Annotated in this window: 103 protein-coding genes and 5 pseudogenes (1 of these 108 only partly in view); 53 read left to right on the forward strand and 55 right to left on the reverse strand. The window is 70.9% G+C overall.

Features of this window, described 5'->3' with window-relative positions:
- The 3 genes and pseudogenes from AB0I51_RS29880 to AB0I51_RS29890 form a co-directional block, all read left to right on the forward strand.
- A pseudogene (locus AB0I51_RS29880) lies at positions 1-115 on the forward strand (esterase); the annotation flags it as partial.
- A gap of 22 nt (positions 116-137) precedes the next feature.
- Positions 138-854 (forward strand): alpha/beta hydrolase, encoded by a 717-nt coding sequence (locus AB0I51_RS29885; protein ID WP_362980389.1) that lies wholly within the window; start codon positions 138-140, stop codon positions 852-854.
- Positions 855-1,701: 847 nt separating this feature from the next.
- Positions 1,702-4,854, forward strand: coding sequence for an alpha-L-rhamnosidase (locus AB0I51_RS29890; RefSeq protein WP_362980620.1), 3,153 nt, complete (start codon positions 1,702-1,704; stop codon positions 4,852-4,854).
- A 606-nt stretch (positions 4,855-5,460) separates the two neighbouring features.
- Here the strand turns inward: AB0I51_RS29890 and AB0I51_RS29895 are convergent.
- Positions 5,461-6,120 (reverse strand): TetR/AcrR family transcriptional regulator, encoded by a 660-nt coding sequence (locus AB0I51_RS29895; RefSeq protein WP_362980391.1) that lies wholly within the window; start codon positions 6,118-6,120, stop codon positions 5,461-5,463.
- A 140-nt stretch (positions 6,121-6,260) separates the two neighbouring features.
- Between AB0I51_RS29895 and AB0I51_RS29900 the strand changes: the two genes are divergently transcribed.
- Positions 6,261-7,310 (forward strand): medium chain dehydrogenase/reductase family protein, encoded by a 1,050-nt coding sequence (locus tag AB0I51_RS29900; protein WP_362980622.1) that lies wholly within the window; start codon positions 6,261-6,263, stop codon positions 7,308-7,310.
- Between the two features lie 43 nt (positions 7,311-7,353).
- On the opposite strand, the gene AB0I51_RS29905 is transcribed toward AB0I51_RS29900, so the two are convergent.
- From AB0I51_RS29905 to AB0I51_RS29915, 3 genes are all read right to left on the reverse strand, one after another.
- Complete coding sequence (locus tag AB0I51_RS29905; RefSeq protein WP_362980393.1) at positions 7,354-7,791, reverse strand: NUDIX hydrolase; 438 nt, start codon at positions 7,789-7,791, stop codon at positions 7,354-7,356.
- A gap of 11 nt (positions 7,792-7,802) precedes the next feature.
- Positions 7,803-8,843, reverse strand: coding sequence for a LacI family DNA-binding transcriptional regulator (locus AB0I51_RS29910; protein WP_362980395.1), 1,041 nt, complete (start codon positions 8,841-8,843; stop codon positions 7,803-7,805).
- 81 nt (positions 8,844-8,924) lie between these two features.
- Positions 8,925-9,152 carry an OsmC family protein gene (locus AB0I51_RS29915; RefSeq protein WP_362980397.1) on the reverse strand — a complete coding sequence of 76 codons (228 nt, stop codon included), beginning with the start codon at positions 9,150-9,152 and terminating at the stop codon, positions 8,925-8,927.
- Between the two features lie 364 nt (positions 9,153-9,516).
- On the opposite strand from AB0I51_RS29915, the gene AB0I51_RS29920 reads away from it, so the two are divergent.
- A complete protein-coding gene (locus AB0I51_RS29920) occupies positions 9,517-10,371 on the forward strand; it encodes a chitosanase (protein ID WP_362980399.1) in 855 nt (284 codons plus the stop codon).
- A 282-nt stretch (positions 10,372-10,653) separates the two neighbouring features.
- Positions 10,654-11,577 (forward strand): SDR family oxidoreductase, encoded by a 924-nt coding sequence (locus AB0I51_RS29925; RefSeq protein ID WP_362980401.1) that lies wholly within the window; start codon positions 10,654-10,656, stop codon positions 11,575-11,577.
- On the opposite strand, the gene AB0I51_RS29930 is transcribed toward AB0I51_RS29925, so the two are convergent.
- Together AB0I51_RS29930 and AB0I51_RS29935 are read right to left on the reverse strand one after the other, a co-directional pair.
- Positions 11,561-12,262: a sigma-70 family RNA polymerase sigma factor gene (locus tag AB0I51_RS29930; protein ID WP_362980403.1), complete on the reverse strand. Its 702-nt coding sequence runs from the start codon at positions 12,260-12,262 to the stop codon at positions 11,561-11,563. The genes AB0I51_RS29925 and AB0I51_RS29930 overlap by 17 nt on opposite strands.
- 101 nt (positions 12,263-12,363) lie before the next feature.
- Positions 12,364-12,819 (reverse strand): annotated as a pseudogene (locus AB0I51_RS29935) (carotenoid oxygenase family protein); the annotation flags it as partial.
- A gap of 102 nt (positions 12,820-12,921) precedes the next feature.
- Here AB0I51_RS29935 and AB0I51_RS29940 point away from each other — a divergent pair.
- Positions 12,922-13,800 (forward strand): CocE/NonD family hydrolase C-terminal non-catalytic domain-containing protein, encoded by an 879-nt coding sequence (locus AB0I51_RS29940; protein WP_362980405.1) that lies wholly within the window; start codon positions 12,922-12,924, stop codon positions 13,798-13,800.
- Between the two features lie 37 nt (positions 13,801-13,837).
- On the opposite strand, the gene AB0I51_RS29945 is transcribed toward AB0I51_RS29940, so the two are convergent.
- A complete protein-coding gene (locus tag AB0I51_RS29945) occupies positions 13,838-14,524 on the reverse strand; it encodes a TetR/AcrR family transcriptional regulator (protein WP_362980407.1) in 687 nt (228 codons plus the stop codon).
- A gap of 148 nt (positions 14,525-14,672) precedes the next feature.
- Between AB0I51_RS29945 and AB0I51_RS29950 the strand changes: the two genes are divergently transcribed.
- Complete coding sequence (locus tag AB0I51_RS29950; RefSeq protein ID WP_362980409.1) at positions 14,673-15,698, forward strand: LacI family DNA-binding transcriptional regulator; 1,026 nt, start codon at positions 14,673-14,675, stop codon at positions 15,696-15,698.
- Here the strand turns inward: AB0I51_RS29950 and AB0I51_RS29955 are convergent.
- The gene (locus tag AB0I51_RS29955) at positions 15,681-19,631 is read right to left on the reverse strand and encodes a glycosyl hydrolase (RefSeq protein ID WP_362980413.1); all 3,951 of its coding nucleotides are present in this window, start codon (positions 19,629-19,631) and stop codon (positions 15,681-15,683) included. The genes AB0I51_RS29950 and AB0I51_RS29955 overlap by 18 nt on opposite strands.
- A gap of 219 nt (positions 19,632-19,850) precedes the next feature.
- On the opposite strand from AB0I51_RS29955, the gene AB0I51_RS29960 reads away from it, so the two are divergent.
- On the forward strand, positions 19,851-21,140 hold the full coding sequence (locus AB0I51_RS29960) for an MFS transporter (protein WP_362980415.1): 1,290 nt from the start codon (positions 19,851-19,853) through the stop codon (positions 21,138-21,140).
- 61 nt (positions 21,141-21,201) lie between these two features.
- Positions 21,202-22,671 (forward strand): L-fucose/L-arabinose isomerase family protein, encoded by a 1,470-nt coding sequence (locus AB0I51_RS29965; protein WP_362980417.1) that lies wholly within the window; start codon positions 21,202-21,204, stop codon positions 22,669-22,671.
- 11 nt (positions 22,672-22,682) lie between these two features.
- On the opposite strand, the gene AB0I51_RS29970 is transcribed toward AB0I51_RS29965, so the two are convergent.
- Both AB0I51_RS29970 and AB0I51_RS29975 read right to left on the reverse strand, forming a co-directional pair.
- Positions 22,683-22,949, reverse strand: a complete 267-nt coding sequence (locus AB0I51_RS29970) for a hypothetical protein (RefSeq protein WP_362980418.1) — start codon at positions 22,947-22,949, stop codon at positions 22,683-22,685.
- 90 nt (positions 22,950-23,039) lie between these two features.
- The gene (locus AB0I51_RS29975) at positions 23,040-23,672 is read right to left on the reverse strand and encodes a DUF6629 family protein (protein ID WP_362980420.1); all 633 of its coding nucleotides are present in this window, start codon (positions 23,670-23,672) and stop codon (positions 23,040-23,042) included.
- Positions 23,673-23,946: 274 nt separating this feature from the next.
- On the opposite strand from AB0I51_RS29975, the gene AB0I51_RS29980 reads away from it, so the two are divergent.
- Positions 23,947-24,162, forward strand: a complete 216-nt coding sequence (locus tag AB0I51_RS29980; protein ID WP_019056094.1) for a DUF4177 domain-containing protein — start codon at positions 23,947-23,949, stop codon at positions 24,160-24,162.
- Between the two features lie 184 nt (positions 24,163-24,346).
- Here AB0I51_RS29980 and AB0I51_RS29985 read toward each other — a convergent pair whose 3' ends face one another.
- Positions 24,347-25,342, reverse strand: a complete 996-nt coding sequence (locus tag AB0I51_RS29985; RefSeq protein ID WP_362980624.1) for a LacI family DNA-binding transcriptional regulator — start codon at positions 25,340-25,342, stop codon at positions 24,347-24,349.
- A gap of 164 nt (positions 25,343-25,506) precedes the next feature.
- Between AB0I51_RS29985 and AB0I51_RS29990 the strand changes: the two genes are divergently transcribed.
- The 6 genes from AB0I51_RS29990 to AB0I51_RS30015 all read left to right on the forward strand — a co-directional run bounded on the left by AB0I51_RS29990 (position 25,507) and on the right by AB0I51_RS30015 (position 31,844).
- Positions 25,507-26,325 (forward strand): ATP-binding cassette domain-containing protein, encoded by an 819-nt coding sequence (locus AB0I51_RS29990; protein ID WP_362980423.1) that lies wholly within the window; start codon positions 25,507-25,509, stop codon positions 26,323-26,325.
- On the forward strand, positions 26,322-27,383 hold the full coding sequence (locus tag AB0I51_RS29995) for an ABC transporter permease (RefSeq protein WP_362980425.1): 1,062 nt from the start codon (positions 26,322-26,324) through the stop codon (positions 27,381-27,383). Before AB0I51_RS29990 ends, AB0I51_RS29995 begins: the two co-directional genes overlap by 4 nt.
- A gap of 52 nt (positions 27,384-27,435) precedes the next feature.
- Complete coding sequence (locus AB0I51_RS30000) at positions 27,436-28,437, forward strand: ABC transporter substrate-binding protein (RefSeq protein ID WP_362980427.1); 1,002 nt, start codon at positions 27,436-27,438, stop codon at positions 28,435-28,437.
- A 113-nt stretch (positions 28,438-28,550) separates the two neighbouring features.
- On the forward strand, positions 28,551-29,996 hold the full coding sequence (argG, locus tag AB0I51_RS30005) for an argininosuccinate synthase (protein WP_362980429.1): 1,446 nt from the start codon (positions 28,551-28,553) through the stop codon (positions 29,994-29,996).
- A 145-nt stretch (positions 29,997-30,141) separates the two neighbouring features.
- Complete coding sequence (locus AB0I51_RS30010; RefSeq protein ID WP_362980626.1) at positions 30,142-31,203, forward strand: M20/M25/M40 family metallo-hydrolase; 1,062 nt, start codon at positions 30,142-30,144, stop codon at positions 31,201-31,203.
- A gap of 107 nt (positions 31,204-31,310) precedes the next feature.
- Complete coding sequence (locus tag AB0I51_RS30015) at positions 31,311-31,844, forward strand: TerD family protein (protein WP_362980431.1); 534 nt, start codon at positions 31,311-31,313, stop codon at positions 31,842-31,844.
- On the opposite strand, the gene AB0I51_RS30020 is transcribed toward AB0I51_RS30015, so the two are convergent.
- Complete coding sequence (locus tag AB0I51_RS30020; protein ID WP_362980433.1) at positions 31,810-32,538, reverse strand: hypothetical protein; 729 nt, start codon at positions 32,536-32,538, stop codon at positions 31,810-31,812. The two genes, AB0I51_RS30015 and AB0I51_RS30020, sit on opposite strands and share 35 nt — an antisense overlap.
- 188 nt (positions 32,539-32,726) lie before the next feature.
- Between AB0I51_RS30020 and AB0I51_RS30025 the strand changes: the two genes are divergently transcribed.
- Complete coding sequence (locus tag AB0I51_RS30025) at positions 32,727-33,863, forward strand: PP2C family protein-serine/threonine phosphatase (RefSeq protein ID WP_362980435.1); 1,137 nt, start codon at positions 32,727-32,729, stop codon at positions 33,861-33,863.
- Between the two features lie 13 nt (positions 33,864-33,876).
- Here the strand turns inward: AB0I51_RS30025 and AB0I51_RS30030 are convergent, their stop codons facing one another.
- From AB0I51_RS30030 to AB0I51_RS30065, 8 genes are all read right to left on the reverse strand, one after another.
- Positions 33,877-34,851, reverse strand: coding sequence for an MASE1 domain-containing protein (locus tag AB0I51_RS30030; protein WP_362980437.1), 975 nt, complete (start codon positions 34,849-34,851; stop codon positions 33,877-33,879).
- A 48-nt stretch (positions 34,852-34,899) separates the two neighbouring features.
- Positions 34,900-35,730 (reverse strand): PP2C family protein-serine/threonine phosphatase, encoded by an 831-nt coding sequence (locus tag AB0I51_RS30035; RefSeq protein ID WP_362980439.1) that lies wholly within the window; start codon positions 35,728-35,730, stop codon positions 34,900-34,902.
- A 142-nt stretch (positions 35,731-35,872) separates the two neighbouring features.
- A complete protein-coding gene (gene ykgO / locus AB0I51_RS30040) occupies positions 35,873-35,995 on the reverse strand; it encodes a type B 50S ribosomal protein L36 (RefSeq protein WP_014669332.1) in 123 nt (40 codons plus the stop codon).
- Positions 35,992-36,240 (reverse strand): type B 50S ribosomal protein L31, encoded by a 249-nt coding sequence (locus tag AB0I51_RS30045; protein ID WP_362980441.1) that lies wholly within the window; start codon positions 36,238-36,240, stop codon positions 35,992-35,994. The genes ykgO and AB0I51_RS30045 overlap by 4 nt, the downstream gene beginning before the upstream one ends.
- A gap of 50 nt (positions 36,241-36,290) precedes the next feature.
- Positions 36,291-36,455 carry a 50S ribosomal protein L33 gene (gene rpmG, locus AB0I51_RS30050; protein ID WP_093623241.1) on the reverse strand — a complete coding sequence of 55 codons (165 nt, stop codon included), beginning with the start codon at positions 36,453-36,455 and terminating at the stop codon, positions 36,291-36,293.
- Positions 36,456-36,549: 94 nt separating this feature from the next.
- Positions 36,550-38,436 (reverse strand): Na+/H+ antiporter NhaA, encoded by a 1,887-nt coding sequence (gene nhaA / locus AB0I51_RS30055; protein WP_362980444.1) that lies wholly within the window; start codon positions 38,434-38,436, stop codon positions 36,550-36,552.
- A 106-nt stretch (positions 38,437-38,542) separates the two neighbouring features.
- Complete coding sequence (gene pgm, locus AB0I51_RS30060) at positions 38,543-40,183, reverse strand: phosphoglucomutase (alpha-D-glucose-1,6-bisphosphate-dependent) (RefSeq protein WP_362980446.1); 1,641 nt, start codon at positions 40,181-40,183, stop codon at positions 38,543-38,545.
- Between the two features lie 115 nt (positions 40,184-40,298).
- Entirely contained in the window at positions 40,299-41,219 is a 921-nt protein-coding gene (locus tag AB0I51_RS30065; RefSeq protein WP_362980448.1) for an SGNH/GDSL hydrolase family protein, read from the reverse strand.
- 263 nt (positions 41,220-41,482) lie between these two features.
- On the opposite strand from AB0I51_RS30065, the gene AB0I51_RS30070 reads away from it, so the two are divergent.
- On the forward strand, positions 41,483-42,157 hold the full coding sequence (locus tag AB0I51_RS30070; RefSeq protein WP_362980450.1) for a hypothetical protein: 675 nt from the start codon (positions 41,483-41,485) through the stop codon (positions 42,155-42,157).
- Between the two features lie 78 nt (positions 42,158-42,235).
- Here the strand turns inward: AB0I51_RS30070 and AB0I51_RS30075 are convergent, their stop codons facing one another.
- From AB0I51_RS30075 to AB0I51_RS30110, 8 genes are all read right to left on the reverse strand, one after another.
- Entirely contained in the window at positions 42,236-42,466 is a 231-nt protein-coding gene (locus AB0I51_RS30075) for a chaplin (RefSeq protein WP_362980452.1), read from the reverse strand.
- Positions 42,467-42,565: 99 nt separating this feature from the next.
- Positions 42,566-43,018 carry a flavodoxin family protein gene (locus AB0I51_RS30080; protein WP_362980454.1) on the reverse strand — a complete coding sequence of 151 codons (453 nt, stop codon included), beginning with the start codon at positions 43,016-43,018 and terminating at the stop codon, positions 42,566-42,568.
- A gap of 10 nt (positions 43,019-43,028) precedes the next feature.
- A complete protein-coding gene (locus AB0I51_RS30085) occupies positions 43,029-44,609 on the reverse strand; it encodes a serine/threonine-protein kinase (RefSeq protein ID WP_362980456.1) in 1,581 nt (526 codons plus the stop codon).
- Positions 44,610-44,720: 111 nt separating this feature from the next.
- Positions 44,721-46,934 (reverse strand): catalase/peroxidase HPI, encoded by a 2,214-nt coding sequence (katG, locus tag AB0I51_RS30090; protein ID WP_362980458.1) that lies wholly within the window; start codon positions 46,932-46,934, stop codon positions 44,721-44,723.
- A gap of 33 nt (positions 46,935-46,967) precedes the next feature.
- Positions 46,968-47,405 carry a Fur family transcriptional regulator gene (locus tag AB0I51_RS30095; RefSeq protein ID WP_362980460.1) on the reverse strand — a complete coding sequence of 146 codons (438 nt, stop codon included), beginning with the start codon at positions 47,403-47,405 and terminating at the stop codon, positions 46,968-46,970.
- Between the two features lie 10 nt (positions 47,406-47,415).
- Entirely contained in the window at positions 47,416-48,813 is a 1,398-nt protein-coding gene (locus tag AB0I51_RS30100; RefSeq protein WP_362980462.1) for an AMP-binding protein, read from the reverse strand.
- Between the two features lie 65 nt (positions 48,814-48,878).
- Positions 48,879-49,121 (reverse strand): LLM class flavin-dependent oxidoreductase, encoded by a 243-nt coding sequence (locus tag AB0I51_RS30105; RefSeq protein ID WP_362980464.1) that lies wholly within the window; start codon positions 49,119-49,121, stop codon positions 48,879-48,881.
- Positions 49,052-49,276, reverse strand: coding sequence for an LLM class flavin-dependent oxidoreductase (locus tag AB0I51_RS30110; protein ID WP_362980466.1), 225 nt, complete (start codon positions 49,274-49,276; stop codon positions 49,052-49,054). Before AB0I51_RS30110 ends, AB0I51_RS30105 begins: the two co-directional genes overlap by 70 nt.
- Positions 49,277-49,590: 314 nt before the next feature.
- Between AB0I51_RS30110 and mgrA the strand changes: the two genes are divergently transcribed.
- The 9 genes from mgrA (at position 49,591) to AB0I51_RS30155 (ending at position 59,205) form a co-directional block, all read left to right on the forward strand.
- Positions 49,591-50,634, forward strand: a complete 1,044-nt coding sequence (mgrA, locus tag AB0I51_RS30115) for an L-glyceraldehyde 3-phosphate reductase (RefSeq protein ID WP_362980468.1) — start codon at positions 49,591-49,593, stop codon at positions 50,632-50,634.
- 52 nt (positions 50,635-50,686) lie between these two features.
- The gene (locus AB0I51_RS30120; protein WP_362980470.1) at positions 50,687-51,685 is read left to right on the forward strand and encodes a Dyp-type peroxidase; all 999 of its coding nucleotides are present in this window, start codon (positions 50,687-50,689) and stop codon (positions 51,683-51,685) included.
- 110 nt (positions 51,686-51,795) lie between these two features.
- Positions 51,796-52,677, forward strand: a complete 882-nt coding sequence (locus tag AB0I51_RS30125; protein WP_362980472.1) for a xanthine dehydrogenase family protein subunit M — start codon at positions 51,796-51,798, stop codon at positions 52,675-52,677.
- 2 nt (positions 52,678-52,679) lie between these two features.
- Positions 52,680-53,201, forward strand: coding sequence for a (2Fe-2S)-binding protein (locus AB0I51_RS30130; protein WP_362980474.1), 522 nt, complete (start codon positions 52,680-52,682; stop codon positions 53,199-53,201).
- Positions 53,198-55,594 (forward strand): aerobic carbon-monoxide dehydrogenase large subunit, encoded by a 2,397-nt coding sequence (locus tag AB0I51_RS30135; protein WP_362980476.1) that lies wholly within the window; start codon positions 53,198-53,200, stop codon positions 55,592-55,594. Before AB0I51_RS30130 ends, AB0I51_RS30135 begins: the two co-directional genes overlap by 4 nt.
- A gap of 11 nt (positions 55,595-55,605) precedes the next feature.
- On the forward strand, positions 55,606-56,481 hold the full coding sequence (locus AB0I51_RS30140) for an XdhC family protein (protein WP_362980478.1): 876 nt from the start codon (positions 55,606-55,608) through the stop codon (positions 56,479-56,481).
- Positions 56,478-57,371 carry a MoxR family ATPase gene (locus tag AB0I51_RS30145; RefSeq protein ID WP_362980480.1) on the forward strand — a complete coding sequence of 298 codons (894 nt, stop codon included), beginning with the start codon at positions 56,478-56,480 and terminating at the stop codon, positions 57,369-57,371. The genes AB0I51_RS30140 and AB0I51_RS30145 overlap by 4 nt, the downstream gene beginning before the upstream one ends.
- Positions 57,368-57,994 (forward strand): SRPBCC family protein, encoded by a 627-nt coding sequence (locus tag AB0I51_RS30150; protein ID WP_362980482.1) that lies wholly within the window; start codon positions 57,368-57,370, stop codon positions 57,992-57,994. The genes AB0I51_RS30145 and AB0I51_RS30150 overlap by 4 nt, the downstream gene beginning before the upstream one ends.
- A complete protein-coding gene (locus AB0I51_RS30155; protein ID WP_362980484.1) occupies positions 57,991-59,205 on the forward strand; it encodes a VWA domain-containing protein in 1,215 nt (404 codons plus the stop codon). The genes AB0I51_RS30150 and AB0I51_RS30155 overlap by 4 nt, the downstream gene beginning before the upstream one ends.
- A gap of 82 nt (positions 59,206-59,287) precedes the next feature.
- Here the strand turns inward: AB0I51_RS30155 and AB0I51_RS30160 are convergent, their stop codons facing one another.
- Complete coding sequence (locus AB0I51_RS30160; protein WP_362980486.1) at positions 59,288-60,247, reverse strand: LysR family transcriptional regulator; 960 nt, start codon at positions 60,245-60,247, stop codon at positions 59,288-59,290.
- A 355-nt stretch (positions 60,248-60,602) separates the two neighbouring features.
- Here AB0I51_RS30160 and AB0I51_RS30165 point away from each other — a divergent pair, with 355 nt between their 5' ends.
- A complete protein-coding gene (locus AB0I51_RS30165; RefSeq protein ID WP_362980628.1) occupies positions 60,603-61,319 on the forward strand; it encodes an NPP1 family protein in 717 nt (238 codons plus the stop codon).
- Positions 61,320-61,344: 25 nt separating this feature from the next.
- On the opposite strand, the gene AB0I51_RS30170 is transcribed toward AB0I51_RS30165, so the two are convergent.
- On the reverse strand, positions 61,345-62,760 hold the full coding sequence (locus tag AB0I51_RS30170) for an FAD-binding oxidoreductase (RefSeq protein ID WP_362980488.1): 1,416 nt from the start codon (positions 62,758-62,760) through the stop codon (positions 61,345-61,347).
- A gap of 103 nt (positions 62,761-62,863) precedes the next feature.
- Positions 62,864-65,464 carry an AAA family ATPase gene (locus tag AB0I51_RS30175; protein ID WP_362980490.1) on the reverse strand — a complete coding sequence of 867 codons (2,601 nt, stop codon included), beginning with the start codon at positions 65,462-65,464 and terminating at the stop codon, positions 62,864-62,866.
- 95 nt (positions 65,465-65,559) lie between these two features.
- Between AB0I51_RS30175 and AB0I51_RS30180 the strand changes: the two genes are divergently transcribed.
- Entirely contained in the window at positions 65,560-66,435 is an 876-nt protein-coding gene (locus tag AB0I51_RS30180; RefSeq protein WP_362980492.1) for an alpha/beta hydrolase, read from the forward strand.
- Here AB0I51_RS30180 and AB0I51_RS30185 read toward each other — a convergent pair.
- On the reverse strand, positions 66,389-66,898 hold the full coding sequence (locus AB0I51_RS30185) for a hypothetical protein (protein WP_362980494.1): 510 nt from the start codon (positions 66,896-66,898) through the stop codon (positions 66,389-66,391). The two genes, AB0I51_RS30180 and AB0I51_RS30185, sit on opposite strands and share 47 nt — an antisense overlap.
- A 306-nt stretch (positions 66,899-67,204) precedes the next feature.
- On the opposite strand from AB0I51_RS30185, the gene AB0I51_RS30190 reads away from it, so the two are divergent.
- The 6 genes from AB0I51_RS30190 (at position 67,205) to AB0I51_RS30215 (ending at position 74,229) form a co-directional block, all read left to right on the forward strand.
- Entirely contained in the window at positions 67,205-68,575 is a 1,371-nt protein-coding gene (locus AB0I51_RS30190) for a lectin (RefSeq protein WP_362980496.1), read from the forward strand.
- Positions 68,576-68,694: 119 nt separating this feature from the next.
- Positions 68,695-70,854 (forward strand): RICIN domain-containing protein, encoded by a 2,160-nt coding sequence (locus tag AB0I51_RS30195; RefSeq protein ID WP_362980629.1) that lies wholly within the window; start codon positions 68,695-68,697, stop codon positions 70,852-70,854.
- Between the two features lie 26 nt (positions 70,855-70,880).
- Positions 70,881-72,179: a ThuA domain-containing protein gene (locus AB0I51_RS30200; RefSeq protein ID WP_362980498.1), complete on the forward strand. Its 1,299-nt coding sequence runs from the start codon at positions 70,881-70,883 to the stop codon at positions 72,177-72,179.
- A gap of 119 nt (positions 72,180-72,298) precedes the next feature.
- The gene (locus AB0I51_RS30205) at positions 72,299-73,006 is read left to right on the forward strand and encodes a TetR/AcrR family transcriptional regulator (RefSeq protein WP_362980500.1); all 708 of its coding nucleotides are present in this window, start codon (positions 72,299-72,301) and stop codon (positions 73,004-73,006) included.
- On the forward strand, positions 72,999-73,745 hold the full coding sequence (locus AB0I51_RS30210; protein ID WP_362980502.1) for an SDR family oxidoreductase: 747 nt from the start codon (positions 72,999-73,001) through the stop codon (positions 73,743-73,745). The genes AB0I51_RS30205 and AB0I51_RS30210 overlap by 8 nt, the downstream gene beginning before the upstream one ends.
- 19 nt (positions 73,746-73,764) lie before the next feature.
- Positions 73,765-74,229, forward strand: coding sequence for a hypothetical protein (locus tag AB0I51_RS30215; RefSeq protein ID WP_362980504.1), 465 nt, complete (start codon positions 73,765-73,767; stop codon positions 74,227-74,229).
- A 17-nt stretch (positions 74,230-74,246) separates the two neighbouring features.
- On the opposite strand, the gene AB0I51_RS30220 is transcribed toward AB0I51_RS30215, so the two are convergent.
- A complete protein-coding gene (locus AB0I51_RS30220) occupies positions 74,247-75,005 on the reverse strand; it encodes an IclR family transcriptional regulator (protein ID WP_362980631.1) in 759 nt (252 codons plus the stop codon).
- A 245-nt stretch (positions 75,006-75,250) separates the two neighbouring features.
- Positions 75,251-75,949 (reverse strand): hypothetical protein, encoded by a 699-nt coding sequence (locus AB0I51_RS30225; RefSeq protein WP_362980506.1) that lies wholly within the window; start codon positions 75,947-75,949, stop codon positions 75,251-75,253.
- 231 nt (positions 75,950-76,180) lie between these two features.
- Between AB0I51_RS30225 and AB0I51_RS30230 the strand changes: the two genes are divergently transcribed.
- Positions 76,181-77,788, forward strand: coding sequence for an FAD-dependent oxidoreductase (locus AB0I51_RS30230; protein WP_362980508.1), 1,608 nt, complete (start codon positions 76,181-76,183; stop codon positions 77,786-77,788).
- Between the two features lie 54 nt (positions 77,789-77,842).
- On the opposite strand, the gene AB0I51_RS30235 is transcribed toward AB0I51_RS30230, so the two are convergent.
- Positions 77,843-78,454 (reverse strand): TetR/AcrR family transcriptional regulator, encoded by a 612-nt coding sequence (locus AB0I51_RS30235; protein WP_362980510.1) that lies wholly within the window; start codon positions 78,452-78,454, stop codon positions 77,843-77,845.
- A gap of 36 nt (positions 78,455-78,490) precedes the next feature.
- Positions 78,491-79,351: an alpha/beta fold hydrolase gene (locus tag AB0I51_RS30240; RefSeq protein ID WP_362980512.1), complete on the reverse strand. Its 861-nt coding sequence runs from the start codon at positions 79,349-79,351 to the stop codon at positions 78,491-78,493.
- Positions 79,352-79,520: 169 nt separating this feature from the next.
- On the opposite strand from AB0I51_RS30240, the gene AB0I51_RS30245 reads away from it, so the two are divergent.
- Positions 79,521-80,393 carry a VOC family protein gene (locus tag AB0I51_RS30245; RefSeq protein ID WP_362980514.1) on the forward strand — a complete coding sequence of 291 codons (873 nt, stop codon included), beginning with the start codon at positions 79,521-79,523 and terminating at the stop codon, positions 80,391-80,393.
- 324 nt (positions 80,394-80,717) lie between these two features.
- Positions 80,718-82,310: a peptidoglycan-binding protein gene (locus AB0I51_RS30250; protein ID WP_362980516.1), complete on the forward strand. Its 1,593-nt coding sequence runs from the start codon at positions 80,718-80,720 to the stop codon at positions 82,308-82,310.
- 120 nt (positions 82,311-82,430) lie between these two features.
- Here AB0I51_RS30250 and AB0I51_RS30255 read toward each other — a convergent pair whose 3' ends face one another.
- From AB0I51_RS30255 to AB0I51_RS30265, 3 genes and pseudogenes are all read right to left on the reverse strand, one after another.
- Complete coding sequence (locus tag AB0I51_RS30255; protein ID WP_362980518.1) at positions 82,431-83,378, reverse strand: NADPH:quinone oxidoreductase family protein; 948 nt, start codon at positions 83,376-83,378, stop codon at positions 82,431-82,433.
- Positions 83,375-83,674, reverse strand: a pseudogene (locus AB0I51_RS30260) (acyl-CoA dehydrogenase family protein); the annotation flags it as partial. The gene AB0I51_RS30255 and the pseudogene AB0I51_RS30260, both read right to left, overlap by 4 nt.
- Positions 83,675-83,716: 42 nt before the next feature.
- Entirely contained in the window at positions 83,717-85,189 is a 1,473-nt protein-coding gene (locus AB0I51_RS30265) for an FCD domain-containing protein (RefSeq protein ID WP_362980520.1), read from the reverse strand.
- A 192-nt stretch (positions 85,190-85,381) separates the two neighbouring features.
- Here AB0I51_RS30265 and AB0I51_RS30270 point away from each other — a divergent pair.
- The 3 genes and pseudogenes from AB0I51_RS30270 to AB0I51_RS30280 form a co-directional block, all read left to right on the forward strand.
- Positions 85,382-85,720: pseudogene (locus AB0I51_RS30270) on the forward strand (acyl-CoA dehydrogenase family protein); the annotation flags it as partial.
- 92 nt (positions 85,721-85,812) lie between these two features.
- Positions 85,813-86,004, forward strand: a pseudogene (locus AB0I51_RS30275) (cytochrome P450); the annotation flags it as partial.
- 63 nt (positions 86,005-86,067) lie between these two features.
- The gene (locus AB0I51_RS30280; RefSeq protein WP_362980522.1) at positions 86,068-86,478 is read left to right on the forward strand and encodes a nuclear transport factor 2 family protein; all 411 of its coding nucleotides are present in this window, start codon (positions 86,068-86,070) and stop codon (positions 86,476-86,478) included.
- A 33-nt stretch (positions 86,479-86,511) separates the two neighbouring features.
- Here the strand turns inward: AB0I51_RS30280 and AB0I51_RS30285 are convergent, their stop codons facing one another.
- The 5 genes from AB0I51_RS30285 to AB0I51_RS30305 all read right to left on the reverse strand — a co-directional run bounded on the left by AB0I51_RS30285 (position 86,512) and on the right by AB0I51_RS30305 (position 90,192).
- Positions 86,512-87,657, reverse strand: a complete 1,146-nt coding sequence (locus AB0I51_RS30285) for a thiolase family protein (protein WP_362980524.1) — start codon at positions 87,655-87,657, stop codon at positions 86,512-86,514.
- 26 nt (positions 87,658-87,683) lie between these two features.
- A complete protein-coding gene (locus AB0I51_RS30290) occupies positions 87,684-88,841 on the reverse strand; it encodes a CaiB/BaiF CoA-transferase family protein (RefSeq protein WP_362980526.1) in 1,158 nt (385 codons plus the stop codon).
- A gap of 52 nt (positions 88,842-88,893) precedes the next feature.
- The gene (locus AB0I51_RS30295) at positions 88,894-89,658 is read right to left on the reverse strand and encodes a crotonase/enoyl-CoA hydratase family protein (RefSeq protein ID WP_362980528.1); all 765 of its coding nucleotides are present in this window, start codon (positions 89,656-89,658) and stop codon (positions 88,894-88,896) included.
- A 33-nt stretch (positions 89,659-89,691) separates the two neighbouring features.
- Positions 89,692-89,907, reverse strand: coding sequence for a hypothetical protein (locus AB0I51_RS30300; RefSeq protein ID WP_362980530.1), 216 nt, complete (start codon positions 89,905-89,907; stop codon positions 89,692-89,694).
- A 99-nt stretch (positions 89,908-90,006) separates the two neighbouring features.
- Positions 90,007-90,192, reverse strand: coding sequence for a hypothetical protein (locus AB0I51_RS30305; RefSeq protein ID WP_362980532.1), 186 nt, complete (start codon positions 90,190-90,192; stop codon positions 90,007-90,009).
- On the opposite strand from AB0I51_RS30305, the gene AB0I51_RS30310 reads away from it, so the two are divergent.
- Positions 90,191-90,337, forward strand: coding sequence for a hypothetical protein (locus tag AB0I51_RS30310; protein WP_362980534.1), 147 nt, complete (start codon positions 90,191-90,193; stop codon positions 90,335-90,337). The genes AB0I51_RS30305 and AB0I51_RS30310 overlap by 2 nt on opposite strands.
- A 6-nt stretch (positions 90,338-90,343) precedes the next feature.
- On the opposite strand, the gene mftR is transcribed toward AB0I51_RS30310, so the two are convergent.
- The 5 genes from mftR to AB0I51_RS30335 form a co-directional block, all read right to left on the reverse strand.
- On the reverse strand, positions 90,344-90,973 hold the full coding sequence (mftR, locus tag AB0I51_RS30315; protein ID WP_362980536.1) for a mycofactocin system transcriptional regulator: 630 nt from the start codon (positions 90,971-90,973) through the stop codon (positions 90,344-90,346).
- 8 nt (positions 90,974-90,981) lie between these two features.
- Positions 90,982-92,397 (reverse strand): hypothetical protein, encoded by a 1,416-nt coding sequence (locus AB0I51_RS30320; RefSeq protein WP_362980537.1) that lies wholly within the window; start codon positions 92,395-92,397, stop codon positions 90,982-90,984.
- A gap of 49 nt (positions 92,398-92,446) precedes the next feature.
- Entirely contained in the window at positions 92,447-92,650 is a 204-nt protein-coding gene (locus AB0I51_RS30325; protein WP_362980539.1) for a hypothetical protein, read from the reverse strand.
- Positions 92,651-92,713: 63 nt separating this feature from the next.
- Positions 92,714-92,992, reverse strand: a complete 279-nt coding sequence (locus tag AB0I51_RS30330; protein ID WP_362980541.1) for a hypothetical protein — start codon at positions 92,990-92,992, stop codon at positions 92,714-92,716.
- Positions 92,989-93,411 carry a hypothetical protein gene (locus AB0I51_RS30335; protein WP_362980543.1) on the reverse strand — a complete coding sequence of 141 codons (423 nt, stop codon included), beginning with the start codon at positions 93,409-93,411 and terminating at the stop codon, positions 92,989-92,991. Before AB0I51_RS30335 ends, AB0I51_RS30330 begins: the two co-directional genes overlap by 4 nt.
- Before the next feature lie 128 nt (positions 93,412-93,539).
- On the opposite strand from AB0I51_RS30335, the gene AB0I51_RS30340 reads away from it, so the two are divergent.
- The 3 genes from AB0I51_RS30340 to AB0I51_RS30350 are packed head-to-tail and all read left to right on the forward strand — an operon-like array spanning position 93,540 to position 99,172.
- Positions 93,540-94,928: a hypothetical protein gene (locus AB0I51_RS30340; RefSeq protein WP_362980545.1), complete on the forward strand. Its 1,389-nt coding sequence runs from the start codon at positions 93,540-93,542 to the stop codon at positions 94,926-94,928.
- Positions 94,928-96,205, forward strand: coding sequence for a hypothetical protein (locus AB0I51_RS30345; RefSeq protein ID WP_362980547.1), 1,278 nt, complete (start codon positions 94,928-94,930; stop codon positions 96,203-96,205). The genes AB0I51_RS30340 and AB0I51_RS30345 overlap by 1 nt, the downstream gene beginning before the upstream one ends.
- A gap of 3 nt (positions 96,206-96,208) precedes the next feature.
- On the forward strand, positions 96,209-99,172 hold the full coding sequence (locus AB0I51_RS30350) for a CHAT domain-containing protein (RefSeq protein WP_362980549.1): 2,964 nt from the start codon (positions 96,209-96,211) through the stop codon (positions 99,170-99,172).
- A gap of 22 nt (positions 99,173-99,194) precedes the next feature.
- Here the strand turns inward: AB0I51_RS30350 and AB0I51_RS30355 are convergent, their stop codons facing one another.
- On the reverse strand, positions 99,195-100,424 hold the full coding sequence (locus AB0I51_RS30355; RefSeq protein WP_362980550.1) for a SpoIIE family protein phosphatase: 1,230 nt from the start codon (positions 100,422-100,424) through the stop codon (positions 99,195-99,197).
- Positions 100,425-100,549: 125 nt separating this feature from the next.
- Between AB0I51_RS30355 and AB0I51_RS30360 the strand changes: the two genes are divergently transcribed.
- Both AB0I51_RS30360 and AB0I51_RS30365 read left to right on the forward strand, forming a co-directional pair.
- Positions 100,550-101,092 (forward strand): AAA family ATPase, encoded by a 543-nt coding sequence (locus AB0I51_RS30360; RefSeq protein ID WP_362980552.1) that lies wholly within the window; start codon positions 100,550-100,552, stop codon positions 101,090-101,092.
- Between the two features lie 19 nt (positions 101,093-101,111).
- Positions 101,112-101,975, forward strand: coding sequence for a fructosamine kinase family protein (locus tag AB0I51_RS30365; protein ID WP_362980554.1), 864 nt, complete (start codon positions 101,112-101,114; stop codon positions 101,973-101,975).
- Positions 101,976-102,130: 155 nt separating this feature from the next.
- Here the strand turns inward: AB0I51_RS30365 and AB0I51_RS30370 are convergent, their stop codons facing one another.
- Positions 102,131-103,558 carry an alkaline phosphatase family protein gene (locus AB0I51_RS30370; RefSeq protein ID WP_362980556.1) on the reverse strand — a complete coding sequence of 476 codons (1,428 nt, stop codon included), beginning with the start codon at positions 103,556-103,558 and terminating at the stop codon, positions 102,131-102,133.
- A 253-nt stretch (positions 103,559-103,811) separates the two neighbouring features.
- Positions 103,812-105,044 (reverse strand): PP2C family protein-serine/threonine phosphatase, encoded by a 1,233-nt coding sequence (locus AB0I51_RS30375; RefSeq protein WP_362980558.1) that lies wholly within the window; start codon positions 105,042-105,044, stop codon positions 103,812-103,814.
- A 158-nt stretch (positions 105,045-105,202) separates the two neighbouring features.
- Here AB0I51_RS30375 and AB0I51_RS30380 point away from each other — a divergent pair, with 158 nt between their 5' ends.
- Positions 105,203-105,367 (forward strand): hypothetical protein, encoded by a 165-nt coding sequence (locus AB0I51_RS30380; protein ID WP_362980560.1) that lies wholly within the window; start codon positions 105,203-105,205, stop codon positions 105,365-105,367.
- 44 nt (positions 105,368-105,411) lie between these two features.
- Here AB0I51_RS30380 and AB0I51_RS30385 read toward each other — a convergent pair whose 3' ends face one another.
- Entirely contained in the window at positions 105,412-106,896 is a 1,485-nt protein-coding gene (locus tag AB0I51_RS30385; protein WP_362980562.1) for a serine/threonine-protein kinase, read from the reverse strand.
- A gap of 286 nt (positions 106,897-107,182) precedes the next feature.
- Here AB0I51_RS30385 and AB0I51_RS30390 point away from each other — a divergent pair, with 286 nt between their 5' ends.
- From AB0I51_RS30390 to AB0I51_RS30400, 3 genes are all read left to right on the forward strand, one after another.
- Complete coding sequence (locus AB0I51_RS30390; protein ID WP_362980564.1) at positions 107,183-109,420, forward strand: MMPL family transporter; 2,238 nt, start codon at positions 107,183-107,185, stop codon at positions 109,418-109,420.
- Positions 109,421-109,546: 126 nt separating this feature from the next.
- Positions 109,547-110,863: a histidine kinase gene (locus AB0I51_RS30395; RefSeq protein WP_362980566.1), complete on the forward strand. Its 1,317-nt coding sequence runs from the start codon at positions 109,547-109,549 to the stop codon at positions 110,861-110,863.
- On the forward strand, positions 110,860-111,516 hold the full coding sequence (locus tag AB0I51_RS30400) for a response regulator transcription factor (RefSeq protein ID WP_362980568.1): 657 nt from the start codon (positions 110,860-110,862) through the stop codon (positions 111,514-111,516). Before AB0I51_RS30395 ends, AB0I51_RS30400 begins: the two co-directional genes overlap by 4 nt.
- An 11-nt stretch (positions 111,517-111,527) precedes the next feature.
- Here the strand turns inward: AB0I51_RS30400 and AB0I51_RS30405 are convergent, their stop codons facing one another.
- Positions 111,528-112,310: an alpha/beta fold hydrolase gene (locus AB0I51_RS30405; protein ID WP_362980570.1), complete on the reverse strand. Its 783-nt coding sequence runs from the start codon at positions 112,308-112,310 to the stop codon at positions 111,528-111,530.
- Between the two features lie 184 nt (positions 112,311-112,494).
- On the opposite strand from AB0I51_RS30405, the gene AB0I51_RS30410 reads away from it, so the two are divergent.
- The gene (locus AB0I51_RS30410) at positions 112,495-112,950 is read left to right on the forward strand and encodes a hypothetical protein (RefSeq protein ID WP_362980572.1); all 456 of its coding nucleotides are present in this window, start codon (positions 112,495-112,497) and stop codon (positions 112,948-112,950) included.
- Between the two features lie 213 nt (positions 112,951-113,163).
- On the opposite strand, the gene AB0I51_RS30415 is transcribed toward AB0I51_RS30410, so the two are convergent.
- On the reverse strand, positions 113,164-114,552 hold the 3' portion of the coding sequence (locus AB0I51_RS30415; protein ID WP_362980574.1) for an ABC transporter ATP-binding protein. Its footprint extends 330 nt past the window's final position; 1,389 of the gene's 1,719 nt are visible here — the last part of the coding sequence; its start codon lies beyond the right edge, outside the window; the stop codon is at positions 113,164-113,166.

The following is a 114,552-nucleotide window of genomic DNA, read 5'->3' on the forward strand; positions in this document are numbered from 1 at the left end:
CCAGGGCATCATCCACGACTTCGTGATGCTCAACGCCCTGCGCGAGACCCACGCCGCCGAAGCCGCCATCAGGCTGGCCGTCGACGTGCTGCGCACCGCGCTCCACGGCCACTGAGACACCAGAAGGAGAGCCTCCCATGTCCACCACTCCCACCGTCCTCCTCGTGCACGGAGCCTTCGCGGACGCCGGCAGCTGGTCCGGTGTCATCGCGGAGCTGCAGAGCCACGGCATCCCCGTGCTCGCGCCGTCGAACCCGCTGCGCGGCCTGGCATCGGACGCCTCGTACATCGCATCCGTGGCATCCCAGATCGACGGCCCGGTCGTCCTCGTCGGCCACTCCTACGGCGGTGCGCTGATCACCGTGGCCGGCACCACGCAGAACGTGGTCGGACTTGTCTATGTGGCGGCCTACGCCCTCGAAGAGGGCGAGAGCCTCGGCGAGCTGCAGGGTCGCTTCCCGCTCTCGTCGCTCGTCAGCAACCTCAAGCAGTGGACGTACCCGGTCCCGGGCGGCGCCCCGGCCGTCGAGGTCACCATCGCCGAGGACGCCTTCCCGTCGGTATTCGCCGCCGACGTGCCCGCGGACGTCACCAAGGTCCTCGCGGCGGCCCAACGCCCGCTGGCCGCCGCGGCGTTCGAGGAGACCGCGGTCGCGGCCGCGTGGAAGACGAAGCCCGCCTGGGCGCTCGTCGCCGGGGCGGACGAGGCGATCAATCCCGAGGTCGAACGCTTCGGCGCGAAGCGGGCCGGAGCCACCGTCGTCGAACTCGAAGGCGCCTCGCACGCCGTGGCGGTCTCCCGGCCCAAGGAGGTCGCCGACCTGATCCGGGACGCGGTGCGCGCGACGAGCTGACCCGGCGCGGGGCGGCGCGGCCGGACATCCGTACGGTGTCCGGCCGCGCCGTTCCCCATTCCCGGGTGACCGGCCCGGCCGACGCCGCAAGCAGCACTCCGGCGACGAGCGCGGGTGCCCGGCACCATGCAGCGGCAGAGATGCCGGCCACGGGAGACGGCAACCGTCCTGCCGTACGGCGATGGCGGGGTCGTAGACGCACCGCCCAGGCCGTGAGGCGGGACCCGGCCGCCGGGGCGGTGACCGCCACGCCCGCAGCCGCCGGTGTGCCCCATGACGTGGTCGGCGTAGGCCGCCAGGTCCGCTCTCGCCGCAGTGGCCGATGCGAAGATCAGGTAGTGGCCGGAGGCCGATCACCGACGCCGCCCGCACGCCGTTGGATCCTTTCCGGCCACCGCTCCGACCCGTACACCGGCTTGTGACGCGACTGCATCGGCCCGGCCTCCTGCCCGCGGTGACCGACCGACGTGCATTCCCCGCCGGGGGGACGGATCACCGCATCGGCGGTCGTCCACCGCCCGCCGGACGAGGAGCGCCGGTCGGCCAACTCGACAGCGCCCACGAAGCGTTCGGCTCTCGTTCCGGCTGAGATTGAAACCGTTCAATACCCTCACATCCACCTCGCTCGCCGATTCCGCCCGGAGCGATCGCGAAGTGGCCGCTTCACGAAAACAATTGCACGACGATTGACCCCGACCTCACCAGGCTCTACGTTACCCACGCCTCTCAAGTTTGAATCGATTCACACATTCCGTGCGAGTGAGGAGTCGTAGTGATCAGCAGGAGGAACATACTCGCCGGCGCGGTCGCCACGGTCGCGGCAGCGACCGTCGACGGCGTACCGGCGATGGCTGCGCCGGCATCCGGGCAGACACAGGCAGAGACGCAGACGCTGCGCGACGGACTGCGCGTCACGGCGCCGACCGTGGAATACGTCCGACACCCGCTGGGGATCGACGCACAACGGCCCCGGCTGAGCTGGCCGTTGGCCTCCGACAGAGTGGACATGCGCCAGAGCGCCTATCAGATCCGCGTTGCCACCACCGCGTCGGGCCTGTCCCGCCCGGACGTCTGGGACAGCGGAAAGGTCACGTCCGGCGAGTCCGCCCTCGTGTCCTACCGAGGTCCTGGACTCAAGCCCCGGACGCGCTACCACTGGTCCGTACGCGTGTGGGACGCCGACGGACAGGTCTCCGCCTGGAGCCCGCCCTCATGGTGGGAGACCGGACTGATGGACACCGGGCAGTGGACCGCCGACTGGATCTCCGCACCGGCAGGCCTCGTGGACGCACCGTCCTTCGAGGGCGGTTCCTGGATCTGGTTCGCCGAGGGCGATCCGGCCAACAGCGTTCCTGCGGCCACCCGTTGGTTCCGCCGTACCGCCCGGCTGCCCGACGGAATCACGGCGGCCACGCTCGCCATCACCGCCGACAACGTGTACACCGTCTCCCTGAACGGGGTCGAGGTCGCCCACACCGACCTCGACACGGACAACGAGGACTGGAAACGCCCGGCGGTGATCGACGTACTGGGTCGCGTACGGGCCGGCGACAACGTTATCGCCGTCACCGCCACCAACGCGACGGAAGGCCCGGCGGGGCTCATAGCAGTGCTTGTCGTCCGCACCGCCTCCGGCGAGCAGAAGGTGTTCACCGAGGCCTCCTGGAAGGCGACGGATCAGGAACCGGCCGACGGGTGGCGGGAGTCGGGGTTCGACGACGGGAGCTGGCCGGCGGTCCGGGTGGCAGCGGCCTGGGGTGGCGGACCATGGGGGCGAGTCGTCCCGGTGTCGTACGCCGTCACACAGCTGCGGCACGAATTCCGGCTGGCGCGCAGGAAAGTGGCCCGCGCGCGCCTGTACGCCACGGCACTCGGCCTGTACGAGAGCCACCTCAACGGCACCCGGGTGGGACTCGACCAACTCGCTCCCGGCTGGACGGACTACCGCACCCGCGTCCAGTACCAGACGTACGACGTCACCGAACTCCTGCGGCCCGGGGCCAACGCCATCGGGGCGTATCTGGCACCCGGCTGGTACGCCGGCAACGTGGGCATGTTCGGGCCCGGTCAGTACGGTCAAGTCCCGGCGCTCCTCGCCCAGTTGGAGGTGGAGTACGCAGACGGGACGAGCGAGCGCATCGCGTCGGGCGCCGACTGGCGGGCCACCGCAGGGCCGATCGTCGCCGCCGATCTACTCAACGGCGAGACGTACGACGCCCGCAAGGAGACCCCCGGCTGGACCTCGTCCGGCTTCGACGACACAAGCTGGCTCGGCGTACGAGGCATGGGGGGCGTCGGCGAGATCGGTCCCGACCTGATAACCGCGCAGGTGGACGGTCCGGTGCGGGTGGAGCGGGAGCTGACGCCGAAGGAGATCACCCAACCCAGGCCCGGCGTCTACGTGCTGGACCTGGGCCAGAACATGGTCGGCTCGGTGCGGCTGCGCGTGTCGGGCAACGCGGGGACGACCGTCCGGCTCAGACACGCCGAGGTGCTCAACCCCGACGGCACCGTGTACACCACGAACCTGCGGACCGCGGCGGCGACCGACACGTACACCCTCAAGGGAGGTGGGAAGGAGGAGATCTACGAGCCGCGCTTCACCTTCCACGGTTTCCGGTATGTCGAGGTGACCGGATTCCCCGGCACTCCCTCGGCGAGATCCGTCACCGGCCGGGTCATGCATACGTCCGCCCCCTTCACCCTCGACTTCGAGACCGACGTACCGATGCTCAACCAGCTGCACCACAACATCACTTGGGGCCAGCGCGGCAACTTCCTCTCCGTTCCGACCGACACACCCGCGCGCGACGAGCGCCTCGGATGGACGGGAGACATCAACGTCTTCGCGCCCACGGCCGCGTACACGATGGAGTCGGCGCGCTTCCTGTCCAAGTGGCTCGTCGACCTTCGGGACTCCCGGACCGCGGAAGGCGCGTTCACGGACGTGGCACCGATGGTCGGCACGATCGGCAACGGCACGGCAGGCTGGGGCGACGCGGGGGTCACGGTCCCGTGGTCCCTCTACCAGGCGTACGGCGACCGCCAAGTCCTCGCGGACGCCTGGCCGTCCGTCCAGACCTGGCTGACGTACCTGGAGAAGAACAGCGACCGGCTGCTGCGCCCGGACCAGGGATACGGCGACTGGCTGAACGTCGAGGACGAGACCCCCAAGGACGTCATCGCGACCGCGTACTTCGCACACAGCGCCGACCTCGCAGCCCGCATGGCCGGGGAACTCGGCACGGACACCGCCCCCTACCTGGATCTCTTCGAACGGATACGAACAGCCTTCCAGAACGCCTACGTCACCTCCGAGGGCAGGATCAAGGGCGATACCCAGACGGCCTACGTCCTGGCCCTGTCGATGAACCTGCTGCCGGACACGTCGCGGAAGGCCGCGGCCGACCGGCTCGTCGCCCTGATCGAGGCCAGGGAGTGGCATCTGTCGACAGGTTTCCTCGGCACTCCCCGGCTGCTGCCCGTCCTGACCGACACCGGCCACACCGACGTCGCCTACCGCCTCCTGCAACAGCGCTCGTTCCCCAGCTGGGGCTACCAGATCGACCGGGGCTCCACCACGATGTGGGAACGCTGGGACTCCGTCCGGCCCGACGGCAGCTTCCAGGACCCGGGCATGAACTCCTTCAACCACTACGCCTACGGCTCGGTGGGGGAATGGATGTACACGAACATCGCCGGCATCTCGGCGGGCCGGCCCGGCTACCGCGAGATCGTCATCCGCCCCCGCCCCGGCGGAGCCGTCACCACCGCCCAGGCCATGTTCACCTCGGTCTACGGCCCGGTCTCCACCCGTTGGCGGCAGCGGTCCGGCCGGTTCACGCTGACCTGTACCGTGCCGCCCAACACGACCGCCGAGGTGTGGATCCCCGCATCCACCCCGAACGCGGTGACCCACACGCACGGGACCTACCTGCGCCAGGAGGACGACAGCACGGTGTACCGGGTCGGCTCCGGCACCCACCGCTTCACCACCTGATCAAGGCGGTCGGCTGCCCGGAGCGGTCACCTGCCCGGGCAGCTCAACCTGAGGCGCGCCTTTCCTTCGAAGTGGCAACTACCGGAACAGTTTGAACAGTTGGGGCACTCCGCTCATCGCGCCCACGGGAATGGGTATCGGTCTCTGCAGTGCCTCGAACTGGAGGAGTGGTACGTGGCCGGAGGCCGGCCAGGTCGTACGCGGACCACTGTGGCCACGCGGCCATGTCCGTCACGGGCCCCGAACAAGGCGCGGGTCGTCCACCAGGCCTGTCCTTGAACCGGCCGGAGGACGTCCGGCCGCTGCCCGTGCCGAGGCCCTCAGCGCATGGGAATCCGTCGCACGAGACCACGCCCCCGGTCACCCCGGAAGCGAGCGAGGCGGTGTCGGACCAGCGCCTGCACCGGAAGTGCAGGTCCGGCGCCACGGCCGATGAACTCGTCACCGCCGGCAGCCTGTTCCACTGCACCGAGTCTACCGGTCCGGAAGTTGGTCGGCAGCCCTTCACGAGCCGCCACTCAGTAGGAACTCTCGCACGCGGAAAGGGAGTTGGGTGGCGCGGCGAGACCGTGGCGGGTCGGTTCCCGTCACCGCGCCGGGCAGTGCTCACTCCCCCGGCCCCTCCACCAGTCCCGCCAGTTCGGAGGCGAAGAGCTCGGCCGGGTCGAAGCCCATGCCGGTGAAGTGGCCTGCGAGTTCCAGGGAAAGAACGCCATGCAGGCGGGTCCACAAAGCCAGGGCCAGGCGGAGGGCTTCGGGTGGGGCGGGGTGGTCGCGCGCCCAGAGGCGATGGTCCGCGAGGTGCGTCTCGAACGGTGTCGCGGGACCGCCCGAGAGCCCCGCGGCGGCGCAGGCGTCCAGCAGGGTGGTCATGATCTCGGACGCGATGCCGGTGATGTCGTCGGGCGCGTGGTAGCCGGGGACGGGGGTGCCGTAGACGAGGAAGTACCGCTGGGGGTCGGCGAGGGCCCATGCCCTCAGGGTGTGGGCCAGTCCGGGCAGGTCGGCCCCGGTGTCGGCGGCCGTGCGGAAGGTGTCGGCGAGGCTGCGATATGCGTCCCGGACCAGCTCGGTGATCAGGTCGTCCCGGCTGGCGAAGTACCGGTAGAGCGCGGGACCGCTCATGCCCATCCGCTTGGCGATTCCGTTGAGGGAGAGCGCGGAGGCTCCCGCCGTGGCGATCTGCTCCCGTGCGTGGTCCTTGATCTCCGTACGCACCTGGTCGCGGTAGCGCTCGCGCGGAGTCCTCGTGCCCGTTTCCGCCATGACCGGCCGCCTTCCACACTCACGGGGACTACATAGTCAAGCTTCAGTTAGAAGCTATCACGATTACACTTGACGACCCCTTCTAGCATGCGTTAGAACTTATAACGAACACGAAAGTGCATAGCTCATCGCAGCTCACAGTGGAGGTCGCCGTGAACAACACCACCGACGCACTCGTCGAGGTCGTCCTGCCCGGCAAGGTCGAGCCCGAGGGCCTGGAGGTCCGGCACGGAGCCGTTCCCGTCGCGGGTCCCGGCCAGGTCGTGATCCGGATGGAGGCGACCGGTGTCTCCTTCGCCGAGCAGCAGATGCGCCGCGGCCGGTACTACGACCAGCCCCCGTTCCCCTTCGTCCCCGGCTACGACCTGGTCGGTACGGTCCAGAGCGCCGGCACCGGCGTGGACGCGGGCCTGGTCGGCACCCGGGTGGCCGCGCTGGTGAAGGTCGGCGGCTGGGCCAGCCATGTGCTGGTCGACGCGGCCGACGTGGTACCGGTGCCGGCCGGGGTCGGCGCGGCGGAGGCCGAGACCGTGGTCGTCAACGGGATCACCGCCTGGCAGATGCTGCATCGCAAGGCCCGCATCCGCACGGGCCAGACGATCCTGGTGCACGGCGCCAACGGCGGCGTCGGCACGGTCCTGGTCCAACTCGCCCGCGCGATGGGCGTGCACGTGATCGGGACGGCGTCACCGCGTCACCACGACGCACTGCGCGACCAGGGCGTCGAGCCCATCGACTACCGCACCCCGGACCTCGCCGCACGGGTCCGCGATCTCGCCCCGCGCGGGGTGGACGCCGTCTTCGACCACGTAGGCGCCGCGAGCACCGTCCGCTCCTGGCGCCTCCTCGCCCCCGGCGGCACCCTCGTCTCCTACGGCAGCGCCTCCACCCGGGACGACGAGGGCTCCAAGCAGCTGCCCGTGCTCAAGATCCTCGGCCGGGTCTGGATGTGGAACGCGCTGCCCAACGGCCGCCACGCCTACTTCTTCAACGTCTGGGCCGGGCGCGCCCTGAACAAGAACCGGTTCCGCGCCCAGCTGCGCACCGACCTCTCACAGGTCTTCGCGGCCGTCGAGCGCGGTGAGGTCACACCGCGGATCGCGGCCCGGCTGCCGCTCGCCCGTGTCTCCGACGCCCTGCGCCTCGCCGAGTCGGGCACGGTCGCCGGCAAGGTCGTACTGACGCCGTAGTACAACCTTCCAGCTAAGTACGGCCTTCCCGCGACAGTGGCCGTCAGGCGGCACCCCAGGCGTCGAGATGCCGGAGCACATGGTCGGCGAGCTCGGCCGGCTGGAGGTTGAGGGCCGCCACGGCGGGACGGCTCAGCGCCACCCGGACCGGTTCGAAGTCGCCCGTGTCGGGGTCGTCGAGCTCGGGACCGTGCCGGCGGGCCAGGTCCATGTCGAGCAGGTAGGCGAGGAAGTAGTGCTGTACGACGGTGGTCGTCCCGCCCGGTTCGGTCAGGGTGAGGAACTCGGTGGCGGGACCGATCGTGGCACCGATCTCCTCCATGGCCTCGCGGCGCAGGGCCGCTTCGAGGTCCGCGTCGGTGGGCTCGACGCTTCCGCCGACGGTCGTGCAGTAGGAGTCACCGCCCGGCCAGCCCCGCTTCAGGAACACCAGCCGACCGCGGTCGAGCAGCACGACCCGCACCTTGTGACGGACCTTCATGCCCCGAGAGCCTAGCGGGGAGGCGCCGCAGACGAGGCGCGGACGACGAGTTCGACCGGTGGGTCGGTCACCGGCAGCGGGGGTGCCAGCGGGTTCTCGATGGCGTGCACGAGAAGCTGGAGTCCGGTCCGCGCCATCGCGTCGAACGGCTGCCGTACGGTCGTCAGCGGCGGAGTCACATAGGCGGCGACCGGGGTGTCGTCGAAGCCGACCACGCTGATGTCCTCCGGCACCCGCCGGCCGGCCTCCGTCAGGGCGCGGATCAGGCCGATCGCCATGTCGTCGTTGGCGGCGAACACCGCGGTGACTTGGGGGTCGGCGGCCAGCGCGCGGCCGGCCGCGTAACCGGAGGCCGCCGACCAGTCGCCCTGTACGACCGGCGGTTCCGCCCGGCCGTGCGCGCCGAGCGCCGCCCGCCAGCCTTCGAGACGGTCCCGGGCCGAGTACCAACGCACGGGTCCCGCCAGGTGATGGACCGTGGTGTGGCCGAGCTCCAGCAGGTGTTCGGTGGCGGCCCGGGCCAGCCGGCTGGAGACGATCCCCGCCGTCACCACATGGGGCGCGACGAAGGGCGGCGGCGCCCCGAGGACGAGCACCGGCACGTCGACACGCGCGGACAGGTCGGCGCCTTCCTCCTCGTCGATCGGCTCGGAGATGACGATGCCGTCAACACCCTGGGCCAGGAGCGAGTCGACGGCACCGGCGATGCCCGCCGACTCGCCCTCCATCGTGTTGACCACACGGAGCGCGTAGCCGGTGTCGCGTACGGCTCGCTCGACGCCCATGAGCAGCGAGGCGGGGCCGTAGAGAGCGGTACCGAGCGTGACGACGCCGATGGACCGGGTGCGTCCGGAGGCCAGTGCGCGGGCCGCGTTGTTCGAGCGGTAGCCGAGTTCCTCGGCCGCCCCCAGGACCCGACGCCGTACGTCCGCGGAGACGTACGGCTCGTCGTTCATGACCCGGGACACCGTCTTCTGCGACACGCCCGCCAGACGCGCCACGTCCACACTGCGCGGTGCGGCTCCCGCGCCGCGTCCTGTCCCCGGTGCCATGGCGCCTCCCGATCTTCGGCAGCCGCATCCTAGCTCCCGCCCGATGCCCGCAGGCCTCGTGCTGTCGGGAAGCACGAGGCCTCAAGCTGCTTGTTCCCCCTTGCTACAGGCCGGGCAGGTGCGCGACACGGCCAAGGTGAAGCCGCCGGTGTCCAGCGCGAGCAGGGTGACCTCCGACCGGACGGTGGAGGCGCCCAGTCGGACCCCCTGACCGCCCGCGACCAGGCGGAGTCCGTTGTGGAAACAGGCGGCGTAGCCGGCGGCGCAGAGCTGCTCGGGGTGGGTCCTGTCGCCGCCGAAGCCGCCCATCCCCTTCGGACCGCGAGGACTTCGTCCAGCACACCGTCGAGGGAACGGACTTCGCCGTTGCGGCAGTCGCCGGCCGACAGGGCCTCGGTGGCATACAGCGCAGACATGGCGGTTCCCTTTTCATGAGTGCCGGGGCGTGATTGCTGCGACGTGAGTGTGTCGCCGTCGGCCGTTCGCCATGGCCGGTGCGACAAGGGCGGGCAAACCGTCAAGCATCACCACTGCACAGACATACGACTCTCGTTCATATCTACGAACTTGACTCCCAGCGGGTGCCGTCCCCGCCGAACCTCTGATAGTTAAGTTTCCTATCAGTTCGGCGGCATGACCAACTCCCGACCCCCCACCACCATTTGGAGTCCCAGTGGTCCACCCGTTCCGCGCCTCAGCGACCCCCGAGCCGGCGAGCCCCTCGCGCCGGACCCTCCTCGCGCTCCTCGGCGTGTCGCTCACGGCAGTACCCCTGCTGCGCACTCCGCAGGCCTCGGCAGCCTCCACGGCGGCCCGGGCGATCGGCCTCGACGACCCGGCGAAGAAGGAGATCGCCATGCAGCTCGTGTCGAGCGCGGAGAACTCCTCCCTCGACTGGAAGGCCCAGTACAAGTACATCGAGGACATAGGCGACGGCCGCGGCTACACCGCCGGAATCATCGGCTTCTGCTCCGGCACCGGCGACATGCTCGACCTCGTCCAGCTCTACGCGACCCGCAAGCCCGGCAACGTCCTCGCCAAGTACCTGCCCGCGCTCCGCTCGGTCAACGGCACCGACTCGCACTCCGGCCTCGACCCGAACTTCCCGAAGGACTGGCGCACGGCGGCACAGGACACGGCGTTCCAGCAGGCGCAGAACGACGAACGCGACCGTGTGTACTTCAACCCCGCCGTCAGCCAGGGCAAGACCGACGGACTGCGCGTCCTGGGCCAGTTCACGTACTACGACGCCATCGTCATGCACGGCGACGGCGACGACCCCACCAGTTTCCGCAACATCCGTGCCCGCGCCCTGCGTTCGGCCAAGCCGCCGGCCCAGGGCGGCAACGAGACGACGTATCTCAACGCCTTCCTCGACGCCCGCGTGTGGGCCATGCGGCAGGAGGAGGCCCACAGCGACACCACCCGCGTCGACACCGAACAGCGCGTCTTCCTCCGCAACCGCAATCTCGACCTCAACACGCCGCTGTCCTGGAAGGTCTACGGAGACAGCTACCACATCAACTGACCTGTGCCGTCGGCACGTCGAGGCACGCTGAACGGTCAAGGCCGTTCGTGACAGGTCGACGGAGCACGGGCGGACAGGAAGAGGCGGCGCCGGTACCCGAGGCCATGGGTCCCGGCGCCGCGGCCGTCTCGCGCCGTCCCCGCCGCCAGGGTCATGCCTGCCGCGTATCGCCGTATGCCGCACAGGCCTTGGACACCGGCAAGCCACCGTCCCTAACGTGGTCCGCGAGCCCGCCGCCCTCCGTCGGCGGGTCGAACCGGACCGATCCGAAGGATCTCCACTGTGCGTGTTTTCGTTGCGGGTGCGACGGGTTACATCGGATCCGCGGTCGTCCGCGAACTCCTCGGAGCGGGGCACCAGGTCGTCGGCCTCGCCCGTTCGGAGTCGGCCGCCGACGCGTTGACGCGGTCCGGCGGCGCCGTGCACCGCGGCGACATCACGGACGTCGACAGCCTGCGCGCCGGCGCCGCGGCGGCCGACGGTGTCGTCTACGCCGCGAACCAGCACATCTCCGAGACCACCGACCCGGCCGTCCGCGCGAAGGCCGAGCTGGCAGCTGTGGAGGCGATCGGCGCCGAACTGGCAGGCACGGACAAGCCGTTCGTGGTCACCTCGGGGGTCCTCGGCCGCACCCCGGGGCAACTGCTCACCGAGGAGACCCCCACTGTCCCGACCGTCGTCACGGCCCCACGGCTCCAGGTCGAACTGTCCGTCCTCGCGCTGAGCGAGCACGGGGTGCGCTCGTCCTCCGTACGGTTGGCACCGACCGTGCACGGCCGAGGCGACGGACGCGGATTCGTCCCGGCTCTCATCGACGTCGCTCGTACGACGGGTGTGTCCGCGTTCGTCGGCGACGGATCGAACCGGTGGCCGTCGGTGCATCGACGTGACGCGGCGACCCTGTACCGACTGGCCCTGGAATCCGCCCCGGCCGGCACCCGGCTCCACGCGGTCGCCGAGGAGGGCGTGCCGTTCCGCGAGGTCGCGCGGGCCATCGGCCGCCGGTTGCAGGTCCCGGCCGTCAGCCTCACGCCCGACGAGGCGAGTCTGCATTTCGCCGGTTTCCTTGCCGCGTTCGTCTCGCTCGACAACCCGGCGTCGAGTGCGCTCACCCGGCAACGCACCGGGTGGAAGCCGACTCACCCCGCGCTGGTCCCGGACATCGAAGAGGGTCATTACTTCGGGGAGTTCAGCACCCGGCAGTGAAGCGCACCCGTGAGACGCCGGTCCGGGCCGAGGTGGGGACCGTACATCCGTCGGCGGTGCCCAGAAGCTCACAGGCCTCGACGCGTCCCGCGCGGATCCGCTGTTCGGCGGGTTCGTGCGGAGTGTCCGCCGTGGCGGCGAGGGCGGTGGCCATCTTGGCGCGGCCCTGGCTCAGCCGGCTGCGCACGGTGCCGACCGGAATCCCGCAGGCGACCGCGGTCCGCTCGTACGAGGTGACCTCGGCGGCGAAGTAGCGGAGCAGCAGGGGGATCCGCAATGCCGGGGAGAGTTCCGCCAGAGCTTCCCAGATCCAGTCCCGCAGCGCGTTCCGCTCAAGCCACTGCTCCGGACCCAACTGCGTTGCCAACACGGGGAGTTCACTCGCCGGTCGGACCAGGACCGCTTCCCGCAGCACCAGTCGGCCGGCGTTGCGCACGATTATCCGCAGCCACGCCCCCACCGCCGCGGGATCGCGGACATCGCCGATGCGCAGCAGCGCCGTCAGCGCCGAGTCCTGCAGCACGTCCTCGGCATCCGCGCCCGGCCCAAGAATGCTCAGGGCCACCGCGCGCATCCCGTCCCGGTGCCGCTCCAACAGCAGCCCCAGCGCGGCGACTTCACCGGACTGGGCCGCACGCGTCAGCAGTACGTCCTCCAGGCGCGCCGCTTCGGCGTCCTCCCCCATCACACGATCCCTTTCGGCATCCGTCCGGCTCTTCGCGGCCCTTCGGCGGGAGCCGTCCTCCGCACACGCGGGCCCGGAGGACGGTTCACCGATCACGTGGGTCAGGCGTCCGCCAGCCGACTGCCGTGGAATCCGGCGGGCACCCGTCGGGTCAGGTGGACGGTGGCCACCGGCTCCCGTGCGAGGCTGTCGGCGTCAAGGATCACCAGGTCGCTCCGGTCGGTCGAGGCGTCGTAGACATAGGTCATGAGCCAGCCGGGGCCGCCGGGTCGGTTGTCGGCGGGGGCGAAGGCCGCCTCGCCCGGGAAGCGTCCCGGAGCGAAGCAGTGGCTGGCGACGCTCGACTTGCGGAGGTCGTACCGGTGGATCGCGGCACGCGACTCGTCCGGGTCGTACTGCGGAAGCTCCGGTACGGGCGCGGCGGTGGCGTGACCGAAGTCCGCGGGGAGGCCCGCGAGTCGGTCGTCGATGCGGGGGAACTCGCCCGGGTGGTCGTCGAGTTGTTCCTCCGCGACGGCACCGGTGTCGAGGTCGATGGTCCACCGCCACAGGTGGGCCGCCGTCGCCGCGGTGACGCCGTCCCGCAGCGACGGGCAGCGCATGCCCAGCAGGACGAGGCGCCGACCGTGGCGGCCCAAAACGCTTACTACCACCGCCCGTTGACGGATCCGATCGCATCGGACGAACCCGTCACCGGCCGCTGCCAGGCGATCGTCGGGCCCTGGACACACGGAGAACACGTCAACGAGGCGACATTGCAGGCCATTCGCCTGGAGTGGTTCGAGACCTGGCTCAAGGACGCGCCCACGGGCAAGGCCGACACCTCGACTCCCCTGCACCTGTTCGAGAACGGCGCGAGCGGCTGGGTCGACAGCGCCGCCCGGCCGCTGTCCTCCGACGCCCGCACCTACTACCTCGGCGACGGCTCCCTCACCACCGACAAGCCGGCCGACCGGGGGAGCGACACCCTCACCTGGAGCACGGCGACCGCGGCGAACACGCTGACCTGCACCACCGCCCCGCTCACCGAGCCGGCCCTTTTGGACGGCCCGACCGACGTCACCCTCTACGCCAGGTCGACGACACCGGAGACCGAACTCTCGGCCGAGTTGAGCATCGTCGCGCCGGACGGGACGGTGACCAAGCAGGCCGACGGAATCCTCCTGGGCAGTCAGCGCGCGCTGGACACCAAGGAGAGCTGGTACGGCGAAAACGGCACCCTGCTCAAACCGATCCACCCGTTCACCCAGGCGTCGCAGCGCCCGGTGCCCCCGGGAGAGACGACCAGGTACGACATCTCGCTGCTGTCCAACTTCACCAGGATTCCGGCCGGTTGCCACATCCGGATCAGCATCGACAGCCGGCCACCGGCGGACTTCCACTTCCCCGTCGCCCCGACCCCGCAAGGGTCGGCGGACCTGGCCGGCGGCGTCCACACGGTCGAACGCTCCGCGCAGGCCGCCTCATTCGTCAACCTGCCCCTGACTGCGCCGAGTTCCGCGACTCCCAGCCGTGAGGACCGGGGACCGTCCTCCTGACCACACGGATGGCAGGTCTGTTCGTACGGCAGACCTGCTACTCCTCTGTGGGGGCCGGCCGGACCACCCCCATCACCTGCTCCACCGTCTCGTTGCCCAGGCTCGGTGTCGTCAGGGGAAGGTTGTCGGGCCGCTGCCGGACGCCGTTCAGCAGAATCTCGATGCATCGCCGCCAGATGTCGGGCCGCCTGCCCTGCGTGAACTGACTGGCGGCGCTCAGCATCTCCACCATGACGGGGATGTCGGAGGGAGTGATCTCCGGGCGCAGGTCCCCGCTCTCCTGGGCCCGCCGGATCAGGGCCTCCAGAAAGGGGAGCATGCCGCCCCGCACGGTCTCCATGGGCTCTGAACTGTGACTCCCCAACATGATCACTTCGTGCAGGCCGCGATTCTCGGCGAGGTCGGCCCCCATCTCCGTGAGGAAATCGACGAACCCCTGCCACGGGTCCGGATGAGCCAGCGCCCGTTCGGCGGACTCCTGCCGGATCTCGAAATCCTGCTTGAACAGGGCCCGTACGAGAGAGTCCTTGTCGGGGAAGCGCCGATAAACGGTGCCGACCCCGACGCCGGCGTGCCGGGCCACGTCGTCGAGCGCGACCCCAAGCCCGTACTGACCGAAGACCTCCCGCGCGGCACGCAGGATCTTCTCCCGGTTGAGGGCGGCATCGCGCCTCAGCGGGCGGTCGCCCTCCATCGGACCGTCAGCCCCGACACCCTCGGCCATGCCGCCATGCTAGCCCCGTTGATCACGGCCGGGTTTGCGTTCGGAGTCCCGCACCCCGCGGAAAACGTTCCAAGACCCACCGAGGTAGACTTTCCGCGCCCATGAGGACCGTGTCGTGCCTGGTCGCACGGCTGTCAGAGCGAGGGGGGTGGACGTCATCCAGGTTCGCCCCGCCCGTATTCAGGATGTCGCGGCCGCCGCGGGAGTCTCGGTGTCCACGGTGTCGAACGTCCTGAACCGGCCGGAGCGGGTCAACGCCCGCACCGCCGAACGGGTCCGCGACGCGGTCGCCGCCCTCGACTACGTGCCGCACCCCGGAGCCGCCGGCCTGCGCACCGGGCACTCGTCCTCGATCGGGCTCGTGCTGCCCGACGTGGCCAACTCCTTCTACTCGCGCATCGCACGGGGCGCCGCCGACGCGGCCTACGACCACGGCTACTCGCTCGTGCTCTGCGACAGCGGAGACGATCCCGAGCGGGAGCAGGGCTACTTCACCATGCTGATCGAGCAACGGGCCGTCGGGGCGGTGGTGGTACCGCTCGGCGCCGATCCCACCCGGCTCACCCGGCTGCGCGAGCGCGGCATCCCACTGGTGCTCGCGGACCGCGCGCTGCCGGCCCAGGACGGCTGTTCCGTCTCCGTCGACGACATCGCAGGTGGCCGCGTCGCCGTGCAGCACCTGCTGGACCGCGGGGCGCGCGACATCCTCGTCGTGAACGGCGAGCGCGGGATCGTGCAGTGCGCGGACCGCCATCAGGGCGCCCGCCAGGCCGTCCGCACCCAGCGCGAGGCGCGGCTGCGCCAGATCGTCGCGGACGAGATGACGGTGGCGTACGGCCTGGAGATCGCCCGCGGCCTCGCCGAACTGCCCGACGGCGTCTTTTGCACCAATGACTTCCTCGCCGCCGGGCTCTGCCGTGGACTGGGCGAGCGGGGGGTGCGCATACCCGAGGAGGTTCAGGTGGTCGGTTATGGCGATCTCGACATAGCGAGCTTCGTGGGGACGACCCTGACGACGGTACGGCAGCCGGTCGAGGAACTGGGCCGGGCGGCCGTGGGGATGCTGCTCGACGAGGTGGAGGCCTGTGCCGAACACGCCCACGAGACAAGGGTGTTCGCCCCCGACCTCGTCCTGCGCGACTCCACGCGGCCCCCGTCAGACCGGAGTGCGTAGCGTCACGGGCCCCATCAGCCCGGACGGGAGCTGGGACGGGAAGGCCCAGGCGGTGGGGGTGGCTTCCGCCAGGTAGGGCGCGAGGGTGTTGTTGACCGTCACCTCCAGACGGACCGTCCGTCCCGCGGCGCCCAGGAGTGTGAAGCGGTACGGAGGACAGAACGCCTCGCCGACGCACTCCCCGTCGACGGCGACCGACACGCTGCCGCGCACCCGCCCCAGGTCCAGTACCGGATCCGCCCCGGCCGGTACCTCCACCTCCCGCGAGTACGTCACCCCACCACTCCAGCCGCCCAGACCGAGCAACTGCCAGTCCCCCAAGGGAAATCGCGCCGGTACGGTACGGACGCGCACCGGTCCGCGCCAGGCCGAGCCGCCCCGCAGGACGGCCGTGGGATCGGTGACGATCTCCAACTCCGTTGCCTGTGCCAGTGGTTGATCCAGCGTAAGCATCTCGCCGTCGAGCGGCCTCTCACCACCGTCATCGACCCGCACCCTGGCCGCCAACTCCAGTGGCAGGTCCAGCGATACGGTGCCCGGCGGCGCGGTGAAGCGGAAGCGCTGCGCGCGGGGGTGGAGGGTGTCCGTCGACCGCAGGGGCAGTACGGCGGCGCCGAGCACCGGTGCGCCGGTCAGCCACTCGGTCTCCGGCAGCGGGTGCGGTCGTACGGCCGCGTAGCAGTGCTGCAACTCCCCCCATCGGCCTTCGTGTTCGACGGTCCGGCCGCGCCACTCCCCTGTCTCGGCCTCCCAACCGGCTCCGCTGGTCAGGGAGTTCACCGCAGCCTCCGTTCGGGCCGCGCAGTCGACGAACACCGCCTCACGCGCGTGCTCGGCGCCGGCCACCACCTCCAGTACGTGTTCGCCTTCTTCCAGGGCGAGTTGATGGCGGAAGAACATCGGTACGGCGCCCCAGTCGGACTCGTAGTACTCCGCCTTCTCCTGGCGTGCGACCACCGACCCGTCGAGCAGCACGGTGACTCCCACCGCGGCCCCCACGACGAGTACCGCCTCCCCAGAGGCGTGGATACGGCCTCGATAGGTGACTCCGCCGTGCGGTCGTACGTCCTCGGGCAGGCACATGAACGTTGGGCGCGGGGCGAATCCATCTGGTCGGGTCAGGCAGAAGTAGCTGCCCAGGGGGGTGCCCGCGGTGCCGGAGATCAGCAGTGGCCTGTCCTGGGCGTCGGCCAGTTCGTATTCGAGGACGTTGCGGGGCCGTCCGACCGCCACGCGTGCGGTGGTGAGGTATCCGCCGGCGGTGTCGAGGAGTTCGCCGTTCCACCACACCCGCTTGACGGCCGCGGCGCCCACGTGCAGATCGGCCGGTCCGCGGTGGTCCGTCTCGACGATCGTCCGCACCCTGGCGACCGTCCCGGGGCCGGGCACGGGGACGCGCACGAACTCCTCGGTCACCAGCCCCTTGTTGCCGAGCAGGCCGTCCGGTTCCGGGATCCCTCGGCTCGACGAGTACAGCGAGACACGCCAGTCCTCGTCCGAGGGGGTGAGGGGAAGGCCGTCGGCGAGGACCCGTTCGACACCGGGGCCGTCCAGCGGTTCGGGGGCCCGGGCGGCCGGTGTCGGAGGCAGGACGCGGACCCGGTTGCCGTAAGTCGCCCGTACGGGTTGCCAGTTGGCGTCGGGGCCATCCGTCTCGGTCCAGTGCATGGTCCAGATCTGCGGTGCGGCGACGGACGAGCCCGCCGGGAGTGCCAGGTCGCCCCAGGTGTTGTCCATGGTGGGGACCAGGCGACCCTCCCAGCCGTCCGAGACGTCGGTCGTCCGCTCCGGGCTCGGTGGTGGTGCGGCCGTCCGGGTTGTCCGTGGGGTGCCTTCGCGCCATACGACGAGGACGGCGGGGGCGCCCTCCAGTGGCACCGCGATGGTCGAGCGGCCGTCGCGGACCGTGGTGTCCGCCCGCTGTCGGGTGCCGGTCGCCGGGTTCCAGATCTCGGCCTCGGCGACCTCGGCGTGCACGGTGACGGTCGAGTGGCGGGCGTAACGCGCGGGATCCGCCTCGTGGTCGGCGTCTCCCGGCAGCGTGCGGGCGTCGGGGAAGGCGCCCGTCACCAGCGCCACCGCATCGGCTCCCCTTCTCCTGACGAGCAGGGGCACCTCGCCGGTCGCGTGTCCGGCGTTGTCCGCCACCGTCGCCGCTGCGCCCTCGGCGTCGCTCGCCCGCTCCAGTCGCGGGTGCTTCAGCAGCGCCGCGACGACGGAGTCGTCACCGGCCAGTCCGGCGGCCGTTTCGGGCGGACGGCCCACGACCACGACCCGGCCGCCGACGTCGAGGAGTTGGGTCAGTCGGTGTGCCGTCTCCTCCTCCAGGACGCTCGCCGAGGGCAGCAGCACTGCGCGGTACGCCAAGTCCCCTACGCGCAGGGCGCCTTCGGTGGCCGTGGCACGCTGCACGGAGGCGTCGTCGACGACATCGAAGGAGATGCGGTGGCGGTCCAGTGAACCGACGCGCGGGCCGAGCCAGTTGTTCGTGCCGCACAGGCCGAGGTAGTGCTCCTGCGTCTCGTCGACGTCGGCGTGGTCGTCGCCGAGGCGGCCGTCGCCGAAGTGGTGGACGGGTGCGTCGAGCGGGAGGAGTGCCTGCATGGTGGCGGTGGGGTGCAGGACCGCGACGTCGGCGCTGTAGGTGCCCCAGGACGTGATCGAGCAGATCCGGGCGACGGCGCGGGAGAACGCCGGGTACTGCTGCCAGTAGGGCTGGCGCCAGTCGGTGGACGGCGGTGCCCACTCGAACCAGCCGCCCGCGGTGCCGAAGTAACTGGCGTGCGGGTTGTACAGGTTGGCGCCGCTGCGCAGGAACGGCAGCAGCCAGTCGTAGGTGTCGGCGAGGGTGCCGCCCCAGCCGGAGGAGTGGAACGCCTCGATCCAGACGCGTTCGTGACCGTAGAGGTGGGCCATGGAGGAGTGGACCTTGGAGTCGCCGTGGTGGTCGCTGCCGACGGCGCCGTACCAGCGGTGGGTACGGAAGTAGTCGGTGTAGATCTGTGTCGACTGGGCCGGGAACCCGGCTCGCGCGGGGTTGCTCTGGTCGGCCCCGACGAGCATGCCGCGTTCCACGTGCCAGGCCGCGAGGGGCTTGAAGAGGGACTCCTCGGTGAGTTCGGCGCGGACGGCGTAGTAGTCGGCGCGGATCTTCGCCGCACGGGCGTCCGCCGGGCCGAACAGGACCGGCAGGTGGTCGAGCAGGTCGTAGCCGCGGCGGGCGCGGAACTCCTCGGGGAAGCGGCGGCTCCAGGAGTTCGTGGCGGGCAGTTCGTCCTGGAAGCTGCCCGCGATGACGTTGCCCAGGTACTCGGGGACCCGGCGGTCGTACTCGTGGTGGACGGCGTCCAGCAGCAGTTCCCCGGCGTGCGGGGAGAGGTAGTCGAAGGCCGTCGGGACGGCGACGACGAGCTGTACGTCCGTGCCGTCCGCGGCGGCGATCCGGCAGGGGCCGGAGTCGAGGGCCACGGGCAGCCGACGCCCCGTCAAGTCGTAGGCGGCGACAAGGGTTTCGGCACCCCGCGGGGGGACCGTGCCGTCGGAGACAGTGGCCGTGCGGGAGCGCAGTGCGCGGCCGGTGGCGGCCAGGTGCCCCCGGGTGACGGCGCCTTGGACGTTGGCGCCGGAGAAGCCGATCTGGTCGTAGAACCACAGGCGGGTGCCGATGTCCCGGGCGATCCGGCAGGTGTCGGTGAAGCGGTCCCACCACTCCTCGCCGAACCACGGCGGGTCGTCGGTCCGGGCGCCGAAACTCGGGCCTGCCGGGGCCAGGTTGATCACCACGAGGTTGTGGATGCCGCCGTCCGCGAATCTGCGCAGCTGCCAGTCGAGCCGCTCGCGGGTGACCTTGGCGCCGGACCACCACCACAGCGGGGTGGGGCCGAAGTCCTGGGGCGGGACGTCGAAGAGCTGCTGGAGCGCGGGAGAGATCACGTCGGCGGTCCTTCCGGGTGCGGCTCGGTCACCCATACGGATCAAAAACGTTTTTGGTCGGCTCGGTCGTCTGCCACCTGCAATGTTGGCACCGGTGGCGGGGAGCGGGAAGAAGGCTGACACTTCTTCACGTCGAATGGCGCAAGGGGACTTGTTGGAACGTTTTTTGAACCCTATATTCACTGCGACCCCGGCCCCGGAGCCGCGAGGAGCCGCATCATGAGCCGATTCTCACCCGCTGCCCAGGCACACCCGGAACAGCCCATCCCGAAGCACTTGTGGAAGGTCGCCGCCCTCTCGGGCATGGCCTCCTACCTGGACGCCGCGCTCATCGTCAGCATCGCCGTCAACCTGGCCATCTACCGCGACAGTTACGACATGGGCGTGTGGATGGCCGGTGCGATCAGCGCGATCGTCACCGGCTGCATCGCCGTCGGCTCCCTCGTCGGCGGCCGGCTCGCCGACCTGTTCGGACGCCGCCGCGTCTACAACCTGGACATCCTCTGCTACGCGGTGGGCGCGATCGTCATCACGCTGGCGCCGAACGACATCGTGCTCTTCGCCGGCGTGCTCGTCGCGGGGCTGGCGGCCGGTGCCGATCTACCGACGTCCCTGGCCGTGGTCTCGGACGCCGCGCCCCCCGAGGGCCGGGCGCGTCTGGTGTCCTTCACCCAGGTCATGTGGGTGCTGGGCATCGTCGTCGTTATCTTCCTCGGCTATCTCCTGTCCGACACGGGCCTGACCGGAGCACGGTTCATCACCGGCCATCTGGTCGTCGCCGCACTGGTCACCTGGCAGCTCCGGTCCCGTCTGGAACTGCCCGACGAGCCCGCCGAGGAGGAGGTGGAGCAGGAGGCAGTACCGCGCGGCATCGAGCTGAAGAACATCTGCAACCGCGCCGCGCTGGTGCCGATGGTCGCGACCTTCGTCTACTACGTCACCTGGGGCATCGGCGCCAACACCTTCGGCCAGTTCGGCACCTACCTGCTGGTGACGGTCAGCGGTGCCTCGCAGAGCCTGGCCACCGGGATCAATCTGGCCTTCCTGCCCATCGCGCTGGTGCTGACGTTCGTCTTCGTCCGGCTCGCCGACACCCCCTGGCGCGACCGGCTCTTCTACGTCTTCACGGTCGTGCAGGTCATCGCCTTCTGCATCGCCTCCCTCACGGCCGGTGCCCTGGTCGGCATGCTTGTCTTCTTCGTGCTGTACCAGATCTCCAACCCCTTTGCCGGGGAGGCCAGTTACAAGGTGTGGTCGCAGCTGACGCTGCCCCCGGACACCCGCGGTACCACCCAGGGCCTCACCTACGCCCTGTCGCGCGGGGTCTTCGCGGGCGTCGCGTTCGTCACGCCCGCACTGATGGACTACAGCGCCTCCGTCCTGCTCTGGTCGATAACTCTCTGCATGGCGGCGTCGGGCGTCGCGGGCGTGTACGTCATCCATGTCCTCATCCGGCGTTCCCCCGACACCGCCACGGCCCCGGCGAGTCTGGGCGTGGCCCGGACCTGACGCGGGTCCGGCCACGGCCCGGACCCGAATCCGTACCGGTCCCCGGAAGGAACACCGCACCATGGCAACGACCGAACCCATCACCGTGACCGCGGAACGCATCGCCGCCCTGGGGGAGTTGCTTCCCCCGGTGACCCGCCGCCGGACCCGGATCGGACTGGTGGCGGGCGGGCTCGGCACCTACTGGCCGCAATTCCCCGACCTCCTCCCGCAGTTGCAGGAGTCGTCCGCCTATGTGGCCGACCGCTTCCGGCAGTTGGACGCGGAGGTGACGGACGTCGGCTTCATCTCCGACGCCACGGAGGGAGCGGTCGCCGCCGAGCAACTCAGGCGCGCGGACTGCGACTTGATCGTCCTTTTCCTGACGACGTACCTGACCTCGTCGATGGTGCTGCCGATCGCCCAGCGCTCACACACCCCCGTCCTGGTCATCGACCTCCAGCCGTCCGAGCGGATGGACCACGCCTCCTTCGACACGGGCGCCTGGCTCGCCTACTGCGGACAGTGCCCGGTGCCCGAGATCGGCAACGTCTTCCGGCGGGCCGGCATCCCCTTCCGTTCGGTGTCGGGCTGGCTGCGCCAGGAGTCGGCCTGGCGACGCATCGAGCAGTGGGTCCGGGCGGCGCGGGTCCGGGCGGCGCTCCGGCACGCCCGGCACGGTCTGATGGGGCACCTGTATCCCGGCATGCTCGACGTGTCGACGGATCTGACGCTGCTCCCGGCGACATTCGGCTCGCACGTCGAGGTGCTGGAGTTCGACGATCTACGGCAACGGGTGGAGCGGGTGAGCGAGACCGAGACGCGTGAGCGCACGGCGCTCGCCCGGCGGATCTTCGCCGTGGACGACAGCGTGGTCGACGAGGACCTGGCGTGGGGGGCGACCGTGTCGGTCGCGCTCGACCGGCTCGTCGAGGACTTCGGTCTCGACACCCTCGCCTACTACCACCGCGGTCTCGACGGCGAACTGCACGAAAGGCTCGGCGCCGGCATGATCCTGGGTGCCTCCCTGCTCACCGCCCGGGGTGTGCCGGCCGCCGGTGAGTACGAACTGCGCACCAGCCTGGCCCAGTTGGCGACGCAGAGCATCGGCGCCGGGGGTTCCTTCACCGAGATCCAGGCCCTCGACTTCGAGGACGGGGTGGTGGAGATGGGGCACGACGGGCCCGCGCACCTCGTGGTCAGCGCCCGCGACCCGCTGCTGCGCGGCCTGGGCGTCTATCACGGCAAGCGCGGCTGGGGCGTCAGCGTGGAGTTCGACGTCCAGCACGGTCCCGTGACCCTGGTCGGCCTCGGCCAGGACGCCGACGGCTCCCTCTCGTTCATCACGTCCGAGGGCAGCGTCGTACCCGGACCGCTGCTCGCGATCGGCAACACCACCAGCCGGGTCGACTTCGGCCGCGATCCCGGCGAGTGGGTCGACGCGTGGAGCGCCACCGGCGTCGGCCACCACTGGTCCCTCGCCCTCGGCCACCACTCCGCCGACTTCCGCGCCGCCGCGAGTCTGCTGGGCATCGAGCACCGGGAGGTGTGAGGGCGGTCGGGTCAGTAGGGCGCTTGGATGCTGTGGTTCGCCAGCGCCACGGAGTAGCGGGTCAGCAGTGCGTCGAGGCCGGCCAGCAGCAGCCCCGCGGACTCCCCCGCCTCGGCGAGGTCGCCGCGCTCGCAGGCCTCCACCACCTCGGCCACATCGCTGCGGAGTATGTGCAGGGAGTCGCCCTGGATCAGCACACCGGGGAACCGGCGACCGGGCAGACGGACCACGGCGTCGTTCCCGCCGTCTGTGAACAGCTCTACGTCAACGTGTTCCATGGCGCCATCCAACCCGACAGCACCGCCCGGCATCAACGAAGTTGTACGCAGGACACTTTGGCCCCTCCCTGAACTCGCGCCCCGTCCTCTTCACAGTCGTGCGACCGGCCGCCCGGGACACCGGCCGCGCACCCAGAAGAACAGGACCACCGAGGACACCGCGACGACCGCGCACCAGGTGGAGACGAACTCCAGCTCCCACAGCGTCCAGCAGACAAGCGCGCCGACCGCGACCAGGATCCCCAGCAACAGCAGCCCGCGGTCCCCGGACAGGAGCAGCGAGCCGACCGTCGCCAGCAGGTAGCCGGCAATGACCAGTTGCGGGTGGGAGAGGTCGACGACGTACCCGACGGTGTGGCCGCGGATGTCGGACGTCACCGAGTGCGCGACGAGAGCGTGGGCGAGTGCCGCGGCCGTGGCCGCCCCGATCGCCAGCAGTACGGCGAGCCGGGGCCGCGCCCGCGGTGGCGCCGCGCACCACACACCCGCCGGAACCCACACCGCCAGCAGCGGCAGCGCGATGACGGCCCAGGTGAGGGTGGCGGCACCGGTGCCTCCGCCGGCGGACCACACCAGCGACTCGACGATCTGGTGGACACCGAGCAGCCACGGCAGGGCGGCCAGCGGAAGATCGGCCGGCCGCCGGGTCCGGGCCACACAGGCCACGCCTACGGCGAGTACGCCCGCGCCCACGACGAAATCGGCCTTCGCACTCCAGCACATCGCTCCCCCACGGGATCGGTCCGCATCCGCCTGCGCCTCCTTCACGCTACGTCTCCGCCCCGCCATGCGCCGGGTGGCACCACGGCCGCGGCACGCCGTGACGGCATATCCGCAGGGTCCCTTTCGGCCCCCGGCCCGATCAACGCATCTGTCCCCCGGCCCAGTTGACGGCCGGGTCCCGAAACCACCCCCGGCCTGCGCGCGAGCGTCCTGCCGTGATTGGCTGACCCCGCCCACCGCACACCGTGCGCACGCACAGGAGGACATCTCAGCCATGAGCAACGCCTACACGTTCGAGTACAAGGTCGTCAGCTTCCGGGAGTCGCTGATCGGCGACGCGCTGGACAGCGACAAGCTGGAGAAGGTCCTGAACAAGCACGCCGAGGACGGCTGGGGCCTGAAGGCGATCACCGCCGCCGACGTCAAGGGCCGGATCGGTCCCGGTGCGGTCGAGGGCCTGCTCCTCACCTTCGAGCGGCCCCGCGCGTAGCGCCTGTCCGGCGGATCGGGACGCCGGAGGGAAACGGCGACCGATCGCTGCCGGTCAGCGGGGCCCGGCGCGTCCGGCTGCAAGGCGGAGGAGGGCGTGCCGGGCCCCGCGTCTGCGGCATGATCCGTCCGGGCGGGCCCCGAGCGGTGGCCGACTCCGTGCGCGTGGCAGAGGCCGGGAGTCGTCAGCGCCGAGGCGTACCGGGTCCCGGGATCTCCCCCGACCCGCGCGGGATCAGTTCGGTCGGCATGACCACCCGGCGCGGCGGTGACATGTCGCCGTGGATGCGGGCGAACAGCAGATGCGCGGCGCTCGTGGCGAGGGCGACCGGGTCCTGCGCGATGACGGTGACCGGCGGGGTCAACTGCGCGGCCAGCGCGAAGTCGTCGAAGGCGATGAACGCGAGGCCGCCGGGCAGCACCGGCAGCGCGCCCAGCGCGAGGACCTCGTTGCCCGCGAGCACGGCCGTGGGCGGTTCGGGCGCGGAGAGGATCGCGGTGACGGCCCGGGCGGCGTCCGCGCCGGAACCGAGTCCGTGCCGGACGAGCGCCGGATCGGCGTCTATGCCCGCGGCGCTCAGGGCCGCCAGATAGCCGCGATGGCGTTCGCCGAAGGTCCAGATCTCCCGTCTGTCGCCGAGGTAGCCGATACGGCGGTGGCCGTGCGCGACGAGATGGCGTACGGCCTGTTCCACCGCGCCGAAGTTGTCCACCACGACGGTGTCCACGTCCAGGCCCGGTGCCGCCCGGTCCACGCACACGATCTTCGTGCCCCGCGCCTGCGCCGGGCGCAGAAAGCGGTGGCTGCCCGCGGCCGGGGTGAGGATCAGACCGTCGACACGACGGGCGGTGAAGGCCGCGACAACCTCCCGTTCGCGGTGCGGGTCGGCGCGGCTGGAGCCGATGAGGACCATGTTGCCGCGCCGGTGGGCGATGTCCTCGATGGCCGAGGCGACGGCGGCCATGAAGGGGTCGGCAACGTTGTCCACCATCAGCCCGATGGTCTGGCTCAACTGGTCCGTACGGCGCAACTGCCGCGCCACGTCGTCGCGTTGATAGCCCAGCTTGCGGACCGCCGCCTCGACACGAGCGGCGGTGCGGGGCGCCACGCCCGCCTCGCGGTTGACCACCCGGGACACCGTCATCACGCTCACGCCCGCTTCCGCGGCCACGTCTTTCATCCTGGGACGACTGGCCACGCCACGTCCTCCAGATCTCGTCGCGCGCGACCGGACCGACGGGCCGACGGCGTGCGCCCGAACCGTGTCCGTCCCGACCCTTGACGCCCACTCATGGGCCTCCCAGAATCGACGAACTGTTAACGATACCAACCAGAAAGCACAGCATGGCCTCTGCAAGGGAACCACTTCTCGCGGCACACGGCGTGGTCAAGCGTTTCGGCCATGTCCAGGCGCTCCAGGGCGCCGACTTCACGGCGTACGCCGGTGAGGTCGTCGCACTGATCGGTGACAACGGTGCCGGCAAGTCGACGTTGGTGAACGTACTGTCCGGCGTGCTCACCCCGGACGAGGGCGAGGTGCGCCTCGACGGGGTGCCGGTCCGGTTCACGGGGCCGATGGACGCGCAACGACACGGAGTCGAGACCGTCTACCAGGATCTTTCACTGGCGCCCGATCTGGACGCGGCGGCCAATCTCTACCTCGGCAGGGAACTCGTACGCGGGGGTCTGCTCGGCCGTCTGGGCGTGCTGGACCGGCCCACGATGCGGCGGGAGGCCATCGCGGCCTTCGGTGAACTGGGAGTCGAACTGAAAGATGTGACGGCTCCTGTGACAACGTTGTCGGGCGGGCAGCGGCAGTCCGTGGCCGTCGCCCGCGCGGTCGCCTTCGCCAACAAGGTCATCTTCATGGACGAGCCGACGGCCGCTCTGGGCGTCGTGCAGCGCGCCCGGGTCCTGGAGACCGTGCGCAGGGTCGCCGACCGGGGCATCTGCGTCGTCCTCATCAGCCACAACATGCCCGAGGTGCTGTCGGTCGCGGACCGGGTCGAGGTGCTGCGGCTGGGCCGCCGGGTCGCCTCGTTCACCGCGGCCGACGCCACGATCGAGAAACTCGTCGGCGCCATGACCGGATCACTGGACGAGCCCGTGCCCAACGGCGGCCCCGGCCCGGTCGGCGCGACGGAAGCGGAGGACGGGCGATGAGCGCCAACAGCCAGGACATCAAACCGGCCGCCCCGGCGCAGGATCCGCCCCCGGCCGACGGCGGACGCCTCGCGATACCCCCGTGGCTGCGACGGGCCGCCGGCATCAGCGAGTTGTGGACCTTCGTGATCCTCGTCGCGCTGGTCGCGTTCTTCACCATCGCGGCGCCGGGCAAGTTCTTCACGCAGTACGACCTCACGCAGATCGCCGTGAACGCGGCCATCTATCTGGTGCTCGGTGTCGGCATGACGTTCGTGATCATCACCGCCGGCATCGACCTGTCGATCGGCTCGGTGCTGGTGCTGGCGGCGGTCGCGGCGGGCGAGTACAACATCCACCACGGCGGACCCGCCTCCAGCTGGGGCACGGTCGCCGTCTGTGTCGTCATAGCCCTTGCGGTGGGCGCGGGTTGGGGCGCGTTGCAGGGAGCGGTGGTGGCGACCGGAAAGGTGCCGCCGCTGATCGTGACCCTGGGCGGTCTCGGCGCGGCGCTGGGCATCGCCGAACTCGCCACCGGCGGCCAGGACCCGGCCGGTGCCGCCGCCACCCACCTCCAGAACAGCCTGGGCTTCGGCAAGTTGGCCGGCATCCCGTGGATGGTCATCCTGGCCGCGGTGGTCACCGCCCTGTTCGGCGCGGTGCTCGGCGCAACGCGGTTCGGCAGCCACACCCTGGCGATCGGCTCCAACCCGACCGCCGTCCGGCGCGCGGGCATCCCGGTGGGCCGCCATCTGATCATGGTGTACGGCCTGATGGGCCTGCTGGCCGGTCTCGGCGCGGTGATGTGGCTGGCCTCGTACGGCACGACGTCCATCGCCGGGCACTCCACCGACAACCTGAAGGTGATCACCGCGGTGGTCCTGGGCGGCACCAGCCTGTTCGGCGGGCGGGGGTCCGTACTCGGCACGGTGATCGGTGTGTTCATCCCCGCCGTGCTGACGACCGGACTGATCGTCATCGGCGTGCAGCAGTACTGGCAGGACGTCGCCGTCGGTGTCGTCCTGGTCGCGGCCGTCTACATCGACCAGATGCGCAGGAAGACCAGAGAGCGTGTGTGACCCCCTCCCCGACCTTCGCCCCAACTCTCGTACGACCCTGGAGGACAGCCTTATGTCGAGCATTCGCATCACGCGCAAAGTACTGGTCGCCGCCGGCACCGTGCTGGTCCTGACCGGCGCCGCCGCCTGCAGTTCGTCGAGCGACAGCGGCGGTTCGGGATCGAAGGGGGGCGCCTCCGGGAAGAAGGTCCGGCTGATCACCGGCGTGAAGAGCGACCCCTTCTACATCACCATGACCTGTGCGGCGCAGACCGAGGCCAAGGCCAAGGGCATGGACTTCTCGGCGGACGGTTCCGCGCAGTGGGACGTGTCGGTGCAGCGGCCCCTCCTCGACTCGGTGGCGGCGTCGCGGCCCGACGGGCTGCTGATCTCGCCGGTCGACGTCAGCGCGCTCACCCCGTCGCTCAAGCAGATCCAGTCGGCCGGGACGAAGGTCGCCCTCGTGGACACGACGGTCACGGACTCCTCGATCGGCATCACCCGGATCTCGTCGGACAACGAGAGGGGCGGCCGGGTGGCTGCCGACGCGCTCGCCAAGCTGATGAACGAGAAGGGCTCGGCGATCGTCATCAGCGTCAAGCCCGGTGTCTCCACCACGGACGCCCGCATCAAGGGCTTCACCGAGGAGATGAAGAAGTACCCGAACATCAAGATGCTGCCCACGCTCTACGACAACGACCTGCCGGCCACCGCGGCCTCCCAGATCCAGTCGACGCTGGCAGCCCACCCCGACCTGGGCGGTGTCTTCGCGGGCAACACCAACACCGGTACCGGCATAGCCACCGGTCTCAAGCAGGCCGGCAAGCAGGGCGCGGTGAAGGTCGCCGCGTTCGACGCCGAGCCGGACGAGGTCGCCTCCCTCAAGGCGGGCACCCTCCAGGTGCTGGTCGCGCAGGACCCGGCGGCGATCGGCAAGGAGGCCGTGGACCAGCTGGCCGCCGCCTTCGAGGGCAAGTCGGTCCAGAAGTCGATCGGCACCAACATGGTCGCCATCACCAAGGCGAACATGAACCAGCCCGAGATCAGCAAGTACTTCTACAAGGCGGGCTGCTGACCGGACCGCGACCACAGGTTCTGCCGGGCACCCCACCGCTTCCGGGGCGCCCGGCAGAACTGCTCCAGAAGGGGGACTTTGCATGACCATGCGCGAGCGTGCATAATCTTCCTATGTCTAAGGTCCTCACCTCCCTCCCCACCGGCGAGCGCGTCGGCATCGCCTTCTCGGGCGGACTCGACACCTCGGTCGCGGTCGCCTGGATGCGCGACAAGGGTGCCGTCCCCTGCACCTACACCGCCGACATCGGCCAGTACGACGAGCCCGACATCGCCTCGGTGCCCGGCCGCGCGAAGGCCTACGGCGCCGAGATCGCGCGTCTGGTCGACTGCCGTGCGGCGCTGGTCGAGGAAGGTCTGGCCGCGCTGACCTGCGGGGCGTTCCACATCCGCTCCGGCGGGCGCGCCTATTTCAACACCACCCCGCTGGGCCGTGCCGTCACCGGCACGCTGCTGGTCCGGGCGATGCTGGAGGACGACGTCCAGATCTGGGGCGACGGCTCGACCTTCAAGGGCAACGACATCGAGCGGTTCTACCGCTACGGCCTGCTCGCCAACCCGCACCTGCGGATCTACAAGCCCTGGCTGGACGCGGACTTCGTGACCGAGCTCGGAGGCCGCAAGGAGATGTCGGAGTGGCTGCTCGCGCACGAGCTGCCCTACCGCGACAGCACGGAGAAGGCGTACTCCACCGACGCCAACATCTGGGGTGCCACCCACGAGGCCAAGACGCTGGAGCACCTCGACACGGGCGTGGAGACCGTGGAGCCGATCATGGGCGTCCGGTTCTGGGACCCGTCGGTCGAGATCGCCACCGAGGACGTGACGATCGGCTTCGACCAGGGCCGCCCGGTGACGATCAACGGCAAGGAGTTCGCCACCCCCGTCGACCTGGTGATGGAGGCCAACGCCATCGGCGGCCGGCACGGCCTGGGCATGTCGGACCAGATCGAGAACCGGATCATCGAGGCCAAGAGCCGCGGCATCTACGAGGCACCGGGCATGGCCCTGCTGCACGCCGCCTACGAGCGCCTCGTGAACGCGATCCACAACGAGGACACCGTCGCCCAGTACCACAACGAGGGCCGTCGCCTGGGCCGCCTCATGTACGAGGGCCGCTGGCTGGACCCGCAGGCCCTCATGGTCCGGGAGTCCCTGCAGCGCTGGGTCGGCTCGGCGATCACCGGTGAGGTCACCCTGCGGCTGCGGCGCGGCGAGGACTACTCGCTGCTCGACACCGCGGGCCCGGCGTTCAGCTACCACCCGGACAAGCTGTCCATGGAGCGCACCGAGGACTCGGCCTTCGGCCCGGTCGACCGGATCGGCCAGCTCACCATGCGCAACCTCGACATCGCCGACTCCCGCGCCAAGCTGGAGCAGTACGCGGTGCTCGGTCTGATCGGCAGCGGCAACGCGGCGATCGGTGCCGCGCAGGCCGCCGCGACCGGCCTCATCGGCAGCATGCCGGAGGGCGGCGCCGAGGCCATCGCCTCCCGCGGCGAGGTCTCCGAGGACGAAGCTCTGCTGGACCGCGCCGCGATGGAGTCCGGCACGGACTGACCGGACTCCGGGGATCAGCACCGCCGTTGGGCCGGTTCGACGCGTTCGCCGTCGGGCCGGCCCTTCGTCGACCGGGTCGCGAACGGGGCCCACGTACCCTTCCCCCGTGACCACAAGCGAGACGGTCGGCACAAGTGTCGACGCGATGATCGACGACCTCCGGACCCTCGTCGAGGTCGAGTCCCCCTCCCGTGACCTGGACGCCTTGCGGAAGTCGGCCGAGACCGTCGCCTCCGTCGTCGAGGGGCGGCTCGGCGGTCGGGCCGTCCTCGTCGACAGTGAAGGCGGGCCGCACGTCCACTGGTCCGGCGGTGGCACCCCCCGCGTGCTGATCCTCGGTCACCACGACACGGTGTTCCCGCTCGGTACCCTGGCGCGCCGACCCTTCCAGGTCGAGGACGGACGTGCGACAGGACCCGGTGTCTTCGACATGCTCGGCGGTCTGGTGCAGGCGGTCCACGGGCTGGCGTCGCTCGACGACCGGTCCGGCGTCGAGATCCTGGTGACCGCCGACGAGGAGGTCGGCTCCCACTCCTCCCGGGCTCTCATCGAGGAGCGCGCCCTCGCCTGCGGTGCCGTGCTGGTGGTCGAGGGGTCCGCCGACGGCGGTGGTGTGAAGACCGGCCGCAAGGGCTGCGGCACGTTCGAGGTGTCCGTCGCGGGCCGGGCCTCGCACGCGGGACTGGAGCCCGCCGCCGGGGTGAACGCGCTGGTCGAGGCGGCCCACCAGGTGTTGGCCATCGCGGAGTTGGGGCGGCCCGAGGTCGGTACGACGGTCACCCCGACCGTCGCGGCGGCGGGCACGCTGGACAACGTCGTACCGGCTGCGGCGACCGTCGTCGTGGACGTCCGGGTCGAGTCGGCCGAGGAGAAGGAGCGGATCGAGTCCGCGTTCGCCGCCCTCGCCCCGCGTCTCGACGAGGCCGTGATCACCGTACGGGGAAGTGTCGCCCGGCCGCCGATGGCCGAGTCGGCGGCGGCCGAACTGTTCGCGGTGGCACAACGGCTGCTCCCCGGTCTCGAGGGCAGAGCGGTCGGCGGTGGCAGCGACGGCAACTTCACGGCCGCGCTGGGAGTGCCGACGCTCGACGGCCTGGGCGCGGTCGGGGGCGGGGCGCACGCCGACCACGAGTATCTGGTCGTCGCGTCGATGACCGAGCGGGCGAACCTCGTCGCCGGACTGGTGGACGCGATCCGGAGCGCTTGACCCCGGGCATGACAGGTCTGTTCGGTGGGCATCAACAGGCCGTCGAAGAGCGATACTTGGCCATGCGGGAAACGTCCCGTGATGGCCCGATTCGGGAGCGGCGATCAGTGAGCAGTGTCAGCAAGGTCGTGGGAAAGGTCGAAGTACGACTCCGCTGGGATCCGAGTCCCTGGGGAGAGCAGCCGCGCCACCTGGACATCGTCGCGGCGACCTACTCCGCCGACGCACCGCACGGACGGCCGGTGTACGTCGTCAACTCCGAGAGCCGCTCGCCGGACGGCACGATCAACATGAGCCGGCACAGCGAGAGCGGCCAGGGGTACGGCTACATGGAGGTGATGGTCCTCGAACTCGACCGGCTCGCCACGTCCTTCGGGCGGGTGGTCGTGGGGGTGGCGATCCATCAGAACGGCGGGACGCGGACCTTCGGTGATCTGTCGCACGCCAGGGCGCTGGTCGTGGAGGGGTACAAGGAGCTGCTGTCGGACGACTTCGCCGGGGTGGGCGGGTCCACCGCGGCAACCGTCGGGGAGTTCACCAAGGTCGCCTCCGGAGACTGGGAGTTCCGCCCGATGGTGCGCGGGTTCGACAGCGAGCCGCACGGCTTCAGTGCGGAGATGGGCAGCGTGCCTCAGGCCTGACCGGCCGGTCCGCTTTGAAGTGCGGGAGCAGGGTGGCGGCGGTGGGACGCCTGTGGCGCAGTTCGTGGACCAGGCCGAGGACGATGGCAGTGCCCACCGCCACCAGGTGCTCGCGACCCGCCAGGTTGGGCTTCACGATCGACTCCCACACCATGGACCCTCCGGTGAGGACGAACACGACGGGAGCGCGGCGGACGACGGCGAGATAGGTGAAGAGTCCTACGACCGCCGCGGACGGCCCGGTGTCGAGGACGTGCCCGATCTCGGGCCGCAGCCCGATGCCTCCGCAGCCGGGCCCGATCAGGAGCATGACCCGCACGGTGAGGGTGCCGGCCAGCGTGGTCGCGTAGGCGACGACCAGGGTGCGGGCCCGGCCCAGCGCCAGTTCGGCCAGCGCGAACGCCAGGAACAGCTGGGTGATGCCGGCCCACACGGGCAGGTCGAGGGCCGGCACGTACAGCGATATCGGAGTGCGCAGCAGTGCGAGCCACAGCGGCAGGTCGCCCTGGACTCCACCGAGGTCCCGGACGATCGCCGCGCCGCCCGGACGCTGCGCCAGCGCATGGAAGAAGATGACGCCGAAGGCGGCGAGGAACGCCAGGGACATACCCGGCAGTCCGCGCCGCAGCAGCTGTCGTACGGGATCGACGACGATGCCCTGCCATTCACCCCGCAGTGTGCGCCAGATGAACACGCTCTCCCCACTCCCCCACCCTTGGACGAACACACATATCGGAATCTAACCCCCCTGACGGGGTCAGGTGCGTCCCGGTCCGGGCCGGAGTGGTGTTGCGGCTCGCGGACGGTACACATGGGGCTGATATTGAAGAGTGGGAAGTGTTCCCGACGGTTGGCCGACGACCGCAGGCAGTGGGAGGGCCGGTGCGTATCTCTGGAGATCCGGCCGGTTCCACCGTGGCCGACCCCGGGCAGCGGTCCACGCCTCCGCTCAGCTGGGCCGCGGTGGTGTTCTGGCTGGTCAGCACCACGGCGCTGGTGGCGTTGACCGGTATCGTCCTGGGCCGCGACACCCGGCCGGCCCCCTTTCTGGTGGTGCTGCCAGCGCTGATCGCCGGGCGCGGCACCGTGCGGCAGACCACAGTGGCGTCCGTGTGGGTGACGATCGTCATCGCCGGTTCCCTCTTCGACACACCGCTGCACACGGTGGGAGCGGACGCGGCGGTCATCGCCTTCACCCTGGTGTTCAACGGCCTCAGCGTGGCGCGGGCGACGCAGCGGATCCGCTGGGAGGGCGAGATCGCCCGGCTGCGTTCCGCCGCTGCCGCTCTCCAGCGGCAGATCCTGCGCCCGTTCCCCCTGATGACCGACCAACTCCTGGTCCACGGCCTCTACCGGCCCGTGGAGGAGGACAGCCGGGTGGGCGGCGACGTCTACGAGGTCGTCGCCTCCCCCTACGGCACCCGGGTCTTCATCGCCGACGTCCAGGGCAAGGGTCTCCAGGCGATCAGCGCGGCCTTCGCGGTACTGAGCGCCTTCCGCGAGGCGGCCGTGGCCGAGCCCACGCTCACCGCCGTCGTGGACGCCCTGGAGGAGGCGGTGCTACGGCACAACTCCTTCGCGGCGCAGACCGGTGAGCGGGAGCGGTTCGTGACGGCGATCGTCCTGGGCGTCGACGGTGAGCAGGAGGTCCAGGCGATCAACTGCGGTCATGTGGCGCCGCTGCTGCTGCACGAGGAGCGGGCCGATCCGGTGCTGCGGCAGGAGCCCTGTGTGCCGCTGGGCCTGGACGCGCTGGCCCCCAAGCCGCGTACCGTCGAGTGGTTCGCCTTCCCCGCCGACGGCACGCTCCTGCTCTGCACGGACGGCGTGACCGAGGCGCGCGATCCGTCCGGGGCCTTCTACCCGCTTGAGGAGCGGGCCGCGGCCTGGGGCGACGTCCTCCCGAAGGACGTTCCGGCCACGGTCTACGGCGATCTGCGCCGCCATACGGCGGGCATGCCCCGCGACGACACCGCGCTGCTGGTGCTGCGCCGCAGGGGCGACGCGGGCCTTCTCTGAGGGAACGGACCGGTCATGGCCGGCCGCCCTGGCGGGGGTCGCCAGCGGTGAGGTGTTCCAGGACCTCGGCCAGCTCCTGGCAGGCCTGCTCCACCGAGAGTCTGGTGTTGCGCTGCTCGGTGATGACGGAGGAGAGCAGCAGGGCGGTGAGGGCCATCGTGCCGTTGAAGGCCTGGAGTTTCATCATCACCTCGACATGCGTCAGATCGGCGAAGGGACCCGACTCCCGGGTCGCCGCGACGGTGGCCATGACGGAGGCGAACAAGGCGCAGAGCATGCTGCCCGCGAACCGGAACCGCAGCGAGGCCCAGATCAGCAGGGGGTAGACCAGGAACAGCAGGCTGACGTGGCTGTGTGTCACCAGGAGGACGATGACGCCGATGGTGGCCACCAGCAGCAGGGCCTCCTTCCAGCGGTGCAGGTCCAGCGGGAAACGCACCGTGCGCAGCATGAGCAGCAGCGGGGTGACGATCAGCACGCCCATCGCGTCGCCCACCCACCAGCCCAGCCAGACCGGCCAGAAGGAGTGCGAGGCCAGTTTGTCGGTGACGACGAGCAGGACGACTCCGCAGCTCGCGCTGATCAGCATGGCGGTCAGGGCGCCCAGGAACACCAGGGCGAGGCCGTCACGGAGTCTGCCGAGGTCGGTGCGGAAACCCACCCGGCGCAGCATGAGGCAGGCGCAGACGGGGGCCACGGTGTTGCCGGCGAGGACGACGAGCGCGGTCGGCTGGAGCGAGGTGAGGGACATGATCACGAACAGGATGCCGAGGGCGATACCGGGCCAGATCCGCAGCCCGAAGATCAGCAGGGCGGCCACCGCTACGCCGGTGGGAGGGTAGATCGGGGTGAACACGGCGCCCTCGACCACGAGCTCGCGAAGCAGGCCGAGGCGTCCCGCCGCGAAGTAGCAGCCGGCGACGGCCAGCGTCAGGAGGGCGTACCCGGCCGGTCGCCGCAGATCATCGAAACCCACCACAGCTGCCATCAGACACCGACCCCGCCGTGTCTGCGAGGCGAGCGACGCGGGGCGGGCCTATGGTCCGGTCCCGGGCGCGTCGTGTCGCACGACCAGTACGGCCGCGTCGTCCTCGTGCCCAACACGCTCGGCTCCCTTGATCACTGCGGCTGCGAGCGAGCCCGCCTCCATGCCGGCCACGGCGGCGATTCCCGCGAGGCGCATCACCTGGTCGAGGCCTTCGTCGACGCTCATGGAGGGGCCCTCCACCACGCCGTCGGTCACCAGGACGAAGACTCCGCCGGTGGTGAGCCTGTGCTCGGTGACCGGGTACCGCTGTCCGGCGGCGATGCCCAGCGGCGGTCCGCCCTCGTCGTCGGCGATGCCGCACCGGCCGTCGGCGGTGGCCCAGACGGAGGGTATGTGTCCGGCCCGCGCGCTCTCCAGCACCCCGGTGGCCGGGTCGAGCCGTACGAAGGTGCAGGTCGCGAAGAGTTCGGTGCCCAGGGACAGGAGCAGGTCGTTGGTCAGGGCGAGGAGTTCGCCGGGCTCGCTGGTGACGGAGGCGAGGGCGCGCAGGCCGACCCGGACCTGGCCCATGAACGCGGCGGCCTCGATGTTGTGGCCCTGGACGTCGCCGATGGACAGGCCTATGCGCCCGTCGGGCATGGTGAAGGCGTCGTACCAGTCGCCGCCCACGTTGAGGCCGTGGTTGGCGGGCGAGTACTTGACCGCCAGGTGGAACCGGGGGGTGACGGGCATGTCTCCGGGCAGCATGCCGCGTTGCAGGGCGACGGCCAGTTGCAGCAGGGAGCGCTGCAGCTCCGCCCGCTCGCGCGCCTGGGCGGTCAGCGTCCCGAGCCTGGCCAGCAGCTCGTCGCCGTCGTCCGTCGGGCGTATCCGGGACATCGACCACTCCAATGGGGTTGGTACCGCTATAAGCATAAAGAACCGATTTTCTTCCCTCCGGAGTCGGCGCATGCGAGCCGGAACGACAACGGCCCGGCCGCCGCACGAAGCGGGGCCGGGCCGGCCGGTCGTTTGCGCTGTGTCAGCCCTGGCGGGCCTTGAAGCGCGGGTCCTTCTTGTTGATGACGAACGTCACACCGCGGCGGCGGACCACCTGCGCGCCGGGCTTGGCCTTCAGCGAGCGCAGGGAGTTGCGAACCTTCATGACTGCCTCCCGTAGCGGCGCTCGAAGCGCTCCACGCGGCCGGCAGTGTCCACGACCCGCGTGTTGCCGGTGTAGAAGGGGTGGCTGGCCGACGAGATCTCGACGTCGATCAGCGGGTAGGTGTTCCCGTCCGCCCACTCGATCGTGCGCGTGGACTGCGCCGTCGAGGTGGTGAGGAACGCGGTGTCCGCGGCACGGTCGCGGAAGACGACCGGACGGGACACGGGGTGGATGCCAGACCTCATGGTGTTTCCTTCCTCAGACCGCCCCCGGAGGGACGGCCGCTCTGCGGGGTTCAACGCTGTTCGCGGAATTCGACGTGCTCGCCGGCGACCGGGTCGTACTTGCGCAGGACCAGCCGGTCGGGGTCGTTGCGACGGTTCTTGCGCGTCACGTAGGTGACGCCGGTTCCGGCCGTCGACTTCAGGGTGACGACGGGACGGTTCGTGGTGCGTGCCATGAGGACCTCCTTCCGCCCACATCCCGGGATCTTGTCCCGAGCATGTCAGCTACATGCGTTCCAACACCGGCACCCCTCGGCGCATTCCCGCCGCCTAGACCCGTAGCGCGGCCCGCTCCCGAGCCGCCCGGACGGCCTGGGAGAGACCGTCGATGTCGTACGCGCCGTAGTGCCTGCGGCCGTTCACGAAGAAGGTGGGCGTGCCCGCCACCCCGCTGAGGTCGGCCGACTCCACGTCCTCGGCGACATGGCCCGCCCCGGCATGGGCCCGCATGTCCCGTTCGAAGCGGGCGGTGTCCAGGCCGAGCTGTTCGGCGTAGCCCCGCAGGTCCTTGAGACGCAGGGCGCCCTGGTGGCTCATCAGGAGGTCGTGCATCTCCCAGTAACGGCCCTGCAGCGCGGCGGCCTCAGCCGCCTCGGCGGCGAGCTGGGCGTGCAGGTGGACGTCGGTGAGCGGGAGGTGCCGCCACACGTAGCGCACCTCGTCCCCGAACTCGCCGAGCAGTTCACGGACGACCGGCTCGGCCTGGCCGCAGTACGGGCACTCGTAGTCGCCGTACTCCACGACGGTCACCGGGGCGTGCCGCGGGCCGCGCAGGTGGTCACGGTCGGGGTCGACGGGGACGGACAGGTCCACGATGGTCTCCGCCCTGCCGAACAGCACCCGGGGCCGGATCTGCGGCGGCAGCAGTCCGATCACCCCGGTGACCAGCCGGGCGACCAGGAACGAGCCGACGACGGCGCTGAGGATGCCCGTCTTCGCGTCCTCCAGGGTGGTCCCGTCGAAGGCGAGCGTCGCGATCAGCAGGGAGACGGTGAAGCCGACGCCCGCCAGGGTGCCGCCCGCGGTCACGGCGCCCCAGCCGACCGGCGGCCGGATCCGGCCGCGGGACAGGACGCTGGTCAGCACCGTCGAGGAGAGGATGCCGAGCGGCTTGCCGACCACGTACCCGATGAGAATGCCCAGCCCGACGGGCGAGGTGAAGGCCCTGGCCAGCTGCTCCCCGCTGATCTGCAGGCCGGCGTTGGCGAGCGCGAACAGCGGGACCACGACGTAGCTGGCCCACGGGTGGTACATGCGCTGGAGACGGTCGTTCGGGGAGATGGACGCGGCGATGCCGGCCCGTACGTCGCGTTCCAGCTCGGGGGTGGGCTGCTCGCGGAAGAGCCGGAACAGTCCGGTGGCGCGTTCCAGGTCGTCACGGCCCGCCGGATAGGCGAACGTGATCAGCCCCATGGCGAGCCCGATGACGACGGGGTCCACGCCCGATTTCAGCAGGGCGACCCAGGCGACGAGCCCGAGCAGGGCGTACACCGGGCCCCGGCGCACCCTGAACCGCCGCAGCAGCAGCGCGATCACGCCGAACGTCCCCACGGCGACGAGGAGCGCCGGTACGACGATGTGGTCGCTGTAGAAGACGGCGATGACCAGGAGCGCCAGGAAGTCGTCGACGACGGTGATCGTGAGGAGGAAGACGCGCAGTCCGGGCGGCATGCCCCGGCCCACGACGGCCAGCATGCCCAGCGCGAACGCCGTGTCGGTGGACATCGCCGCGCCCCAGCCGTCCGCCGTGCCACGGCCGGCGTTGATCGCCAGGTAGATGCCGATCGGCACGAGCATGCCGCTCAGGCCCGCGACGAGCGGCAGGGCCAGTCGCTTGCGCTCGCGCAGCTCGCCCATATCGAACTCGCGGCGCGCCTCCAGGCCGACGACGAGGAAGAACAGCGTCATCAGCCCGCTGTTGACCCACTCGCGCAGATCGAGGGAGATCCCGTGCGAGCCGAGCCGGACGGAGAGGTGGGTCTGCCAGAACGACTCGTACGCCGACGGTATGACGTTGGCCCAGACGAGCGCGACCAGCGCCGCCGCCACCAGGACGGCGGCGCTTCCGGTCTCGGTCCGCAGGAAGTCGCGCAGCGGAGTGCGGGCTTCGTCGCCGCACGTGGTCTGCCCCGTGTAGTCGGTGGCTTCGAAGGACATACGGGGTTCAACTCCACCTTGCGTCATGACTCACGTGTCGCCCCAACACCGGCTGCCGCACCATTCATTCCTACGACAGCCCGCGCGCCACGGCCGACAGTCCGGGTCAGCCGCCAAGTGCCGCCCCGACCACGGCCCTGGCCTCCTCCTGCACCTGACCGAGGTGGTCGGGGCCGAGGAAGGACTCGGCGTAGATCTTGTACACATCCTCGGTGCCGGAGGGCCGCGCCGCGAACCAGGCGTTGGCGGTGGTCACCTTGATGCCGCCGAGGGCCGCGCCGTTGCCGGGCGCCTCGGTCAGCACGCCTGTGACGGGGTCACCGGCGAGGGTGTCGGCGGTGACCTGAGCGGGCGAGAGCTTGGCGAGCAGCGCCTTCTCCTCGCGTGACGCGGGGGCGTCGATCCGGGCGTAGGCCGGGGTGCCGAAGCGGTCGGTGAGGGCGGCGTAGTGCTGCGAGGGTGTCTTCCCGGTGACCGCGGTGATCTCGCCGGCGAGCAGCGCCAGGATGATGCCGTCCTTGTCGGTGGTCCACACGGAGCCGTCCCGGCGCAGGAAGGACGCGCCCGCCGACTCCTCGCCACCGAAGCAGAGCGAACCGTCGACCAGTCCGTCCACGAACCACTTGAAGCCGACGGGCACCTCGACGAGCCGGCGCCCGAGGTCGGCGGCGACCCGGTCGATCATCGAGGAGGACACCAGCGTCTTGCCGACCCCCGCGTCGGCGGGCCACCGCTCGCGGTGGGCGTAGAGGTACGAAATGGCCACGGCCAGATAGTGGTTGGGGTTCATCAGGCCCGCGTCCGGCGTGACGATGCCGTGCCGGTCGGAGTCGGCGTCGTTGCCCGTGGCGATATCGAAGCGGTCGCGCTGCGCGATCAGCGAGGCCATCGCGTAGGGCGACGAGCAGTCCATGCGGATCTTGCCGTCCCAGTCCAGCGTCATGAACCGCCAGGTCGGGTCCGTGAGCGGATTGACCACGGTGAGGTCGAGCCGGTGCTCCTCGGCGATCCGGCCCCAGTAGGCGACGGACGCCCCGCCCAGCGGGTCGGCGCCGATCCGCACCCCGGCCGTCCTGATCGCGTCCAGGTCGAGGACGCTCGGCAGGTCGGCGACATACCTGCCGAGGAAGTCGTAGCGGCCCGTGCCGGGGGCGGCGAGCGCCTGTGTGTAGGGGATTCGGCGTACGTCCTTCATTCCGCCGGCGATGATCTCGTTGGCGCGGTCCTCGATCCAGGAGGTGGTCTCGGAGCCGGCCGGGCCGCCGTTGGGCGGGTTGTACTTGAAGCCGCCGTCGGCGGGCGGGTTGTGCGAGGGGGTGACCACGACGCCGTCCGCGAGGCCCGAGGTCCGGCCGCGGTTGTGGGTGAGGATGGCGTGGGACACCGCTGGAGTGGGCGTGTAGCCGTCCGCGCTGTCGATGAGGACGGTGACCTCGTTGGCGGCGAACACCTCCAGCGCGGTGACCTGCGCGGGCTCGGACAGGGCGTGGGTGTCGGCGCCGAGGAAGAGCGGGCCGTCGGTGCCCTGTCCGGCCCGGTACTCGCAGATGGCCTGGCTGGTGGCGGCGATGTGGTCCTCGTTGAACGCGGTGTTCAGGGACGACCCGCGGTGCCCGGAGGTGCCGAACGCGACGCGCTGCCCCGGCTCGGCGGGGTCCGGGTGCAGCGCGTAGTACGCGGTGACCAGTCGGGCTACGTCTACGAGATCCTCGGCGCGGGCCTGTTCGCCCGCTCGCTCGTGTGGCATCTGCCCGCTCCTCCGTGTCGACCGACTTCGCGTACGGCCCCATCTTTCCTCGTCAGGGGCGCGTTTCGCGAGTACACCCCCGCCGCCTGTGGAAAACCCGGGCCTGCGCTGTCGGTCAGTACCGGTGGCGCCGGTCCAGTTGCTCCAGCACGGCGCCCGCCATGGCCGCCTCGCCCTTCGCGTTGGGGTGCGCCGGAGCCGCCGGGGAGGCGGGCTGCAGCGGCTCGATCCAGCGGTCGGCAGGGGCCTTGCACATGTCGTGGCCGACGGTCGGGCCGTAGGTGTCGACGTACTCCGCGCCGTTGAGCGCCGCGACCAGACGGAGCATCAGGTTGAGGCGCTTCCCGGTGTCCCGGAGGTAGGGGAAGTCCTTGGCCGCGAACGGCACCGAGGGATAGCAGCCGCTGCCGTCGTCGGGCAGGAGGTCCGGGTAGCCGACGACGAGCACGCGCGCGTGCGGTGCCTTCTTGTGGACCGCCCGCAGCACCTTGGCCACCTTGGGCGCGGTGTTGAGGATGGTCAGCGCCAACTGGTCGGCGCCCGAGGAGTTGTAGTACTGCTGGCACGGGTTGCCCGCCAGGTCCGTGGCGCTGAGCTTGGCGCAGGTGCCGATGATGGTGCTGAACCCGATGTCGTTGCCGCCGATCTGGACGGTCACCAGGTCCGTGTTCCGCTGCACGGCGTCCAGTTGGGGCGGGTTGGTGCCCTGCGCCTGCCACATCTCCGCGGTCGTCGCCCCGCTGCAGCTCACGTCCTTCAGGACGGTTCCTCTTTCGGCGGCCGTCACCACCGAGGGGTAATTGTGGTCGGATCGGGCGCAGTTGGCGTCCACCTGGGTCGGTATGTACGGGCCCGACGTGTAGGAGTCCCCGAGCGCCACGTACTGCGTGGTGCGGTCGTGGTCGTGTCCCGAGTCGTGTGCCGCCGCGGGTGCCGCGGACGCGACGACGAGGGCGCAGCCGCTGACCGCCGCCGCGACCGCCACGGCCCTGCCGCGGTGGTGTGCCGACGCGGCCGGATGCGTCTCACGGTTCATGGAGTTCCTCCCCCAGGTAGGAGACGGCGCGACAGGACACCCCGACGTGGTCGTCTCTCGTTCAACTGGCCTTGTATACCGGGCGGTATGTCCCCGGGGCCAGAGGTCGGGAGGGAGCAGTTCGATGCCCCCAGGGGCAAGGCGCGCCGAAATGGTTCGGCCGCTTCGGTGGCCGGTTCCCGGCGCCGCGCACATGGACCGCCTCCGCCGGGTATCTGTACGGCAGGCGCCAACGCGCTTGGGGGTGGGGGGAGTTGGCCCTGTTGACGCAGAGGTTGCAGAGGCACCAGAAGCGCGCGTCACGCCGTGCTCGGCGGCGGGAGACGATCCGCGCGCTGCGCGCCCAGGGCCGCTACGGCCCCGGGCTGCCCGAGGTGCTGCCCGCGCTCGTGGTCGTGGCCGTCGTCGTGTGCGGGATCGTGGCCGGCCTCGCCGTGGCGTACCGCGCCCTCGGTACCGCCGCTCTCGTCGGCGGTCTGGCGCTGCTCGGTGTGCTCGCCGTGGCCGCGGTCGTGCACCACCGGCCGCTGGCCCGTCGCCGCCTGGGCTTCTACACGCCCGAGGAGATCGCCGACCTGGATGTGGAGGGCCTCGCGCTGGCCGTGTCCCGGATGCTGCGCCGCGACGGCTGGCGGGCGCTCGCCCGGCCCGACGCACTGGGCCAGCCGCAGGTCCGGGCCCGCGACCGGCGCGGTCGCCGTCTGGAGGTGGCCTTCCGGCCGGTCGCCGAACCGCTGCCCGACGAGGAGGCACCCACCCGCTCGGGGCGCACGGCCGGCTCCGGGCCGCACCTCCAGCTCGTCGTCCACCGGGGGACCTTCAGCGGACGTGATGTGCAGTGGGCGCGCCGCCAGGGCGGCGTCCAGCTCATCGACGGCACACGATTACGGCGCTGGGCCCACGGCACTCCCCTGCACCGGCTGACCGACGTCCCCTGACAGCCGTCTACCTTGCATCCCTTGCACACGGAACGAGCCGCGGGCGTGGGGCCCACGGCTCGTTCGCGGTATCGCTCGTCAGTTCTCGCAGTGGTTGCCCAGCGCCGGGTTCAGCAGACCGATCACGTTGATCGAGTTACCGCACACATTGAGGTCCAGGTCGATGGGTATCTGAACCACGTTTCCGGAGAGCACGCCGGGGCTGTCGACGGCGACGCCGACGGGGTCGGGGTCCGCGCTCGCCGTACCGGCGCACAGCAGCAGTGACGCACCAGCCAGACCCACCGCGGCCGTCAGACGCTTCCTCATGGAGAACTCCTGTCACTCGGAGGGGCATGTCCCTCCACGCTGAGGGTGCTCCCAGGGGTGACGACACTCTTCGGCGTCCGAACGGGTGGCGCCCCCGTCTCAGGCCGTCAGTCCGGCGGCGACCGTCGCCCCGAGTTCCCAGCAGGCCTCGGTGCCCGCCCTGTCCGGCTCGCCGGTGAGCGTCACCGGGTCCGCGGCGCGCCGCCAGCCCAGCCCGGTCGTGATCGACTCGATCCCCCGCACGGCTCCCGTCACGTCGTTCCCGCCGTGCACGTAGTACCCGAAGGGCCTGCCGCGCGTCTCGTCCAGGCACGGGTAGTAGATCTGGTCGAAGAAGTGCTTGAGGGCACCGGACATGTAACCGAGGTTCGCGGGCGTGCCGAGCAGACAGCCGTCGGCGGCCAGCACGTCCGACACGGTCGCGGAGAGGGCGGCACGCCGTACGACCTGCACGTTCTCGATCTCCGGGGTTGTCGCCCCGGCGAGGACGGCCTCGAACATCGCCTGGCAGCTGGGCGAGGGGGTGTGATGGACAATCAGCAAGGTGGGCACCTGCCGAAACCTACTCTTCGGCGGGCATCACCTTGGTCACCTTGCCCTGTGGATCGGCCTGCAGATAGCCGCTCGACCCGTATTCGTCGCCCAGGTAAACGGACATGTGCGCAGGGTCGTCGAAGACCTTCCACATGCCCGCGACCAACAAGTAGCGGGATGTCGGATTCTTTACCTTGAGCACCTTCGCCGCGCGGGCGAGCAATGCCGGAACGGCGTCCCACTGGAACTTCCGCAGGTCCACCGGCTCCCACCCCTCCCCCAACTTGCCGTTGATGATCCCCTTCTCCACGCCGCTACCGGGGCGGTACGTGTACGTGTCGTACTTGGTCTTGCTGCCCTTGACCATTACCTCTGCAATGACGTATTCGGGATAAACGCTCAAGTCGCCGAAGCTGTCCCGCCCCGTCTCCTCCTCGATGGCCTTGATCGCGGTACGGATGCCGTTGGGGGTGAGCAGGTCGGTGGTCTTCGCGGAGGCCGAGCCGGAAGGCGCGGCCGTGGGTGAACTCTGCGGTGTCTGTCCGGTCGCACCCGGAGACGTGGTCGCACCCTTGTCGTTGCTGTTCGCACCCGGCAGCACCTTCCAGGCAAGCGTGCCGACAAGGAGTACGCCCACGACGCTGGAGGCGACCGCAACGCCCGGTCGCCCGCGTCGACGTACCGCCCCCATGTCGTCAGTGGGCGGCAGTACCGGCGGGGCCGGGGGTGCGAGCGGGTACGACGTGGTCTCGGGGCCGCGGGCCACCGGCTGGGCCGCGGCCGTGGCCAGCATCCTGCCCACCGTCCCCGCGTCCGGCCGTGCCTCGGGATCACGGACCAGCACACACGACAGCATCGGCGTCAGCGACCCGGCCCGCACCGGTGGCGGGACCTCCTCCTGGAGTACGGCGGCCAGCGTGGCCAGGGTCGTACCGCGCCGGAGCGGGTGGTGGCCCTCGACGGCGACGTACAGCATCATCGCCAGCGACCACAGGTCGGCGGCGGGTCCGCCGCTGTGGCCGGAGACGCGCTCCGGGGCCATGTAGTCGGGGGTGCCGATGATGGAGCCGGTGGCGGTGAGGGCGGTGGCGTCGCGGATCGCGGCGATGCCGAAGTCGGTGAGGACGGGGCGGCCGTCGGCGCGCAGCAGGACGTTGGCTGGTTTCACGTCGCGGTGCTGGACGCCCGCCTCGTGCGCCGCGTTGAGGGCGTCGAGCACGCCGGAGCCGAGCCGGGCGGCCTCCGCCGGTGCCATCGGTCCCCGCTCCAACCGGTCGGCCAGGGAACCGCCTTGGACGAGTTCCATGACGAGCCAGGGGTAGGTGCCCTCGCCGCCGTCGACGATGTGATGGATCGTCACCACGTTCGGGTGCTCGACCCGGGCCAGGGCGCGCGCCTCGCGCAGAACGCGCTGGCGGAGCATCTCGGCCGCGCCGAGGTCGTACTCGGCGAGGTCGACGTCCGGCGGCCGGACCTCCTTGACGGCGACATACCGGTGCAGCAGCAGGTCGCGGGCGCGCCACACCGTGCCCATGCCACCGCCACCGAGCCGGGACTCCAGCTCGAAGCGGCCGTCGACAACCCGTCTGTCGGGCTCCCCCTCGTTCATGCGGAGGAGCTTATGTGACGAACGTGCACTCCTGTGCCGCACGTTCGGTGATTGAGAAACGGCCGGGCCGACCCGTGTGGGCCGACCCGGACGTCAGGTGCTGCGGACTGCTCAGATCAGGTCGAAGCGGTCCAGGTCGGAGACCTTGGCCCAGGCAGCGACGAAGTCCTTCACGAACTTCTCCTTCGCGTCGTCGCTCGCGTAGACCTCGGCGAGCGCGCGGAGTTCGGAGTTCGAGCCGAAGACCAGGTCGGCACGGGTGCCGGTCCACTTGACCGCTCCGGAGGCGTCACGGGCCTCGAAGGTCTGCTGGTCCGAGGAGGTCGACGACCAAGTGGTGCCCAGGTCGAGCAGGTTGACGAAGAAGTCGTTCGTCAGCGTGCCGACCTTGTCGGTGAGGACACCGTGGGTGGACTGGCCCTGGTTGGCGCCCAGGACGCGCAGGCCGCCGACGAGGACGGTCAGCTCGGGGGCGGTCAGCGTGAGCAGGTTCGCCCGGTCGAGCAGCAGGTACTCGGCGGGCAGGCGGTTGCCCTTGCCGAGGTAGTTGCGGAAGCCGTCGGAGGTCGGCTCCAGCGCGGCGAACGACTCGGGGTCGGTGTGCTCCTCGGTCGCGTCGACACGGCCCGGCGTGAAGGGAACCTCCACGTCGACGCCGCCGTCCTTGGCGGCCTTCTCGACCGCGGCGGCACCGCCGAGGACGATCAGGTCGGCCAGGGAGACCTTCTTGGCACCGGAGTTGAACTCCTGCTGGATGCCTTCGAGGACCCGCAGCACCTGAGCGAGCTGGTCGGGGTCGTTGGCCTCCCAGCCGCGCTGCGGCTCCAGGCGGATGCGGGCACCGTTGGCGCCGCCGCGCCTGTCGCTGCCACGGAAGGTGGAGGCGGACGCCCACGCGGTGGACACGAGCTGCGAGACGGTCAGGCCCGAGGCGAGGATCTTCGCCTTGAGGGCCGTGACGTCGGCGGCGTCGATGGTCTCGCCCTCGGCCTGCGGCAGCGGGTCCTGCCACAGCAGGGTCTCGGACGGGACCTCCGGGCCGAGGTAGAGGGACTTCGGGCCCAGGTCGCGGTGGGTCAGCTTGTACCAGGCGCGGGCGAAGGCGTCCGCGAACTCGGCCGGGTTCTCGTGGAAGCGCTTCGAGATCTCACCGTAGATCGGGTCGAAGCGCAGCGAGAGGTCGGTGGTGAGCATCATCGGGAGCTTCTTCTTCGACGCGTCGTGCGCGTCGGGGATGACCGCCTGGGCGTCCTTGGCCACCCACTGGTTGGCGCCCGCGGGGCTCTGGGTCAGCTCCCACTCGTAGCCGAAGAGGATGTCGAAGAAGTCGTTGCTCCACTGGGTCGGCTTGGTGGTCCAGGTGACCTCGAGGCCGGAGGTGATGGCGTCGCCGCCCTTGCCGGTGCCGTAGGTGGACTTCCAGCCGAGGCCCTGCTGCTCCAGCGGGGCGGCCTCGGGGTCGTCGCCGACCGACTCGGCCGGACCGGCGCCGTGGGTCTTGCCGAAGGTGTGGCCACCGGCGATGAGGGCGACGGTCTCCTCGTCGTTCATCGCCATGCGACGGAAGGTCTCACGGATGTCGCGGGCCGCGGCCAGCGGGTCCGGGTTGCCGTTGGGGCCCTCGGGGTTGACGTAGATGAGGCCCATCTGGACGGCGCCGAGCGGGTTCTCCAGCTCGCGGTCGCCGGTGTAGCGCTGGTCGTCGAGCCAGGTGGTCTCGGGACCCCAGTACACGTCCTCGTCGGCCTCCCAGACGTCGGCGCGGCCGCCGCCGAAGCCGAAGGTCTCGAAGCCCATCGTCTCCAGCGCGACGTTGCCGGTGAGGATCATGAGGTCGGCCCAGGAGATGGACTGACCGTACTTCTTCTTGACGGGCCACAGCAGACGGCGGGCCTTGTCGAGGTTGCCGTTGTCCGGCCAGCTGTTCAGCGGGGCGAAGCGCTGCTGACCGCGGCCGCCACCGCCGCGGCCGTCGCTGATGCGGTAGGTGCCGGCGCTGTGCCAGGCCATACGGATCATCAGCGGGCCGTAGTTGCCGAAGTCCGCCGGCCACCAGTCCTGCGAGGTGGTGAGTACCTCGGCGATGTCCTGTTTGACGGCCGCGAGGTCGAGGGCCTCGAACGCCGCGGCATAGTCGAAGTCCGCGCCGAGCGGGTTCGCGACCACCGGGTCCTTGGCGAGGATCTTCAGGTTGAGGCGCTCGGGCCACCACTGACGGTTACCGCCGCCCTGGGTCGGGTGCGGGGCGCGTCCGTGCGCGACGGGGCAGCCCCCGGCATCCTCCGACTTCGCGTCCGTGACGATTGCGTCGTGGTTCTCAGACATGGGAATCCTTCCAAACGGGGTGGATCACGTGACTCAGGAACTGGGGGCAGCGGTACAGGTGGGGCACAGACCCCAGTAGATGACCTCGGCCTCGTCGATCGAGAAGCCGTGGTCGTCGGAGGCGGTCAGGCAGGGTGCCTCGCCGACCGCGCAGTCGACGTCGGCGACGACACCGCACGACCTGCACATGACGTGGTGGTGGTTGTCGCCGACGCGTCCTTCGAAGCGGGCGGGACTGCCGGCCGGTTCGATACGGCGTATGAGTCCGGCCGAGGTCAGCGCGTGGAGGGCGTCGTAGACGGCCTGGAGCGATATGTGTCCTACGCGGTCACGGACCCCGGCCGCGACCGCCTCGACATCGAGGTGGTCACCGTGCCTGACGGTCTCCAGCAGTGCGACGCGGGCTGCCGTCACCCGCAGGCCGACACCGCGCAGCTCCTCGGCGGTGGTCGGAGGCGGGGAAGCGGTCATGGCGCTCAACCTACAGCCATAAACACGAGTGATTCAAGAAAACAAACAGTTCAAGTTTGATGTCGTCCCGGGGTGGGCGATTTGGAGCGGTCCCAGGTGGTGGCGGTGACGCCACGTTCCCGCAATGCTGCCTTGCGGACTTTGCCGGTCCCGGTGAGCGGAAGCTCACGGACGGTGTCGATGTACGGGGCACCGCGAACGGGGGCAGCTCCTGCGCACAGTGGCGTACGAGGTTCCGGAGGTCCAGCACCTGCCCGGGCACGGGGACCACGGCAACCATGACCTCGTCCTCGGCCAGTTCCGAGGGCACGGGAAAGGCCGCCGCGTCCGCGACCGCCGGGTGCGCGCGGACGGCGGACTCCACCTCGTACGAGGAGACTTTCTCGCCGCGCCGCCGGATGACGTCCTTGGTCCGGTCGACGAACCGGAACCACCCGTCGGGCTCACGCACCACCGGTCGCCGGTGCGCCGCCACTCTCGGACCGGGCTCGGGCTCCCCCAAGTAGAGGGTGCAGAAGGCGAAACGGTGTGCGCTGCGGACGAGCAGCTCGCCGGGGACTCCGTCCGGCACGGGGTCGAGCAGTTCGTCGACCACGCGCGCGGCGAAGCCCTCGCGCACGGTGCCGACGTAGCCCGGGCGTTGCTCCTCGGGCGTGGACCCGATCACGAGGTTGGTCTCCGTCGACCCGCACCCGTCGACGAGCGTGACCCCGAAACGCTCGCGGAACGGCTCCCACGCGGATCCCGAAGTGGCCGGGGAGAGCCCGCGCCGGGCCCGGTGCGCGCGGTCGGCGGGGCCCGGCGGCTGCGCGAGCAGCACCGGCACCATCGCGCCCAGCAGATGGACGACGGCCGCCCCGGCCTGCGCCACTCGCCCCCAGTACCGCGACGCCGAGAACCGCTCGTCGATAACACAGCTCGCGCCGACCGCCATGGCGTGCGCCAGGGTGTTCAGCGCGTTGGTGTGGAAGAGCGGGAGGCAGGTGTACAGCACGTCGTCGGCGGTGAGGCGGAGCGAGTCGGAGACGTCGCGTCCCCACCAGACGGTCTGCGCGTGCGGGCACCGCACCCCGCGCACCGCCCCCGTGGCACCGGACGTGAACAGCACGAACGCGGTGCCGTCCGGCCACACTTGGGCCGCCGGTACGGCGGGCGCCATGCCGGGCGCGAGTACGTCGTCCCCGCCGGCGCCCCAGGCCGAGCAGATCTCCACGGCCGTGTCCCAGTCCTCGGCGTGCACGAGGTCCGGGTAGACGCCCTCGACCGTCGCGGGGACGTCCACGTCGATGCCGGCGAGGGCGAGGAAGGACGCGCCGCCGTTCTGGGCGATCGAGGCGCAGATCGGTCTGATCAGGCGGGCGTCGGCCTCGACGTCGTCGGTCACCTCGCAGAACGCGGACACGGTCACCGGCAGTTTCGCGGCGCTCCGGCCGGCCGCCTCGGCGCCCTCCCGTACCCGGGCCGCGGCGGCGGTCAGGGTGCGCGGTGAGACGCCGCTCCGTCAGCGATCTCCCCGGCGAGGCGCAGGTTCCGGGGACCGCTGTCCGCCAGGTGCAGCGGCACGGACGGCTGGGGGTCGCGGAGCCGGGAGCGGACCTTGCCCTCGAAGTCCCACTCGTGCCCGTCCAGCAGGGCGCGCAGCATGGTCAGCCCCTCGCGCAGTTCCGCCGAGCCGGTCTGCCGCAGACCGACCGGGGCGACGGAGCTGTTGCCCACGCCGAGGCGAGGGTGAACCTGCCGGGCGCGAGCTCGGCGACACTGCGCGCGGCCGACGCGACGACGGACGGGTGCCGGGTGGCCAGGTTGGTGACGGCGGTGCCGAGGCCGATCCGCTCGGTGGCGAAGGCCGCGGCGGTGAGGGTGGTGACCACGTCCCCGCCACAGCAACCGCGAGTCGGGGAACCACACTTGGTCGAAGCCGAGCTCCTCGGCCCGCCGTACGGTCCGGGCCACCCGGTCCGCGCGGTCGCAGGGCGGGACGCGCACGCCGATCCGCAGCGGTTCCTCGCCGACGCCCACCGGGTCGGCGCCCACCGATATGTCGCAGTTCATGAGAAGGACCCTAGGGACGAACGAGGGGCCGCCGAACAGCGGCGGTCCGCTGCCGGATTATGCGTCGGCGCTGCTGAATCCGATGACCGCGATCGGTTGGACGCGCGGGGCGGGCGCGGGCAGAGTTGGCGCGGTGAACCACATCGCAGATCCGGGGCGCTACGACAGCACGATGCGCTACCGCCGCACGGGCCGCTCGGGGCTCGACCTGCCCCTGCTGTCGCTGGGCTACTGGCACAACTTCGGTGACGACCGGCCGTTCGAGACACAGCGCGAGATCGCGCTGCGCGCCTTCGACCTCGGCATCACCCACCACGACCTGGCCAACAACTATGGCCCGCCCTACGGAGCCGCCGAGTCCAACTTCGGCCGGCTGCTGAAGCAGGACCTCGCGCCGTACCGGGACGAGCTGATCGTCTCCACCAAGGCCGGCTGGGACATGTGGCCCGGCCCCTACGGTCAGGGCGGCGGCTCCCGCAAGTACGTCCTGGCCTCCCTCGACCAGTCCCTGAAGCGGACCGGCCTCGACTACGTGGACATCTTCTACTCCCACCGACTCGACGCCGGCACCCCGCTCGAAGAGACCATGAACGCGCTGGACACCGCCGTCCGCCAGGGCAAGGCGCTCTACGTCGGTATCTCGTCCTACGACGCCGAGCGGTCCCGTCAGGCCGCCGCGATCCTCCGCGAGCTGGGCACACCGCTGCTCATCCACCAGCCGTCGTACAGCATGCTCAACCGGTGGATCGAGCACGACGGACTGCTCGACGCCGCGCGGGACGAGGGCTTCGGGGTCATCGGTTTCACGGCGCTGGCGCAGGGGCTGCTGACCGGGCGGTACCTGGACGGGATCCCGGAGGGGTCGCGGGCCGCACAGGGCACGTCGTTCGACGCGAGCTGGCTGACCGAGGACATGGTGCGCCGGCTGCGGGCGCTGAACGACATCGCGGCCAAGCGCGGTCAGACCCTGGCGCAGATGGCGCTCGCCTGGGCGCTGCGCGACGAGCGGGTCACCTCGCTCGTCATCGGCGCCTCCCGCACGGAGCAGCTCGAACAGAACGTGGCCGCGCTGGACAACCTCGACTTCGGCGACGAGGAGCTGGCCGAGATCGACTCGTACGCCGTCGACGGCGGGGTGGATCTGTGGCGGGACGCGCGGACTGGGAAACTCGGCTGAGTTCCAAGGTGCCGGGCGGCACCTGCCAGGACACAGCGGAGGCGTGGAGTACATGACAGTTGACGGCTCGGTGGAGAGCACGGACGGCACCGTCGGCGGCGAGGGGACCGTCCCGACCACGCAGGCGGTGCTGGAGTCCCTGACTCCCAGCGCGACCTTTCTCGTCGTCACCGTGGAGCCCGGCGGCGAGGAGGCCGCACGCGAACTCCTCGCAGATCTGGGCGGGTTGATCCGGTCCATCGGATTCCGCGCGCCGGACGGGCGGCTGAGCTGTGTGACCGGCATCGGGTCGGAGGCGTGGGACCGGCTGTTCGTCGGTCCGCGCCCCGCCGAGCTGCATCCGTTCCGCGAACTCACCGGCGCCCGTCACACGGCCGTCTCCACGCCGGGTGACCTGCTGTTCCACATCAAGGCCGTACGGGCCGATCTCTGCTTCGAGTTGGCCACCGAGATCATGGGCCGGCTCGGCGGCGCGGTCTCCGTGCGCGACGAGGTGTCCGGGTTCCAGTACTTCGACGTACGGGATCTGCTGGGCTTCGTCGACGGCACGGAGAACCCCGTCGGGGAGACGGCCCGCCGGGCGGTGGTGGTGGGCGGCGAGGACCCGGAGTTCGCGGGCGGCAGCTATGTGATCGTGCAGAAGTACGTCCACGACATGGCCGCCTGGAACGCGTTGACGGTCGAGCAGCAGGAACGGGCCGTCGGACGCACGAAGTTGACCAACATGGAGATGGACGACGACGTCAAACCGGCCGACTCGCACATCGCCCTCAACGTCATCACGGGCCCGGACGGCATCGAGCGGAAGATCCTGCGCGACAACATGCCGTTCGGCAGCGCGGCACAGGGCGAGTTCGGCACCTACTTCATCGGGTACGCCCGTACGCCCTCGGTCACCGAACAGATGCTGCGCAACATGTTCCTGGGCACCGACTCCGCCTCCCACGACCGCATCCTGGACTTCTCCACGGCCGTCACCGGGACTCTCTTCTTCGTGCCGTCCGCGGACTTCCTCGACGACCTGCCCGCCTCCCCCGGACAAGCAACTTAAGTGAACGGTTAACCAGCCGTTGACACCCCCGTCCGCCGGGCGCCCAATGAGGCCCGGACACGGCACCCGGCCGACCGGCCAACTGCCGTGCGAGACAGGGGGATTGCGGTATGCAGGTTCCCGCTCCGTTCGAGTACCAGCGGGTCGGCAGCGTGGGCGAGGCGGTCGCGCTGCTCGACCGGCTGGGCGACACGGCACGGCTGGTGGCCGGCGGGCACAGTCTGATCCCGATGATGAAGTTGCGGCTGGCCAACTTCGAGTACCTGATCGACATCAACGACCTGCACGACGAGCTGGGTTACGTCCGGGTCGAGCCCGGGCTGATCCGTATCGGCGCGATGACCCGGCACCGCGAACTGCTGGAGTCGGACGAACTCGCCGCCGCCTTCCCGGTGTTCCGTGACGCCGAGCGCGTCATCGCCGACCCCGTGGTGCGCAACCGGGGCACGCTCGGCGGCTCGCTGTGCCAGGCCGACCCGTCCGAGGACCTCTCCGCGGTGTGCACGACGCTCGACGCGAGCTGCGTGATCCAGGGCATGGACGGCGAACGGGTCGTGTCCATGGAGGACTTCCACCGGGGACCGTACGAGACCGCCGTCGGCGACGCCGAGATCCTCACCGAGGTCCGGTTCCCGGTCCGTCCGAACGGGTCGAGCGCGTACGAGAAGGTCGAACGGCGGGCCGGTGACTGGGCGGTGGTCTCGGCCGGTGCCGCGGTGTGGCTGGACGGCGACGGACTGATCACCGACGCCCGGGTCGGGCTCGCCGCCGTGGGACCCAACACGGCCGGCATCCCCGGCATCGCCGACGCCCTGCGCGGCCTGCGCCCGAGCGAGGAACTGTACGGACAGGCCGGGGACATCGCCGCCGAGGCCTGCTCCCCCGTGACCGACCGGCGCGGCAGCGCCGGGTACAAGCGCCATCTGGCACGGGAGTTGACCGTGCGCGTGCTGCGCCGGGCCGTGGCCCGCATCGACGGACAGGAGGTGTGATCGTGCAGGTGAGCATGGTCGTCAACGGCGAAGAGGTCACCCGGGAGATAGAGGGGCGGCTGCTGCTGGTCCACTTCCTGCGCGACCACCTCCGGCTGACCGGCACCCACTGGGGGTGCGACACCAGCAACTGCGGTACGTGCGTGGTGTGGTTGGACGGCGAACCGGTCAAGTCCTGCACCGTGCTTGCCGCGATGGCCGGCGGACACGAGGTGCGCACCGTCGAGGGACTCGAACAGCACGGTGAACTCGACCCGGTGCAGCGCGGGTTCGTCGAGTGCCACGGTCTGCAGTGCGGCTTCTGCACCCCCGGCATGATGATGACGGCGCGTGCGCTGCTGGACCGCAACCCCGATCCCTCCGACACGGAGATCCGGGAGGCGATCTCCGGCCAGATCTGCCGCTGCACCGGCTACGCGACCATCGTCCGCTCGATCCGGTGGGCGGCGGCCGAGGAGGCGGGCACCCGGACTTCCCTGGAACCTCAGACCACGTCGGCTTCTGCTTCGGGGAGCGCGTCATGACCGCCGTCTCCGAGAACGGCCACCGCACCGCGTTCGTCGACAACGACAAGAAGCCCTGCGGCCACGGCCGGATGCTGCGCAAGGAGGACCCGCGCTTCGTCCGCGGCAAGGGCCGCTACGTCGACGACCTCGACCTGCCCGGCATGCTCCATCTGGCGATCCTGCGCTCGCCGTTCGCCCACGCCCGCGTCCTCTCCGTCGACACCACGCTCGCCGAGGCCCACCCGAAGGTCCGCCTCGTCGTCACCGGCGCGATGCTCGCCGAGAAGGGCCTGGCGTGGATGCCGACCCTCTCGAACGACGTGCAGGCTGTCCTCGCCACCGACAAGGTCCGCTTCCAGGGCCAGGAGGTCGCCTTCGTCGTAGCCGAGGACCGCTACGCAGCCCGGGACGCGCTGGAGCTGATCGACGTCGAGTACGAGCCGCTGGACCCGGTGATCGACGTACGCACCGCCCTCTCCCCCGATGCGCCCGTCATCCGCGACGACCTGGAGGGCAAGGCCGACAACCACTGCTTCGACTGGGAGACCGGCGACGAGGCCGAGACCGAGGCGGCCTTCGCGCGTGCGGACGTCGTCGTCACCGAGGACATCGTGTACCCGCGTGTGCATCCGGCGCCGATGGAGACGTGCGGCGCGGTCGCGGACTACGACCAGGTCGACGGCCGCCTCACCCTCTGGTCCACCACCCAGGCCCCGCACGCCCACCGCACCCTCTACGCGATCGTCGCCGGGCTGCCGGAGCACAAGATCCGGGTCGTCTCCCCCGACATCGGCGGCGGCTTCGGCAACAAGGTGCCGATCTACCCCGGTTATGTGTGCGCGATCGTCGGCTCGCTGCTGACCGGCAAGCCGGTGAAGTGGATGGAGGACCGCGCGGAGAACCTCATCAGCACCGGCTTCGCCCGCGACTACGTGATGCGCGGCGAGATCGCGGCCACCCGCGACGGCAGGATCCTCGCCGTCCGCACCCAGGTCCTCGCCGACCACGGCGCGTTCAACGGCACGGCCGCCCCCGTGAAGTACCCGGCCGGCTTCTTCGGAGTCTTCACCGGCAGCTACGACATCGAGGCCGCCCACTGCAGGATGACCGCCGTCTACACCAACAAGGCGCCGGGCGGGGTCGCGTACGCCTGCTCCTTCCGCATCACCGAGGCGGTCTACCTGATCGAGCGGATCGTGGACTGCCTCGCCTACGAACTGGCCATGGACCCGGTCGAGTTGAGGATGAAGAACTTCATCCGTCCCGAGCAGTTCCCCTTCCGCACCAAGACGGGCTGGGTCTACGACTCCGGCAACTACGCGCCCACCATGGAACTCGCGAAGGAACTCGCCGGCTACGACGCGCTGCGCGTCGAGCAGGCCGAGAAGCGGGCCCGCGGTGAACTCATGGGCATCGGCGTCTCGTTCTTCACCGAGGCGGTCGGCGCGGGACCCCGCAAGGACATGGACATCCTCGGCCTCGGCATGGCCGACGGTTGCGAACTCCGGGTGCATCCGACAGGAAAGGCGGTCGTACGGCTCTCGGTCCAGTCGCAGGGGCAGGGGCACGAGACGACGTTCGCGCAGATCGTCGCCGAGGAACTCGGCATCCCGCCGCAGGACATCGACGTGGTTCACGGCGACACCGACCAGACCCCCTTCGGCCTCGGCACCTACGGCAGCCGCTCCACCCCCGTTTCGGGCGCCGCCGCCGCGCTGGTCGCCCGCAAGGTGCGGGACAAGGCCCGGCTGATCGCCTCCGGGATGCTGGAGGTGTCGGTCGCCGACCTGGAGTGGGAGAAGGGGTCCTTCCATGTCGCGGGCGACCCGGAGGCCTCCGTCACCATCCAGGACATCGCGATGCGGGCGCACGGCGCGGGCGACCTGCCCGAGGGCGTGGAGGGCGGGCTGGAGGCGCAGATCTGCTACAACCCGGAGAACCTCACCTATCCGCACGGCGCCTACATCTGCGTCGTCGACATCGACCCGGGGACGGCGAAGGTGACCGTCCGCCGCTTCGTCGCGGTCGACGACTGCGGCACCCGCATCAACCCGATGATCATCGAGGGACAGGTGCACGGCGGGCTCACCGACGGCGTCGGCATGGCACTCATGGAGATGATCTCCTTCGACGAGGACGGCAACTGCCTCAGCGGTTCGCTCATGGACTACCTGATCCCGACCTCGCTCGAAGTCCCCGACTGGGAGACCGGGTTCACCGTCACGCCGTCCCCGCACCACCCCATCGGCGCCAAGGGGGTCGGCGAGTCCGCGACGGTCGGCTCGCCGCCCGCGATCGTCAACGCGGTGGTCGACGCCCTGAAGCCGTACGGCATCCGGCACGCGGACATGCCGCTCACACCTTCGCGGGTGTGGGAGGCGATGCAGGGCCGACCGACTCCGCCGATCTGAAGGTGGCTGTGATGACCGGCAAGTTGAGTGCCCGCGCGCTCGAACTCACCGAGCGGCGCGTGCCGTTCGTCCACGCGCGCGTGGTGCGCGCTCAGGCACCCGCCTCGGCGCACCCGGGCGACGAGGCCATCGTCCACGGCGACGGCACCATCGACGGCTTCGTCGGCGGCCAGTGCGCCGAGGGCTCGGTGCGTACGGCCGCGCTCGGCGCCCTGCACGACGGCGGACCGCTGCTGCTGCGCGTCCTGCCGCAGGGGGACCCCGAGTTCCCCGAGGCACCCGGGGCGCGGGTCGTCGTCAACCCCTGTCTGTCCGGCGGCGCGTTGGAGATCTTCCTGGAGCCGGTGCTGCCGCCGCCGCTGATCGAGGTCGTCGGGACCACGCCGGTGGCGGAGGCATGCGTCGCGTTCGCCGCCCTCCTCGGTTACGCGACCGCACGCTCCCTGCCCGAAGGACCACCCAGCAACCACACGGCGGCGGTGATCGTGGCCGGGCAGGGCCGGGGCGACGCGGAGTCCCTGCGCGCCGCCCTCGACGCCGGGGTCGGTCACATCGCGCTGGTCGCCAGCCACCGCCGCGCCGCCGCCCTGCTCGACGAACTCGGCCTGACCGAGGCGGAACGGGCCCGCGTCCAGGCTCCGGCCGGGCTGGACATCGGCGCCCGTACGCCGCCCGAGATCGCGCTGTCGATCCTCGCGGACGTGGTGCGAGTCGTCCACGCGGCGAAGGCCACCGTGCCCGAGCAACCGCCCCAGGCCGTGGACCCGGTGTGCGGGATGACCGTGACCGTGCGCGCCGACACACCTCGTCTCACCACCGGGGACGGCGAGTTCTGGTTCTGCGGGACCGGCTGCCGGGACCGCTGGTCCACAGGTGCCTCGGGGTGAGCGGACTCTTCACGGACGCCGACGACGTACGGCGGAGGCTCGACGAGGTCGGCCACCTCGTCGACGACGGCACGGCGACCGCCCTCCTCCTCGCCACCCTGCTCGACCGGCCGCTGCTGCTGGAGGGCGAGCCCGGCGTGGGCAAGACCAGCGCCGCGAAGGCACTCGCCAAGGCCCTGGGCACCCCGCTGATCCGGCTCCAGTGCTATGAGGGGCTGACGGCCGGCGAGGCGCTGTACGAGTGGAACTACCAGCGCCAACTGCTCGCCGTCCGGCTCACCGAGGCGCACGGCCGGGAACTGTCCGACGCCGACCTGTTCAGCGAGGAGTTCCTGCTCGACCGGCCGCTGTTGCGGGCAGTGCGCCATCAAGGCCCGTTGCCGCCCGTGCTGTTGATCGACGAGATCGACCGGGCCGACGACGAGTTCGAGGCGCTGCTCTTCGAGTTCCTGGGGGAACGGTCCATCAGCGTCCCGGAGTTGGGCACCTTCACCGCTGTCCGGCCGCCCGTCGTGGTGCTCACCTCCAACCGCAGCCGGGAACTCCACGACGCGCTGCGCAGGCGCTGTCTCTACCACTGGATCGACTTCCCGACGCCCGAGCGCACGGTGGAGATCCTGCGCCGCACGGTACCGGCCGCGAACGAGCCACTGATCGCGTCCACGACCGAATTCATCGGCAGGGTGCGGGAGTTGGACCTCGACAAGGCGCCGGGCATGGCGGAGGCCATCGACTGGGTGTCCGCCCTGGCGGCCCTGCGGGTAGCCCGGCTGGCCCGCGACGACATCGTCCGCACGCTCAGCACGGTCGCCAAGAGCCCCGACGACCGCACCGCCGTCATCGGGGCCCTCGACACGCTCGGCTATCCCGAAGAAGCGAGGAGACCATGAAGATCGATAACGAGTTCAGCGTCGGTGTGCCGGTCGAGCGGGCGTGGCAGGCGCTCACCGATCTGGAGGCCCTCGCCCCGTGCATGCCCGGCGCCGAGCTCACCGGCGTCGACGGCGATGTGCACCGGGGCAAGGTCAGGGTCAAAGTCGGGCCCATGGTTAGCCAGTTCGCGGGGACGGCACGATTCGTGGAGCGGGACGAGGCCGCCCATCACGCCGTGATCAGCGCGGCCGGCAAGGACATGCGCGGGGGTGGCAACGCGTCCGCGACGGTCGACGCCCGACTGCGCGGGGAGGGCGCGGCCACGGTCGTGACGGTCAGCACGGATCTCAACATCAACGGCAGGCTGGCCCAGTTCGGCAGCGGCATGATCAAGGAGATCTCGGAGAAGCTGTTCGCGCAGTTCGTGGCGAACGTGGAGACGCAGCTGCTGGCGACGCAGGACCAACCGGCCGAAGAAGCAGGGGCCGAGGCGGAACCGGCCTCCGTGGCACCGCCATTGGCGGTGGCCGAGCCGCTGAACCTGATGCAGGTGGCCGGCTCGTCCGTGTACAAACGGCTGATCCCCGCCGTGGTCGCGGCCGTCGTCGTCGCCCTGGTGGTCTATCTGCTGGTCCGATGAGGCCGGACGGTCGGCTGCTGCCCGCCGTCGACCGGGCCGCCTTCGCCACCGCGCTGGCCGCCCGGCTCAGGGAGCACGGCGTGCCGGTGGGCCCGACCGCCGCCCGGGACTTCGTGCTCGCGCTCGCAGCGACCCCGCCCGGAACGCGGACCTCGCTGTACTGGACGGCCCGCGTCACCCTCGTACGCAACCAACCCGAACTGGGCCGCTTCGACGAGGTCTTCGACGCGGTCTTCGGGCAGTCGGTGCTCGCGCTCGGCCCGAACGCGCGCCGCAATGGGCACGACGCGGGGGCCGGCGGACGGGACGGGGCGCGTGCCGACGCCCTCGCCGGCACCCCCGCCGACGGTGCCGGTCTGCCGTGGATGACCCTGCCGCCCGCCGTGGACACCGCCGAACACCGAGCGGACCACGCCCTGACCGTGCCCGAGCGCCTGCCGAGCGATCTGGCGGCCGAGGTGGACACACCGTTCGGTGAACTCTCCCCGGAGCAGGCCGAGTTGCTCGGCCATTGGCTGGAGTCGCGGCTGGGCGAGTGGCCCGTGCGCCGTACCCGGCGCCTCGCCGTGCGGACCGGTGGTCATCGGGTGGCGGTCCGGGAGACGGTGGCCCGGGCCCGGCGCACCGGCTGGGAGCCCGTACGGCTGGTCCGGGCGGGACCGGTGGACCGGCCGCGGCACGTCGTGGTGCTGTGCGACGTGAGCCGGTCGATGCAGGCGCAGGCGGTGGCGTATCTGTATCTGATGCGGGCCCTGGCACTGACGACCCGTGCCGAGGTCTTCGCGTTCGCCACGTCGTTGACCCGGCTCACGCCGGTGCTCGCGCACCGCTCGGCACGGGAGGCCTTCGACGAGGCGTCGGAGCGGGTCACCGACCGGTTCGGCGGCACCCGCATCGCCCACTGCCTGGGCACGCTGCTCGCCTCGCACCACGGCAGCACCCTGCGCGGGGCAGTCGTACTGATCGCCTCGGACGGCTGGGACGGCGATCCGCCGCCCAGCCTGGCCACGGCCATGGCCAGGCTGGGCCGCCGCGCCCACACGGTGATCTGGCTCAACCCCCGGGCCGCCGCCCCCGGCTTCGCACCCCGCACGACGACGATGACGGCGGCCCTGCCGTACATCGACCTGCTGCTGCCGGCCGACAGCTTCGGCGCACTGCTGCGGGTGCCGGACGAGATCGCAAAACTCGGGAGGCGGAAGCGCGCCTGAGGGGCGCGGGGCCGTATCGACAGCGGCTGCGCCGTGTGGGCGCGACCAGCCTCCACGGGCCCGCAGACGAAGGACCGAATCCTCAACTCCACAAAGTCACATGAATCGCCGGCCGAAACCGCCCCGCCGTAACCCCCGCACCCCGCAGCATCGCCTGTGTGGCCCGCGGCGTAGTGACGAAGCGCCGCAACTCCGCGGCGGCGGGCGGCGCTTCGCGGTCGGGCAGGGTGAGCAGGTTCCAGGAGCCGCGGGCCGGGAGTTGCGGACCGGCCAGTTGACGGAGGTCGCCTTGGGCGAGGTCCTTCGTCACCGCGAAGGCGACCGCGAGAGCAACTCCTTTGCCGCGCTTGGCCTCGTCGACCGAGGCGGCATGGCTCTGGAAGATCCGCTGGTTGTGTTCGGGAATGCCCAGCCGACGCAGTACCGACGGCACCAGGCCCGTCCGCCCGACCGCCGAGGGGCCCAACAGCCAGGTCTGGCCGCGGAGTTCGGCGGCACCGGCACTCGCCGCGGTCGCCAGCGGATGGTCGGGCCCCACGACTGCGACGACCTGGTAGTTGAGGAAGTGCGTGCAGGTCAGCGAGTCGTCGAGGGTGGCGGGGCGGGGTCCCACGGCCACGTCGACGGAGCGGGTGAGCAGCAGGGAGGCGAACTTCTGCGGGCTGTGCACGCTCAGTTCGACGTCGAGGTCGTCGGCGCGTCCTGCGAACAGTTCGATCAGACCGGGCGCGGCATGTTCGGCGAACAGGCTCGACGCGGCGACGCGCAGCAGCCGTCGGCCGGAGCCGGCCTGTTTCACCTCAAGGATCGTCCGGTCCTGGAGTCCCAGCAGTTCGGCGGCCCGGCTGGCCAGCCGCAGCCCGCCGGGGGTGAACGCGAGCCCGTTGGCCGTGCGGGCGAAGAGCTTGTCGCCGAGTTCTCTGCGCAGATGCGCGATGTGGATCGACACGGCCGACTCCGTCACGGCGAGATCGGCCGCGGCGGCCTTCACTGAACCGAGGCGGACGGTCGCCGCGAAGGCCCGAAGCTGTGCCGGGGTCAACCAGAACCTCCCGCACTCACCCACGGGTGCCCGTCCACCTGTGCCGTGGACCTCAAATTAGCGCACCTGTTCGCCGAGAGCCATGGTCGCGTCGCGAGCGGCACGAACACAGGAAAAGCACAGGCAGGAGAGTTCAGCGGTGCGCCAAAGCCCGTACACCGCAAGGGTGTTGACGTGCACACACCGGCCTGCGAAGGTCTGGACCTGGCGCAGCCAGCAGCGCCCCCCACCGCCAAGAACTGGAGTCGGCGTGCCCGAACTGACACCCCCCACCGACAGCCCCGCGAGAGCCGCGAGGCCCCGGACGCGCACCCGGCGCCTCCGCCGCTCCGCCGTCGTCACCGTCCTCGGTGCGCTGGCCCTCGTGGTCGGCCAGGCCACGGCCGCCCAGGCCGCCGTACTGCAGGCGCTCCCGCAGAACGCCGACGGCCTGGAGCAGACCTTCTCCCCGGCCTACGACTACGACGGCGACGGCTGCTACGCCACCGCCGCCATCGGTCTGGACGGCACCGTCAACCCCGGGCTGAAGCTCGGCGGCGACGTCAACGGGCACTGCCACGACCTCGCCCAGCTGAACAACTCCAACACGTACTCCCGCGAGAAGTGCAACAACGACTGGTGCGCGGTGATGTACGCCAGTTACTTCGAGAAGGACCAGGTCACCCTGGGCCCGGCGGCGATCGGTCACACCCACGACTGGGAGCACGTCGTGGTGTGGATCAAGGACAACACGGTCCAGTACGTGTCGGTGTCGCAGCACTCCGCCTACCAGGTGTCGGCGGCCTCGGGGGTGCGCTTCGACGGCACACACCCCAAGATCGTCTACCACAAGGACGGCATCGGCTCGCACGACTTCCGCTTCGCCAACACGAACGACGAGCCCCCGGAGAACGCCACCGGCGGCTGGTTCTACCCGCGTCTGGTGGGCTGGAACGGCTACCCGGCCGGCCTCAAGGACAAGCTCCTGGCCGCCGACTTCGGTTCGGCCACGCTGAAGATCAGGGACAGCGACTTCAACTACGCCCTGTCCATCGCGAAGCCGTCCGGCATCTCGTTCGACCCGAACGCGTGATGCCGGCCCGGCCTCGGAATCGTGGTTACGGACGGGTCTCGTAGCGCGGTTTCGGGGCCGGGTGGATGTTCTGGTTCAGGCGGAAGACGTTGTCCGGGTCGCGCTCGGCCTTGATGCGGGCCAGGCGCTCGTAGTTGCCGCGGTAGCTGGCCCGGACACGTTCCTGTCCCTCGTCCATCATCATGTTCACGTAGGCGCCGCCCGCCGAGTACGGGTGCAGGGCCTCCTGGTAGTCGACGGTCCACCTCTTGATGAGGCCGGCGTTCGCGGGGTGCCTGTCGACCCCGGCGAAGACGGACGCCCAGCGTGCGTCGCGGTAGGCCCACGGGGTCTCGTCGTTTCCGACGTCGTGAGCCGCACCGTCGATCGGGTAGAGGTGCATCGTCGACTGCGGGGTGGGGACCTCGGCGCCGAACTTGGCGTGGAGCTGCACTGCCTCGTCGGAGATCTCGTCGACGAAGTCGGCACGCCAGTACCACTGGTCGCCGGGCGGGTAGAGCCCGTCGAACATGCCCTGCATGTCGGGGTGTTGCATGGGTCCGGCCGCGTGCAGCAGCGGTGCGGGCAGTGCGTCGAGCAGCGGGGCCATCTCGCGTGCGGCGGCCTCGGTGTCGCCGCCGGTGTAGCACCAGACGACGCCGGCCGTCTTGCGCAGCTGGATCTCCTCGGGGAACGGCGGGGCGGGCGGCACGCTGCCGTAGAGGAAGAAGGCGCTCAGCTCGCGGGGTGCGTTCGGGAGGAAGTCCCGGTAGGCGGTGAGGACTTCGGCGCTGATCTCGACCGGCCAGAAGGTGGGGCCGGCGACGACCGTGCTGATCTCGTGCAGGCGGAACAGGAACGAGGTGACGACGCCGAAGTTGCCGCCGCCGCCTCGAACCGCCCAGAACAGGTCGGTGTTCTCGTCGGCGCTCGCCCGGACCTGACTGCCGTCGGCGAGCACGAGCTCCGCCTCCAGCAGGTTGTCGATGGTCAGCCCGCACTTGCGGGTGAGGTGACCGAGCCCGCCGCCGGTGGCGATGCCGCCGACGCCGGTGGTGGAGATGATGCCGCTGGGGGTGGCGAGTCCGTACACGTTGGTGGCACGGTCCACCTCGCCCCAGACGCAGCCGCCGCCGACCCGGACCGTGCGGGCCTCGGGGTCCACGTGGATGTCCTTGAGCGGGGAGAGGTCGGCGACCACTCCCCCGTCGACGGTGCCGAGTCCGGCGCCGTGGTGGCCGCCGCCGCGCACCGCGAGGGGCAGGTCGTGGGCGCGCGCGAAGGCGATTACGCGGGCCACGGCGTCCGCGTCGGCACAGCGCGCGACGAGCGCGGGCCGTTTGTCGATCATCGCGTTGTAGACGACGCGGGCCTCGGGATAGGCGGCGTCGTCCGGGCCGATCAACTCCCCCGTGAAGTTCGTCAGTTCACGTCGAGCGGCCTGTACGGCTGTGCTGGACATGCGGTCCCCCGTTTCGTGGTGCGCTGGATGTCCCGCATGTTCTATGCCGCCCCGGAATGTGCGGGCATCCGTGCCGGTCACCCAGCTCGGGGCCGCCGGGTACCTACGTTTCGCCGCCCGGGAGCAGGCCCAGCTCCGTGGCGCGGGCCGCGGCCTGCCGTCGGGTGGGCGCGCCCAGCTTCTCCAGTACGGCCCGCACGTGGTTGTCGACGGTACGGACGGACACCACGAGGCGGCCTGCGATCTCCGGGTTGGTCAGGCCGTCCACGAGGAGTCGTACGACCTGGAGTTGGCGTTCCGTGAGGCCGGCCGGGTTGCCCCGGGTCGTCGTGTGCGGGCCGCGTGGGATGCGGCGGACTCCGAGGTCGCGCAGTTCGGTGCGCACGAGTCGGGCGAGGGGTTCGGCGCCGAGTGCGTCGAGTTCGGTGAGCGCGGTGAGTTTGTCGACGGGGTCGGGACTCTCGGCAAGCGCTGCGGCGTGTTCGTAAGGGCAGCCGGCCTGCCGCCACAGGTCCGCGGCCCGCTTCCACTCCCCGGCCGCCTGCAGCGCGTACGGATGGTCCCTGTCGCCGACGGGCACCGCGAGCCCCGCCTTGGTGAGCCAGTAGCCGAGTTCGGCCCGATAGGGCCCGTAGTCGAGCCGCCCGGCCTGCGCGTGGACCGGCGCCGCCGCCCCGGCCGCCGCCGCGTGATCGCCGCGCAGCCACGCCGCCTCCGCCCGTGCGGCGGCCACCGGTCCGGTGCGCTGCAGCTCCTGGGTCCGTACGGCGATCTCCCAGGCCTGGTCGAGGAGTTCACCGGCGCCGGGCCTGCCGCGGCGGACCCGCACGCGGGCCAGGACGGTCAGCGCGGGACAGCGGGCCGGTACGAACTCGTGCATCCCGTACTCGGCGTGCCGCTCGGCGTCCTCCCAGTCGGCGGCGGCGAGCCGGCGCATGGCCTGTTCGACGTGCAGGTAGTTGAGGAACCCCAAGTGCTCGGCGCGGTCGGCGAGTTCCATGGCCGGGGGCAGGAAGCGGTCGGCCTCCGCGTACTGGAGGTTGTCGAGGAGGGTCCAGATGATGTTGGCGTAGGACCGGCAGGCGTGCTCGACCTCGCCGGCGGCCAGCGCCACCGCGAGGCTCTCCTCCAACTGCCGTCGCCCGTCCGGGTCTCCGCTGCGCCAGCGGGTCGTGCCCACGTTGTTGAGGGCGTGCGCCAGGATCGCCGGGTCGTCGGCGCGGCGGGCCAGGGCGATGGCGCGCTCGCCGTGAACGAGGGCTTCGGCGTACCGGTCGGACAGCATTCGCAGTTGCGCGGTGTTGCTGTGCGCGAGCGCCAACAGGCGGTCGTCACCGGAGGGTTCGAGGACGGCGATGGCCTCGCGCGCCGCGTCCTGCGCCTCCTCCGCGTGGCCCGCCCACCAGTGGATGCGGGACAGCCAGCGCAGATCGGCGCCGAGCGCGAGGGTGTCGCCGAGGGAGCGGCGCAGGGTCACGGCCTCACGCTGGGCGGCGACGGCCTCGACGGAGTCGGCGAGGGTGTAGCACTCCACCGCGTAGCGTTCGAGCAGGTCGGCGAGTTCGGCGGGGCTGTAGCGGTGCCGCTGTCGCAGCACGAGCCGCAGATGGGCGGCGGCCTCGCGGTGGGCGCCCGCCTCCGTGGCGTCGCGGGCCGCGTCGGGGCCGTAGCGGGCGATGGCGTCCTGGTCGCCGGCCCGGGCCGCGTGGTGGACGATGCGGGCCGGGTCGGAGCCGGGCCGGGCCACGAGCGCGGTGAGCACCCGTCGGTCGAGGTCGATGCGGCGGGCCGCGGGCAGTGAGTCGGCGACGGCCCGGCGGATCAACTCGTGCCGGAACGCGACCCGTTCGGGGGTGACCGTGAGTAGTCCGCGCTGCTCGGCGGCGGCCAGCCCGGCCACGCCGCCCGCCAACAGCGTGTCCACGAGGGTGCGTTCGACGGCGGAGGGCACCACGGCGAGCTGCTCCAGCGCGTCGACGCTGCGGCCGTCGAGTCCGCGCAGCCGGGCGAGCACCGCGTCGACGACCGTCGGGGGCACTGTCCCGGTGCCGCCGGCCGCGAGGATCTCGGTGACGAAGAAGGGGTTGCCGGAGGTCACCTCGTACACCTGGGCCGGGTCGAGCGGGCTGGCCGAACTGAGCGTGCGCACGGCCGACTTGGAGAGGCGGGCGAGCGGCAGCCGGTGCACTCGGTCCACACGGGACACCTGCCCGAGGAGGTGGCGCAAGGGGTGCTCGCGGCTCAACTCGTCGTCCCGGTAGGTGAGAACGAGTACGGCGGGCAGCTGTGCCATCCGCCGGACCAGAAAGCGCAGTGCGTCCAGCGAGGCCTCGTCGGCCCAGTGGACGTCCTCCACGACGAGCACCGCCGGATGCGGTACGCCGGAAAGCTCACCTTGCAGGGCTTCGTAGACGCGGTGGCGGTCGCCGCCCTCCATGACGGCCCGGGCGAGTTCGGCGCCGACGCTGCCGATGAGGTCGCGGAACGGGCCGAGGGGGCGGCGGGTGACGAGGTCGTCGCACTGGCCCAGGAGGATGCGGGTGTGCGGCGGCAGCCGCTCGGGCATGGCCTTGACCAGGCTCGACTTGCCGATGCCGGCCTCGCCGAAGACGAGCGCGACGGATCCGGCCCCGTCCGCCGCCTCATGCGCGGCCGCGGCCAGTCGCGCCAGCTCGGGCTCGCGCTCGAGGATCCCCCAATCCACGTCTCCGATTCTGCCACTCGCGGGGAACTCGTGTGCGGATGTCACGCTTCGGCCCCCGACTCCCTCTTGAGTACGGACACTCACGGGAGGCGCACATGACCACCACCGCACAGCAGCTGATCGAGCTCTCCGCAGGACCCATGGCGTACGAGGACACGGGCGGTGACGGTCCGGTCCTGGTGCTGCTGCACGGCCTGTTGATGGACGCCTCGCTCTGGGACGCGCCGATCGCCGAACTGGCCCCCGATCACCGGTGCGTGGCCCCGACCCTCCCACTGGGCGCCCACCGCCATCCGGTGCGCCCGGACGCCGATCTGTCGCTGCCCGGGGTGGCCCGGCTGGTCGCCGAGTTCATGGACCGGCTGGATCTGCGGGACGTCACGCTGGTCGGGAACGACACGGGCGGGGCGCTGGTGCAGTTGCTGATGGCGGAGGGGAACGCGCGGGTGGCGCGGGTGGTGCTCGTGTCCTGCGAGGCGTTCGACAATTTCCCGCCGGGCCTGACGGGCCGGACGCTCGTGCTCGCGGGACGTCTGTCGCCGTGGCTGTTCGGGCAGTTCATGCGGCAGATGCGGGTACGGGCGCTGCGCCGTATGCCGTTCGCGTTCGGGTGGCTGACGAAACGGGGCGACGCGGTCACCGCGCGCTGGACGGAACCGGTCCGGCGGCAGCCGGAGATCCGCCGTGATGCCGTACGGGTCCTGCGCGCAGCGGCACGGAACACCCGCGGGCTCCTGGCCGAAACGGCCCTGCGGCTGCGGCAGTTCGACCGTCCCACGCTGGTGGTGTGGGCGAGTGAGGACCGGGTGATGCCGCCGGAGCACGGGCGCCGGCTGGCCGAACTCCTGCCGCGGGGACGGCTGGTGGAGGTGGCCGACGGCTACACGCTGCTCCCGCTGGACCGGCCGGCCGAACTCGCCCGGCTCATCGCGGAGTTCGCGGACCCGGTCGCACCACCCGCACCGGCCTGATCTGGTGCCGGCGGCGCGGCTTGGGGGCGTCGAGCATGCTGACGCCGTTGTAGTTCCGGCCGTGCACGTAGAACGTGGGCGCGGCGACGAAGGTGACGAAGACGGCGATCACGCTGACCGAGAAGAGGGCCGGCAGCGACTGCCCCTCGGGGAGGGTCTTGCCGCCCTCGTGGAAGGCGTAGGCGAGGGCGGCGAAGAAGACGACCGCACAGACCACCCCGATGATCCGCAGGACGGTCGCGAAGGTGCGGGTGAAGGCATGGTCGCGGACCTCGGCCAGCAGGGACGCCGAGCACTCGGTGCAGGTCAGCTCCACCGTGTGCTTGCCCGACGGGGGCCGTTTGACCACGTAGTGGGCGTCGGTCCAGGTGATCGTGCGCGTCCTCGGTGTGAGGAAGCCGCCCGCGACCTTGTCGCTGAGTATGTGCCGGACTGCGACCTCCGCGGTCCCCGCTGTGTTCATGGTTCCTCCGACACGCACCCTGACGATCATCATGAAGCTCGCACAGTGTGACCTGTGGGAACCGGCCGCTCAATGGTCCTGGCGATTTCTTTTCCTTCGCCTACAACTTCTCAACTCAGGCACGGCCTGCGGGACTTGTCCGGTCGCACCTCTTGACGGCTTTGGTGCAGACCTTTAGGTTCACCAGCCAGCAGACCTCCGATGAGTGTATTTCGTGCTCACATATGTGAACGCGAGCGTTCACCTCTCACCGCCTTCACGCCGGCGGCGTCCACCCCCCACCCCAGGACGAAAGGCCCCCTCGTCATGCAACGCCTCGCCCTGCGCTGCGCCCTCGCGCTGTCCCTCGGCCTCACCGCCGTCGGCACCCTCGGAGCACCCTCCGCCTCGGCCGCGACCGGCACCATCACCGGCCTGGCCGGCAAGTGTCTCGACGTCGCCGGCGCGAGCTCCGCCGACGGCACGGCCGTACAGATCTACGACTGCAACGGCACCGCCGCCCAGCAGTGGACGGTCGGCTCCGACGGCACCATCAGAGCCCTCGGCAAGTGCCTCGACGTGACCGGCAATTCGACGGCCGACGGCGCCCAGCTCCAGCTGTGGACCTGCGCCGGCAGCGCCAACCAGCAGTGGACGGTCACCGCCGCGCGCGACATCGTGAACCCGGCCGCGAACAAGTGCCTGGACGTCACCGGGAGTTCGTCGGCGAACGGCACCCGCACCCAGATCTGGACCTGCTCCGGCGCCGCCAACCAGAAGTGGACGGCACCGGCCGCCGGCGGCACGACCCCGCCGACGACGGCGCCGATGGCCGTGGCTCCGTACCTCTACAACGGCTGGGGCAACCCGCCCAGCCCCACGACTGTCATGAACGCGACCGGCGTGAAGTGGTTCACGCTCGCGTTCGTCCTGAGCAACGGCTACTGCAACCCGCAGTGGGACGGCGGACGGGCGCTGACCGGCGGGGTCGACCAGCAGACCATCAACACCGTGCGGGCAAACGGCGGCGATGTCGTCCCGTCCTTCGGCGGCTACAGCGGCAACAAGCTGGAGAGCTCCTGCTCCAGCGCGGGCGAACTGGCGGCGGCGTACCAGAAGGTCATCAGCGCCTACTCGCTGAAGGCCATCGACATCGACATCGAGGCCGACGCGTACAGCAACGCCACGGTCCAGCAGCGCACGGTAGACGCGCTCAAGACCGTCAAGGCCAACAACCCGGGCATAAAGGTGTACGTCACCATCGGCACCGGGCAGAGCGGCCCCGACACCAGCCTCATCAGCCGGGCCGCCTCGTCCGGGCTGACCGTGGACGCCTGGACCATCATGCCGTTCGACTTCGGCGGCGCGGGCCAGAACATGGGCACGCTCACCCAGCGGGCGGCCGAGGGTCTGAAGACCGCGCTGAAGAACGCGTACGGCTACAGCGACGACGCAGCCTACCGGGACATGGGCATCTCGTCGATGAACGGCATCACCGACAACAACGAGACCGTCACCACCGCCGACTTCCAGACCATCCTCGGCTACGCGCAGGCGCACCACCTGGCGCGGCTGACGTTCTGGTCGGCCAACCGTGACCGGCCCTGCCCCGGCGCCTACCCGAACGACGACACCTGCTCGGGCGTGAGCCAGAGCAACTGGCAGTTCACCAGCATCTTCGCCCAGTACACCGGCTGACGGACGCGCCCTCCGACCTTCCTCCCCAACCCCCCATCCCCACAGGAGAATCCGTGCTCAGACGGAACAGACTGTCCGGCCGCCACGCGATACCGAGAGCGCTCACGGCGGTCGCGCTCGTGGCCACGACCGCGACCGGCATCGAGTTCGCCGCGCAGGGCTCGGCGAGCGCCGCGAACTCGGCCGCCGCTGCGATACCCACCGGCTACACCACCGTGGTCAACAAGGGCAGCGGCAAGTGCGTCGACGCCCGCTCGGCCGCGAGCGCCGACGGCACCGCCGTCCAGCAGTACACCTGCAACGGAAGCACCGCGCAGAACTGGCAGTTGGTCGCGACCGACAGCGGCTACTACCGCGTCAACAGCAACCTGAACGGCGCCGAGGCCTGGGACGTCACCAACGTCTCGACCGCCGACTCCGCGCCGATCCAGCTGTGGACGTACTCCGGCGGCAACAACCAGCAGTGGCTGCCGGTCGCCGAGTCCGACGGCTCCTACCACTTCGTCAACCGCAACAGCGGCAAGTGCCTCGACGTGCCGAGCGCGTCGACCGCCGACAGCGTGCAGTTGGCGCAGTACACCTGCAACGGCACGGCCGCGCAGTCGTTCACGCTGAGCGGCGGTGGTACGACGAACCCGCCCGGCACCCCGGACTTCGGCCCCAACGTGACGGTGTTCGACCCGTCGATGTCGGCGTCCAGCATCCAGTCCAAACTGGACTCGGTCTTCGCCCAGCAGGAGACCAACCAGTTCGGCTCGGCCCGTCAGGCCCTGCTGTTCAAGCCCGGGACGTACAGCGCCAACGCCGATGTCGGCTTCTACACGCAGGTCGCGGGCCTGGGCTTCTCGCCCGACGACGTGACGATCAACGGCGCCGTGCACGCGGAGGCCGACTGGTTCCAGGGCAACGCGACGCAGAACTTCTGGCGCGACGCCGAGAACCTGTCGGTCAACCCCACCGGCGGCACCGACCGTTGGGCCGTCTCGCAGGCCGCGCCGTACCGGCGTATGCATGTGCGCGGCAACCTGGCGCTGGACGACGGCGGTTGGTCCAGCGGCGGCTTCATCTCCGACACCAAGGTCGACGGCCAGATCCGGTCCGGGACCCAGCAGCAGTTCCTCACCAGGAACTCCACGATGGGCAGTTGGTCCGGCTCCAACTGGAACATGGTCTTCGTCGGCGACCAGGGCGCACCCGCCCAGTCCTTCCCGACGTACACGAACGTCGCCGGCTCCCCGACGATCCGCGAGAAGCCCTTCCTCTACGTCGACAGCGCGGGCGCCTACCAGGTCTTCGTGCCCGGGCTGCAGTCCAACGCCGTCGGCACGACGTGGAGCGGGAAGACCCCTGCGGGCAAGTCCCTGCCGATCGACCAGTTCTACATCGTCAAGCCCGGCGCCACCGCGGCCGACATGAACACCGCGCTGGCCGCCGGCAAGAACCTTCTCGTCACCCCGGGCGTCTACCACCTCAACCAGACGATCAACATCACGCGTCCCGACACGGTCGTCCTGGGCATGGGCCTGGCCACCTTCGTGCCGGACGGCGGGATCACCGCGATCTCCACGGCCGACGTGGACGGCATCGAGCTCGCGGGTCTGCTGATCGACGCGGGCACCACCAACTCCGCGACACTGGTGCAGATCGGCCCGTCCGGTTCGACCGCCTCGCACGTCTCCGACCCGACGCAGTTGTCCGATGTCTTCGTCCGCATCGGTGGCGCCACCATTGGCAAGGCCACCAACTCCGTTGTAATCAACAGCGCCAACACGATCGTCGACCACACGTGGATCTGGCGGGCGGACCACGGCAACTCGGGCACGGTCGGCTGGACCACCAACACCGCGGACACTGGGCTGATCGTCAACGGCGCCAACGTGACGGCGTACGGCCTGTTCGTCGAACACTTCCAGAAGACCCAGGTCCTCTGGAACGGCAACGGCGGCCGGACGTACTTCTTCCAGAACGAGATGCCCTACGACCCGCCGAACCAGGCCTCCTGGATGAACGGCAGCGGCAGGGGATACCCCGCCTACAAGGTCGCCGCCAACGTAACCACCCACGAAGCGTGGGGACTTGGCAGCTACTGCTACTTCAGTAGCAACTCCGGCGTGGTCGCCGACCACGCCTTCGAGGTGCCGAGCGTGTCCGGGGTCAAGTTCCACGACATGGTGACCGTCTCACTGGGCGGCGTCGGCACGATCAGCCACATCATCAACAGCACCGGCGGGCCGTCCAACTCCAGCACCAACGTCGCCTACCTCACCAACTACCCGTAGACCGCACGGAAAGGATCGATCAGCTGATGCAGACCATCAGATCCGGTTCCACTCGCGCTCTCCTGCGGGTCCTCCTCCTGCTGGCGACGCTGCTCGGGCTCGCGGCCGCACCGCCCGCCGCCCACGCGAGCACGGCGACGACCCCGTTCAAGATCCTCGCGCTCTACAGCGGGACCTACGACGCGGCGCACATCGACTTCGACAAGGAGGCGAACGTCTGGTTCCCGCAGCAGGCGGCGGCCAACGGCTACACCTACACGACCAGCACCGACTGGGACCTGCTCGCCAACGGCGGGGTCAACGCCTACCAGGTCGTCCTGTTCCTCGACGACCTGCCGCAGACCGCCGCCCAACGCAGCGGATTCGAGGCGTACATGAGGGGTGGCGGCGGCTTCATGGGCTTCCATGTCTCCGCCTTCACGACGGACGCGGCGAGCTGGTCCTGGTACCACAACACGTTCCTCGGCTCGGGGAACTTCGTGTCCAACACCTGGGGCCCGACCTCGGTGACCCTGAGGGTGGAGGACCACTCGATCCCGCCCACCGCGAGCCTGCCGGCCACGTTCACCTCGTCGGTCAGCGAGTGGTACAGCTGGTCCAACGACCTGCGGCAGAACCCGGACATCAAGATCCTGGCGTCGATCGACCCGAGCAGCTTCCCGGTCGGGACCGACCCCAACCAGTCCTGGTACAGCGGGTACTACCCGCTCATCTGGACCAACACGAAGTACAAGATGCTGTACGCGAACTTCGGTCACAACGCGATGAACTACACGACCAACACTCGGCTGTCGTCGACCTTCGCGAGCGCCACCCAGAACCAGTTCCTGCTGAACGGGCTCAAGTGGCTGGGCGGGGGCGACACTTCGACGCCGCCGACGGACACCCCGATCTCCGAGACCTCCTGGTACTCCGTGCAGAACGGCGGCAACGGCACCTGCGTCGACGCCCGTTCGGCGGCCACGGCCAACGGGACGGCGATCCAGCAGTACGCCTGCAACGGCACGACGGCGCAGCAGTACCAGTTCCGCTCCACCGACAGCGGATACATGGAGATCACCGCGCGCGGCAACCCGGCGCAGGTCATCGACGTGACCGACCGCTCGACGGCGGACAACGCGCCGTTGCAGCTGTGGGCCTACTCCGGTGGCACGAACCAGCAGTGGCAGCCGGTGCGTGAGACGAGCGGGCGCTACCACTTCGTCGCCCGGCACAGCGGCAAGTGCCTGACGGCCGCCACCGCGGCGACCAACAGTGTCCAGCTCACCCAGCGGACCTGCGACGGCTCGACCGCGCAGTCCTTCCAACTCGCCGTGCAGTCCTGAGCCACCGCACGGCACAGCAAGGGTGCCTCCCACCGCACGGACGCGGTGGAGGCACCCTTGTTTTCACCGCTAACAGCACACTGTTGTCAGCGATACGCATCGATGTTATCGTCGATTACATGAACATGAGATCGCTGATTATCGAGGCGGCGGCGGAGCTGATCGCCCAGTCGCCGAGCGGCGATGTGTCGACGCGCGCGGTGTGCGAAGCGGCGGGTGTGCAACAGCCGGTCCTCTACCGGCTTTTCGGCGACAAGGACGGGCTGCTGGCGGCGACGGTCGACCACGTGTGGGACCAGTACCTGGAGACCAAGCGCGCGGCCGAGAAGTCGGCGGACCCGCTACGGGACCTGCTGGCCGGCTGGGACAGCCATGTGGCGTTCGCGCTGGCGCATCCCAACGCCTACAAGCTGATGTTCGCCCCCGCCCTGCGCACCACACCCGAGGCGGCGCGGGAGGCCCTGCGCATCCTCCGCGAGGTACTGGACCGGCTCGCCGCGCAGGGCAGGATGCGGATCGCGCCCGAGATCGCCGCGCAGATGGTGATGACGGCGACGACCGGTGTAGCACTGGGCCTGATCACACGCCCCGAGCTCTATCCGGACACGGATCTGTCGACGTCGGTCCGCGACGCGATGGTCCAGGCGATCCTGCTGGACACCCCGTCGGACCCGACGGCCCACGACGCCCGCACGGCAGCGGCCACCACGCTCCTCGCGTCACTGGACGACCTCACCCCCGAACCCTTCACCCCCGCCGAGTCGGCCCTGCTGGGGCAGTGGCTCACGCAGATCCCCCGCTCAGGGAAGGACACCCACCATGCCTGACATCGAGACCACCACCACCCGCGTCGCCCTGGTCACCGGCGGTTCCGGCGGCATCGGCCGCGCGGTCGCCGAGCGACTGGCCAGGGACGGCATCGCGGTCGGCGTGCACTACGCCGGCAACAAGGCCAAGGCCGACGAGACGGTCGCGACGATCGTCGCGGCCGGCGGCAGGGCGATCCCGGTCGGCGGTGACGTCGCCGACGAGGACGCGATGTCCGCCGCGTTCGACGCGGTCGAGGCGGAGTTCGGCGGCATCGACGTGGTGGTGAACACCGCCGGGATCATGGTCCTCTCCCCCGTCGCCACCATGAACCTCGACGACCTGGACCGCATGCACCGAACCAACATCCGCGGCACGTTCGTCGTCTCCCAGCAGGCGGCCCGACGGGTGCGCGGCGGCGGCGCGGTCATCAACTTCTCCACCACCGTCACCCGCACCAAGTTCCCGACGTACGGCGCCTACGTTGCGAGCAAGGCCGCGGTCGAGGCCATGACCCTGGTCCTGGCCCGCGAGCTGCGCGGCAAGGACATCACCGTCAACGCCGTGGCCCCCGGCCCCACCGCCACCTCCCTCTTCCTCGACGGCAAGGACGAGACCACGATCGAGAACCTCGCCAAGGCCGCCCCATTGGAACGCCTTGGCACCCCGGAGGACATCGCCGAGTCCGTCGCGTTCCTGGCCGGCCCAGCCCGCTGGATCAACGGCCAAGTACTTTTCGCGAACGGCGGGTTGGCGTGAACAGGGGAAGAATCCAGAGATGACCTACGTCCTACGGGCAGTGATTGCCGCAGACGAACTGCTCCGTGCCGCCGCGCGGAGCGTGCCCGGCGCCCGAGTGGCGTCTCTGGCCCAGGGTCTGTCGCTGTTGCCGATGACAGAAGAGGTCTTCGACGCGGTCACGGACGGAAGCGCGACCAGGGCCCCGGGGTTCTGGCGGCTGCCCGAAGGCTTCGAGAGGAAGCTCGCCGAGTGGTCCGCGGCAGGGCCGGTCGCCTACGTGGAGGCCGAGTACTTCGGCGGGGTCGGCGAGCAACGGGCTGTCGTCTGGGCCGACGGGGCAATCGCGTTGGGGCCGCTGGACGACCCGGCCGTGCGGCTCAGCGCGATCTCGCAGGCTCTCCGGCGGCTGGGTGCCACGAGCGGTCCGGCCCGTGACGAGTTCGCCGCCGTGGGCCTGCACCGCCATCGGTACAACGAAGGCTGGATCTCCACTTCCCCGTGACAGCCCGGCCACCCCGACTACCCGACGGCGTCGGCCACTTCGCGCCGGAACGACTCCCCGTCCCCGAACAGCTCCTCGGACACGGCCCGTACGGCGTTCACGACCAGCGGTGCGACCAGTTCCAGCGGTGCGTGCCCGTCGCCGACGACCGAGACCGCGCCGACCGGACCGTCGGGGCCGCGCAGGGCAAGGCCGACGCAGCCGAGGTCGGGGAAGCACTCGCCCCGGTCGATCGCAAGACCGTTGCGTCGGCGTACGGTGCTCAACTCCCGGTGGAGAAGGTCGAGTCGGCCGATGCTGTGGGAGGTGCGGCACTCCATCGACTGCTGGTAGCGGGCGTCGATCTCCTCCGGGCCGAGCCACGCGAGCATCGCCTTGCCGAGCCCGGTGCAATGGGCGACCGCCCGCCCGCCGACCCGCGAGGGGATGTCGACCGCGGCCCGGCCGCCGACCTTGTCGAGGTAGTAGATCTCCGGGCCGTCGAGCACGGCGAGATGGACGACCATCTTCGTACGGACGGCCAGGTCGAGGAGTTGGGGCGCCGCCACCGCGCGCAGCGTGCTGTGCCCGATCTCCCGCCCGCCGAGACCGAGCGCGCGCGGTCCCAGCGCGTACCCGGCGACCGTGTGCTGCAGCCAGTCCAGGCGCACCAGCTGGTCGAGGATCCGGTGGGTGGTCGAGCGCGGCAACTGGGTCCGGCGGGAGACCACTTCGAGGGTGAGGTGTGTCTGGGGCCGCTCGAAGAGGTCCATGATCAACGTCACGCGCCCCATCATCGACGGTGGCAGCGCATGCCGGTCGGCCTCGTATCGCGGCTCCAGTCGAAGGGCAGACGTCATCGGCAATGCCTCTCTGCTCAAACTGAAATCAATTCTAGTTCGGCGCCTTCGTCAACGTATCAACGGCGTCGGACGCGGGCCAAGAGGCGTGCACGAGTTTATTGGTACGCCCGGTCTAATCAACGCGCGGAAGCGCCGCCCCCGGCCTGTGGACCGGGAAGCGGCGCTACCGGAGCGCGCGGTCAGCAGCCGCGCGTGAGGTCGAGCGCGATGTCCACGATCATGTCCTCCTGACCACCGACCAGCCCCCGCCTGCCGACCTCCTGGAGGATGGTCCGCGCGTCGAGGCCGTACTGTCCGGCCGCCGTCTCCGCGTGCCGCAGGAAGCTGGAGTAGGCGCCCGCGTAGCCGAGGGTCAGGGTCTCCCGGTCGACGCGCACGGGGCGGTCCTGCAGCGGCCGTACCAGATCGTCGGCGGCGTCCTGGAGGGCGAACAGGTCGCAACCGTGCTCCCAGCCAAGGAGGTTGGCGACCGCTATGAACGGTTCGATCGGGCAGTTGCCGGCGCCCGCGCCCTGTCCGGCGAGGGACGCGTCGACCCGGGGCTGCAGCAGCCGTTCGCTCGGTACGGCGGGCAGCGCGCTGACGTCCATGTCGGCGAGGAGCACCCCGAAGTCGGGCCGGTCGACGCCGACCTGGCGCTGCACCGACTCGGAGGTCAGTCCGATCTTGCGGCCGACGACGCGTGCTCCGGCCGCGATCCGGTCGGCCACGACGCGCTGTTGGACGGCGTAGGCAAGGCCGATGTCGGTGGCGCCGAGCAAGTCCCGTACGGGAGCGCACGGTTGGCGGTCACGGGCCGCGCGCGTCAGTCGTACGACCGCCTCGGCCACCGCTGCCTCACGGTCCGCCACGGCCCTCGGTTCCCAAACGTCTGTCATTCGCATCCTCAACTCGTGATGGTCTCCAGCCTGGCCATCCGTGCCCCTTCACGGGCCCGCGCGTTCCGCTCACCGGGACTCGATCCGGGAGTGGACACACGGTCTCGCTGAGCGAGATGACCGATCGGAGCCGGGGAGTTGGCTAGATACCGTCGCCCGCACATCACTTGAGGTTGTGGCGTTGAGCCGCGCTCGGCCGTCGAGAACGTCAGCACACCTGAGGAGGTCGTTTTGGCCAGCAACGAGGACGTCTACGACGTGATCGTGGTCGGGTCGGGCGGAGGTCTGGTCGGTGCCTGTGCCGCCGCCTCGCGCGGCTTGCGCACCCTTGTCATCGAGAAGACCGACCGGGTCGGCGGGGCCACCGCCTACTCCGGTTCCGGCCTGTGGTACCCCGGCTCGGCGCCCATGCGGCGGGCCGGGCTCGACGACAGCATCGAGGACGCGCGGACGTATCTGCGCGAGACCGTCGACGACGAGTCGCGTGAGCCGCTCCAGGAGGCCTATCTGTGGGCCGGCGTACAGCTGATCGACGAGCTGGAGCAGAACCCGTGGTTCCAGTCGTTCGAGCACCTCCCGGTGCCGGACTACTATCCGTCGGTCGCCGGCGCGTCCCCCACCGGGCACACCGTCTTCCCGCCGCGGGTCACCGTCGCCGAACTCGGCGAACACGCCCGGCTGATCCGCGCCTGCCTGCCCACCCAGCGCTGGGGCCACGACGAGGGCCCGGTCCTGAGCGGGGGCCGCGCGCTGATCGGCAGGACGCTGGCGGCGTTCCCGGAGACGGGCCACGGCACGCTCCGTCTCGACACCGCGTTGGAGAGCCTGGTCGTCGAGGACGGCCGGGTCGTCGGCGTGCAGGCGGTGTGCGACGGCGAACGGATCACGTTCCGCGCCACGGGCGGCGTGATCCTCGCGGCCGGAGGCTTCGAGCGCAACCGCGAGCTGCGCGAGAAGTACCAGCCGGTTCCGGAGCGCGGCAGCGAGTGGACCCACGGCGCCCCGGGCAACACGGGCGACGCGCTCCAGGCCGGCATCGCGGTCGGCGCCGCCACGGATCTGCTCGACGCGGCCTGGTTCACGCCCGGGCTCGTGTGGCCGAACGGCCTGCCGCTCTTCCACACGGGCACCCGTGGCGGAATCTGGGTCAACGCCGCCGGTGAACGCTTCGTCAACGAGACCCGCCCCTACGACCAGGCAGGCCGCGAGATAGTCCGCCTGCACGCCACTTCGGGTGTCTCGCACATCCCCGCCCACTGGATCATCGACCAGCGCCAGCTCGACCGGGGCAGCTTCGGCGGCCCGTACGACGAGCCGGTCCGCCCCGAGTGGTTCGAGTCGGGCGCGCTCAAGAAGGCCGACACGCTCGAGGAGTTGGCCCAGCTGATCGACGTACCCCTTGAGGCCCTGCGCAAGACCGTCGAGGAGTACAACGGCTACGCGCACACCGGGGTCGACGAGAAGTTCCACCGTGGCGAGACTCCCTGGGACCAGATGGCACAGTACGTCCTGGGCTTCCCCGCCCTGCCCCGACTCAACTACCCGGCACCGCCGCCCACCACCGACTGGCCCAACCCGCTGCTGCCCCCGCTCGACACCCCGCCGTACTACGTAGCGACCATCCTCCCCGCCGACATCGGCACCAAGGGCGGTCTGAGGATCGACGAGCACGCGCGCGTGCTGCGCCCGGACGGCGGCCCGATCGAGGGGCTCTACGCGGCCGGCAACACCGCCGCCGCGATGACGGGCCGGGTGTACCCGGGGGCGGGTGCCCCCATCGGTTCGAGTGTCGCGTTCTCGTATCTGGCCGTGCTCGACATCGCGGACGCCAAGAGCTGACACAACGTCAAGTGCCCGGAACGCCAAGGGTGTTCCGGGCACCGTCATGAAGTCCTACGGCGTGAGCAGCAGCCGTGCGGCCAGGCGCATGTTGGTCTCCGCCTCCTCGGTGGTGAGCTCCTCGGTGAGCATGGCCACGAACAGGCCCCACCAGCCGTAGATGAGCAGGCGTGCCCGGCTGCGGTCGGTCGCCGAGGCCTCGCGGACGCCGCCGAGGTGGCGCAGGATGGCCTGGCCCAGGGGGCTGTCGACGAGGTCCTCGCGGGCCGGGACGATACTCGTGTACTCGGTGAACGACGACAGGGCCACCGCCGAGGCGAGCAGGGGGCTGTCCAGCAGCTTCACGCTGAGCGAGATGAGGAGTTCAGCGATCTCGCCGGCGGGATCCGTGCCCTCGGCGGCGACGGCCCTGTTCCCGTGACCGCCGACGAACTGCTCGATGTGCCACTCCAGAACCGCCATGAACAGATACGGCTTGGACGGGAAGTAGCGGTACAGGGTGGCGATGGCGACGCCGGCCTCCTTGGCCACGTCGTGCATCTGGACGCTGGCCAGCCCCTCGCGGGCGCCGAGTTCGGAGGCGGCGCGGAGGATGCGGACCCGGCGGGCGGCCTGGCCGCTCGACATCGGGGCCGCCGGTTGCCGTCCCTCAGCGGGTCTCGCCACGTCGTCCCCCCGGTCGTTGGGTGCTCCCGCCGACGCTCAGGACGCCTCGGGGCGGGTCAGGAAGGCCAGGACCGCGCTCTCCCAGGCCTCCTTCTGCTCGATCATGGCCCAGTGTCCGCAGTCGGGCAGTACATGCAGTTCCGCTTTGGGAATCGTACGCATCGGGATCAGGGCGCTCTCCAGCGGTGTGACCCGGTCGTCGCGGCCCCAGGTCAGCAGCGTGGGCGCGGTGATCTTGTGCAGGGCGGCCCAGATGGGCTGGTCGGAGTGGGCCTGGGCGGCCTGCATGGCGGCCATGGCCTGCCGGCCGTAGATCCGCCGGGAGGCCTCGAGGGTCGCGGGCTCGGTGGCGCTCGCCCAGCGCTCCTCGATGAGTTCCTCGGTGAGGAGGGACGGGTCGTGCACCATCGACCGCAGCCATTGGAGCAGGTTCTCGCGGGTCGGGTTCTCGGCGAACTCGACGAGCAGGTTGAGGCCTTCGCTGGGGCCGGGCGAGAGGATGTTGCGGCCGACGCCGCCGATGGTGACGACCCGGCGGAACAGGTCCTTGTGCGCGACGGCGACTCCGGCGGCGACGAAGCCGCCCATGGAGTTCCCGATGACGTCGACGCGGTCGAGGCCGAGGCCGTCGAGGAAGCGCAGGACGGCCTTCGGGGCCGCCGTCATCGGGTTCTCGTCGGTGGGGTCGCTCACCCCGAACCCGGGGAATTCCAGGGCGAGACAACGGAAGTGCTTCGCGAACAGGGGCAGGTTTCCCCGGTGGTTGCGCCAGCCGGTCACGCCCGGACCGGAGCCGTGCAGCAGGAGCAGGGGCGGCCCGTCGCCCGCCTCGTGGTAGCGCAACGTGCCCTCGTCGGTGCGCAGTTCGCGCAGGGTGTCCTCAGCGGTGGGTGTCATGACGGTGCGTGGCCTCCGGTCGCGGGGTGACGGGCGACAGTCACCGTGCCACCGCGTCCGAGCCGGGTGTCGCACTTCTCCCGATCAGTGGGACGTCCACGGCTCCTGGTTAGCCCGCCTGATTAGCGTCGGACCGCAAGGACCTGACGACGGTGATGGGAGAGCCCTGATGGGTGTGCGCTCACTCGGGTATGTACGGCTGGAATCCAGTGACATCGAGAAATGGAAGGTGTTCGGGGCGGATTTCCTCGGCCTGATGCCTGTTGCGGGCGGCGACCCGGAATCCCTGTACTACCGGATGGACGACTATCCGGCCCGCATCGTGGTCTCCCCCGGTTCGCAGAGCGGGATGACCGCCCTGGGCTTCGAGGTCATCGACGAGCGGGAGTTGGCCCGGCTGGTCGCCGACGTCGAGAAGACCGGCATCAAGGTGACCGCCGGCACCGAGGACGAGGCCGCGGAACGCAGGGTCACCGGCTTCGTCAAGTTCAACGACCCGGGCGGCAACCCGGTCGAGTTGTTCTACGGCGCGATCCTCGACCACGTTCCGGTGCACACGCCCCTGGTCTCGGGCTTCCTGACCGGTGACATGGGCTTCGGGCACGCGATCGTCTCCGCCGAGGACGCGCGGGGCACCCTCGACTTCTACGTCAACACCCTCGGCTTCATCGAGCGCAACACGATGCGCTCGCCGGGCGGCACGACCTGGTTCATGGGCTGCAACCCCCGCCACCACACCCTGGGCGTCACCCCGGCGCCGGGCCCCGGGCGGCTGCTGCACTTCATGGTCGAGGGCAGGACGCTGGACGACGTGGGCCGCGCCCTGGACCGTGCCGCGAAGCTCGACGTCCCGATGATGCACTCGCTCGGCAAGCACACGAACGACCACATGGTGTCGTTCTACGTGTGGTCGCCGGAGAACTACGCCGTCGAGTTCGGCTGGAACGGCCTCAAGGTGCCGGAGCCGGTGCCCGTCTACGAGATCACCGACGGCGCGTTCCGGGGCCACCACTTCACCCCGCCGCCGCAGCCCGCCGGCTGACCCGAGCAAGCAGCAGAACAGCCCCACGGTCCTCGGCCGTGGGGCTGTTCTGTGTCGGTGCCTGTGTCACATCCTCCTTCCACAGGTCCTGACGTCATACGGCCGGCCTGTCCCGCGGCCACGCCGAGCCGTCCCGCGAAACCGTCACGCCGCTGCGGATCCCGGCAGGTCAGTGCCCGTGTCGTCCCACCGTCCCACCAGATCCCGACGCGTTGTGGACACGGGCCGGACCGGGACCCAAAGATCACCGCAGCGCTGCTTCCAACTCCCCAAGCGGCTCCCGCGTTGCTCACCGCAACCAGACGTCAGGAACGGGAACGTGTCATGAACCTGTTTGACAACAACCAGCAATTGTCCCGGCGCAGGATGCTGACCCTCGTCGGCGGCGCCGCGGTGGCCACCGCGACCGGCATCGGATTCGCCCGGTCGGCATCCGCGGCGACCGCGGCGACCGCGGCGACCGGCTACGGGATCGACTACTCCGACGCGTCGCTCACCGCCGGTTCGGTCGCCGCGGCGGGCTACGGCTTCGTGTGCCGCTACCTCAGCTGGCTGCCGAACCCGAAGGTCCTCACCCTGTCCGAGGCCCAGGCCCTGACGGCCGCGGATCTGGGCATCGTCTCCAACTGGGAGTCCGACGGGCTGCAGGACTGGCAGAGCGGGGTCCCCTCCGACCCGTACTCCCAGGGGGCCGGGCACGCCACCGAGGCGCAGCGGCAGGCGCTGGCCAACGGGATGCCGTCGTCGCGGCCGATCTACTTCAGCGTCGACTTCGATCTTCAGCCCTCGATGTACTCCGCGCTCAACTCCTACTACGACGGCGTCGCCTCGGTGATCGGCCGGTCCCGGACCGGTGCGTACGGCGGATACCACGTGATCAAGGAACTCTTCGACAACGGGAAAATAGCCTGGGGCTGGCAGACGTACGCGTGGTCCAGCGGGAACTGGGACAGTCGCGCGCAGTTGCGGCAGGTCCAGAACGGCATCTCGGTCGCCGGGCACGACGCGGACCTCGACCAGGCGATGGCCGCCGACTTCGGGCAGTGGGGCGGCACGGGCGGCGGCGGTACCGGGGTCATCCTGCCGTCCTGGCCGAACATCACCGACGGCATGACGGGGCCCAGCGTGCAGGCGGCGCAGTATCTGCTGCGCCACCACGGCGCCTCGATCACCGCCGATGGCCAGTTCGGGGCGGGCACCCTCGCCGCGACCAAGACCTTCCAGTCCGCACACGGTCTCGGCGTCGACGGCCAGATAGGCCCGCAGACCTGGTCGGCACTGGTCGTCCAGGTCCAGAACGGCTCCACCGGCGACGCCGTCCGGGCCGCCCAGGTGGAGCTCAACCGGTTCGGCTACGGCCTCACTGTCGACGGCAGCTTCGGCTCCGGCACCGTCAGCGCCGCCCGGGCCTTCCAGTCCGCACACGGCCTCGGCGTGGACGGCCAGGTGGGACCGCAGACCTGGCAGATGCTCGTGGGGACCGGGACCGGCGCCACGGGCGGTGGCACCGTCGTGCCGCCCTGGCCGAATGTCATCGACGGCGACACCGGCACCAACGTGCTGGCCGCGCAGTACCTGCTGCGCTACAACGGTGCCTCGATCACCGCCGACGGCCAGTTCGGACCCGCCACCCTCGCCGCGGCCAAGACCTTCCAGTCCGCACACGGTCTCGGCGTCGACGGCCAGATAGGCCCCAAGACCTGGTCCGCACTGGTCGTCCAGGTCCAGAACGGCTCCACCGGCGACGCCGTCCGCGCCGCCCAGGTGGAGCTCAACAAGTTCGGCTACGGCCTCACCGTCGACGGCAGCTTCGGCTCCGGCACCGTCAGCGCCGCCCGGGCCTTCCAGTCCGCACACGCCCTGGGCGTGGACGGCCAGGTGGGACCGCAGACCTGGCAGATGCTCGTCGGCAGCTGAGACCACCGAGCCCCTCCGGCGCGCGCCCGGGCGACACCACAGTCGAAGGTCCGCTGCCGACGCCGACGGTGTCTTCGGTGGAGCTGCGGGACGGCTGCCAATGCCGTCCCGCAGCGGCTGTCAGCGCTCGACCGTGACGGCCCGCTCCGGGGCGCTCGCGACCTCGGCGAGCGGGTGGACTCGGGAGACCAGCGGGCGCATGCCGTCCCGGACCATCGCGGCCAGGGCGTGGTCGGCTGCGGCCACGGCGTCCGGGGCGTACTGCCGCACCGTACGGATCTCCAAGCCCCGGACGACCAGGTCCTTGAGCAGCACCAGGTTCAGCGGGATCCGCGGGATCTTCCCGTCGGCGTACCCCACCGTGACGAACCGGCCGCCCCGACGCAGCGCGCGCAGGGCGGCCTCCGCGTGGTCGCCGCCGACCGGGTCGATCACCAGGTGGACGCCCTCGCCCCCGGTCAACTCCCTTGTGCAGAGCTTGAGATCCTCGCGGACGTAGTCGACGCCGGCCTCGGCTCCGAGCTTGCGCGCTACCGTCAGCCGCTCCTGGCTCGACGCGGCGGCGACCACCCGCATACCGAGCCGCGCCGCGATGTCGACCGCCGCCGAGCCCACCCCGCCGGCCGCGCCGAGCACCGCCACCCACTCCCCCGCGCCGCCCTGTCCGACGGTGACGAGGGAGTGGTAGGCCGTGGCGTACGTGACGTGGAACGCGGCGGCGTGCACCATGTCGAGGCCCTCGGGCACCTGGCGCAGGCTCGCGACGGGCACCACGACCTGTTCGGCGAACGCACCGGTGAGCGCTGCCCCGGCGACGGGCGAGCCGATCGGCGGGCCGGACACGCCCGGCCCCAACTCCGCGACCACACCCGCGAATTCACTGCCCGGAGTGAAGGGCAGTGGCGCGGGCACCTGGTAGCGGTTCGCCACGAGGAGCACGTCAGGGAAGTTCACCGCCGCCGCGTGCACCCTGACCAGCACCTCGCCCGGTCCGGGGCGGAGATCGTCGAGTTCGACGACCGAGAGGCCGCCGGGCGGCCCGTACTCCGTGCAGCGCGCGGCCCTCATGGCGTCCTTCCCGCAGTCGCAGTGGTCGGCATCGCCGGGTCGCGGGGCAGCCCCAGTACCTGCTCGGCGATCGTGTTGCGCTGGATCTCGGAGGTGCCCGCACCGATGGACGAGGCCCGCGTGCGCAGGAACCCCCATACCCAGCGCCCGCGTTGGACGGCATGCGGGTCGCGGCGGTCGAGGATGCCGTACGGTCCCAGCAGGTCGACCGCGAACTCGTGCAGCTCCTGCTCGAAGGTCACGATGGACAGCCGCGCCGTCGAAGAGGCGGGCCCCGGCTCGCCCCTGGCCATGAGCCCGAAGGCGGCATGGGGCGTTGCCGGTTGAGCGTCGGGAAATCAGTGCCACCAAGGGATCAGCGCGTCCAGGTGGCGGCGCATCCGGTGCCGGGCCACTCCGGCGTCGCCCTCGACGATGGCGTCGAGAATCCGCTGGTGAACGTGCTGGACCTCCTCGGCCGCCGTGTCGCCGGGCAACGGCCGGTCGTGGCCTGAGGCATGGCGGCGGAACAGCTCGGTGATGATGGACAGGAACAGCGACAGCACCGGATTGTCGGAGAGCGCGGCCAGTTCGGTGTGGAAGAGGTCGGCCTTGCGCGGGTCGTCGGCGGGCCCCTCCGTGCTCCAGCGGACGGCCTTGCCGAGCCGTTCGGTCACCTCTTTGCCGCCCTCCGCGACTCTGGCGGTGACCCGGGCGACGATGCCCAGTTCGATGGCGTTGCGGACGATCCGCAGGTCGTCGGCGGTGACTCCCTGGTACTCCAGGAACAGCGCCATGGTGTCGATGCTGGCCTGCGGTTCGGGCTCGGTGACGATCAGGCCGCCGCCGGGGCCGCGGCGCATGCGGGCGACCGAGTGGTACTCCAACAGCCGTACGGCTTCCCGCAGTACGGCCCGGCTGATCGAGTACCGGGCGAGCAGGTCGGCCTCCGATCCGAGCACCATTCCGGTCTGCCAGCCGCGCGCGGCGATGTCGTCGTGGATGCGCGCCGCGACCACCTCGGCGAGCTTGGCCCGCGGCCCCTCGACCAGTTCGGGCTCGACGACATTGCCGGCGATCCGCTGCCCGCGCCGCACCCGGTGCTTCTCGATCCAGCCGGCCACCGACTCCAGATGCGCGGTCAGCTCCGTCTGGGCTCGGGCTCCGTCGTCGGCGATCACCGCGTCGACGACCGCTTTGTGCGCGCGGTGCGAGGTGTCCTTCGCCGCGTGCATCTCGGTCTTGGAGACACGGCGGGAGGTGTGCGCGTAGCGGGCGGTGAGCCGGGTGAGCACGTCGACGAACAGGTGCAGCACCGGGTTGCCCGACAACTGGGCGAGGACGGGGTGGAGGGGGTCCTGCGAGTGGACGCCGGGGTCGTCCCAGTGGTCGAGTTCGGCATCGAGGGTGGTCCGGAGGGTGCCGATGCCCTGCTCGGTGATGCGGTCGGCAGCCAGCCCGGCGGCGATCGGCTCCAGCAGGAGCCGGGCCTGGAGCAGGTCGGTGACGCTCGTACCGACGTATTCGAGGTAGATCACCATGGCGCGGGTCGCCGGTCCCGCGTCGGGCGCGCAGACGATCAGGCCACCGTTGGGGCCGCGCCGCATCCTGGCCACCTGGTGGTGCTCGACGAGCCGCACCGCCTCGCGCAGCACCGCCCGGCTCACCCCCAGGCGCTCCCGCAGGTCCACTTCGGAGCCCAGCGACTCGCCCACCGGCCAGCTCTGGCGGATCACGGTCGCCTCGATACGGCGGGCGGTCTGCGCGGCCAGCTTGCCGACCGGGATGCCGGTCTCGCCGTCGGCGGGCTCGCGGTCGACGGCAGTCGCCATGGCCAACTCCTCTGGGGCGGATATTGCGGATCCCCAGTCTATTCGTCACCTGGGCGGGAGGCGTGCGGTTCGGATACCTGGACCTCAGATGAGGCCACTTTTTCCAGTTCCACCCCCTGGCAAGCGAGTGATCGACATGGTTAGAGCAGCCTCATTTCAGGGCCGCGGCATGAGAACAGGGAGCCGACAGCGATGCGACTGGAGTCCACGCCCGAGCTCGAAGCGTTCCGGAGGAAGGTGCGCGCCTTCGTCGCCGAGCACGCTCCCGGCATCAAGACCCGTGCGGGGGTGCGCGCACCGGAGCCCGAACTGATGCCGGCGATCCGGGAGTGGACCGCCAAGCTGTACGAGGCGGGCTTCCTCGGGATCGACCGGCCGGCCGAGTACGGCGGCCGTCCCGACGCGCATCCGCTGGAACCGTCCGTCGTGGCGGAGGAGATCGCCCGCACCTGGCAGCCGATCGGCGCCGCCTCGCTGGCCTCTGCCGCGTTGCTGGAGCTCGGCACCGACGCGCAGCGGGCGCGTTTCCTGCCCCGTATCCGTTCCTGCGCGGACGTGTGGTGCCAGCTGTTCAGCGAGCCGGAGGCGGGCAGCGACCTGGCGGCGCTGCGGACGCGGGCGGTCACCACCACGCCTTCGGCTGGGGCCCGCACCAGTGCGTGGGCCAGCAGCTCGCCCGTATCGAACTCCACGTCGTCTTCAGCACGTTGTTCCGCCGCGTGCCGACGCTCCGACTCGCCGTCGACTTCTCCGAGTTGAAGTTCAAGGAGGACTCGCAGGCGTACGGCATCTACGAGTTGCCCGTCGCCTGGTGACGAACGGGAGCGGCAACTCCGGTCGGGCGCAATAGTGTTGGGGCGACCATCGAAGGAGCTGCCTTGCCCGCTGTCACCCCGGCCGACGACCGAGCCGAGATCACCGACCTGTTCGCGCACCTGGCCAACCTGCTGGACGAGTGCCGCCACGACGACGCCGGGACCGTCTTTCACTCCGACGTCGTGGCGCACTCGCCACGGGGCGACCTGCACGGCCTGGACGAGTTGACCGACTTCCTGGAGAAGAGCTGGGTCGAGGGGCAGCGGACCCAGCACATGCACGGTGATGTGCTGGTGCGTCTCGACGGCGACCGCGCGGAGGCTACCGCGAACCAGCTCGTGCACTTCTACCGTGACGGCGCGGCGCCCCACCGGACCAGCGGTCTGCGCGTCGCGTGCACCGCCGTACGGACCCCGGTGGGCTGGCGGTTCAGCGAGATGCAGGTCACGTTGGCCTGGACGGACGAGAAGTGACGCGACTCAGGTCTTGGCCGCCCAGGCCGGTCGTCACGGAAGCAGTTCGATGATCGTGGCGTTGGCGGTGCCGCCGCCCTCGCACATCGTCTGCAGGCCGTAGCGCAGGTTCCGTTGCCGCATCCGGGCGAGCAGCCGGGTCAGCAGGATGGCCCCGGAGCCGCCGAGCGGATGGCCGACCGCGATCGCTCCGCCCAGCGGGTTGAGCCGCTCGGGGTCGGCGCCGGTCTCGGCCAGCCATGCCAACGGGACCGGCGCGAAAGCCTCGTTGACCTCGAACGCCCCGATGTCCTCGATGGACAGGCCGGATCGGCGCAGGACCTTCTCCGTCGCGGGGATCGGCCCCGTCAGCATCATGACCGGGTCCGCGCCGCTGACCGCGCCGGAGTGGTAGCGGGCGATCGGCTTGAGGCCCAACTCCCTTGCCCGTTCGGGAGTTGTGATGAGCAGCGCGGCGGCGCCGTCGGAGATCTGGGAGGCGTTTCCGGCGTGGATCACGCCGTCCTCCTTGAACGACGGCTTGAGTTTGGCGAGGGTCTCGACCGAAGTGCCGCGCCGCAGTCCCTCGTCGACGGTGAACTTGGTGCCGTCGACCTCGATGGGCACGATGTGGTCGTCGAAGATCCCCGAGTCGATCGCCGCGGCGGCCTTGGCGTGCGACTCGGAGGCGAACTCGTCGAGCCGGGTACGGTTGAGGCCCCACCGTTCGGAAATCAACTCGGCGCCCACACCCTGGCTGAACCGGAAGCCGTCGTAGCGGGCCAGGACGGCGGGTCCGTAGGGCTGTCCGGTGGTCCGGTGCGAGCCCAACGGGACCCGGGTCATGGTCTCCACTCCCCCGGCCACCACGAGGTCGTACTGCCCGGCCATCACGGCGTGTGCGGCGGAGTCGACAGCCTGCTGGCTGGAGCCGCAGGCCCGGTTGATGGTCACCCCGGGCACGTGCTCGGGCCAGCCGGCGGCCAGTGCCGCGAACCGGGCGATGTTGCTCGACTGATCGCCGATCTGGGTGACGCAGCCCCACATCACGTCGTCCACGGTGCCGGGGTCCACACCGGTGCGTTCCACCAGCGCGGTCAGTACGTGTGCCGACAGGTCGGCCGCGTGCACGGCGGCCAGGGAGCCGTTGCGCTTGCCGATGGGCGTGCGTACGGCGTCGACGATGACGGCCTCGGGCATGGCAGGTCCTCTCGGTCGCTAAGGATTCAGGGGGAATCAGTGGGGAACTGGACGGCGGCGCCGCTGTCGACGAGTTCGTCGGCATCGGCGATCTCCCAGTCCCGGAAGACGGCGCGGGTGTCGGCGCCTACGGGTGGGGCCGCGGGGCCGGGGCTCGACGGGGTCGCCGAGAAACGGGGTGCCGCGGCGGGCTGGACGACGCCCTCCCGGGCGAACAGGCTCCTGCGCGCGGCCAGTTGGGGGTGTGCCGCCGCCTCGGTGAGGCCGAGGACGGGGGCGACGCAGGCGTCGGTGCCCTCGAACAGGGCCGCCCATTCGTCGCGGGTGCGCTCGGCGAAGCGTTCGGCCAGCCGACGGCGCAGCTCGGGCCAGGTCGACCGGTCGTGCTGGAGGTCGGTATCGACGTCGAGCTTCAGGAGCTCGATCAGGCGCCGGTAGAACTTGGCTTCGAGGGCGCCGACCGCGACATGTCCGCCGCCCTTCGTCTCGTAGACGGCGTAGAAGGGCCAGCCGCCGTCGAGTTGGTTGATCCCCCGCTCGTCGGTCCACGCCCCGCGCCCGAGTTTGCCGAAGGTGCTCGCGAGGAGATGGGCCGTCCCGTCGACGATGGCCGCGTCGACCACCTGGCCGACTCCCGTGCGCCCTACGGCATGCAGGGCGGCGAGCACGCCGATCACGAGGTAGCAGCCGCCGCCCCCGAAGTCGCCGACCAGGTTGAGCGGTATCTGCGGGGGTCCCGCCGCGTCTCCGATCGCGCCGAGCGCGCCGGTGAGGGCGATGTAGGTGAGGTCGTGTCCGGCGGCTGCGGCGAGCGGCCCGGTCTGGCCCCAGCCCGTCATCCTGCCGTACACGAGGCGGGGGTTGCGTGCCAGACACTCGTGGGGTCCGATGCCGAGGCGTTCGGTGACGCCGGGGCGGAAGCCCTCGATCAACGCATCGGCGCGCTCGACGAGTTGGAGGAGGGCGGCGGGTCCTGCCGAGTGTTTCAGGTCGAGTACGACCGACCGCTTGCCCCTGTTGAGGACGTCGGCGGGGCCGCCCGCGTCGGGTTCGGCCGCCCGCTCGGGCCGGTCCACCCGGACGACCTCCGCACCGAGATCGGCGAGGAGCATTCCGGCGAACGGGCCCGGCCCGATACCACCGAGTTCGACCACGCGACAGCCGGACAGTGGTCCTGCGGTCACAACACCCTCCCTGGCAGCCTGAGTTGAGGATCCCGGTACTTCTACGACGCCGTCAGCGTCCCTTCCAGACCGGCGGGCGCTTCTCGGCGAACGCGGCGGCGCCCTCCCGCGCGTCCTCGGACGAGAACACCGGCGCGGCGATCTCGGCCTGCCGGATCCAGCCCTCCGCCAGCGTCCAGTCGGCGGCGGACTGCGCGATCTGTTTGGTGGCGGCGACGGCGAGGGGGCCGTTCGCCGCGATGGTCGCGGCGAGTTCCAGCGCGCCGGCGAGCGCGCCGCCCTCGTCGGTGAGCCGGTTGACCAGTCCGACCTCGGCCGCACGTTCGGCGGTGATGGGCTCGCCGGTCAGCAGCAGCTCCAACGCGACGGCGTACGGCACTCGTTGGGGCAGGCGCAGTGCCGCACCGGCCCGGGCGACCAGGGACCGCGTCACCTCCGGGACCCCGACCCGCGCCCCGCGGGACGCCACGACGAGGTCGCAGGCGAGCAGCAGCTCGAAGCCGCCGGCCAGCGCCCAGCCCTCCACCGCCGCGATCGGCGGCTTGCGCGGCGGGGTGATGGTGATGCCGCACAGCCCCCGGCCCTCGATCGCGGGGCTCTCACCGCGCAGCCATGCCTTGAGGTCCATGCCCGCCGAGAAGGTGCCCCCCGCTCCCGTGAGTACGCCGACCCGCAGCTCGTCCGTCTCGTCCAGCTCGTCGACCGCGGCGGCGATTCCGGCGGCCACCCCGGCGTCCAGCGCGTTCTTGACCTTGGGACGGTTGATCGTGATGACCTGGACCGCGTCCCGGCGCTCCACCAGCACTTCGTCCGACACCTTGCCTCCTGAGTTCTCGTTCTTGACCGCTGTTCACTTGACGGCGAACCGCTCCAGTTCGTGGGCGACCATGCCGTCCAGGTCCTGGGCGGGCGGCTCGGGAAGTTCGACGGCCCGCTCCCTGGTCGGCAGCAGCACAACTGCCCTGCCGGGTGTGGTGACTTCACCGCGCTGGTTCTCGCAGCGCACCTCGATGTGCGCCTCGCTCCGTCCGTCCACCTGCCGCTTGTCGACGACGGTGCCGCGCACCCAGGTGGTGTCGCCGAGGTAGTTGAACTTGCGGTGCTCGCAGCGCAGTTGCCACAGCCAGCCGTCGTCGCCGATCCAGTCGGTGAGGAGGTGGCAGAGTCAGGTCTCACGCATGCCGCCGTAGTCGTAGGGGTTGGGGAGGCCGAGTTCGCGGGCCCGCTCGGGTTCCCAGTGCAGGCGCTGCACGGTGTCGGGGACGCCCAGGCGGTTGGGCGGGTAGAGGCCGGGGGCCTTGCGCCGTACGGCAGCGGCGATGCCGAAGGCGCCGGGTGGGGTGAGCTGCATGCCCCAGCCCAGATGCCAGACGACCACGTCCGTCGTGGTCAGCGGGCCCTCGATCCTGCCGACTCCGCCCCTGCGCGGCCCGGCGGCCACCGCCGTCCTCATCGGCGAACTGGTCGCCGACGCCATGCGGCGCGACCTGCCGTGACACGGATCAGGCGAGGACCGGGGCCGGCCCCTCGAAACCGGCCGCGAGTTGCCGCAGTCCCTGGTCCAACAGGTCTGCCAGGCATGACTGTTCGTCCGTCAGCCAGTGTTCGTAGGCGGCGATGCACGCGGCGAGGACGGTGTGGCCGATCAGCCGGGGCAGCAGGTCCGAAGGCGCCCGGCCGGTGCGGCGGGCGGCGAACTCCGTGACGAGTGTCCGCCACGACGCGTACCGCACGGTCGAGTCGGCCTGCAGTGTCGGCACCCGCAGGATGAGTGCCATGCGCTGACGGTGCCAGGGCACCACCGCCGGGTCGAAGCGGTTGAACTCCACGACCGCGCCGCGCAGCGCGTCCATCATCGAAGCGGCCGGATCGGTATCCGCCAACAGGGCGTCGAGCTTGACCAGTTCGGCCGCGAAGTCGCCCCACACCAGGTCGTTCTTGGAGGCGAAGTAGCGGAAGAAGGTGCGGCGTCCGATCCCTGCCGCGGCGGCGATGTCGTCGACGGTCGTACGGTCGAAGCCGTGCCGCGCGAACAGTTCGAAGCCCACCCGTTCGAGCACGGCCCGCGAGGTCACGGGCGGTCGGCCCGTTCTGGCCGGTCGCTGTCCGCTGTCGTCGTTCGCACCATCCACAGCGCACATCATGCACAGGTGCGGGGGTCGGCGTGCTCCCGCACCACCCGCGTCACCATGTCCGCCACCCTGCTCAGGCGGCGCTCGCGGAGGTCCAGAACGGGCGTCCTGACCGAAAGGCCCTGGGAAGCCAGCAGGTTCATCAGGGCCCAGATGAGTTCGGGGCGGCCGGCCACGGGGAGTTCCCGGCCGTCCGGGGCGACGGCCCTGGCCGTGGTGACACCCGCGAGGAGGTTGGTGCGGGCCCAGTCGACCACGTACGAGCGGCCGTTCGGGCTGACGGCGAGGACGACCTCCCTGGTCCGGTGGAGGACCGTCAGATAGTTCATCGGCACCGTCAGCCGCCGGGCGGCGTCGAACGGGGGTGTGCCGTCCGCCGGTTGGATGCGCAGAACCGTGTCGAGAACCGGGCCGTGGTCCTGGAAGGTGGTCCTGCCGCGCATCTCCAGGAAGCGGGCGCGCACCAGCACCCCACCGCGCCGCGACCAAAGACGGCCGACCCATCCGAACTCGCCCTTCTCTCCTGGGAGTTGGTCCGCCAGCCGACGCGCTTCCTCGCCCGGCTCACTCACCGGCGCCTGCTCCTCGGGGCAGGCTCGGTGCCGGTCGGCCAGGGCTGCGTAGCGTGCCGCCGTGTACGGGTCCAGCTGCCGCAGGTCGATCGTGTCGCCGGTCATGACGACGCCTCCGGCCTCCCGTGAGATCCGCATCTGCTGGAGCTGGCGGTCCGGGCGCCGGGTCAACTCGGCCGAGCGGCCTTCGAGATCGATCAGCCGGGAGGTTCTCGTGCCCGCGAGCAGGGCGCTGCGCGGCCATTCGGGGGTGACCGCTCGCCGCACCCCGGGAGCGGCCGGCTCGACGAGGACGACCAGGCGGCCCGCCGTGATCGCCGACAGACACACGGGCGGCACCCGCCACTCGCCCGTGACCTCGAAGTCCCCGGTCCCGTCGGACCCGTCGTCGGACTCCTCGGTGTCGTGCACCCGCAGTCTCAGTGCGATCAGCGGTGTGAACTCGTCGGGCGTGTAGTTGCCGACGTGAGTGGTGAAGGTCGACTCGCCGTCCGGGTTGTACCGGACCAGGGATGCCTCCAGTACGTCCGCCCGCATCAACCGCGCCCGCGCCGAGCCCTGTTGGGACCGGGGCGCCAACAGCACGAAGGTGTCGTCCCGGTACGGGAAGCCCCTACCCTTCAGCCGGTCCCTTCGGGTGATCCCGGGAAACTCCTTCCGCGTCGAGACGACCGCGGAGACGGGGATCGTGAGCGTCATGGCCGCCCCGGCCGCCACCACGGCTGCCGGCCAGCCCCAGCCGGGGTCCTGGTCCCAGGCTGAGCAACCGATGGCAAGGAAGACCGGGCCCGTACAGCCGCAGAGCGCGGCGAACAACAGATTGCCGATGAACACACCGGTACGGCTACGCATGGCCTGTCCTCCGTTCCTGTCCTCTGTGGACTCGCCCCACCGAAAATGCTCACAACTCGACCCGGACCCGCCCGCCGGCCGGGTCGACCACCGCCTCGCACCGGAGGCCCGCACGCAGGGCGGGGTGGTGCGTGCGTTTCCACGTCGTCTCGAAGGTCCGCACCCCCGGACAGCTGATCCGCGGCTCGACCAGGACGCCCGACTCCTCGCCGTTCCACTCGAAGTCGGTCGGATCAGGGTCACGGCGTCGCACCGGCCGACCCGGTCGACCAGGGACATCCGCACCGGATCGGCACCGACTCCGTCGTCGGTCATGTCAGTGCTCAGGAGCCCGGGGCCGGCTCCGCTCCAACAGGTCCGCCAGGATGCGCAGGCCGGGGAGGCAGGGTTCGTCGTAGCGGACGGTGTGCTTCCGGCCGGACTTGGTGATGATCGTCAGCCGGCGGATCCGGCCGGTACGGAACTCGATCCGGGGCTCCTCCCACACGTGGTACCGGGCCGCGTCGACGTAGCCGAAGACCTCCAGCACCCGGCCGTCGAAGGAGAGCGGCGCGGACCCGGTCACCGGCGCGTCGTACGGCAGTGCCGGGGTCACGGGGTCGCGCCGTCCCCGGCGTAGAGGTAGGCGCCCGGCCGGGCGGGGTCGGCGACCAGCAGTACCTCGTCGCCGGTGCGGGGGATCCGCAGCTTGGAGACGATGGTCCGCAGGGTGATCCGGTCGGGGCCGCCCGACGGCTGCACGACGAGGTCGACGACCGGATCGTGGTTGATCAGCTGACCGGTGTCGCCGATCGACACGACGACGGCCGACGTGGTCGGCGCTCCCGCCGCGAGCAACTGCTGTACTCCGAGGCCCGAGTTGTACGCTCCCATCGACTCCTGGACCCTGGCGTAGTCCTCCTTGCCGAGGAAGGCGCGGGTGGTGCGGCCGTAGAAGCCCTTGCCGCCGGCCACCTGTGCCGCGATCTCCGCGGCCCGCTCCTCGCGGCTCTTGCGACGTCCGAAGAGTCCCATGACGGCTCCTCCTTCTGATCGGGGTTGGTGTCCCGTGGTTCCCGCTGTCCCTGTGGACGCTAGGTGCTCCCGTTCGCCTACCGATCCCAGGTTCGACCGCCCGATCTCGGACGACGTACCCTCCTGACATGCCGCTTCCGAGCCAGCCGACCGACGCGCGCCGTCCGCGCGCCATGGTCATCGACGGCTCCTGGCGCGCTCTCGGACCGGGTCTCGAACCGCTGAGCGGCCCCGGTGGCGCCCCCCTGACCCGGACCGTCAAGCTGATCCTGCTGCCGTTGGTCGTCCGGCCCGCGCTGCACCCCGAACTCGCGGCCGACTTCCTCACTCCGGAGCGGGCCGCCCAACTCGACGCGCTGATATGGGAGTCCGGTGCGCGGCTGCTCGCGACGGCACAGTGGTTCACCCTCCTCAAGCGGGCCCGCCGGGCGCTGGGCGTGGTGGCGGGCAACCCGCAGGACCTGTATTTCCAGCGGTGCTTCGAACTCGCCGCCGAGCACGGAGTTCCCGCCGCCGATGCGGGCGCATTGGCCAGGGCCGTCGTCGAGGACGTGGCCGACTCGGACGGCGGCCGTACGGTGGAAGCGCTCAAGCAGCATCTGGCCGACGACACCCAACATGCCCGTATCGAGGTGGAGTTGGCTTTCGCATGGGAGAGCCGCCGGGCTGCGACCACCTCTGGTACGGCCGCGGTGTTCGCGCGGGCGACCGAGGTGCTCGAAGCCTGCGGCGGGCCGGACGGGCCGCGGAAGTCACCGGACTACGGGGGCATGGTCGAGGCGGGAGACGGTGAGTTGCTCGGCCGCGCCATGTGGGCGGGCACGGGCGGGGTCTGGGCCCGTGCCGAACTCCCTGCCCATCTGGGGCTGACGGAACGGCGGTTGCCGCCGCGTCCGCAGGTCGGGCGGGGTGCCTCGACGGCCACGCTCCCCGCGCCGCTGGACCGCACCCTCTTCGAGCGGCTCTTCGTCGTGCTCCAGTCCTCGGCCCGCCGCGAGGAACTGCCGACGGTCCCGGAACTCGTCCGGCGCGAGGTCGGCCGTAGCTGCGCTCCGCTCGGTCTGTACGACGAGAGCCTGCGCGTCGCCGTCGTACTCGGCGGGCGGCTCGCGGTCGGACTCGACCCGCTGGGCACCGGGGAATCCGCGCCGGGACGGACCTCGGCGCACCGGGCGGTCAACAGCCGTTGGCGACGGGAGGCCTCGGTCCTGCGCGCCCGCCGGATGACCGTCTCTCCTCGCCCCGATCCGGACGGCGGCGTGCTGGACGCCCTCGCCCAGGACCTCCGTACGCCCTGGACCGCCTACATGCGGCGGTTGTGGGTACGACTGCACGGACGGGACGTCCGCGACGCGCCGCTGGCGGATGCCGCGGCGGCCTGGGCGGTGCTCGACGGGGTCGCCCGCTCGGTGATGATGGACCACCGGGCCAGGGTCCGGTCGGCGCTGCGCGCGCTGTCGACACCTACGGCACCACCACCCGCCGTACCCGAAGCGGCCGAGTCGAGGAGTGCGTGATGGCGACGCCTCCCATGGATGTCCGCGTCGCACGGGACGACGACGGCATCATCCGGGTCGCGGCCGGCAGTGCCGGTCCCGACTTCACCCGGGCGGTGCTCGACGTCGCCGGAGCGGTGCTGACCTGGCCGGTCCTCGGGAACCCGGGACCGCCGACCGCCGAGATCCACGACGTGGAGCAGGCGCAGCAGTGGCTGTGGGCGGTCCACGGCGAGCGCGTCGCGGCCGCCGTGCACGCCTGCGCGACGGGCGATCCGGTCGGACCAGGGGTACCGGCCGACCCAACCGCGCTCGCGGCCGACGCCGCCCGGCTCGGTTTCGGGCACTGGGCGGCCCGCTGGTGGCCGGCCTCGCACCTGGACGGCATACCGGCGCTGCAACCCGACGTACTCGGGCTGGAGTTGGCGGCACTGACGCATCAGTGCCAGCAGCTGTTCGACGGGAGGGGTGGCGCCTTCGGTGACCTTGCCGACTTCGGTGACCAACCCGACGACTGCGCGGCCGAGTTGATCGAGGACCATCGGGCCGCCCTCGACCCGCTCATCCAATGGTGGCGCGCGGCACCGGGGTCCTCGACGGACACGACACGCCGGCTGGAGAGCGTGCTGCGGCTGATCGACGACGCGGCGGACGGCGCCGGTCTGGACGGCCCTGAGCTGCGCCGGCTTCGTTCGCTCCTGGACCGGCCCGGTCCGGCCGCCGCCGCTCCGTCGGACCCCGGCACGCTGTTCGCCCGGTACGGCGGCTACGCCCTCGCGGCGGGTGAACGGCTTGTCGCCGGCGGCCGGTTGATCGCCCGGGGCTCGGGGACCAACGACTGGCGCCGCTACCCGCCCGGGCTCGTCGACGCCTCCGAGACGGCGGTGTCGTGGACCGCCCGCGCACTCGGCGCGCGACGGCAGTTCGAGGTCGATGTCGTCGCGCACAGCGCGGCACCCGCGACCGGTGTCCCTCTCGCGGCGGAGGTCCGGGTGAACGACGGTCCGCGGAAACGGGTCGCCCTCGCCAGGCGGGACGACATCTGGACCGGCCGGGCGGACCTGGATCTGCCGCCCGGCGAGACCCGGCCGCGCGTCGAACTCGGTGTGCTCCTCCCCGGCTTCGATCCCGGCCCGGGTCCCGAGACCGGCGCCGAACGCGACGCGATCCGCGCACTGGTCCGGCGGCGCCTCGCGGCGGCGGCACAGCCCGTCGTGTACGACGCTCCACCGCTCGACAGTTGCTCCGCACCGTTCCTCGCCGAGATCGCCGCCGCCACCACCGATGAGGACTACTGACGGATGCCGGACCAGGAAGACGACGCGGCAGAGGGCGGCGGAGCGGTGACGCCGCTCTACGGCGAACCGTTCGACAGCGGTCTGGCCCGGGCCGAGGAACATCACCTCAACGCCGAGGTCGCCGCCGCGATCGCCGTCTACGACCAGTTGCTCACCCTGGCCGAGTCCCTGGAGGACTCCCCCGACGTACGGTTCCTGCGCGCGCACCTGCTGGCGAACGCCGCGAGTGTCCGGCTGGGTGCCACGGACTTGGCGGCGGCACAGGACGCCATCGACCGCTCCCACGCCCTGCTCGACGGGATCGCGTCGGCGCCGATGGGACCGCGCGGCCGTCAGCTGTGGCTGGAGCTGGTGCTGCGGACGCTGATCGCCAGGGCCGACCTGCTGCGCAGGACCGGGTATCCGGACGAGGCGCTGGCCTGTCTCGACGAGGCGGCGCTCAGACTGCCGGAGTTCGACGACCCCGATGGACTGCGCACCTCCGAACTCGGCCTGAACCGGGTGCACTTGCTGATGGACCGGGGCGCGTGGGGGGCCGCCGAGGAACAGGCTTCCGCACTGCTGTCGGCCACACCGGAGACGGCGGTGGAGACCGTCCCGCGACTGCTGGTCGCCCTCGGTCTGATCTGTTCCTCGACCGGGCGGTTCGACGCGGCCGAGGACCATTTCGCGCGCGCCGAGGAGCACTTCCGGCTGCTGGGGGACACCGGTGAGCAGCAGACACTGCTGGCACACCGGGCGTACGCCGCGATGCGCCGGGGCGAACTCGACCTCGCGGAGCGGTTGTTCGCGGAGGCGTCCGCGTTCTTCGAGCGGCAGGGCCGGTTCGGCGACCTCGCGGTCTGCGAGCAGGCGCGCGCCTTCCTCGCCGGTGAGCGCGGCGACGGCACCGGCGCGGAGGGCCTGTTGACGGCCAGCCTGGAGCGGTTCGAACGGCTCGGCGCCTCCATCGCCGCCGCCGACAGCATGCTGCTGGGAGCCCAACACGCCTACGCCCGGGGCGACATCGACGAGATGAAGCGGCTGGCCCAGGAGGCCCGGGACGTGTACCAGGAGCGGGCGGTGTACGAGCGGTGCGCGCAGGTCGACCTCATGCTCGCGCGCACTCTTGAGGACAACGTGAACCGGACGGACCACGGCGAGCGGGAGCGGGAGTCCGTCGACAACGCGCTCTCCCTCGCGCTGCCGGCCGCGCTGGCCCTGGAGGCGGCACGCTACGACTTCGCCACCGCCCACGCGCGCAGTGAGTGGCTGCGGCTCGCCGAGGACGCCGTACAGCTGGTGTTCCGCCTGGTGATGCGCCGGCAGGACCAGGGGCTGCTCTTCGAACTGGCCGAACACCGTTGCGCGGGCGCCTCGTTGGCCCTGAATCCGAGCCCGGCCTCCGCTCCGGCTGCCGCCTCCGCCTCGGTCGAGGACCTCGCGTCGGTCTTCCCGAGCGCGGCCATGAAGACGTACTGGCACGACGCACACGACGAGGACGACGAGGACGGACCCGCGAACGGCACGATGGCCCTCGGTGGGGTGGCCGCCGAGGCCGCCGCCTCCGCCGGACTGCGGGTCTCGCCGCCGCCGAAGGTGCGGATGTCGGCGCAGCCGGGTCCGGGACGCGTCGCGCTCCAGGAGTACATCGCGGCGGCCGAGTTCCGTTACCGGCGGCGGATCGTGCACGAGGAGGAGGTGCCGTTCTGGATCACCGACGACATGACGAGCCGCCCGGTGGTCCAGATCCGGCTGGCCGACGCCGGTGATCTGTTCATGACCTGGACCTGGGCCGGCGGGGCGAGGGGATTCGGCACCGGTCACGGCCCCGGCCACGAGGTCGACCGGGCGGTCGGCGCACTCGCCGGTGCCCTGCCGGGGGCGGGCGACGGGACGGAGGGTATGCGGCGGGCGTTCACGGGCGCGCTGGCCGAACACGGCAGCGAGCGCCGGCTCGCGCGGACACTGGCCGAGGCCCTGTGGCCGGAGGGGCTGACGGCGCAGATACGTCAGGTGTCGGAGCGCGCGGGCCGTCCACTGGTACGGATCCAGCCGTCGCCCCGGGTCGCCCAGGTCCCCTGGGAGCTGCTCGCCGTCGACGACGATGTCCGGCTCATCGACCTGGCGGACGTGGTGACCACCGCACCGGCGTCACTGCGCCCACGAGATCCGTCGACCGCAGCGACACGGAGCACGGGCGCGGACACGGACCCTGTCGTCCTCGTCCTCGACCCCCGCGTCCCCGGCTTCCGCGCCGACTCCCCGCTCGGCTCGGTGCTCGGGCCGCCCGGCTCCGACCCCGAGCTGCTGTCGCTGGTCCGGCGCCATCTCGACGCGGGCGCCGTCGTACCGTCCGTCGCCACCCCGGCGGAGGCCTTCCGCCGTACCGACCTGGACCGGGACTGGCTGAGCGGTGTGCTCCGCGCGGGCGCCCGCAGACTGCTCTACGTCGGGCATGTCAGCGGTGCGCCGGTCGAGGGCGGGCAGAGCGAGGACGGCACGCTGCACCTGTCCTGCGCCGCGGACACCGCCGGTCTGACCGAGCCGCTGCGCACGCATCGGCCGCTGTCGGCCAAGGACCTGCTGCTGGGCACGCTTCCGCTGCGCGCGGACGGCGAGCCGGGCGCGCGGATCTGGCCGGCGCCGGCCCGGGTCGCCCTCATCGGCTGCGAGAGCGGCGGTGATCTGCGCTTCGCCGAGTCGTTCGGGCCGGCGACGGCGATGCTGCACAACGGTGCCGAGTTGGTCACCGCGACCCGCTGGGTGCTGCCGACCAGTTTCGCCTTCCATGGGCTGGCTCAACTGCCGGAGTCCGTACGCCCGTTGTCGGAGGCGATCGTCGCGGTCGACGCGGCGCACGAGCACGAGGACCCCGTGCACCGGCTCGGCCGCTGGCAGCGCGAGCAGCTCGACCGATGGCGCGCCGACGGCCGCATCGAGCACTCGCCCCTGCTGTGGGCGGCGCTGACCTGCATCGTCGTATGACCCGGGATCGCTCTGCCGCCGGTCACAGCCGGACGATGATCAGGGCTGTGTCGTCGGTGGCGCCGCCGTGCGGGAGGAGTTCGAGGAGCACGGCGTCCGCGAGGGCTTCGGGGTCGGCGTTCCGGTGGCGGACGAGGGAGTCGGCGAGGCGGACCAGGCCTCTGTCGATGTCCTCGTGGCGGCGTTCGATCAGGCCGTCGGTGTAGAGGGCCAGGGTGGTACCGGGTGAGAACGTGGTGCCGGCCTGCGGTCTGGGCTTCGGGGCGGGGCGTGCGTCGAGGGGCGGGTCGGTGGCCCGGTCGAGGAATTCCACGCTGCCGTCGGGACGGACCAGGACGGGCGGTGGATGTCCGGCGCTGCTGTAGGTGATGGTGTGGTCGTCGAAGTCGACGAAGGTGGTGACGACGGTGGCGGATTCGGCGCCGTCGACGACGTTGGCGTAGCGACCGAGGACGTCGAGGGCCTGGGCGGGACCGTCGGCGACCCGGGAGGTGGCGGTCAGGGCGCTGCGCAGCTGGCCCATGACGCCGGCGGCGGCCAGGCCGTGGCCGACGACGTCCCCCACGGACACGGCGATACGGTTGCCGCCGACCAGGTCGACGACGTCGTACCAGTCGCCGCACACGTTCAGGGAGCCGACAGCGGGCCGGTAGCGTACGGCGATCTGGTGACCCGTGCTCTGTCGGCTGGTGGGCAGCATCGCCTCCTGGAGGGCGAGGGCGACCTCGCGTTCGCGGGCGTGGGCGCCGCGCAGGCGTTCGTTGAGCTCCTGCAGTTCGCGGGCGCGGGTGTACAGCTCGGCCTCCAGCACCCGGGTGCGACCGCTGCCGGAGCGACCGCGGGCCCGGATCAGCTCGGTGACCTCCTCGACACGGTGGACCAGCAGCACGACCTTGCCGTCCTGGTCGAGGAGCGGTGCGTTGACCGGGCTCCAGTAGCGCTCCTCCCACTGCCCGGGGCAGGCCGCCGACTCGACGTCGTACCGCTGGAGGGCCATGGTGTCGCGCTCGCCGGTGGCGATGACGCGGCGCAGTGAGGTCTCCAGGTTGCGCATGCCGGTGGCGGCGGGGTCGTTCGGGTTGTCGGGGAAGACGTCGAAGAGGAAACGGCCGACGACCTGCTCGCGGGTGCGGCCGGACATCCGCAGGAACTCCTCGTTGGCGTCCGCGTACACCAGGTCGGGGGTCAGCAGCGCCACCATCCCGGGCAGCCCTTGGAACACCGCCGCGTAGTCGATCGTCCCGTCCACCATGGCCCTGCCACCAATCACCACTGTCACACCATTTTCTCACGATATATATACAGAGTGAGCGGGCCCCGGAGGACACATTGTGCTCACCCGGTCACTCGGCGATACGCGACGGGTAGGGTGCCCGGGTGCCCACGCCACCCTCCTCCCCCACCCGGCTGATCGTGCTGCGCGGCAACAGCGCCTCCGGCAAGAGCACGGTGGCCACCGCCCTGCGCGAGCGGTACGGCCGCGGTATCGCCCTGGTGCGCCAGGACGTCCTTCGCCGGGAGGTGCTGCGCGAGCGCGACATCCCCGGCGGCGCGAACATCGGTCTGATCGACCTGACCGTCCGCCATGCCCTGGCGCACGGATTCCACACGGTGCTGGAAGGCATCCTCTACGTCGCCCACTACGGCGAGATGCTGGCCGGGCTGCTCGCCGACCACCCGGGCCGCACGCACTGCTACTACCTCGACGTACCGTTCGAGGAGACCCTGGCCCGGCACGCGACGAAGCCCATCGCGGACGAGGTGAGCGAGCACCAACTCCGTGAATGGTACCGGCCGTTGGATGTGCTGCCCGGCGGCGTCGAGACGGTGGTCCCGGCGACGAGCCCCCTGGAGGAGACGGTCCGGCGGGTGCTGTGCGAGTCCGGGCTGCGCGGCGCTCTTCGGCCGGGAGGCGGTTGACCGGTCGTACGCTGTGACCGTGATCGAGAGCGAGACTCCGGGTGCCGCCGCGGCCCGGCTCACCGGGTGCGTAGTGACCGGTCAGCGTCCGCTGTCCGGGGCTCTCAGCGAAGTCACTCTGGACGGCGGGCAGTTGGTGATGGTGAAGCGGGCCGAGGCGCCCGGCGCCGTGCGGGCCGAGGCGGCGGGGCTGCGCTGGCTGGGCGACGCAGGGACGGTCCGTGTGCCCGCCGTGCGCGGGCTGGACGAGCGGTGGCTGGTCACCGATCGTGTCCGCACCGGTCCGCCGAGCGCACGAGCGGCGGTCCGGTTCGGCCGGGAGCTGGCCGCCCTGCATGCCTCCGGAGCACCGGCGTTCGGCGCGCCGCCGCCCGGCGGTCCCACGGAGGCGTACATCGGGCTCGCCCCGATGCGCAACGTTCCCGCCGCCGACTGGCCCAACTGGTATGCCGGACAACGGGTGTTGCCCTATCTGCGCAGCGCGGTCGACACAGGCGCCCTGGAGCACGCCGAGGCAGCGGTGGTGGAGCGGGTCTGCGAACGGCTGCCCCAACTCGCCGGTCCCGCCGAGCCGCCAGCCCGGCTGCACGGCGATCTGTGGAACGGCAACGTGCTGTGGGGCGCCGACGGACACGTCCGCGTGATCGACCCGGCCGCGCACGGCGGACACCGGGAGACCGACCTGGCCATACTGCGTCTCTTCGGCTGTCCGTATCTGTCCGAGGTGCTGGACGGTTATCAGCAGGCCGCGCCGCTCGCCCCCGGCTGGACCGACCGCGTCGGGCTGCACCAGCTGTTTCCGCTGCTGGTCCATGTGGTGCTGTTCGGGCGCGGCTACGCCGAGCAGGCGTTGTCGGCGGCGCGGGCGGCCCTGGCCGGGTGACACCGGCCGGGACCGCCCATCACAACGACCGAGGCCAGACACCACCGACCCACCTGCCGCCGTTCGGCCGCGACTACGCCAAGCGCACCATCTCCGACGCGCGAGCAGCCCCTGCCGGACGACACCTGCCGGGGTCGCCCATCACGACGGTCCGGTCAGACGTGCGGGCGACGCCCCCGCTCCTGGTGCGGGAACTTCTGGTCCGCGCCGGGCAGGGTCGGCTTCGGCAGGGTCGCCACCTCCTCCTGCGCCTTCTCCAGCTGCTCCGCCGTGTCGTGGGGCAGCCGGGGCGAGCGCGGGCGGGCGTCGCGGAAGCGGAACGCGGTGGTGAGATCGCCGAAGGTCTCACGGCGCCAGTCGCTGACGTTCGGCTCCTCGACCCCGGTGAACCGCTCCAGGAACTGCAGCGCCGAGGTGTGGTCGAAGGCCTCCGAGGCGACCCAACCACCCACGGTCCAGGGCGAGATGATGATGGCGGGTACCCGGAAGCCGCCGCCGATCGGCAACCCCTGGATGAACTCGTCCTTGGTGCCCGCGGGCGGGGTCGGCGGGACGACGTGGTCGAACAGACCGTCGTTCTCGTCGTAGTTGAGGATGAACGCGGTCTTGCGCCACACCTTCGGGTTCGACGCGATGGCCTCGATCTTCGACGCGACGTAGTCGGCGCCGGCGGCCGGGAGGTAGTCCGGGTGCTCCGACTGGTAGCTCGTGGGGCAGATCCACGACACCGTCGGCAGCCGGTCGTTGCGCGCGTCGTCCTCGAACGTGCCGTGCGCCTGCGGCCGTACACCCCGCTCGTAGAGGTCGGAGCCGGGCTGCGCGTTCTTGAAGGAGGCGAACTGCTCCAGCATGTTGGTGCCGTAGTCGTCCTCCTCCTGGTACGCCTTCCAGCTGACACCGGCGTTCTGGAGGCGTTCCGCGTACGTCGTCCAGCGGTACGGCCTCGGCGCGGCGTTGCTGATGATCGGGCCGCCCCGGGTGCCGCCGGGGTCGATGGAACCAATCATCCACATCAGCCGGTTGGGCCAGGTCGGCCCGAACACCGAGCAGAAGTAGTTGTCGCAGATGGTGAAGGTCTCGGCGAGCGCGAACTGGAACGGGATGTCCTCGCGCGTGTAATAGCCCATCACATAGGGGCCGTTGACGCCGTCGGCCGCGCGGTGGGCGGGCAGCCACTGGTCCATCTTGCCGTTGTTCCAGGCCTGGTGCTGCACCGACCAGGCGTGGCTGGTTGACGGGATGGCCTGGGCGCTGGATGTGTGGGTGCCGAGGTGGAACGGGAGCAGGTAGCCCTTCGGGTTCACCGCGTCCGGCTGGTAGAAGACGCTGCGCCCGGTGTCGAGTTTGCGAGCGTGCGGATCGGCGAAACCGCGAACGCCGGACAGCGTGCCGAAGTAGTGGTCGAACGACCGGTTCTCCTGCATCAGCATGACGACGTGTTCGACGTCCCGCAGCGAGCCGTTCTCCGGCGGCTCGGCGGCGACGGCCTTCTGGACGCTCGACGGGAGGAGGGAGAGAGCCGCGGCACCGCCCAATGTGCCGGCGGCCGAACCCAGGAGTCTGCGACGTGTCAACTCGGCCATGATTGCCCCTTCTTGAAGAGCTTCGAGGGATCTCGTGGACCAGACCTCGGATCACTCTCCGCCCGCCCTGGTATGGGGCGTCAGGGGCGTGCGGTGAATTTGCGGCCAACGCGCGGAAAGGGGTTGGCCAAGCCGTGACCGGCAACATCCAGGCGTTGCCGGGGTGTTGCCAAGGCTTGGGGGACGGCCGGCCGGCGCATGGTCCGACCCTGCCGGAGACATCGGCCGCCGTACTTGTTTCCCGTTTGCGAAGTTATCCGGAAACCGGGCCTCTGGGGCACAGCCGGGCGGCGGTCGCGGCGACGTCGTCCTCGGCCTCCTGGACATGGAGGCGGAGCACGATGTCGTCGAGGAGGCGGGAGACGCCCTGGCCGGGGTGGAGGCGCAGCCGCGCCAGGCGGGAAAGGGAGACGTCGATGTCCTCGCCGCGCCGCTCGACCAGCCCGTCGGTGAACATGACCAGGGTGTCGTCGGGGGTGAGGGTCAGCGTGGTCATCTCGTAGTCGGCACAGCCCGTGCCGAGGGGCGGGCCGACGGGGACGGGGATCAGTTCGCCGGCGCCGTCGCGGTGGAAGACGGCGGGCGGCAAATGGCCGGCGCTCGCGAAGGCGGCGGTACCCCGGTCCGGGTCGAGGAGGGCGAGCAGGCAGGTCGCGGGGCGGCGGTTGTGCTCCTCGGACATCGCGGTGTCCATCTGGCGCAGGATGCGGTGGGGCGGCAGGTCGGTGGAGGCGACGTAGCGCAGCATCGAGCGGTAGGCGTTCATGTCGACCGCCGCGTCCAGGCCGTGCCCCATGACGTCGCCGATGACGAGGAGGGTGCGGCCGTAGTGCAGTCGTACGGCCTCGAACCAGTCGCCGCCGACGAGGGTGCCGCTGCCCGCGGGGAGGTAGCGGGTGGCCATCTCGATGTTGGGGTGGGGGCGGCTGGGCTCGGTGAGCAGGACCTGCTGGAGGTTCAGGGCGGTGGTGCGCAGCCGGTGGTGTTCGACGGCGTGGTGCAGATGGGCGGCGGTGAGCCGGGCCGCGTAGTGCACGGCGGCGGCCTCGTCGTCGCCGAACGTGCGTCCGGCGCGGATCGCGAGGAGCGCGCCGTAGGCCTTTCCCCAGGCGGTCAGCGGCACGGACAGGGCGGCCAGGACGCCGTGGTCGTTGGTGGTGAAGGAGGTGGTGATCGGGTGGCCGGCGTCCAGGGCCCGGACCATGACGTCCTCGCGTGGCGTGCTGCGCAGGCTGTCCAGCAGTTCCTTGCGGCCGACGGCAGCCATCGGGTGCAGCATGCCGTGCGGTGCCGGGCGCGCCTCGTCCTGCGCGAACAGGTCGACGGCCGCGGCCTCGCACAGCTCGTCGACGAGGAACCCCGCGCACTCCGCCGCGGTCCTGCGCTCGTCGAGCGTCGACCCGATCGCGGAGACCGCCCGCCGCGCGAGCACGAACCGATCCGCGGAGCCCTCCTCGGCCACGCCAACCCCGTCACCGTCCACCACGGCCCCTTTCTGCCACCCCCATCCCAGCACCCGCGCACCCGTTCGCACGGTAGCGACCCGTGGTGCGGTGCGATCGGTCGGGAGCGGGGGCCGGTCGCCGGGGGACGAAACTCCGTGGCCGCTCGGTTCCCGCCGCGGATATCGTCCGCTGCGACCCCTTGATCACCGCTCGGCTCTCCCGAAGCCCCGGCCCCCGCAGGACCCGTCCCGCGCCCCTGCTCGGACAGCACAACCACGAGTTGCTGACCGAACTCGGGCTGACCGCAAGGGAGATCACCGCACTGGAGGCCGACGGGGTCATCGGCCGGGCTCCGACCCGGTAGGGGCCGGCTGCCCCTGCGCCGAACACCCGGCGTGAGCCCGCGAGTTACGGCGCGCTCGTCACGAACCCGTCCCTGACCGTGTCGAAGACGGGACGGTAGGTGTCCCACTTCGCGTCCGGGGCCGAGAGGTAGATGTCGTGCTCGCGGTCGCCCTCCTTGCCGAAGCCGAGATCGATGGCGCGGAACACCCGGACCCGGCCCTGGAAGGTGAACTCCCAGATGGCGGCAGGCTGTTGGCGGAAGGTGGTCTGCTGCATACGGAGTCTGCGGTACGTCGGATAGTTGACCTTGGTGTTGGCCTCGATGTCCGCGAAGTGCGTGCTCGGATTGGGTCCCGCCGGGTCCACGACGCCGATGGTGAGCCCGGCGAGACCGGTCTGGTCGGTGTACGTGACGCTCTCCGCCGACCGCTTGCCGGCCTTCCAGTCGTCCGGCACCGGGAAGGAGACACCGAGTTGCCGGTCCCGGACGAGGTGATAGCCCTCCGGGAGGGGGGACGTGGAGGGCGTGGTCGTGGGCCGGCTCGCCGCGTGCCCGGGTGGCGATGTCGATGTCCCGTGCAGCACGAACGCCGTGGCCGCCGCGGCGAAGGCGAACACCCCGGCCACGAGCCCCTTGCGACCCCGACGGCGCCCACGGCCGGAGTCTCGCGCCGACTCCGGCTCTGCGACGGTCAACTCGGCTACGGGCGGCGGCAGTTCGGTGGTCACATCTCCCCACCACGCGGTCTGCAGCGCGCGCTCGGTCCGTTCCGCCGTCGGCCGCTCGTCGGGCTCCTTGATCAGGAGTGCCTCGATCAGCGGCTCCAGGGGTCCGGCCTGCTTCATGGGTTCGAGGGGGTCCACGGCGATGGCGTAGGCGGTCTCCATCGCGGTGGCCCGGCGGAACGGCGGGCGGCCCTCGACGGCCTGGTAGAGGGTGGCGCCGAGGGCCCACAGGTCGGAGGCCGTGCCGGGGGTGAGGCCGCGGATCCGCTCCGGTGCCATGTAGTGGATGGAGCCGACCATCTCGCCGGTCTTCGTCAGTGTCGACGCCCCGTCCGTCGTGGCGATGCCGAAGTCGGTGAGGACGGTCCGGTCGCCGGTGCCGAGCAGGACGTTGCCGGGCTTGACGTCTCGGTGCAGTACGCCGGCGGCGTGGGCCGCGCGCAGGGCGGCGACCGTGTCGAGGCCGATGCGGGCCGCCTCCTGGTGCGGGAGGGTCCGGCCGTCCTTGAGGAGGTCGGCGAGCGTGGGGCCCGGGACGTACTCCATGACGATGCAGGGGCGGCCGTCGTCGTCGACGACGTCGTGGACGACGATCACGTTCGGGTGCTGGATCCGGGCGGCGCTGCGGGCCTCGCGGCGGGTGCGCTCGTAGAGGGTGGCGAGTTCGTCGGCGGAGAGTTCCGGCCGTGCGTGGAGTCGCTTGATCGCGACCTGTCGGCCGAGGACCTCGTCGTCGGCCCGCCAGACGGTGCCCATGCCGCCTCGGCCGATCTGCTCGGCCAGCCGGTAGCGCCCGGCGATGCGACGCCCTTCGTCCGACACGGTGCCCTCCGCCGGTTCTGTCCCTGTTCGATTCGCCTGGTCACCATAACCGGCTCTTGTCCCGGATCGTGTGGGGTGGATCACGGCGACCTCCCGGACCCGAGGGCCGCCCACCTCGACTGGAGGGTGGAGAGGGCCTAGTACCCCGGTACTAGTCACCCCGGCCGTTTTCACTTCCTCGGTGCCGCGGAGGTGAGGAAAGGCGCTCCTAGCGTGAAGACGTGGGTCGCGCAGGCCCTCCTCTTCCTCTCGAACCTCTTTCTCTCGAACCTGGTGGGAGTACTCCGTGGCCACCTTCCTCTACCGACTGGGCCGGTTCTCGTTCCGGCAACGACGGCTCGTCCTGATGTTGTGGATCGCCGTCCTGGCGGTCGTCGGCATCGGCGCGGCGAGCGTCTCGTCCAACACGTCCGACAGCTTCACCCTGCCCGGCACACAGTCGCAGAAGGCGATCGACCTGCTGGAGAAGGAGTTCCCGCAGGCCTCGGCCTCCGGCGCCACCGCCCGTGTGGTGTTCGAGGCACCGGCCGGACAGCAGCTGAAGTCCGGGGCCGACAAGACCGAGGTCGAGTCCCTGATCGCCGACCTGCAGAAGGCTCCCCAGGTCGCGAACGTCAGCGATCCCTACCAGAGCGGTCTGGTCAGCAAGTCCGGGACCATCACCTACGCCCAGGTCACCTACAAGGTCGCCCAGGCCGATGTCACCGACGCGGCCCGCGACGCGCTGCACTCCGTGGCCGACAAGGGAGAGAAGGCCGGCCTCGCGATCAGCCTGGGCGGCAACGCCGTGCAGGAGAAGGCGGGCAGCAGCGCGACCGAGCTGATCGGTCTGCTGATCGCGGCCGTGGCGCTGGTCATCACGTTCGGGTCGCTGCTCGCGGCCGGGCTGCCGCTGCTGACGGCGATCTTCGGAGTCGGGGCGGCGGTCTCCGCCATCACGGTCGCGAGCGCGTTCTTCGACCTCAGCTCGGCCGCCTCGACGCTGGCGCTGATGCTGGGCCTGGCGGTCGCCATCGACTACGCCCTGTTCATCGTGTCCCGGTACCGCAGTGAGATCCGGGACGGCCACGAACCGGAGGAGGCGGCGGGCCGCGCGCTGGGCACCGCCGGGTCCGCGGTGGTGTTCGCCGGGCTCACCGTCGTCATCGCCCTGGCCGGCCTGAGCATCATCGGCATCAGCATGCTGACCACCATGGGCCTGGGCGCCGCCTTCGCGGTCGTCGTGGCCGTCCTGATCGCACTGACCCTGCTGCCCGCGGTGCTGGGCTTCGCCGGGATGCGGATCATGGGCAGCCGGTTCTCCAGCCGCCGGATGCGCGCCGTCCAGGAGCGCGGCGAGGGCGAGACGACGGGCGTGCGCTGGGCCCGGTTCGTGACCCGCAACCCGGTGAAGATGCTGCTCGTCTCGGTCGTCGGGCTCGGTGTCCTCGCCATCCCCGCCCTGTCGATGCGCCTGTCCCTGCCCGACGACAGCATGTCCGCGCCGGGCACCAGCGAGCGCATCGCCTACGACACGATCACCAAGGGCTTCGGGGACGGCTACAACGGCCCGCTCACGGTGGTCGTCGACGGTCGCGGCAGCGGTGACACGAAGACGGCGGCGCAGGACACGGTCACCCAGCTGGGCAAACTGTCCGACGTCGCCGCCGTACGCCCCGCGGTGTTCAACCAGAACGGCGACGTGGCCCTGATCTCCGTCGTGCCGAAGAGCGCCCCCACCAGCCAGGCCACCGTCGACCTGGTCTCCCAGATCCGCGGCCGGGGCCCGGCGCTGAAGTCCGACACCGGCTCCGAACTGATGGTGACCGGCACGACCGCGCTGAACATCGACGTGTCCAACAAGCTCAGCGGCGCCCTGATCCCCTACCTGGGTGTGGTCGTAAGCCTGGCCCTGGTGCTGCTGCTCCTGGTCTTCCGCTCGATCCTGGTCCCCCTCAAGGCCGCCCTCGGCTTCCTGCTCAGCGTGGTGGCCACGCTCGGTGTGGTCGTCGCGGTGTTCCAGTGGGGCTGGCTGGCGGGCCTGTTCGGGGTCGACCAGACCTCGCCGATCGTGAGTGTGCTGCCGATCTTCATGATCGGCGTGGTGTTCGGGCTCGCCATGGACTACGAGGTGTTCCTGGTGACCCGGATGCGTGAGGAGTACGTCCACGGGGCCGAGCCCACGGAAGCGGTGATCGCGGGCTTCCGGCACGGCGCCCGGGTGGTCACGGCCGCCGCGATCATCATGATCTCCGTGTTCGCCGGCTTCCTCCTGGACGACGTGGCACTGATCAAGTCGATCGGCCTGGGCCTCGCCTCGGCCGTCCTCTTCGACGCGTTCGTCGTCCGCATGACGCTCGTGCCCGCGGTCATGGCCCTGCTCGGCCACCGTGCCTGGGCGCTGCCCGGCCGGCTGGACCGGATCCTGCCCAACGTGGACGTCGAGGGCGAACGCCTGCGCCACCTGCTGGCCAAGACCCCGGACGACGGCTCGGGCGCCCCGGACCCGGCACCCGTGTCGTCCGGCGCCACCGGGAAGCGCTGAGGCAGCGGCCGTACGATCCACATCAGGACGCCGGTCCGGGTCTTGCCCGGCCGCACCGTCCCCGCCCGCCGGTCCCCTCCCCCCGGGACCGGCGGGCGACCCGCCTGCACCTGGAGGGTGTATCCCGTGACCTCACCACCGATGACGGCCCGGTCCTTCATGCCCGAGAGCCTGATGGGAGGGGCTCGGCTGGGCGACTCCGAGTACCGCGCGGTCGTCGGGCTGCTCACCTGGCTGGGGCGGGTACGGCAGGCCGACACGGCGCATCCGCGGGTCAGGCTGTGGGGGGTGCCCGCCTGCTACGCGCTGGCCGGGATTCCGGCGCTGGTGCGCGCGGCCCACGACTCCGCCTCCGCCTTCGTACTGATACTGGCGGTGACCGCGGGCTTCACCGTGCCGTTGCTGTGGCGGAGGCAGCGGCCCGTGCTGGTGTTCGCCGCCCTGGTCGTCCTCTCCGCGGTGTGCCTTGCCTTACGGGTGGACTCGGGGTCGAGCGCCACCCAGCTGGTGGCGCTGCTCAACCTGGGACGCTTCGGCGCTCCGAGCCGGCTGGCCGTCGGCGTCGCGTACAACCTGGTTCAGACATTCGTGTCGATCGTCTTCTTCAACGGCCTCAAGGGGTCGGACCAACAGGCCAGTACCCCGGTGCTGGCGTTCCTGGCCGTCGTCGCCATCCTGTCGATGGCCGCGCTCGGCCTGGCCGGAAAACTCGTGAACGCCTACATCGAGGCCCTCAAGGAGCACGCCGTCCGCCTTGAGGTGGAGCGCGACCAGCGGGCCCGGCTGGCCGCCGCCGGTGAACGCGCCCGGGTGGCACGGGAGATGCACGACATCCTCGGCCACACCCTCGCCGTGATCGTCGGTCTCGCGGGCGGCGCGGCAGGGCTCGCCGAGAGCAAACCCAAGCGGGGCGCGGACACACTGCGGATCATCGCGGAGAGCGGACGCGGCGCCCTGGCCGAACTGCGCAGACTGCTCTCCGTCATCCACGAGGACGAACCCGACGACACCCCCTTCGCGCCCCAGCCCGGACTGTCCGACCTCGGCCCCCTGATGGAGCGGGTCCGGGCCGCGGGCCTCGCCGCCACCCTGCGCCTCAAGGGCGAACTCACCGGTCTCTCCCAGGGACTTCAGCTCGCCGTCTACCGCATCGTGCAGGAAGCCCTCACCAACACGCTCAAGCACGCGGCACCGGACACGACCGTCGAGGTCGCGGTCGCGGCCGACCCCGAGGCCGTGCGCATCACCGTCGAGGACGCCGGCCCGCACCCGGCCCCCGACACCGACGGACACGGCAAGGGCCTGGTCGGCATGCGCGAACGGGCCGCGCTCTACGGCGGCCAGGTCGCCGCAGGCCCCAACTCCCGGGGCGGCTGGACCGTCCACGCCCTCCTCCTGCCCACCTCGACCGCTCCCGACCTCATGGAGAAGCACCCCGCATGACCACCGTCCTCATCGTCGACGACCAGGCCCTGCAGCGCCTCGGCTTCAGCATGCTCATCGAGCAGTACCCCGACCTGAGCACCGTCGGCGAGGCGACGCACGGCGTCGAGGCGGTCCGGCTGGCGGCCGAACTCCGCCCCGACGTGGTCCTGATGGACGTACGGATGCCCGGCATGGACGGCATCGAGGCCACCCGTCGGATCGTGCAGTCCGGGGGCCGCTCCCGCGTCCTCGTGTTGACCACCTTCGACCTCGACGAGTACGCGTACGCGGCGCTGCGCGCCGGGGCCAGCGGATTCCTCCTCAAGGACGCGCTGCCCGAGGAACTGGTCGCGGGCATCCGCGCCGTGGCCGCCGGGGACGCGGTCATCTCCCCCGGCCTGACCCGCAAACTCATCGACGCCTTCGGCGACCGCATGCCCGGCCGCACCCCGGAGCAGGACCGCCGCCTCGACACCCTCACCAACCGCGAGCGCGAAGTCCTCACCGTCATGGCCTCGGGCTGGAGCAACACCGAGATCGCCGAACGCCTCTGCCTCGCCGAGTCCACCGTCAAGTCCCACGTCAGCCGCATCCTCGCCAAGATCGGCGCCCGGGACCGGGTTCAGGCGGTGATCTTCGCGTACGACGCGGGACTGGTACGGCCGGCCTGAGGATTTGCTCCTCAGACCGTCGGCGTGGCCACGAACTTCCCGATGAGCGCGGTGAGTTCGGCCGGTTTCTCCACGGGCAGTTCGTGACCGGCGTCGACGATCCGGACGACCGCGTCGGGGTGGGCGTTCGCCATCCGCAGCATCTGGGAGAGTGGCAGCTGGATGTCGTGGTAGCCGTGCACGATGAGCGTGGGCGCGGTGATCTCGTGGACCCGGTCCAGGACGTCGAAGGCGCGCATCGCTCCGTAGCAGGTCATGACCACCTCGCGGGGCGTGGCGGCGGAGGCGTCGATGTACGCGCGCATCTTCTCCTTGGGACAGCCGGGGGCGAAGGCGCGCTGGATGTTGACGGCGACGAACAGCTTGAACGGCAGCAGCGTGGACACCGCCAGCAGCAGACCGCGCGCCCAGCTGTACGTCATGCGGCTGATCGAGTCGACCAGCACCATCCGCTCGACCCGCTGCGGCTGGGAGAGTGCCAGGGTCTGCGCGATCATCCCGCCCATGGAGTGCCCGACCGGCACGAACCGGTCGACCTCCAGATGGTCGAGCAGCGCGACGACGTCCCCGGCCAGCTCGTCGACGGTCCGCGCCCCCGCCCCGGTGCTCTCGCCGTGCCCCCTCAAGTCGAGCCGTACGACCCGCCGTTCGGCCGCGAAGTGCGCGAACTGGTCGTCCCACCGGTGCCGGTTGGCCGTCCAGCCGTGAATGAAGACCAGCGGCACGTCGGCTCCGTCGACGGGGCCTTCGTCGTCGTACACGAGTACCGCGCCGTCGACTTCGAGATTCGGCATGGATGTCTCCTGAGGTACGGCGGCCGTCCACCGGCCGGGGTCACGGGCGTTGACCGGGACGATCCGGATCTTGCCTTGAACACAAGGGAGTTGCTGTCACGGATCGGGACCCGCAACGAGATCGAGATCGAGGGGGGCGGGCACCCGCTGTCCCGCGCGAGTAGCCGTGCCGCAGACTTCCCGGGTGATCGTCCTGCAGCCCGTCCTGGAGACGCGCGCCTGTGACGGCTTCGCCCTCCGGCCCGTCGCCGAGTCCGTGCCGTACGGCTTCCTGTCGCTGAACGGCGGGCTCACGCCCGCGGAGGTGGGCACGGCGGTGATGAGCATCGCCGACTGCGACACCGTCGAGCCCGGGAATGGCACCCACCCGCCGAGGCCCACCGACGCACTCGGCGCCTTCCTGCACGGACTGCTCGGCACGGACGGCCTCTTCGCCCCCGGAGGCCTGCGGATCACGGACACGGCGAGCGGCACCACTCTGCTGCCCGGCTGCTGCAACGGGCTGGACGAGCACCGCGACTGGTTCGAGGTCGTCGACGGCGGCTGGGCCTGTTTCGGGCACGGCCCCTCTCCGGTCGCGGAACGCCACGGCAGTGTCGTCCGGCTGACCGTCGACGCCGAGGACGAAGGCGGCCGGTGATCGAACCGCCCGTCGCCGAGCTGCGCATCCTGCTCTCCTGCGCGGAGCGCGATCTGGCCGACTTCCTCCAACTGGCTGCCGCCTGGGCCCCGTTGCACCTGGCGGAATACGCCTCCCCCGTCGTCCTGGCCCTCGGCCGCGCGCTGGACCTGCCCACTCCTGTGACACCGCAGACCTCTTGGGGCGTACGGCCTGAGGGTTGGTTCCCCGCGCTCAGGCCGCCTCGTCCGCGATCGGTTCGGGTGCCGTCAGTACGGCGGTGGCGTCGGACAGGTGGAGGACCAGGTCGGCCAGTGCGGCCAGGCGGCGGTCGTGGGTGATGAGGAATGTCGTGCGGCCTGCGGCGAGGTGGCGCAGGGGCGCCATGATGCGAGCGGTCGCCGCGTCGTCGAGGCCGGTCGTGGGTTCGTCGAGGACGAGCACGGACGCGGTGCGCAGCATGGCCCGGGCCAGGGCGATCCTGCGGCGCTGGCCGCCGGAGAGGTTGTTGCCGTGCTTGCCGACCTGGGTGTCGTAGCCCTCGGGCAGCGCGCTGACGAATCCGTGCGCGTCGGCCGCGACTGCGGCGGCGAGCACCTCGCTGTCGGCGGCGTCCGGGCGGCCGTAGACGATGTTCGCGCGGACCGTGTCGTCGAAGAGCATGCTGTCCTGCGGGAGCAGGGTGATGTGGCGGCGCACCTCGTCCACGGGGAGTTCGGCGATGTCCCGGCCGTCGAGCAGGATGCGGCCCCGGGTGGGTTCGCGGAAGCGGAGCAGGAGTTTGCCGAGGGTGGACTTGCCTGCGCCGCTGGGGCCGGTGACGGCGACCAACAGGCCCGGGGGGATGTCGAGTTGGACGTGGTGGAGCACGGGGCCCGGCGCGCCGGGGTAGGAGAAGCCGACGTCCTGGAAGGTGACGGCGCCGCGTACGGGTTCGGGGAGGGGTGGGGTGTCGGGTCGGGGGGTCGGTTCGGGGGTGGGGCTGGTGCGCAGGACCTCGATCAGGCGCTCACAGGCGGCGGTGGCCGTCGAGGCGCCTACGAGGAGTTCGCCGAGTTCCTGCAGTCTCGGGTGGAGATAGCTGAGGAAGGCGGCAAAGGAGAGCAGGCCGCCCACGGTGAGGTGGTGTTCGGAGATCTGCCACGCCCCGGCGCCGATCACCGCCAGCACGCTGAGCGTTTCGAGGAGTTCACCGAGCGGGCCGTACACGGAGGACAGCCGGATCTGGCGCAGTCCGGCCCGCATCCAGGTGCGTCCCTCGCGGTGCGCCTTGCTGCGCTCCGCGCGCTGACGGCCGTAGGCCTGCACCAGGGGCATGTTGGCGAGGCTCTCCTCCAGGAGGGAGGCGAGGCGTCCGTTGCTGTCGCGTTCGGCGCGGGTGGCGGTGCGCATCAGGGTGCCGAAGACGCGGGCGCCGAGCCAGATCAGTGGGGCTGCGGCGAGGGTGATGAGCGCCAGCTGCCAGCTGGTCCAAAACGCGGCGGCGGCGAAGACGAGGGCGCCCGCGGCGGAGGTGATCAGCTCGACGGGGGCGGAGGCGACCAGGGTCTCCACGACCTCGATGTCCCCGGTGAGGCGGGTGACCAGGTCGCCGGTGCCGTAGCGGTCGAGGGTGTCCGGCGG

Origin of the sequence: Streptomyces sp. NPDC050549, assembly GCF_040655035.1 — a bacterium.
Lineage (GTDB): Bacteria > Actinomycetota > Actinomycetes > Streptomycetales > Streptomycetaceae > Streptomyces.

Coding starts and splice junctions, on each gene's coding strand:
- AB0I51_RS30400 (WP_362980568.1), top strand. CDS start 110,860: ATGACCACCGTCCTCATCGTCGACGACCAGGCCCTGCAGCGCCTCGGC.
- AB0I51_RS30265 (WP_362980520.1), bottom strand. CDS start 85,189: ATGGCGACTGCCGTCGACCGCGAGCCCGCCGACGGCGAGACCGGCATC.
- rpmG (WP_093623241.1), bottom strand. CDS start 36,455: ATGGCACGCACCACGAACCGTCCCGTCGTCACCCTGAAGTCGACGGCC.
- AB0I51_RS30140 (WP_362980478.1), top strand. CDS start 55,606: ATGACCGGCAAGTTGAGTGCCCGCGCGCTCGAACTCACCGAGCGGCGC.
- AB0I51_RS30075 (WP_362980452.1), bottom strand. CDS start 42,466: ATGAGGAAGCGTCTGACGGCCGCGGTGGGTCTGGCTGGTGCGTCACTG.
- AB0I51_RS30120 (WP_362980470.1), top strand. CDS start 50,687: ATGACAGTTGACGGCTCGGTGGAGAGCACGGACGGCACCGTCGGCGGC.
- AB0I51_RS29995 (WP_362980425.1), top strand. CDS start 26,322: ATGAGCGCCAACAGCCAGGACATCAAACCGGCCGCCCCGGCGCAGGAT.
- AB0I51_RS30155 (WP_362980484.1), top strand. CDS start 57,991: ATGAGGCCGGACGGTCGGCTGCTGCCCGCCGTCGACCGGGCCGCCTTC.
- AB0I51_RS30320 (WP_362980537.1), bottom strand. CDS start 92,397: ATGCGTAGCCGTACCGGTGTGTTCATCGGCAATCTGTTGTTCGCCGCG.
- AB0I51_RS29905 (WP_362980393.1), bottom strand. CDS start 7,791: ATGAAGGTCCGTCACAAGGTGCGGGTCGTGCTGCTCGACCGCGGTCGG.
- AB0I51_RS30125 (WP_362980472.1), top strand. CDS start 51,796: ATGCAGGTTCCCGCTCCGTTCGAGTACCAGCGGGTCGGCAGCGTGGGC.
- AB0I51_RS29980 (WP_019056094.1), top strand. CDS start 23,947: ATGAGCAACGCCTACACGTTCGAGTACAAGGTCGTCAGCTTCCGGGAG.
- AB0I51_RS30345 (WP_362980547.1), top strand. CDS start 94,928: ATGGCGACGCCTCCCATGGATGTCCGCGTCGCACGGGACGACGACGGC.
- AB0I51_RS29965 (WP_362980417.1), top strand. CDS start 21,202: ATGGCAACGACCGAACCCATCACCGTGACCGCGGAACGCATCGCCGCC.
- AB0I51_RS30085 (WP_362980456.1), bottom strand. CDS start 44,609: ATGAACGAGGGGGAGCCCGACAGACGGGTTGTCGACGGCCGCTTCGAG.
- AB0I51_RS30045 (WP_362980441.1), bottom strand. CDS start 36,240: ATGAGGTCTGGCATCCACCCCGTGTCCCGTCCGGTCGTCTTCCGCGAC.
- AB0I51_RS29970 (WP_362980418.1), bottom strand. CDS start 22,949: ATGGAACACGTTGACGTAGAGCTGTTCACAGACGGCGGGAACGACGCC.
- AB0I51_RS30180 (WP_362980492.1), top strand. CDS start 65,560: ATGACCACCACCGCACAGCAGCTGATCGAGCTCTCCGCAGGACCCATG.
- nhaA (WP_362980444.1), bottom strand. CDS start 38,436: ATGTCCTTCGAAGCCACCGACTACACGGGGCAGACCACGTGCGGCGAC.
- AB0I51_RS30035 (WP_362980439.1), bottom strand. CDS start 35,730: ATGTCCCGGATACGCCCGACGGACGACGGCGACGAGCTGCTGGCCAGG.
- AB0I51_RS30240 (WP_362980512.1), bottom strand. CDS start 79,351: ATGACACCCACCGCTGAGGACACCCTGCGCGAACTGCGCACCGACGAG.
- AB0I51_RS30350 (WP_362980549.1), top strand. CDS start 96,209: ATGCCGGACCAGGAAGACGACGCGGCAGAGGGCGGCGGAGCGGTGACG.
- AB0I51_RS29975 (WP_362980420.1), bottom strand. CDS start 23,672: ATGTGCTGGAGTGCGAAGGCCGATTTCGTCGTGGGCGCGGGCGTACTC.
- AB0I51_RS30225 (WP_362980506.1), bottom strand. CDS start 75,949: ATGACAGACGTTTGGGAACCGAGGGCCGTGGCGGACCGTGAGGCAGCG.
- AB0I51_RS30305 (WP_362980532.1), bottom strand. CDS start 90,192: ATGCAGCTCACCCCACCCGGCGCCTTCGGCATCGCCGCTGCCGTACGG.
- AB0I51_RS29915 (WP_362980397.1), bottom strand. CDS start 9,152: ATGGGCGGCTTCGGCGGCGACAGGACCCACCCCGAGCAGCTCTGCGCC.
- AB0I51_RS30010 (WP_362980626.1), top strand. CDS start 30,142: ATGATCGACGACCTCCGGACCCTCGTCGAGGTCGAGTCCCCCTCCCGT.
- AB0I51_RS30170 (WP_362980488.1), bottom strand. CDS start 62,760: ATGTCCAGCACAGCCGTACAGGCCGCTCGACGTGAACTGACGAACTTC.
- AB0I51_RS29885 (WP_362980389.1), top strand. CDS start 138: ATGTCCACCACTCCCACCGTCCTCCTCGTGCACGGAGCCTTCGCGGAC.
- AB0I51_RS29890 (WP_362980620.1), top strand. CDS start 1,702: ATGGCTGCGCCGGCATCCGGGCAGACACAGGCAGAGACGCAGACGCTG.
- AB0I51_RS29990 (WP_362980423.1), top strand. CDS start 25,507: ATGGCCTCTGCAAGGGAACCACTTCTCGCGGCACACGGCGTGGTCAAG.
- AB0I51_RS30185 (WP_362980494.1), bottom strand. CDS start 66,898: ATGAACACAGCGGGGACCGCGGAGGTCGCAGTCCGGCACATACTCAGC.
- AB0I51_RS30245 (WP_362980514.1), top strand. CDS start 79,521: ATGGGTGTGCGCTCACTCGGGTATGTACGGCTGGAATCCAGTGACATC.
- pgm (WP_362980446.1), bottom strand. CDS start 40,183: ATGCCACACGAGCGAGCGGGCGAACAGGCCCGCGCCGAGGATCTCGTA.
- AB0I51_RS30335 (WP_362980543.1), bottom strand. CDS start 93,411: ATGGGACTCTTCGGACGTCGCAAGAGCCGCGAGGAGCGGGCCGCGGAG.
- AB0I51_RS30065 (WP_362980448.1), bottom strand. CDS start 41,219: ATGAACCGTGAGACGCATCCGGCCGCGTCGGCACACCACCGCGGCAGG.
- AB0I51_RS30285 (WP_362980524.1), bottom strand. CDS start 87,657: ATGCCCGAGGCCGTCATCGTCGACGCCGTACGCACGCCCATCGGCAAG.
- AB0I51_RS30220 (WP_362980631.1), bottom strand. CDS start 75,005: ATGATGGGGCGCGTGACGTTGATCATGGACCTCTTCGAGCGGCCCCAG.
- AB0I51_RS30200 (WP_362980498.1), top strand. CDS start 70,881: ATGCAGACCATCAGATCCGGTTCCACTCGCGCTCTCCTGCGGGTCCTC.
- AB0I51_RS30370 (WP_362980556.1), bottom strand. CDS start 103,558: ATGGCCGAGTTGACACGTCGCAGACTCCTGGGTTCGGCCGCCGGCACA.
- AB0I51_RS29895 (WP_362980391.1), bottom strand. CDS start 6,120: ATGGCGGAAACGGGCACGAGGACTCCGCGCGAGCGCTACCGCGACCAG.
- AB0I51_RS29930 (WP_362980403.1), bottom strand. CDS start 12,262: ATGGGGGAGGACGCCGAAGCGGCGCGCCTGGAGGACGTACTGCTGACG.
- katG (WP_362980458.1), bottom strand. CDS start 46,934: ATGTCTGAGAACCACGACGCAATCGTCACGGACGCGAAGTCGGAGGAT.
- AB0I51_RS30150 (WP_362980482.1), top strand. CDS start 57,368: ATGAAGATCGATAACGAGTTCAGCGTCGGTGTGCCGGTCGAGCGGGCG.
- AB0I51_RS30030 (WP_362980437.1), bottom strand. CDS start 34,851: ATGGCAGCTGTGGTGGGTTTCGATGATCTGCGGCGACCGGCCGGGTAC.
- ykgO (WP_014669332.1), bottom strand. CDS start 35,995: ATGAAGGTTCGCAACTCCCTGCGCTCGCTGAAGGCCAAGCCCGGCGCG.
- AB0I51_RS30095 (WP_362980460.1), bottom strand. CDS start 47,405: ATGACCGCTTCCCCGCCTCCGACCACCGCCGAGGAGCTGCGCGGTGTC.
- AB0I51_RS30405 (WP_362980570.1), bottom strand. CDS start 112,310: ATGCCGAATCTCGAAGTCGACGGCGCGGTACTCGTGTACGACGACGAA.
- AB0I51_RS30250 (WP_362980516.1), top strand. CDS start 80,718: ATGAACCTGTTTGACAACAACCAGCAATTGTCCCGGCGCAGGATGCTG.
- AB0I51_RS30355 (WP_362980550.1), bottom strand. CDS start 100,424: ATGGTGGACGGGACGATCGACTACGCGGCGGTGTTCCAAGGGCTGCCC.
- AB0I51_RS30255 (WP_362980518.1), bottom strand. CDS start 83,378: ATGAGGGCCGCGCGCTGCACGGAGTACGGGCCGCCCGGCGGCCTCTCG.
- AB0I51_RS30340 (WP_362980545.1), top strand. CDS start 93,540: ATGCCGCTTCCGAGCCAGCCGACCGACGCGCGCCGTCCGCGCGCCATG.
- AB0I51_RS30205 (WP_362980500.1), top strand. CDS start 72,299: ATGAACATGAGATCGCTGATTATCGAGGCGGCGGCGGAGCTGATCGCC.
- AB0I51_RS30215 (WP_362980504.1), top strand. CDS start 73,765: ATGACCTACGTCCTACGGGCAGTGATTGCCGCAGACGAACTGCTCCGT.
- AB0I51_RS30190 (WP_362980496.1), top strand. CDS start 67,205: ATGCAACGCCTCGCCCTGCGCTGCGCCCTCGCGCTGTCCCTCGGCCTC.
- AB0I51_RS30310 (WP_362980534.1), top strand. CDS start 90,191: ATGCCCCAGCCCAGATGCCAGACGACCACGTCCGTCGTGGTCAGCGGG.
- AB0I51_RS29985 (WP_362980624.1), bottom strand. CDS start 25,342: ATGAAAGACGTGGCCGCGGAAGCGGGCGTGAGCGTGATGACGGTGTCC.
- AB0I51_RS30000 (WP_362980427.1), top strand. CDS start 27,436: ATGTCGAGCATTCGCATCACGCGCAAAGTACTGGTCGCCGCCGGCACC.
- AB0I51_RS29960 (WP_362980415.1), top strand. CDS start 19,851: ATGAGCCGATTCTCACCCGCTGCCCAGGCACACCCGGAACAGCCCATC.
- argG (WP_362980429.1), top strand. CDS start 28,551: ATGTCTAAGGTCCTCACCTCCCTCCCCACCGGCGAGCGCGTCGGCATC.
- AB0I51_RS29945 (WP_362980407.1), bottom strand. CDS start 14,524: ATGGCCGAGGGTGTCGGGGCTGACGGTCCGATGGAGGGCGACCGCCCG.
- AB0I51_RS30210 (WP_362980502.1), top strand. CDS start 72,999: ATGCCTGACATCGAGACCACCACCACCCGCGTCGCCCTGGTCACCGGC.
- AB0I51_RS30135 (WP_362980476.1), top strand. CDS start 53,198: ATGACCGCCGTCTCCGAGAACGGCCACCGCACCGCGTTCGTCGACAAC.
- AB0I51_RS29910 (WP_362980395.1), bottom strand. CDS start 8,843: ATGGCACCGGGGACAGGACGCGGCGCGGGAGCCGCACCGCGCAGTGTG.